This window comes from Paenibacillus piscarius (assembly GCF_022234545.1).
Taxonomy (GTDB): domain Bacteria; phylum Bacillota; class Bacilli; order Paenibacillales; family Paenibacillaceae; genus Paenibacillus_AQ; species Paenibacillus_AQ piscarius.
Genome location: NZ_JAIEUI010000013.1, coordinates 57,672 through 173,014 on the forward strand (window position 1 = coordinate 57,672; position 115,343 = coordinate 173,014).

The following is a 115,343-nucleotide window of genomic DNA, read 5'->3' on the forward strand; positions in this document are numbered from 1 at the left end:
GCGTGAGCTTGCAGGCCAGCTGGAGCAAGGAACCCTGCCGCTGGATCAGGAGTTTGAGAGCAGCCGAGGAACGCTGCAGCTGCCGCGGTTCACGGCCAGCTACGGCACAGAACTATCCAAGGCCCTGCAGGCGCTGGGTGTGAAGCTTGCCTTCGATCAGCAGCGGGGAGATTTCTCCCGGATGGTTGATCTGGACCGGCCGGTGTACTTTGATAAGGTCATCCACAAGACCTTCATTGCTGTGAACGAACGGGGAACGGAGGCAGCGGCTGCGACCGTAATTGATATGCGGGCCGGATCGGCTCCCCCGCCGGATCAGCCTTTTGAGATGACGGTGAACCGGCCGTTTCTGTTCCTGATCAGAGATGCCCAGACCGGGGTAATGCTGTTCCTTGGGGCGATTGAGAATCCGCTGGGCACGGAGTGATATAGAGCGGGATTTGGAACAATTTCAAGCTGTGCGCGCATAAAGACTCCCTTCACAGGTCACAATAGGAAAAAACCAGAATGAAGGGATTAACGTGAACGCATTTCGCTTGAAGAAACAACTGTGGCGGCGGTGGAGACGCTGGAAGCGGGCTCCCTGGGTAGGGGCGGCCTGCCTGGTGCTGGTCCTGATGGCCTGGCGGGGGATGCAGGTTCCCGGAGAGATCAGCTCCCTCCTGGATCATTCGGCTTGGGCGGGGACCGATGCGGTCAGCGGGGCTGTAGAGAGTAGTCCCGGGCCCGGCCGCAGCATGCCGGCTGTAGCCGCCGTATACTCTCCAGATACCAGTGAAGACCAGAAAGCTGAGCTAATGGACAGCCGGGAGCTGCTTCAGGAGGTCAGCCGGGAGCCTGTCAGCCGTAAGGTGCACCTGAAGACGGTCTATGTCTCCGGCGAGGAAGTACAGACCCTGCCCGGAGTGCAGACCCCTGCGCGGCTTAAGGAGCTGATTGCCGGTCATGCCGGCTGGAGCGGCCGGATCACACGTGAGGGAGATCTGTGGCTGGAGCGCAGGGTCAATGACCTGTCGCCGCTTACCAAGAAGGAAGCTTACTTCGGTGTGGACGAGCAAGGGAATCTGACGCTGTTCCAGGGACCGCCCGAGGCCGAGCGGGTCATGAAGACCTTTTTCCAGATGGATATGGGCTCTCTGAAGTCCTCGCTGCCCGAAGGAATCTGGGAGCAGCTTCATCAGGGTATCCGGGTCCAGGATCTGGAGGAGTACAACAGTGTGCTGTCCACCTTCAGCGATTATGCACGGGATTCCGCAGAGCAGGTTATGCATCCGCAGTGAGTGCAGGATGGAGCAATGCAAGCATTTGGATTTCGTTTCCCCGGGACAAAGTTTTTGTCTCCCGGGGAATTTTTTTTGCTATAATGGGTGGAAGGAATACATATGTTCGCTTCAGGGCGGATGGATGAACCCGCAGGGTGCCGCTGCATTGTAGCCCTGGCACAGAGGAGAGGGAAGGATCTTGCGCATCTTGGGCATTGACCCGGGGCTGGCGATTGTCGGCTTCGGCTTCGTAGATAAGATTGGGAACAAATTAACGCCGGTTCAATACGGCTCGATCCAGACGGAGGCGCATACCCCGGAGGAGGAGCGTCTGCTGCATGTCTATGAAGGCATGGTGCAGCTGCTTGAGAAGTACAAGCCGGATGCGGTAGCGGTAGAGAAGCTGTTCTTCAGCCGCAATGTGACCACAGCCCTGCCGGTGGCGCAGGCACGCGGAGTGCTGATTCTGGCTGCGGTGCAGCGCGGGCTTCCGGTCGCGGAATATACCCCGATGATGGTGAAGCAGGCGGTGGTGGGTTACGGCAAGGCGGAGAAGAAGCAGGTCCAGGAGATGGTCAAGCTGCTCCTTAAGCTGTCAGCCGTCCCGAAGCCCGATGATGTGGCGGATGCGCTGGCGGTGGCGGTATGCCATGCCCATTCCGTGAGTCTTAATTCCAAACTAAATGAGGTATTGCGAAAATGATAGATTATCTAAGAGGGCCGGTTGCGCATCTGGAGACGGAATATATTGTTGTGGATGTCCAGGGCATAGGGTACCGGGTATTTTGCCCGAACCCGTATGCTTTTGCCAAGACGGAGGGTCCGGTGACTGTCTATATTCATTATCAGACGCGTGAGGACGCTACGCTTCTGTTCGGATTCCCGACACGGGAGGAGCAGAAGCTGTTCCGCAGGCTGATTGAGGTGAACGGCATCGGGCCGCGTGTGGCGCTGGGCATTCTGACCGGCGGAACGCCGGATCAGCTCATCGCTGCCATCTACCAGGAGAATATCACCTTCCTGACGAAGCTTCCGGGCATCGGCAAGAAGACGGCGCAGCGGATGATTCTCGATCTGAAGGACAAGCTGGACGGCTTCGGCGGGGCGGCTCTGCAGACTGGCTTGTTCGCGGTTGCGGCTGAAGCCGAGGCTAAGGCAGAGGCGCTTCCGTGGGAAGAGGCCAGGGATGCCCTGAAGGCGCTCGGTTATACCGATGCGGAGCTTGACCGCGTATGGCTGAAGATGAAGCAGGAGGGCACGGATACCGGTCCGGTGGACGTACTGATGAAGAAGGCGCTGGGGCTGCTGTACATTGCCAAATAGGTCCCCTAGAACGGAGTGAGGAAGAATGGATGACCGGATTATCTCGGCCAATCTGATGATGGATGAGCAGGCGGTGGAGTTAAGCCTGCGCCCCCGGTATCTGGGAGAATATATCGGCCAGGGCCAAGTGAAGGAGAACCTGAAGATCTATATTGAAGCGGCCAAGCTGCGCAGCGAGGCACTGGACCATGTGCTGCTGTACGGGCCGCCGGGCCTCGGCAAGACTACGCTGGCCAATATCATCGCCAATGAGCTGGGCGTGAATCTGCGCACCACCTCCGGGCCGGCCATTGAGCGGCCCGGCGATCTGGCAGCGCTGCTGACCAATCTGCAGGAAGGCGATGTGCTGTTCATTGACGAGATTCACCGCCTGCACCGCACGGTGGAGGAGGTCATGTATCCGGCGATGGAGGATTTCGCGCTGGATATCATGATCGGCAAGGGCCCGAGCGCCCGCTCGGTCCGGCTGGACCTGCCGCCCTTCACGCTGATCGGGGCGACGACACGCGCCGGCCTGCTGTCCGCTCCGCTGCGCGACCGCTTCGGCGTGGTCAGCCGGCTGGAGTATTACAAGATCGATGAGCTGAGCTTCATCGTGTCCCGCAATGCCGAGCTGCTCGGCATTGAGATTGTGGGCGATGCTGCGGAAGAGATTGCGCTGCGGGCTCGCGGGACACCGCGGATCGCCAACCGCCTGCTGAAGCGGGTGCGCGACTACGCGCAGGTCCGGGGGGACGGGATCATCACGCCGGAGATCGCTGCAGAATCGCTGAAGATGCTGCAGGTGGACCCGCGCGGCCTGGACAGCATCGACCATAAGATGCTGCAGTCCATGATCAGCTCCTTCCGGGGCGGCCCGGTGGGGCTGGATACGATCGCTGCCACGATCGGCGAAGAGAGCCAGACGATTGAGGATGTGTATGAGCCTTACCTGCTGCAGATCGGCTTCCTGCAGCGGACCCCGCGCGGGCGGGTGGTTACGCCTGCGGCGTATCATCATCTGGGGCTTCCGCTCCCGCCGCAGCAGAGCTGAGGAGAAGCGGCAGCTGATGAGCTAGCTGGTTGGCAGCTGTAACTGCAAATGTTGCTTCAATTCTAGGGAATGTTGCACATTTTGCAACTTTATTAATGATAATTTAGTCTTTAAACCAGAATGTTGCACGATTAGCAGTACTTCATCTGTTTAAGGCAGATTGACGCTGAATTTCTTGCATTTAATGCAATATTCTTTTATACAGCAGCTCGTTCGAAGTGGCTAAGCTGCAGTTCGTGCAACAATTCAATAATTGAAAGTTTGTGTGCCTTTATCTTATATAGTTCAAACTTCTAGGAGGCTTATAATGAATCTTGCCAAGTGGAAAGAGACGGGAATAGGGCTGCTGGGCCGGGGAGCGCTTGCTGCGCTGCTGGCCGCAGGAAGCCTGCTGGCTCCGGCAGGCAGCGCCCGCGCCGATGGCGGCGCGACGATCCGGGTTGCATTGTACGCCGATATCGGCAGCAAATATAAGTCTACTGTACCGCTCGTGACGCTGCAGTCCGAGCAGAGCTTCAGCCTGCTGCCTGCGGCCGGCGGAGCTCCCCTGTTATCGGTCCCTGCCCAGAACCGGGTGAGAGTCAGCCTGGACGGCTTCCGGGTGAAGGTAATGGAGACTCCAACCTGGCAGACTGCTGCAGATGGGGCTAAGAAGCTGCAGGCAGCTTCTCTCAAGCCGCAGATCTTCATGACGACCCGCGGCGGCTCCAAGGTATACCAGTTGTATACCGGAGGATATGCCAGCGAGAGTGCAGCCAGGAACGGGCTGAATGCCGTCACGAAGGCCGGACTTGCTCTTCCGGACGGGCAGACCCCGGCGGTAGCAGGGAATAAGCGCTTGTCCGCAGGCACTTTCACGACCCTGGAGGAGGCGCAGGCTACGGTCAATACACTGACCGGGGCGGGGCTTGATGCCTGGCCGGTCTTCGTAACCGGTGAGGGCGGCACAGCGCGGACAGAGGTCTGGGTAGGCGAGGCTTCCAGCGACAGCGAGCTTGCGGAAGTCTCAGCCTCCGCAGCGGCACAGCTGCCGCAGCTGGTCTTGGCGCCTGTGGCTCAAGGTACGCCTGCGGTTATCATCCGTATGGACGCAGGCTTTGATCTGAACAGTGAAGTCCAGGTCTTTCATTATATGCTGACTGGAAACAACGCCAAGTTCATGGTGTCCGGCAATGAGAAGGGTATTATGCTTACCGAGAGGTCGAAGCGGATCTACCGCGGCGATCTGGAGCTAGGCAATCTGAACGGTTCCTTGTCCGTTATTAATGTGGTTCCGGTGGAGCAATATCTGTACGCGGTAGTAGGTGGAGAGGTCTCCTCAAGCTGGCCGGAAGAGGCGCTGAAGGCGCAGGCGGTAGCGGCGCGGAGCTATGCGCTGTCCCAGGGTAACCGGTTCGAGGTGGCGAATGTGGTCGATACGACACTCAGCCAGGTCTATAACGGGATCGGTGCTGAAGCTCCGTCAATTATTAAGGCTGTTGATGCGACTGCAGGTGAAGTGCTGAAGAGCGGCGGCAAGGTCGTTGAGGCGGTATTCTCGTCCAACAGCGGCGGCGTTACGGCAGATCCGTCGGAAGTATGGAACAGCGGCGGCAGCAACTTCGTCAGTGTGGCCAGCGCCGAGGATGCGGCCGCGGTGGGTTCAGCCAAGAAGTGGTATTATGTGCTGCTGGACAACGGGGTCACCGGCTATGCCCGTGAAGACAATATGAAGCTGACCGGAAGCAAGACGGCCGCCGGGCTTCCGCTGGCTACCGCTACGACTAAGGATGTGAACATCCGCCCGCTGCCGGTTGTAGACAACAGCGCGGCTCCTACGGGCAAGCTGAATCCGGGTCAGAATGCCGTGGTGCTGAACCAGGTCTTTGAGTCCGGCAGCTACAGCTGGATTAAGGGACCCTATTCTTCAGCCGATCTGCTGAAGAGTCTGGCCGGCAAAACAAGCGGCACGCTGCCCTCCTCCATCACCACCCTGGAGGTTACTAAGCGCGGACCGTCGGGAAGAGCCGTTGAGGTGAAGGCGAACGGGCAGATTCTGCAGGTCAAGTACCCGGATCTGTTCCGCTCCTCCTTCGGGGGACTGCCGAGTACGTTGTTTGATATTGTACCGGCCGGAAGTTATACTGTTCTAGGTGCTGACGGCGCTACGTCAGCCATAGGCAGTTCCGCCTCCGCCGGAGTTCTGTCGGCCTCGGGCCAGGTATCGTCCACCGGCAGCGGAACGGTTGTGATGGGAGCGGACCAGACCTCCAGAGTTGTAACCGGCACTCCAGGCTTCTATTTCATCGGCTGGGGGTACGGGCACGGTCTCGGCATGTCCCAATGGGGTGTGAAGGGAATGGCAGACAAAGGGTATGATTACAAGCAAATATTGCAACACTATTTCAGTGACGTTACTATAATTAAGGAATGAAGAATCCATTATGAATGTAGACAGTTATGATTTTCATCTGCCGGAGGAACTGATTGCCCAGACTCCGCTTGCTGACCGCACAGCCTCCCGGCTGCTGCTCGTCAACAAGGAGACCGGGCAGCTGGACCATGGGCATTTCATAGATATACTTGGGCAGTTCCGTCCGGGAGACACGCTGGTGCTGAATGACACTCGGGTGATTCCGGCCAGACTGTTCGGTGTTAAGGAAGACACCGGAGCGAAGGCGGAGGTTCTGCTGCTGAAGAACCTTGAAGGGGACCGCTGGGAAGCGCTGGTGAAGCCCGGCAAGAAGCTGAAGACCGGAGCGGTCATTATCTTCAGTGAAGAGCTGCGGGCAGTGATCGAAGATGAAGCGGATATGGGCGGACGGACGCTCCGCTTCATCTATCAGGGAATCTTCCAGGAGATTCTTGACCGGCTTGGCTCCATGCCGCTTCCTCCCTATATTAAGGAGACTCTGGACGACCGTGAGCGGTACCAGACCGTCTATGCCAAGCATGAAGGCTCAGCGGCGGCACCGACTGCGGGGCTGCATTTCACCAAGGAGCTGCTGGAGCAGATTGCAGCGGCCGGGGTGAAGATTGCTTATATTACGCTGCATGTCGGTCTCGGCACGTTCCGCCCGATGTCGGTGGAGACGGTGGAAGAGCATGTCATGCACGCCGAATATTTCGAGCTGTCTCAGGAGACTGCGGATACCCTGAACGAAGCCAGAGCCAGGGGCGGCAGAATTATTGCCGTCGGGACCACCTCCTGCCGCACGCTTGAGACCGTCGGCAGACAGAGTCAGGGAGGCCCGATTGAAGCCTGCAGCGGCTGGACGGATATTTTCATCTATCCGGGTTACGAATTCACTGTCGTCAATGCACTGATTACCAATTTCCATCTGCCCAAGTCAACCTTGGTCATGCTGGTGAGCGCTTTGGCCGGCCGGGAGCTGATTCTCGCCGCCTATGAAGAAGCGATCAGGGAGCGGTACCGGTTCTTCAGCTTCGGCGACGCAATGTTCATATATTAAGGCAAGAGGAAGGGTTAAACTAATGGCAGCAATTACGTACGAACATATTAAGACCTGCAAGCAGTCCGGGGCACGGCTCGGAAGAGTGCACACGCCCCACGGTATTATCGAGACACCGACCTTCATGCCGGTAGGTACGCAGGCCACGGTCAAAACGATGAGCCCCGAAGAGCTGAAGCAAATGAACGCGCAGATTATTCTGAGCAATACCTACCACCTGTTCCTCCGCCCCGGACATGAGATTGTCGGCGAAGCGGGCGGCCTGCATAAGTTCATGAACTGGGACCGGCCGATCCTGACCGACAGCGGCGGCTTCCAGGTGTTCTCCTTAAGCGATATGCGCAAGATTACCGAAGAGGGTGTGCATTTCCGCTCCCACCTGAACGGTGACAAGAAGTTCCTGTCCCCTGAGGTGGCGATGGAGGTCCAGAATGCGCTCGGCTCCGATATTATGATGGCCTTCGATGAATGTCCGCCGTATCCGGCAGAATATGAATATGTGAAAAAATCGCTGGAGCGCACCACCCGCTGGGCCGAACGCTGCCTGAAGAGCCATGCCCGGCCGCATGACCAGGGGCTGTTTGCTATCGTACAGGGAGGCATGTATGAGGATCTCCGCCGCCAGAGCGCGGCTGATTTGACTTCCATGGATTTCCCGGGGTATGCTATTGGTGGACTCAGTGTCGGAGAGTCCAAGCAGCTTATGTATGAAGTGCTGGATTATACGGTTCCTCTGCTGCCGCAAGGGAAGCCGCGCTATTTGATGGGCGTGGGTTCACCGGATGCGCTGCTGGAAGGTTCCATCCGAGGAATAGACATGTTCGACTGTGTTCTGCCTACACGCATTGCCCGCAATGGAACAACGATGACCAGTCAAGGGAGACTCGTTGTACGCAACGCGCAGTATGCCCGTGATTTCGGGCCGCTAGATCCGGAGTGTGACTGCTATACCTGCCGGAATTATTCCCGCGCTTATCTGCGTCATCTGATTAAGGCTGACGAGACCTTCGGCCTGCGGCTGACGACATACCATAACTTACACTTCCTGCTGGAGCTGATGCGTAAGGTGCGCGAAGCTATCATGGAAGACCGGCTGCTTGATTTTCGCGATGAGTTTTTTGCACAATACGGATTACATGATAATCTGAAAGGCTTCTAAGACGGTTACTTAAGTGGAGTGTTTTTGTATTCTGAAAGGGGGGAATTGATATGGCACAGTTTCAATTGGCGGCAGGTCAAGGCGGCGGAGGCAGCATCTTGGGTCTGGTAGGTCCTTTTGTTCTCATGTTTGTTGTTTTCTACTTCCTGCTGATCCGTCCGCAGCAGAAGAAGACTAAGGCGCGCAATAGTATGCTGAAAGCGCTGAAGAAAGGCGATAAGGTAGTTACAATCGGGGGTCTGCACGGAACGATTATGGAGATCTCAGATGACATCGTCGTCCTGCGGGTGAATGATGTCACCAAGCTGACCTTTGACCGCGGCTCGATCAGCCATTCGGTAGTGGAAGCGGAAGATAAGGTATAAGTTAAGCTGTACCTAAAAAACGGCGTTCTCTCCAGGAGAGAACGCCGTTTTTTAGAATTTGCGTGATTGGAGGCACGCATGATCTATTTACGAATGGGAAGTCCTTAGCGGGAGTTAGTCACCCGGCTTCTGACCCGAAGCCGTTCATCGCCGCTGCGCAGGGTAAGCTTAGCCAGTTGAACGCCGAGTGTAGTGGATACCACAGCAAGTAGTGTGCCGCCGATCATATCGGTCAGCCAGTGAATGCCGAGATAGAAAATGCCAAATACGATTACCACCGCAGAGACGGTCGTAATGATCTTCCAGCGCCGGTTCCCGGAACGGTAGGCCAGCAGAGCCATGGATACGGAGATGGCGGTATGGAGGCTCGGGAAGCAGTTATCCAGGCCGGACAGCGGCCGGTATTCCTGCTCGAACTTCGGAAAAACATCCAGCATAACGAATCTTACCCCTGCAGGGACATAGGACCAGACCTCGTTGACCGGAAAGTACAGATAGAACGGGATCGCCACCGCGTAGGTAATAATAACGGTGTAACAGGTGGCATACAGCATCACGCGGTTCTTGTCCAGCAGATAGACTCCCAGAGAGGCAGCCAGCACAGCCTGCAGCATGAAGATATAGAAGAAGACAATGATTGGCGTCAGCCAAGGCGCATAGAACAGCTCTTGAACCATGCGGACGAAATGCCCCTCCAGACCAAACACAAACGCTGTGTAGTCTGAGGTCAGATGCATCTTCTCTTCAATCTGCAGCTCATATTTATTAAGGGCGAGAATGCTGAACATACCTAAGAGAACAAGGGGGAATTTATAGGACCGCAGGAGCTCTCTCCCGATTTCAACCAAAGCCAACAGCGGATTGCGCAGGGAACCGAGCCAGATGAGAATCACAACAATGGCAACGGTATAGACAACTACAAGATTCATGGACTGGTAAAGCAAAGCACTCGAAGCCTCCTTGATAAACGTTCATATGAAGTCAGATAAATTCAGTGTACCATATTTTCAAGGTAAGGTTTCAATTTTTAAGAATGATATGATTTTAGGATTTCTGTAAATTCACCCCAAACATCCCGCCCAGTGCGCTGATGCCTGCAGCTGCCAGCACCCACAGGAAGTCCATCCCCGCAGGCGAGCTGTCCAGCGCGAGGAATCCGATCAGCAGGACGATCAAGCCGTAGAACAGGCCTGTCAAGGCTCCGTGGTACCAGCCTCTGCTGGCCGCCCTGCTTCCTGCGGTCAATCCGCCAAAAGCGGCAGCGACGCCGTGAACGATGTAGGTGTACATCGCCAGATCCGCTTCTTCCAGTCCGCTGCCCCAGAGCAGGAGGGAGAGGATGAATGCACCCAGCATCATCCACAGGAAGGAGCGGATAAGACCCGACAGTACCGGACTAGATATTTTCCACGAGAATAGACGCCTGATCACAGACATGGTAAAACCCCCTAAAAGTTTGTTAACCGGATATTAATTATTGTATGGGGAGGCTTGCCCCAATAGTACCGGAATGGACGACATGACTTTTACCATTAATTAAACAACCGATTTCCGAATGTTCCCTTGGCAGGCAGGCCAGAATAGGTGTACACTAATCCGCCCGGCGGGCCAGCCGCCTGGTGAGAAGCGGAAGGGGAGCCAAGAGAATATGTTGTTCCAGCATATTACGACCCACATCTTTCTGACCGTCCTGATGTATATCTTCATCTTTCTGAGCATGAGGATCATGGGCAAACGGGAGATCGGCAAGCTATCCGTATTTGATCTGACGATTTCCATCATGATTGCAGAGATTGGCGTGTTTGTCATTGAAGATATTGAACGTCCTATCTACGACGGGTTCGTTCCGATGGCAACGCTGGTGCTGATTCAGGTCATCGTGGCCCAGCTCAGCCTCAAAAGCCGTAAGCTGCGTCTGATGGTGGACGGCAAGCCAAGTATTCTGATCTCGGACGGCAAGCTGCACCGGGGCGAGATGCGCAGGCAGCGTTACAATATCGATGATCTGCTGCTGCAGCTGCGCGGGCAAAATATTGTCAGCCCCGCTGATGTAGAATTTGCTATTCTGGAGACCAGTGGGCAGCTCACGGTGATTGAGAAAAACAAGGGAGTTACATCGTCCAACCAGTCCGGGAACAGCAGCACCAGCGCAGAGCAGAAACAGAAGCAGAAAAATAAACAAGACCAGAAGAAGAAAGGCGATCAGGAAGCCTCAGCCGAATCCAATGATTCTAATGATTCTAATGATTCTAATGATTCCAGTAATCAGGAAGATTCGGGTTCCGTGCAGCTGCCCAAGCACAAAATCCGCTATGAGGGCTTGCCGATTCCGCTGATTATGGACGGAAAGGTGCAGGACCGCAACCTGGAGATGATCGGCAAGAACCGGTTCTGGCTGAGGACGCAGATCCGCCAGAAGGGCGTCTCTGATTTCCGCGATGTGTTTCTGTGCTCAGTGGATCACAAGGGAGAACTCTATATTGCGCCGATAAATCCCAACTAGCGGCAGCAGGGCTTAGCTCCGCCAGCGCCTGAAGAAGGGAATACGCTCCAGATCCCGCGCCGAGATCAGGCCGGATAAGAGGCAGATGCCCAGATAGACACCCATTCCGCATGATGCGGCAGCTAAGAATTGGATCCACTGTGACGCAGAGACGGGAACAGAGGTATAGACATAGGACATAGCAGCAGCCATAATGATCGTCGCCGCAATAATCTTGAGCGGATCAGACCATCGTAATGACATGGCAGTCAGCCGGATCACACTGTATCCGTGCAGCAGAGTGACCAGCAGGCTGTTGACCATAATAGCGATAATGGCTCCCAGAATGCCATATTCCGGCCGTGAAGCCAGCAGCAGGATCAGCAGGATTTTGACAACGGCACCAATCAGCGTATTGATCAGCGCCCGGCCCGGACGGTCCATCGCCTGAAGTGCGGCCTGCAGCGGAGCCTGGACATAGAGGAATACAGCGAACGGAGCCATCATCCGCAGCATAGGCGCCGTATCTGCTGCATTGCCGTACATAAGTGTACACAGGGGTACGGCAAGAATATACATAACCGCAGCAAACGGGGCACCGGTAACCATGGCGAGGCGCAAGGCCTGGTGCATTCTTTTATGAATGGTAGGCATATCATCACGCGCCGCCGCCTCGGATAAGGACGGAACGAGAGAGACGGCCAGCGAGGAGCTAAGCACTCCCGGCAGCAGCAGCAGCGGGATGACCATGCCTTGAAGCGAACCGTATTGTGCGGTTGCGGCGGCAGCGGCGATGCCGGCCAGTGCCAGGCTGCGCACTGTAATGATGGATTCGAGCAGATAAGAGAAGGAGCCGATCAGGCGTCCGGCGGTCACAGGGATTGCAATGCGGGCCAGCCGCTTCAGCACAGGTGTTGTAAGATCAGATTCCTCTCCCGGCGGCAGGGCCCTGTCTTTATGCACGTTGAAATAATACTGCCCGAGCAGCGCGAGCATTCCTGCTATCTCCCCGACCGTGACCCCCAGCATCGCACCCGCAGCCGCAAAAGCCAGCCCCTTCGGAAGCAGCAGCCAGGAGAACCACAGCATGAAGAAGATACGGATGACCGATTCCAGCACAGAGGAGAATGCGGAGGGAATCATGTTCTGCAGGCCCTGGAAATATCCCCTGTAGATGGAGGAGACGGCAACGATAGCGATCATCGGCGTCATGCTGACAAAGGTATAATAGACACGCTGGTCCGTCAGCAGCACACTGGAGACCCACGAGGCGCTGAACAGGGCTATGCAGGTGAATAGTGTGCCCAGCGTCAGACTGAGCGCAAGACTGGTATGCAGAATTCTCCGGGATTGCTCCGGACGGTTCTCCCCCTCAGCCTCAGCCACCAGCTTGGCAACAGCGAGCGGAAGGCCGCCGGTAATGACTGTAATCAGCAAAATGAAAAAAGGATATCCCAGCTGATACAGCCCCACCCCTTCAGCGCCGATTATCCGCGGCAGGGCAATCCGGGGAATGAAGCCAAGCATCCGGTTAATGATACCGGCGCACAGCAGAATGATGGTTCCTTGAATGAAGCTCTGTTTCCTCAAAGGGCACTCCTTCTTCCCTGAATGAAATGAACACTGCGGGTAAGCCGTCGTTCTGCCGAGGAAGGCTTGTATAAGGATATGCAGGAACAGGTGGACTCCATGACAAGCATTCCCAGGACAAGTTTTTGGCGGGAAGCAGGAAAGCAGGACGGAAGGGTCGAATATCTAGCACTGAGCATACATAAATGAGGAATCTTTGGAGGTGCCTACACGTGGAATCGCAGCCATGGACATACGACGAGCTTAGTGAAGAAATCGAGGCCATGTGCATCAGCAAAGCGGAGGAATTCCGTCTCCTCGGCTATGAATATGTGACCGGTAAGGATATCTGGGAATGTGTCAGCCGGAATTATGGCAAGGAGGGAACGCCTCCCCTGCACCGGCTGGTCAATGATATTTATTCGCTGAAATCAAGCAGCTACATGAATTATCTGACTATTTCAGCCTACCGGGGACTGATTTGAGGACTGCAGTGCCCCGCGCGGAATTTTCTTTTTGCAAACGGGTACGGGAAGCAGTAAAGTAAGGAAGGAGTCTGAATAACTTGTCCTATCAAACGGAGGATCTCTCGCCTGCAGCAGACCGGCCGTTTCTTTGTGTGAACCCTGCACCGTCCTTTCGCCTGAATTGACGGTCATTTCGCACGTAGCTATAATAGGAATATTGAGTAATGAAAGGGGAACTAGCTAGAGCATGAAGAGAATGTTGAGCTTTATTCTTACCGTGGTCGTTCTAACCGGCGTCATGGTAGTTTCAACTCCCGGGCTGCTGGACAGAGTCCGTCTGGGTCTTGACCTTAAGGGCGGATTCGAGATTCTGTACCACGCAGAGCCTATGGATACGGGAGGTACTCTGACCCGGGCGTCACTGCAGAAGACGGCAGAGAGTCTGGAGAAACGGGCCAATGCCCTTGGAACCAGCGAGCCTGAAGTGACCACTGAAGGAACAGACCGCATCCGTCTGAAAATTGCGGGTGTTACCGATGAAGCAGAGGTCCGCAAGAAAATGAAAGAACCTGCAGTATTGACCTTCCGCAGTGCGGAGGAAGGCGATGCGCCGGGAACCTTCAGTAAGATTGAACTCGTAGGCAGTGATTTTGTTGAAGGCGCAGCAGAGGTGCAACGCGACAATCTCAACCGCCCCGAGATCAGCATCTCCATCAAAAACAAGGATAAATTCGCAGAAATAACCAAGCGGCTGTTGGGTAAACAGCTCGCCATTTATCTGGATGATACATTGCTGTCCGACCCTCCTTACGTTAGAGCAGTCCTGACAGACGGCAAAGCTTCAATTTCCGGCGGATACACCTTGGATCAAGCCCGTGAAATTGCCGACACGATTAACTTAGGTGCCCTGCCTCTGAAGCTTACAGAGAAGTACTCCCAGAGCGTAGGCGCTACACTCGGTAAGCAGTCCCTGGAAGAGACTGTAAGAGCCGGTATTGTCGGGTCTGTGCTTATTCTGATCTTCATGATTGCCATGTACCGGCTTCCGGGCGTCCTGGCCAGCTTCGCGCTGATCCTGCACACCTGGCTGCTGATTCTCGTCTTCGTACTGGCTGACTTCACATTAACGCTCCCTGGTATCGCGGCTTTCATTCTCGGGATCGGGATGGCGGTCGACGCCAACATCATTACCAATGAACGGATTAGAGAAGAAATGCGCAACGGCAAGGGCATTATGTCCTCTGTCAAAGCAGGGAACAAGACCTCCTTCCGTACGGTTATGGATGCGAATGTCACCACAATTATTGTAGCAGCGGTTATGTTCGCCTTCGGTACCGGTGCGGTTAAGGGCTTCGCGCTGATTCTGATTGTGGAAATTGTCCTCAGTATCGTGACAAACCTTTATTTTGCCCATTGGCTGCTGACTGTGCTGGTTAAAGCCGGAGCACTCAAGAAGCCGAAGCAATTTGGGGTAAAGGAGAGTGACATCAGTGCGCTTTAAGAAAGAGATTGATTTCGTACATTTAAGCAAGTATTTCTATATTTTCTCCATTGCCCTTACGGTGGCGGGACTGATCTTCCTGGCGATCTTCGGCCTGAATTACAGCGTTGACTTCAAGGCCGGGTCCAATGTGGACGTAGCGTTATCGAAGAGCATTACGCTGGAACAGCTTCAGCCTGCGCTGAAGGAGGCAGGAATGGAGCATGAGCCAACCGTAACCATCGGCGACAAGCGGGTCAACATCCGTTACGACCAAGAGCTGACGGATGCGAAGAGTGAGACCCTCAAAATGGCAATCAACAAGATTGATGACAAGGCGTCTTTCGAAATCAACACCGTAGATACTGAGATGGCTAAAGAGCTGGCCCGCAATGCGATCTATTCGGTGCTGCTCGCCAGTATCGGGATTATTATCTATGTAAGTATCCGTTTTGAATGGCGTTTTGCGCTGGCTGCCATTGTGGCGCTGCTTCATGACGCCTTCATGGTGGTGGCGGTCTTCTCGATCTTCCGCCTGGAGGTAGACATCACCTTCATTATTGCGGTACTGACCATTATCGGTTACTCGATCAATGATACGATCGTTATCTTTGACCGGATTCGTGAGAATCTGCGCTTCGGCAAACAGAAATCGTATGAGGATCTGAAGCATCTGGTTAACAAAAGTGTTATGCAGACGCTCATGCGTTCCCTGTATACCGCACTTACCGTATTTATTGCCGCGTTCTTCCTGCTGATTATGGGCGGCGAGTCCATCCGGATGTTCTCGCTGGCGATGGTTATCGGACTGCTCTTCGGAGCCTATTCGTCGATCTTCATTGCAAGCCCGCTCTGGCTGCTTCTGAAGAAGCGCCAGAAGCCAGCGGTGAAGAACCCGGCCAAAGCCTAACACCCGGTTGGTCCATCAGCCGCGTCTGTAGCGACGCGGCTTTTCGGAATCTTTGGAGCTAGATTCATCATCATGAGTTTACCTGCTAGTGGCAAGGAGGGCCTCGTTATGAATGACAAACAATCACCCCGGAAGGAAACGGTTGTCTGGACCGGAATCCTTAGCGATATAGCACTGGCCGCCGCCAAAGGCGGTGTCGGGTATCTGTCGGGCAGCAAGGCGTTGATGGGGGACGCCATCTATTCCGGAGCAGATGCCGCCGCCAGGCTGGCAGGAGTTATTCCGTGGCACCCGAAGCAGAATAGCAAGCCGTCCGGCTCTGTACGCAGCCGGGCTGTACAAGGGAACAAGGAGCCGCTGGCGGCCATTCTGTTCTCCGTGCTGATTCTGATGGGCGGGCTGCAGGTTGTCTTCTCGGCGATTCGTGATCTGACGAGAGGCCATTTATCCGCACCAGGGCAATCGGCGCTGGCCGCTGTCCTGCTGTGTATTGTTTTTAAAGAGGCCGTATTCCAATATCAGTACCGTTATTTCAAGAAGAAGGGCGACGGCAGCCATGCGGCTTACGCTGACAGCCACCGGTTCAGCCTGTATACATCGATTACCGTATTCATCGGGATTGCCCTGGCCATGACGGGAGGGTATATGAACTGGCATCCTCTGATCTATCTGGACCCGGTTGCCGCGCTTCTGACCGGAGGTCTGATTCTCCGCAAGGGCTATTCCTTAATTACATCCTCTGTATACAGCAAAAAGCTGCAGGAGCTTCCATCCGAGGAAGCGGCCAGCTTCATTGAGACGGTTCAGCGTGTGCACGGGGTTATCCGTGTCGAGCAGCTCCGGGCGCTGGAGGAAGGCAGTTGTGTGAATCTGGATGTGAAGATCAGTGTGAATCCGCGCATTAGCGTGCTGGAAGCCCAGGACATCTCGGAATGCGCCCGGAAGCTGCTGCAGCACCGGTTCGTGCATGTCGGCGAGGTTCATATGGAGGTTGTGCCGTATGATCCGGGTTATCCGTACAAAAGCAATCATGAGCTCGTGGACAATGATGTTCCCACGCTGCTCCAGTAGTCTGTAAGGTGAGAGAAAGGGGAGCTGGTGTGCTTCATTCCAAAACAAATTGGCAATCTCCGGCAGCTGATCCCGGTAAGATCCGGGAATTGGCCCGGAGTCTTTCTATTTCTCCGCTCCTGTCTTCACTGCTGGTGCAAAGAGGCATGGATACTGCCGAGAAGGCATTGGTATTCATGGATGGCGGAGCGGAAGATAGACATGACCCCTTCCTGCTTAGCGGAATGGCCGAGGCCGTGCCGCGGATCCGCAGAGCGCTGGAAGAGGAAGAACATATTCTGGTATACGGGGATTATGATGCGGACGGGGTGTCCAGCACTGCGCTGATGATTTACCTTCTGCGCCATCTGGGCGCCTCGTTCGATATCTATATCCCGCACCGGTCCAATGAAGGGTACGGTCTGCATAATCATGCGCTGGACTGGGCCTTGCAGCAGGGTGTATCTCTGGTGATTACTGTAGATACTGGTATCAGCGCCTATCATCAGATTGCCTATGCTTCTACACTTGGAATCGATGTGATTGTTACGGACCATCATGAACCGCCGGAGCTGCTGCCTGAGGCGTATGCACTGATTAATCCGAAGCTGCCGCATTGCGCGTATCCGTTCAAGGGGCTGGCCGGTGTCGGAGTGGCCTATAAGCTGGCTGAGGCTCTGCTGGGCAGCAGCGTTCCGGAGGAATGGTGCGAGATTGCCGCCATCGGCACTGTCGCCGATCTGATGCCGCTTGTCGGCGAGAACCGCAGTCTGGTGCGCAGAGGCCTCAGCAGCATGAGGCATTCGCGGTTCCCGGGAGTCCGTGCCTTGCTTGCGGTCAGCGGGATCACGATGAATACTGTCAGCGCTATCAATATTGCCTTCGGCATGGCGCCGCGGATTAATGCCAGCGGAAGGCTCGATCATGCAGGGCGTGCGGTTACGCTGCTTACGACGGATACAGCGGAGGAAGCGGAGCAACTCGCTGCCGAACTGGATCTGCTGAACAAGGAACGCCAGCTGGTGGTGGAGAGAATTGTTCAGGAAGCAACGGCCAAGCTGGAGGAGCGGATCAGCCGCAGCGGGCTGCCGGACATTATTGTGCTGGCTGACCAGGGCTGGAACGTGGGTGTGGTCGGTATCGTTGCCTCCAAGCTGCTGGAACGTTATTACCGTCCGGTCATTATTCTGGATATTCACCCGGATACCGGAATGTGCAAGGGCTCGGCCCGTTCCATTCCGGGACTGGACATCTATGCAGCGTTATCCTCTTGTGCGGAGCTGATGGATCACTTCGGCGGCCACCCCGCTGCCGCGGGGATGAGCCTGCCGCATGAGCGGCTTGAGGCCTTCGATGAAGCGCTGAATGCCTATGCGGCGGATGTGCTGACACCTGAGGATTTCGTAGCGGTTACGGCTGCAGACGGTGAGGTGTCCATCGCCGATCTGACCCTGCAGGCCGCGCTTGAGCTGGAGCGGCTGGCTCCGTTCGGCATGGCGAATCCGCTGCCGCGGTTCATTCTGCGCGGAGCCGCTGTGAAGGAGACCCGCAGAATGGGCCAGGAGAGCAAGCATCTGAAGCTTGTTCTCCAGCAGGGCCGGCTGCAGATTGAAGCCGTCGCCTTCGGTAAGGGTCCGCTGGCGGACCTGCTGCCGGCAGGTACAGAGGTGGATGTACTCGCGGAGCTGTCGGTCAATGAATGGAACGGGTCGCGTAAGCCTCAGCTGATGCTTCAGGATCTTGCAGTGCCGAGTGCGCAGCTGTTCGATCTGCGCGGCGCAGCCGATGCAGTCAAGCAGGCGGTGCAGCTGGAGTCGCTGCTTCAGACCTATAGCGGCAAGGCTGGCCGGGCGGCTGCGGTGTTCCAGAATAGCCGGACGAGCCCGCTGCGGGAGCTGAAGGGGATGTCCCTCTGGGTCTATGAGGAAGCCGGCGGGATTAGTCTGCTCCATCAGCCGGAGGACCGGGGAGAGCCAGCGGAGGTTACCCTGCTCTGCCTGCTGGACATGCCGGAGTCGCCTGAGCAGCTGGAGTCGCTGTTTACCGTTTTTCCGGGGGCAGAGAATATTGCCCTGCTGCATTCCATCCGTGACGGGCGCGACCGGCTGCAAGTTCCGACACGCGAACATTTCGCAGCATTATACAAATGGATTGCTTCTATCGCTGCTTCTCCCACGCCTGAGCCTGAGGTGCTGCGGCGGCTCAGCCGCCAGTCGGCGCTCGGGGCGCGGATGCTGAACCGGATGCTGGATGTGTTCGCTGAGCTTGATTTCATAGACCGCAGCGGGGGGAAGATTACGTTCGTTCCCCAGCCGGCGGCCAAGAGTCTTACAGCGTCAGAGCATTTCATCCGGCTGGGCAAGACTGCTGAGATGGAGCAGTATTTCATGGAAGGCAGCCGCAGCGAGCTGCAGGAGTTCTTGCTGTCGCGCCGTTTGGGGGCCTCCTAGACTGCCGCAAGGCAGAAGTTAGCAAATTGATTGTATTGGAGCAGGTTCATTCGGAGTTATTCAGTGGGCTTACGCTCACACACTTTTAGGAGATGATAATGTTGGATTTCAAAGACAAGATTCGTGTGATCCCGGATTTCCCGCAGGCTGGAATCAGCTTCAAGGATATTACTACACTGCTGATGGACGGGGAATCCTACCGCTCCGCCATCGACGAGCTGAAGAAGCTGGTGGACCATCTGGAGATTGATGTGATCGCCGGACCGGAAGCGCGCGGCTTCGTCGTGGGCGCACCGCTCGCGTATGCCCTGGGCGTAGGCTTCGTGCCGATCCGTAAGAGCGGCAAGCTTCCGTACGAGACCATTGAAGCCGGCTATGCGCTGGAATACGGCAAGGATACGCTGGCGATGCATACCGATGCCATTAAGCCCGGCCAGAAGGTGCTGATCGCGGATGACCTGCTCGCGACCGGCGGTACCATTGCTACCTCGGTTAATCTGGTGCAGCAGCTTGGCGGCGAAGTGGTTGGAGCTGCGTTCCTGATTGAATTGACAGCTCTGGACGGACGGAGCAAGCTGTCGGATATTGAGGTTGTTACTCTGCTAAATTACGAGGATTAATGATACCTGGACCTGGATAACTTTTCCTGGGAAATATAAAGCGGACTGCTGTCGAATGTAGACAGCAGTCCGCTTTTTTGCAGCTGATATTTCGATTGGATTAACAATAACTGATGGAAGTAACGGAGCGGATTTTGGAACTGTAGGAGCGGACAACAGCGGCCGGAAGTCCAAATATCACCGCAGTTACGGCAAACATCAGAATTAATTTTTCTAGTGAGCTGACTTATCAGCTTCCTGTTCGTTGGACAGGCCCAGCACCTCAATCAGCTTGAAGAGCAGGGAGAGCACCATACCGACAATCGTTGCCAGTGCCATTCCCTTCAGCTCCACGCCGCCAAGCTTAAGGGAGATGCCGCTGATCCCTACTACCAGTACAAGCGTGGCCAGAATCATATTCGTAGCCTTGGAGAAATCCACCTTCTGCTCCACGAAGATCCGCAGACCGGAGGCCGCGATTACCCCGAACAGCAGCAGGGAGACACCGCCCATGACCGGCGTAGGAATGTTGGCAATGACCGAGGAGAAGGTCCCGGAGAACGACAGCACGATGGCGATAACAGCAGCTCCGGCGATGACGTATACCGAGTATACCTTGGTCAGCGCCATAACGCCGATATTTTCCCCATAGGTGGTATTAGGTGTAGAGCCGACGAAGCCGGAGAGCACGGTAGAGATCCCGTTACCCATCAGCGAGCGGTCCAGACCCGGATCCTTGGTCAGATCCTTGCCGACAATATTACTGGTTACCAGCAAATGGCCGATATGCTCAACAATAACCACAAGCGATACGGGAATGATCGTTAAGATGACCTGCCAATTGAAGGAGGGGGTAATGATCGTCGGGTGAGAGAGGAAGCTTGCTTCCGAGATTGCAGTTGTATTCACCTGACCCAAGATATAAGCGAGTACATAACCGGTAACGATACCGATGAGGATATGAATGATTTTGGGGAAGCCGCGGAATAACACGGAGCCGAGAACCGTTACGCCAAGCGTGACGAGTGACAGTATAATGGCCTTACCATCCGGTGTCCAGTCTGCGGCTGCCACGCCTTCCGGAGCAATCAGCCCGGCCATGCGTGCTGCAACAGGAACAAGCTCCAGCCCGATGGTGGCTACGATCGCGCCCATAACCGCCGGAGGGAATACGACATCAATCCAGCCTGTGCCGGCATAACGTACAATTAATGCGACAAGAATAAAGATGATACCCGTAACAATAAAAGCGCCAAGTGCAAGCGAATATCCGCGCTCATGGTCGCCGGCATGTTCTTTGAGAACCAGAAGTACCGGGGAGATAAAGGCAAAGCTGGAACCCAAATAAGCAGGGATTTTGCCGCGGCAGATCAGAATATATAACAGGGTGCCGATACCGTTCATCAGCAGGATCATGCCGGGGTCTACCCCGAACAGGTTGGGAACCAGCACGGTGCTGCCGAACATGGCGAACAGATGCTGTAGACTCAGGAGGAAGCCCGGGCCCCAAGGGAGTCTTTCGTTAACTTGAATTTCGCGTTGCAATGGAGTTCACTTCTCTTTCTGATCTAATTTGGGGTTCTCTTGACATTTGTAATAGCAGCTACTTCCAAACCGCCTTTACTAGATTAAATAGATCGGCGGGTTTTTACAACAACATTTTTGACTGCGCCACAAATTTGTCTTTTCTTGGCCCTTTCGCTGCCAGGAATCCCACGCTATGCCAAGTGTTGACGGAATCCCTCGCAAGCGTCATAATTATAGACAACTTTAACCTGTGTGTTACTTCCGCCGGGATATATGGAACCTGCAAATTCTGCATCCTTGCGGGTTCATTTTATTATAGAAGGGAAACGGATACGACGAGAATGGGCATAGAGCAACTAACCGAAAAGGCTGGCGCCTATATAAAAGAAAAAGATCTTCTCCGCATCCGTGAAGCTTACGAATTTGCCGACCAGGCACATCATGGGCAGATCCGCAAATCGGGGGAGCCGTATATTCTGCACCCGCTGGCGGTTGCAGATATTGTCGTCAATATGCAGATGGATGTTATATCCATTATTGCTGCGCTGCTGCATGACGTTGTGGAGGATACGACTGTATCTCTGGAGCAGATCCGCGAGAAGTTCGGCGATACCTGCGCGATGCTGGTGGACGGCCTGACCAAGCTGGAGCGCATCCGCTTCCGCTCGAAGGAAGAGCAGCAGAACGAGAATTACCGCAAGATGTTCATCGCTATGGCTCAGGACATCCGGGTCATTGTGATCAAGCTGGCGGACCGGCTGCACAATATGCGTACGCTCAAATATCAGTCGGAAGAGAGCCAGCGGCGGATTTCCTATGAGACGCTGGAGATTTTCTGTCCCATTGCCGACCGGCTAGGGATCTCTGCGATCAAATGGGAGATGGAGGATATTGCTCTCCGTTACCTGAATCCGCAGCAGTATTACCGGATTGCTAATCTTGTACACAAGAAGCGGGCAGAACGCGAGCAGTTCATTGACAGTGTCATTAGCCGTATCCGCGCCAAGCTGGATGAAATGGGCATTGAAGGCGACCTGTCGGGCCGTCCGAAGCATATCTACAGTGTCTATAACAAGATGAACACCAAGAACAAGCAGTTCAATGAAATCTATGATCTGCTGGCCATCCGCATTATCGTGGACAATATTAAGGATTGTTATGCCACACTCGGCATTATTCATACTCTTTGGAAGCCGATGCCCGGCCGGTTCAAGGATTATATTGCTATGCCCAAGGCCAATATGTACCAGTCTTTGCATACAACGGTGGTAGGCCCCGGCGGGGAGCCGACCGAGGTCCAGATCCGTACATGGGAAATGCACCGTACCGCTGAATTCGGGATCGCTGCACACTGGGCATATAAGGAAGGCACCAGCAACAACGTGAATCCGGAGAACCGGATGCCGTTCTTCCGCGAGATTCTGGAGCTGCAGCATGAAGCCAAGGATGCAGAGGAATTCGTGGAATCGCTGAAGATGGATTTCTTCTCCGATCTGGTGTTTGTCTTCACGCCGAAGGGCGAGGTAGTAGAGCTGCCGGCCGGCTCGGTGCCGCTCGATTTCGCGTTCCGCATCCATACCGAGGTCGGTAACCGGACCATTGGAGCCAAGGTGAACGGGCGGATTGTGCCGCTGGACCACAAGCTGAAGACCGGGGACATTGTGGAGATTCTGACCTCCAAGAATTCATACGGCCCGAGCCGCGACTGGCTGAAGATTGCCCAATCCTCCCATGCGCGCAGCAAGATTAAGCAGTGGTTCAAGAAGGAGAAGCGTGAGGAGAACGTTGAGAAGGGCCGGGAGGCGATCGAACGCGAGCTGAAGCGCTTGAACGTGGAGGTCTCCGACTGGCTGACCGAGGACAAATTGTCGGAGGCCGCCAAGAAGTTCGCCTTCAACGATGTGGAGGATATGCTGTCGGCAGTTGGCTTTGGCGGGATTACCGCTGCCCAGATTGCCTCCAAACTTACGGAGAAGCTGCGCAAGGACCAGGAAGAGGCCGCAGGCCACCTGGAGCTGACCTCCCAGATGAAGGAGATCAAATCCACCGGGGAGAAGCGCAACCAGCCGACCAACGGAGTTCGTGTCAAAGGCATTGATAATCTGCTTGTACGCTTCGCGCGATGTTGCAATCCTGTTCCGGGTGACGACATCGTCGGCTATGTCACCCGTGGACGCGGCGTATCGGTGCACCGTCAGGACTGTCCGAATATTCCGTCCGAGGGCGAAGGGGAAGAGGCTGCGCGTGTGATTGAGGTAGAATGGGAAGGCAGCATGGAATCGAATTACAGCGTGGACATTGAGATTACCGGGCATGACCGCAACGGGCTGCTGAATGAGGTGCTGCAGGCAGTGTCGGAGAGCAAGACGAATATCTCCGCTGTGACCGGACGCTCTGACAAGAACAAGATGGCCATGATCCATATGACCATTCTGATCCGCAATACGGATCATCTGCAGTCTGTAGTCGACAAAGTGAAGCGGGTCAAGGACGTATATACCGTGAACCGGATTATGCAATAAGGCAATAAGCTGTAGCGGCAAGGAGCTGAACGATGAGATGAGAGTGGTTGTACAGCGTTGTAAGAACGCCAGTGTGACCGTGGACGGGACTGTGACCGGAGCGATTGGTGAAGGGCTGATGCTGCTGGTCGGCGTCACCCATGAGGATACCGGGAAGGATGCCAAGTATTTGGCAGAGAAGGTGGCGGGACTAAGGATTTTTGAGGATACAGCCGGCAAAATGAACCACAGCGTCACAGAGGCCGGCGGGGCCATTCTGTCCGTCTCCCAGTTCACGCTGTACGGGGATTGCCGCAAGGGCAGACGCCCCAACTTCATGGCTGCGGCTCCTCCGGCTGAGGCGGAACGGCTCTATGACTATTTCAATGAGCAGCTGAGGGAAGGCGGTCTGCAGGTGGAGACCGGGGTGTTCGGAGCGATGATGGATGTCGCCCTGACCAACTGGGGGCCGGTTACCCTGCTGCTGGATAGCCGGGGCTGATGTTATAGTTTAACGAATGAAGGACTCTGCCTTAGGTGGGGTTCTTTTTTTGTGTGTCGTTTGGTGTAGTCTGCCTGCGGGATAACAGCGGCGTTGGATGGTTAGACTATGAAGGAACCATTATTCACAAGTTGCGGGGAGTCCAGCGAATGAGACAATCACCAAAGGCATGGATATGGAGCACGTTGCAGGGCCATAGGACAGGCTCAGGGACAGAAGCGGCGGCCACAGCTAAAGCGGCGGAAGGGCTGCAGGAGCTGCAGGGACTTCAGCCAATGCGCCGCAGCCTATTGCCCCGGAGTTAGCGGGCAGATCGGCTGCGGCTTGCTGTTTTTTTTGCATGTAACGGATAGGGCTGGTTATAAAACGGGGGAATGCGGGTAATAGAATCACGAGAACAGAATAGCACAGAGAGGAGATCATCATCTCATGAGTAAAGTAGCATTTCTGCTCGCGAACGATTTTGAAGATTCAGAAATGAAGGTTCCTTATGAAGAGGTGCTGCAGGCAGGGCATCAGGCAGAGATTATCGGTCTGAAAAAGCATGAGACTCTGCTCGGCAAACAAGGAAGCGTATCTTATACAGCCGATAAGGCGATCAGTGAGGTCAAGGCCGGAGACTATGACGCTGTAGTCATACCGGGGGGCTCTTCTCCGGAGAATCTTCGTCTAAGCCCTGACATTCTGCAGTTTGTCAAAGAGGCAGACGGAGCAGGCAAGCCCATTGCCGCCATCTGCCACGGGCCGCAGATTCTGATCAGCGCCGATCTGCTGAAAGGCCGCACACTCACATCCTATCCGCCGCTGAAGGATGATCTGATCAACGCCGGTGCGGAGTTCAAGGATGAAGAGGTTGTCGTGGACGGCAATTACATTACTTCACGCACACCCAAGGATGAGCCCGCATTTGTGCGTGAGCTGCTTAAGGTGTTGTAATACAAGCGTTTATACTAACCTTATTTGGGAGGGATTAACAATGACTAAGAGAATCCAAGCCTATTTCAGTACGGAAGATGCAGCAGAAGGTGCCAAGACAGCCTTAATTCCTTATGGTGTAGAGAATATGGAAGTATCCGCTTTAACGGCGCCTCTGGATAACGGAGGCCGGAACCGGCGTAATATCCTGATTCCGCTGGCCCCATACAATACGGCGACAACCGGTGCTGGAGGCGTATATGCAGCAGGAGGCGCTTCCAGCCCGGCTGCAGGAGCCGCGATTGTTCCTGCGGTTGCGGATATCGATGGGCCGGACCGTCCGGATGAGGTGCGTGCAGAGGAAGCTGATCTAGAAGGCGAAGTTCATAGCGGCGATGAGCTGAAGAACAGCGACCTGGAGCATCTCAACTATGTGATGGATCTGAAGGTGGCGGAGAGCCAGTTCAACGATGTGGTGAATGCACTTCGCCGCAAACAGGCTTATGTTGAGGTGTTTGATTAAGCAGCAGGCTGCTTGATGCGCAGGTATACGTATAGCTCCATCAGCTCCAGTCCTCCATTACGGAGGCTGGAGCTTTTTTATGAAATAGCCGTTTCCACTTGTAGACAAGGATTAAGAGATGGTGTAACCTATTGTGTAGAATTGGCTCAACTCAGCGCCCTGGACAACTTTGTGAAACGCTTTCTTTTCTGTAATGCAACTGTAACACTCCATACATGATTCCTTAATATAGCGTGTTTATAATAGAAGCATGACCCCCTTTTTTATAATATATGACGATGGACCTGCAGCAATCGGCTGCAGGTCACTTTTTTGTTTGGAGGGTGTTGGCGCTAGAGAGAGTGTGCCGGCACAAGCGGAGTGAAGCGGACTGTGAAGCGCCTATTTGTCTAAAAATCGCTAAATCGGGGCGTAGGCGGACTGACATTCCGTTATTCTGTATATTTGAGCGAATAGTGAGTCCTATGTAGGTGGATAACGGAATCTGAGTCCGGTTAAGCTGAGAATTATGAGATTTTGCCACGATAGCGGATTCTCAGTCCTTTGGGCTGAAGGTTTGCCGGGTCGCATTGCTCACAGTAGTCGCCATAGTCGCAAAAGTCACAGTAGTCGCAATAATCACATAGTCGCAGTAGGCCATAGCTTAATGAATTCAATCCTTGACTTTAGCGCAGTGGTTCAGTAGAATCTAACAGTATACGGTAAGTTATATTGTATTTGATGACGGGACCAAGTAATCCGTACCCCACAACCCCAGAGAGGAATCCCGCTGATCGCGCAGCCGTCCAGTCAAGGACGAACAGACGCTGATCCGCATGGCTGTAAGGATTCTGTTGATGAACGGATGAATGACCTCCCCGAGAACGCACGGCGAACACAGGCAGAGATGCCTTCAGTCAGTAGCCGGGGCGCGTAGGCGGGCGTTAACCGCTTAGAGCGGATCAGAAGCAGCAGCTGCTTAGGGTCCGGAATGTGGGTGGTACCACGGGTGAATTATCGGTTAGTATAATCCCTCGTCCCTGTTTGCAAGTTGAACAGGCACGGGGGATTTTTTGTTGTGCTAAGGGGTTATTTTCAGGAGGGATAGGCTGTGGCTAAAGAAAGATTCGAGAAACCTACCGGTACGCAGGATGTGCTTCCGGGTGCAGTGGAGAAATGGCAGGTCGTGGAGGCCAAGGCCAGAGAGCTCTGCCGCCGCTTCAATTACCGGGAGATCCGCACACCGATGTTTGAGCATACCGGGCTGTTCGAGCGCGGAGTGGGCGAAACAACGGACATTGTAGAAGGCGAAATGTACACCTTCAAGGACAAGGGCGACCGCGATCTGGCGCTGCGTCCCGAAGGGACAGCCGGCGTTGTGCGCGCTTATGTCCAGAACAAGCTGTACGGGGAGCCGGATGTCAGCAAGCTGTATTATATCGGACCGATGTTCCGTTATGAGCGTCCGCAGGCTGGCAGATACCGCCAGTTCCACCAGTTCGGGATTGAAGCGTTCGGCGCTGTAGACCCGGCCATCGATGCCGAAGTCATCTCGCTGGGGTATCAGTTCTACATCGACCTCGGGCTGAAGGATGTGCGTGTGGAGCTGAATTCCGTCGGCAACGCGCCGAGCCGGGCAGCCTACCGCGAGAAGCTGCTGAATTTCCTGAGACCGATGAGAGAGAATCTGTGCAGCGACTGCCAGCGGCGGATGGATCGCAACCCGCTGCGTGTGCTGGACTGCAAGGTCGACCAGGACAAGTTCGGCGGGGCTCCGTCCATTCTGGACAGCCTGGATGAGGAGTGCACTGAGCATTTTGCCAAGGTAAGGGGCCATCTGGATGTGATGGGGGTAGAGTACAGCATCAATCCCCGGCTGGTACGCGGTCTGGATTATTACACGCATACAGCGTTTGAGTATAAAGCGGCTGGCATCGGCTCCATCGATACGGTGGGCGGCGGCGGCCGGTATAACGGTCTCGTGGAAGAGATCGGCGGGCCGGATCAGCCAGGCATCGGCTTCGGGATCGGCCTGGAGCGGATTCTGCTGATTCTGGACAATCAGGGCGTGGAGCTAGAGGCGGCGAAGCCGCTGGATGTCTACTTCATCGCCCTGGGCGAAGCTGCTGATCTGGAGATTACGAAGCAGCTGTTCCACCTGCGCAGCCTTGGCTTCTCTGCCGAGCGCGATTATCTCGGGCGGAAGATGAAGGCACAGATGAAGTCGGCCGACCGCATGGCGGCCCGATATACGGCGATTCTCGGCGAGGACGAGCTGAACAGCGGCGTGATCGCGCTGAAGTCGATGGAGACCGGCGAGCAGCGGACGGTGAAGCTGGACGAGCTGGCGCAGGCGCTGATTCAGAATTAGGCGGATGAATGAATCCGGCAAATAGCAGCGAAGAAGCGAGTAACGAGTAATAGGTAATTTTAAATGTGAAGGGGTAGAATAGACAATGAGCACAACCAGAAGCCATAACTGCGGACAATTGACGACAGCGAGCATCGGAGAGAAAGTAACACTGAACGGCTGGGTACAGACCCGGCGCGACCTTGGAGGCGTGCTGTTCATTGACCTGCGCGACCGGACAGGGATTGTACAGATTGTCTTCAACCCCGACTATTCCGGGGAAGCGCTGCAGATTGCTGATAAGGTACGCAGTGAATACGTCCTGGCTGTGAGTGGTACGGTGGTGAAGCGCGATGAAGAGACGGTGAACCGCAACCTGCCGACCGGTGAGATTGAAGTGCAGATTACGGATATCGAGGTGCTGAATGCAGCCAAGACGCCTCCATTCTTCATCGAAGACGGGGTGGAAGTGGACGAATCCCTGCGCATGAAGTACCGCTACCTCGATCTGCGCCGTCCGGAGATGCACAAGACGCTGCTGCTCCGCTCGAAGGCGGCGAAGATTTTCCGTGATTTCCTCGATGGCGAGGGCTTCATTGATGTAGAGACTCCGATTCTGACCAAAAGCTCGCCGGAAGGCGCCCGTGACTATCTCGTGCCCAGCCGTGTACATGAAGGCGAATTCTTCGCGCTTCCGCAGTCCCCGCAGATCTACAAGCAGCTGCTGATGGTCGGCGGCATCGAGCGTTATTACCAGATGGCCCGCTGCTTCCGCGACGAGGACCTGCGCGCTGACCGCCAGCCGGAATTCACCCAGTTCGACATCGAGACCTCGTTCATGCCGCAGGATGAGCTGCTGGCGATGATGGAGAAGCTGATGCAGCGCCTGCTGAAGGAGACGGTCGGGGTAGAGGTATCCGCACCGTTCCAGCGGCTGACCTATGCTGAGGCTATGGGCAAATACGGCTCCGACAAGCCGGATCTGCGCTTCGGCCTGGAGCTGGTGGAGATGAATGATATTGTTGCCGGCAGCGGCGTGAAGGTGTTTGCTTCCGTGATCGAGAAGGGCGGAGAAGTGAAATGCCTCAACGCCAAGGGCTGCGGCACCTGGACACGCAAGGAGATCGATGATCTCGGACCGTATGCTGCCCGTTACGGCGCGAAGGGACTGGCCTGGATTCAGGTCAAGGACGGCGAATTCAAGGGACCGATCGTGAAATTCTTCTCCGAAGAGGAAATCGCGGCTGTCAGAGAGCGCACCGGTGCTGAAGAAGGCGACCTGCTGCTGTTCTCCGCCGACACGAAGAAGGTTGTAGCGGATGTGCTTGGCGCACTGCGCCTGAAGATTGGCCGCCAGCTCGGTCTGATCGATGACAGTGTATTCAAATTCGCCTGGGTGACGGAATTCCCGCTGCTCGGCTATGATGAGGACCAGAAGCGTTATGTGGCGGAGCATCACCCGTTCACCCGCCCGATGGATGAAGACCTGCACCTGTTCGATACCGATCCGGGCGCAATCCGCGCGCAGGCGTATGACCTGGTATTGAACGGCTACGAGGTAGGCGGCGGCTCCCAGCGTATCTACAAGCGTGACGTTCAGGAAAAAATGTTCGACGCGCTCGGCTTCACGCAGGAATTGGCCTATGAGAAGTTCGGCTATCTGATGGATGCCTTTGAATACGGCACGCCTCCGCATGGCGGCATCGCGTTTGGCTTCGACCGCCTGATTATGCTGCTGGCCGGCCGCACCAACCTGCGTGAGACGATTGCCTTCCCTAAGACGGCAAGCGCCACCGACCTGCTGATGGATGCACCGTCCCCGGTAGATGCCGGACAGCTGGAGCAGCTTCACATCAAGCTGGCACCGAAGCCGGAGAAAGACAAGAAATAAATCAGAGGAGGCTGACATCATGCTGAATCAGTTCTCACGGACAGAGCTGGCGATCGGGCCCGAGGGCCTTGCCGTCATGAAGAACAGCACGGTAGCTGTGCTGGGAATCGGCGGCGTCGGCGCTATGGCGGTGGAGGCGCTGGCCCGGACCGGCATCGGCCGGATTATCCTGATTGACAAGGACTCCGTGGACATAACCAACATCAACCGGCAGCTTCATGCACTGACAACGACCATCGGCCAGAACAAAACCGATCTGATGGTCGAGCGCATCAAGCTCATTAATCCCGAGTGCGAAGCGATTGCACTTAATATGTTCTACACCGAAGAGACCTATGAAGAACTGTTCAAGTACAAGCCGGATTATGTCATTGATGCTTCGGACACGATTATCTATAAGATTCATCTGATCAAGGAATGTCTGGCCCGGAAGATCCCGATGATCTCCAGCATGGGGGCCGCCAACAAGATGGACCCGACCCGCTTCCAGGTCGCTGACATCTCCAAGACCACGGTGGACCCGATTGCCCGGGTGATCCGTACGAAGCTGCGTAAGGAAGGCATCAAAAAAGGGGTCAAGGTGGTATTCTCCACCGAGACTCCGGTGAAGCCGCGGGAGGATGTCACGCAGCAGATTGTTCCGGAGAACGCGCCCGACCGGCGCAAGGCGAAGCAGCCTCCGGCCAGCAACTCCTTTGTGCCGCCGGTGGTAGGTCTGATTATGGTCAGCGTAGCGGTACGTGAGCTGCTGGCTTCCGGCGGCATCACCTTGGAATAAAGCCTAATCAGGATAGAAGATCAAAGGGCGTGCAGCCGGCTTCCGGCTGTATGCCCTTTTATTACGGCTTGAATTGGACATCATACAAGATGAACTTTAAGTTTACGTTCAATAGCGGAGGTTAAGACATGAAAGCGAAATTTTGGCGGAATAGCCTGGGGATGGAGCCCGGCGACAACTGGAAACGGGAAGTGTCGGCTGGTATCCTGGCTTATTTTGCTTCAGTATATATTGTAATGGTCAATGCGGCGATTCTGCAGGATGCCGGGATGCCGCTGCGCGCCGGAATGGTTGCCACCCTCCTGACGGCAGTGACAGGCTGCCTGCTGATGGCATTTGGCGGCAAAACACCGATTATCGTGGTCCCCGGCATGGGGATCAATGCTTTTTTCACGTATACGCTGGTGCATTCCATGAAGCTCGACTGGCGTGAGGCGCTGGCCGTGGTGGTGGTGACGGGTGTGATCTTCGCGATCGTAGCCTTCACCTCGTTCTACCGCATTCTCAGCGATGCGATTCCGCATAACCTGCAGCACGCGATTACGGTGGGGATCGGGCTGTTCCTGACCTTTATCGGCCTGCAAAAGAGCGGGATTGTCATTGCCCACGCCACCACCTTCGTCGCCATCGGGCATTTCAGTGATCCGGCGGTGATTACCTCGGTGGTTACGCTGCTGCTGGCACTGGTGCTGTTCATCCGCGGTACGCGCGGCGGCCTGCTGATCAGTATGATCGCGGGCACAGCCCTGGCCTATCTGCTGGGGGCAGCTCATCCCCCGCAGAGTACCGGCTCCGGGCATCTGTTCAGCGGGTATGGCGGGGTGTTCGCCAGCATGGACTGGAGCGGATGGGTCAGTCTTGTGTTCTGGATTGCAGTATTCTTGCTGCTGCTGATTGTGGTCTTCGAGAACATCGGGCTGATCGCTTCGCAGACGCTGATGGCCGGACGCCCCGAACGCTTCAAAAGCAGTCTGCGGGCGCTCTCCCTCGCCAACATCGCGGCAGGCCTGTTCGGCAGCAGTCCGGTGGTAGCTGCGGCGGAATCTACGGCCGGGATTGCTGCAGGCGGGCGCTCCGGCTTCACTCCGCTGGTCTCCGGCGTGCTCTTCGGCGCAACCTTCCTGTTCATCCCGCTGCTGGCGTATGTGCCGGACAGCGCCATCGCACCCATCCTGATCGTGATTGGCGGCCTGATGGTCCAGAGTGTGCGGGAGATGGATTTTGCCGATATGACCGAGCTGTTCCCGGCGTTTCTCATTATGGTCATGATTCCCTTCACCTACAGCATTGTGGACGGCATGGCCTTCGGCTTCATCACCTACCCGGTAGTGAAGCTGGCGACAGGCAGGGGGCAGGAGGTTCCTCCGGCGCTGTACGGCATTGCCGGCCTGTTCGTTGCGAACTTCGTGCTCCATGCGCTAATGGGCTGACCGTGTACGGAGGAAAAGTATGGTGTTCCTGGTCCTGTTGTGATATGATAGGCTGCTCACACAACTTAGGTGCATGCTTCCGGAGCGAGTTATGCTCGTAGAGATTCAGGAAGGGAATGCCCGCATAACTTTTAGGAGGTAACTGAAATTGGAGGACAACTTTCAAAGTGCCTATCAAGAGGAAGAAGACAGGCTGAACGGGACGCTGGCAGAGATTGACGCTACTCTGGAGCGTTTGCGTAACACACCGGTGTACACGGGGCACGACTACACGGAGCAGGTGCTGGAGGATTCGCGGGAGCAGCGGCGCAAGGATCTGGCCAAGCTGAGACAGGAGCCGTATTTCGGACGGCTGGATTTCCAGGGCAGTGACGAAGAGGAACGCAAGGCGCTGTATATCGGCAAAATCGGCGTAGACCGCGAGCAGGTAAGCGACCGGCCGCTAGTGATTGACTGGCGGGCCCCGGTGGCGAGCCTGTTCTATTCTTTTACCGGAGGAACGGACCCGGCCTCTTATGAAGCACCGGAGGGGCTGATTGAAGGACTCGTCTATCTGAAGCGCAACGTGGTAATCCGTAAGCAGATTCTGGAGCGGGTCGCAGATACATATAACCGGGACAGCGATGCCCCGGCGGTATCGGATGAATTCCTGGTCTACCGGCTGGGCGAGAACAAGGATAACCGGCTGCGGGATATCGTCTCGACGATTCAGGAGGAGCAGGACAAGATTATCCGGGCGGCGAAGAATACGGCGCTGATTATCCAGGGGGTGGCCGGCAGCGGCAAGACGACCGTGGCACTGCACCGGCTGGCCTTCTTGTTGTATCAGTACAAGGAACAGGTCTCGGCGGAGAAAATGATTATTTTCGCCCCGAACCGCATGTTCCTGGATTATATTTCGGATGTGCTGCCGGAGCTGGGCGTCGGCAATATCGCCCAGAGCACCTTCCCGGACTGGGCAGCCGGAGTGCTGGATGTCACATTGCCGGAGCAGGATGCCTCGGAGGTCATGAGCCGCTGGTTCGAGACGGAAGGGGCGATGCCGGCCCTTACGGAGGAGACTCCCGGACGCTTCAAAGGCTCTACGGTGCTGATGGGCGTCATTGAAGCCAGCGTGAAGCGGCTGGAGACAAGCGCCGTCCCCGAGGGGGACTTCAGCCCGTGGGAAGGGGCGGTGCTGAAGCGCTCGGTAATTCTGCGCTGGCACAACGAGGAATACGCGCCTTATCCGCCGGCGAAGCGCAAGGAACGGGTAATGGCGCGGATTCACCGCTGGATCGAGATGGAGCTGAAGAAGAGCCCTTCAGCTGCCGCGATGAAGGACCGCAAGAAGAAAGGCGTAGCGCGCGAGAAGGCCTATAGCGCCAAGTGGCCGAAATACGAGCCGCTGAATATCTACAAGCAGATCTTCCGGGCGGCAAAAGCTCCGGAGGACTGGCCGGCGGGGGCACCGGAGGAGATTCCGCCAGCGGTGCTGAAGGAGACGGTCAAGGAGCTGAAGAAGGGGATTCTGCGTGAGGAGGATCTGCCTCCGCTGCTCTATATTCATTATCTGCTGAACGGCAGCGAAGGCACGGACCGCTTTGATCATATCGTCATCGATGAAGCGCAGGATTTCTCCCCGTTCCAGATTGCTGTACTCGACCTGTATGTGAAGGGGCATTCCTTCACGATTCTCGGTGACTTATCCCAGGGGATTCATGCCTATAAAGGCGTACATGCGTGGTCTGAGATGCAGACGCTGTTCGATGGAGAACATACCGCATACCATGCACTCACCCGCAGCTACCGTTCAACAATGGAGATCATTGAGTTCGCCAACGGCATTCTGTCAGCAGGGGTAGGCAGCGAACTGCTGGCTGTGCCGGTCTTCCGCAGCGGTAATCCGGTACGGCTGATCGCCTATGATGAGGCGCAGCCGGATGCTGCAGAGGGAGCGGCGGACAAGCGCTTCCGCGCCATCCGGCAGGCGCTGGCCCAGCTCTCCGGGCGCGAATACCGCACGGTGGCCGTGCTGACCCGCAGCCTGCGGGAGGCTTCGGAGCTGTACGCCGGGCTTAGCGGTCAGTTCGCTGATCTTCATCTGATCGACGGCAGTATGACGGAATACCGCGGCGGCTTGTCGGTGCTGCCGGTCTACCTGTCCAAGGGGCTGGAGTTCGATGCCGTCATCCTGGCGGACGCTGACAGCGCCCACTACGGGGCGGCAGCCTGGGATGCCAAGCTGATGTATGTCGGCTGCACGCGTGCGCTGCATGAGCTGTGGCTGCTGCATGACGGCGCGCTTCCTCCTTATGTACAGCTGAGCGGAGACGGGACGGCCTCCTGATCACAAATACAAAGAAACCTCCTATTGGAGAATGGCTGATGAGATGGCCATCTCCAGCGGGAGGTTTCTTCATATGCTTCGTTATCGTATTCTTCGTATTTCGGGGAATCAGGCCTTGTCCTTCGCATCAATCTGGAACCGCTCTACCTGACTCTGCATATCCGCAGCCATGCCGGAGAGCGCTGAAGCGGAGGAGGTGATCTCCTCCATGGATGCGAGCTGCTCTTCGGTAGCGGCGGTTACGCTCTGGAAGGAGTCCAGCGCCGCCCGGGCGATGGTTGCCATCTCCTGCACGGAGGCTGCCACCTCTGAGCTGCTTGCGGACATCTGCTCCGTGATCGCGGAGACCTCATGGATCTGCTCACCCACCTGGCGGGTAGACTGTTCGATCTGCCGGAAGGCTTCGCCCGCTTCCAGGGTGAGCGATATGCCCTGCTCCACATCATGGGCCACCTGATGCTTCATGACCTCATAGGCGCTGGCGATGAGGCCAACCATCTCCGAGATGGTCTCCTGGATTTGTCCGGCGCTGAGGTTCGTGGCCTCCGACAGCTTGCGCACCTCGCCGGCCACCACTGCGAAGCCTTTGCCGTGTTCTCCGGCACGGGCCGCTTCAATACCGGCATTCAGCGACAGCAGGTTCGTCTGCTTGGCAATCGCTGCGATCGCCGTGCTGGTCTCGGCGACCTTGGCGCTTAACCCGTTCAGCTCGGCGATCAGGGTACCGGAGCGCTGCACCGACTCACGGATTGTGTTCATCTGCGCTCCGACCTCCTGCATGCTGGCGTTGCCTGCGGCGACATCCTTCTCCGTCAGCAGGGCTGCATTCACAATAGCCTCAGAGGCGGAGGCGATCTTCTGGATGCCGGTGGACATCTCCTCCATCGTGGTCGCTACTTCAGCAGACGCATAGGCCTGGGTCTCCACACCCCGGGTGGAGTCTTCCACCAGCTCTGTGACATACTCTACCGCCTTGCTGTTCTCGGCTGTGCTGGCGGTCAGCTCTTCACTGGCGGCAGCGAGCTGGCCGGAGGTCTCGGCCACCTCCTGCACCATCGTCCGCAGGGAAGCGACCATAAGATTATAATTGCCGGCCAGCTCGCCGATCTCATCCCGGCGGCTGGTCTGGACCGACTCATCCAGATAGCCTTCGCTTACCCGCTTGGCGGAACGGTTCAGGCGTTCCACCGGTCCGGTAATCCGGCGGATAATCAGGAAGGTGACCACGGCAGCCGCCAGCAGGGCGGCGACCAGGACAATGGCGGACTTGTACACAATCGGATAGACCGCTCTAGTATATTCATTCTCGGGCAGCACCCCCGCCAGGGTGAATCCGGTAAGCTCATTGGTGATGTAGAAGCCGTCCATTTGCGTATCGGCGGAGGCATCCCTGTAGGAGATTTTACCTGCCGGCCCTTTGCCGGTTCCGGCTGCCATTGCGCTGCCCGCTTCGGCACCAACCTCTATGGAGGGGTGATAGACCACCTTGTTGTTGCCGTCCAGAATGAATACATAACCGCTGTCCCCAAGGTTCACATTCTTGGCCAGCTCCATAAGCTCATTCATACTGATGCTGATCGTAATGGCGCCTTTGCCGTCCGGGAACGCCCTCGACACCGGCAGGATGTAGCTATTCGTGACTTTGGAGAAAATCGGATCGATCACCGAGGTCTTCTCCGGCGTCTTGAGTGCATCTATGTACCAGTCGCGTACGCGCGGATCGTAATTATCCGGCTTGGAATCCGGCGCAAGCATATATTGGCCCTCCTCGTTGCCCAGAGCCACGATATCGACCTCAGGATGCTCCTCCTTGAACTTGTCGATCAGCTTCCGCGCTCTGGCAGGATTGGCAGAGAGGTCCGCGCTGCTCATCTGGTAGGCCAGCTCATTCACACCTGCGCTCTCCAGGAGGACTAATTGTGAGAGTGTTTTATCCAGCAGGTGAATGCTGGAGCGGGTGGTATCTTCCATTTTGGTGCGCAGGGCCGACTCCGAGGTCTGGGTGGAGATGCCGACCAGCGCCAGGGAAGGAAGCACAATTGCTGTAATAATCAGCAGCATCAGTTCAGTTCTGAGCTTCGTGATCCGGAATAGGCGCTTGGCAGATTTTGCTGGTGTTGTCATGGAAGTTCCTCCTGAATTCTGAATAGATACCCGTTAAAAAATTTTCCATATCTCAAAGTAACTAGATAATTTAATATATATTTCGACATGAATCGACTAAATAATAAGTTTTTCGTCAAAATTTTTTAGTGCAAATAGACTCGCATTTCAGTTCATTATCACGCAAGTCCGTGTGGTACTTTTCAGGTGGAGAATAACTATAATTATTCTTGAACTTGTAACCCAGGGCGGCCTGTGGCTTAATAATAAGTGTCCGGCCGGGCAAGATTACTTCTGGAAGGAGGCTGATGACGACATGTTTTCAGAATACGAGGTGGTTTCCGTCTAAGACGGAGACCTGATTAACGGGAGGCCGCGAGGCCTCCTTATGTATAAGCAGCGGCCGTGGAATTGCGCTGACTTTAATATATAGCTTAATACTGACCAACTACTGACCGACCGCAGGTTAACAATGAATGTAGACGCTGCCCGCAGGGTTTAATATAATGAATTTAGGGTTTTTACCAAATATGAGGAGAAGGAAGGAGGCAGGTGCAATGAAGAACAAGAATCATGCAGTGATCGGACGGATCGGAACACACCTGTTGAAGGAGGAAATGAAACGTGAGTTACGTCAATGGAAGGGATGTGCTCCCCCCGGGCCTGCTCGAAGAGCTGCAGAGCTACATACAGGGTGAGCTGCTCTACATCCCCAAGAGAGCGGAAGAGCGGGTAAGATGGGGCGAGAACAGCGGCTCCCGGCAGGAGATCGCCGCCCGCAATGAAGAGATTTTCTGCAAGCACCGCAGCGGCTGCTCGGTGAACGAGCTGCAGAAGAGATATCATCTATCCGAGGAAAGCATCCGCAAGATCATCTCCAAGATGCGGCTGGCCGTGAACAGCTAGTCTGGGATGCTGACAACATATGAGTTGTAATCATAGAACCACAAAGTTTAGTTCTAATCATAGAACAAAGAGCATGGCTCCCGCCGGTGGCGGCGAGGTCATGCTCTTTTTAACGTCTGCTGCAGGTATGGTATGATAGGTAAAGTAGTTATTCTATCGAAATCTTAGATGACAGCAAGGAAGTGTAGGGATGGATCTATTCTCGCTGGGAGAAGACAACGGGAACGGCCGGCTGCTTGCCGACCGGATGCGGCCCGGCAATCTCGATGAATATATCGGGCAGGAGCATATTATAGGCAAGGGCAAGCTGCTGCGCAGGGCGATTGAAGCGGACCAGGTGTCCTCGATCCTGCTGTACGGGCCTCCGGGCTGCGGCAAAACCACTCTGGCCCATATCATATCACACCACACGCAAGGCGAGTTCGTACGGCTGAATGCGGTGGAGGCCTCGGTGAAGGATGTACGTGAGGTGATTGAACGCGCTCATAGCAACAAGGCGCTGTACGGCTCGAAGACGATTCTGTTCCTGGACGAGGTGCACCGCTTCAACAGCTCCCGCCAGGATGCGCTGCTGCCGGCGGTGGAGCAGGGGACGATTATCTTCATCGGCGCGACGACGGAGAACCCGTTCCACTATGTGAACGGGGCCTTAATGAGCCGCTCGACCCTGTTCCAGCTGGAGCCTCTGAGCAGCGGGCACAGCCTGCTGGCTATGAAGCGGGCGCTGGCCGATGAACAGCGGGGCCTCGGGTTCATGGACCTGAAGGCGGATGAGGATGCGCTGGAGCATATCGCCGCGATGGCGAACGGCGATATCCGCCGGGCCTTGAATGCGCTGGAGCTGGCGGCGATGACGACGGCCCCGGAGAAGGACGGCAGCGTGCATATTACGCTGGAGGTGGCGGAGGAGTCGATCCGCCGCCCGATTGTGAAGGCGGACGAGTCTACGCAGTATGATGTGCTGTCCGCCTTTCACAAGAGCATCCGCGGGTCCAGCGATGCCGCTTTGTTCTGGTTCCTCTATGCGGTGGAGAAGCTCGGGATGGACCCGATGACCTTCATCCGCCGCCTGATCGCCGCCAGCAGCGAGGATATCGGCCTGGCGAATCCCCAGGCGATGGTCCAGGCGGTCAGCGCGCTGGAGGCTTACCGCAATAACGGCTGGCCGGAGGCGAAGCTGAATATTGCGCAGGCCATTCTCTTCGCCGTGGAGAGTCCGAAGTCGGACGGCGTGGTGAAGGCCATCGCGAACGTCATGGGCACCCTGGAGGAGCTGAAGTCGGCCGAGGTGCCGCTGCATCTGCGGGATACGCATTACAAAGGGGCCGCCCAGCTCGGCCACGAAGGCTACCAGTACCCGCACAACTTTCCCGGCCATTATGTGAAGCAGGATTATCTGCCGAAGACGATTGCCCGGAAGGTGTTCTATCAAGCCACCGAGCAGGGCAATGAGGCGAAGATCCGCCACAACCAGCAGCTGCGCCGCGGGCAGTAACTCCTTTACCACCGTATGTCTTTCATACGGTGGTTTTTTCTTTTTGCGGTGCGGGCAAGTATCTGCGTGGATACATTACGCCGGATGAGCGCGCGCGGGCCGAATGTATGCGGAAAAGCGACTACATTCCGCCGGATGGAGGCGAGCGGACCGGATGTATGCGAAGTTGCTGATTTTGTTCTTTTAGAGCCGATTCGACGGACAGGAAGCGCCCCGCAGGCGATAAATATGCTGGAAAGCGGATGTTTTTGCTGGAAAACGTATATTTTTCACAAAAAATAATTGTAAATATATAGAATTAAATTCCTGTATGTGGTATATGTGTAGATAGGGATTTGTTTTCCTTAATTTGTAATAAGGAGGCGGTGAATGGGATACCGTGGGTGAATGTCTGCAAAGAGCATTTGGGGAGGTATTGTGGGTGTGTCCAGTCAAGCTGGATGGACTGACAAGAAATCGAAGGGAGATGAGAAAGGATGAAACAAAGCAAACGGAAGACCGGCTTTATCGCAACCCTAAGTCTAATGTTAGCCTGCACGATTGTTTCGGGGACGGCGGTCCGCCCCTCGGTCAGCGAAGCGGCATCGGCCGGATACAATTATGCAGAGGCGCTGCAGAAATCCATCTATTTCTACGAGACCCAGCGTTCCGGCAAGCTGCCGGAGAACAACCGCGTGGAATGGAGAGGCGACTCGGGACTGCAGGACGGTGCGGATGTCGGCCATGATCTGACGGGAGGGTGGTATGATGCGGGAGATCATGTGAAATTCGGATTTCCTATGGCGTACACCGCTACGATGCTGGCCTGGTCGGTCTATGAGTACAAGGACGGTTATGTGCAATCCGGGCAGCTTGATGAGATTCTGGATAATATCCGCTGGGCTACTGACTATTTTGTGAAAGCGCATACCGCGCCGAACGAGCTGTGGGGCCAGGTTGGTAACGGAACAGCCGATCATAACTGGTGGGGACCGGCGGAGGTTATGCCGATGGCACGCCCGTCCTACAAGATCGATGCTGCACATCCCGGCTCTGATCTCGCTGCGGAGACTGCTGCCGCTCTGGCCTCGGCTTCGATTATTTTCAAGGATTCAGATCCCGTTTATGCGGACAAGCTTCTGGTGCACGCCAAGCAATTATACAACTTCGCCGATACGTACCGCGGGGCTTACTCCGATGTCATCACCGACGCCAAGCAGTATTACAATTCATGGAGCAGCTATGCCGATGAGCTGAGCTGGGGCGGGGTATGGCTGTACCTGGCGACCGGCGAGCAGAGCTATCTCAACAAGGCTGTTGCTGCCAGCGATCTGTGGGGCACCAACCAGGCCGGAGACTGGGGCTATCAATGGACCCAATCCTGGGATGACAAGCATTATGGGGCGCAGCTCCTGCTGTCCCGCATCACGAACGATCCCAAATTCATTCAATCTACGGAACGTAACATGCAGTTCTGGACGACCGGGGTTAACGGAACCTCTGACCGGGTGACGTATACGCCGGGCGGACTGGCCCACTTGGATCAGTGGGGAGCGCTGCGTTATGCGGCCAATCAGGCGTTCATGGCTTTTGTCTATGCAGACTGGGTGACCGATCCCGTGAAAAAAAATACCGCCCAGACCTTCGCAGAACGGCAGATTAACTATATGCTCGGCGACAATCCGCGTAACAGCAGCTATGTTATCGGCTTTGGCGCAAATGCGCCTAAGCATCCTCATCACCGGACCTCACACGGCTCCTGGGCCGACAGCCAGACTACTCCTGCGAACCACCGCCATGTGCTGTACGGTGCTTTGGTCGGAGGGCCATCCCAGACGGATGCCTATACGGACTCGATCAGCGATTATGTCTCCAATGAAGTTGCAACCGATTACAATTCAGCCTTCACCGGCTCCCTGGCCCGGATGATGATGCTTCACGGGCAAGGCCAGCAGCCGCTCGCGAACTTCCCGGCTGCTGAAACGCGCGAGGATGAAATGTTCACCGAGACCTCGGTGAATGCCAGCGGCAGCAATTTTGTGGAGATCCGCGCAATTCTGAATAACCGTTCGGGCTGGCCGGCACGCTCCAGCAGCCAGCTGTCTTTCAACTACTATCTGGACATCAGTGAAGCTGTTGCAGCAGGGTATGGTCCTGAAGATATCACGGTTAAGGCAGGAGGCTACAACCAGGGAGCAACCGTGTCACAGCTGCAGCCTTACAATGCAGCAAATCATATCTATTACACCAAAATTGATTTCTCCGGCACCCCGATCTATCCGGGCGGACAGTCTGCTTACCGCAAGGAGGTCCAGTTCCGCATTGCCGGACCGCTGAACACCACCTTCTGGGATAACAGCAATGACTTCTCCTTCCAGGGAGTAGCCGCCAATGCTTCCTCTGCCACGAAGAATCCGTATATCCCGGTATTCGATGCAGGGGTCAAAGTGTACGGGGAGCTGCCTTCCGGCGGCGGAAACCCCGGCGAGCCTCAGGTTCCGGCCCGTCCGTCCGGCCTCCAGGCCGTAGCCGGCAATGCCAGCGTAGCCCTGAGCTGGACGCCGGTCAGCGGAGCTTCCAGCTATACGGTCAAGCGCTCGCTGGTGAGCGGCGGACCGTACACTACAGTTGGTACGGCAACGTCAGCGGTCTATACCGACAGCGGTCTGACGAACGGAGTGGACTACTATTATGTGGTAACTGCAACGAACAGTGTAGGCGAGAGTACAGCATCTGCCCAGGTGACCGCCAAGCCGCGCGAAATTACAGTGCCTGCCGGCGCTCTGCGCGTGCAGTACCGCACCAATGACACCAGCCCCGGGGATTCCCAGATCCGCAGCCAGTTCCGGATTGTGAATACGGGAACTGAGGCTATTCCGCTCAGCGGTCTGAAGCTGCGTTATTATTACACCGTGGACGGAGACAAGCCGCAGGAATTCCACTGTGATTACGCCCAGGTCGGCAGCGGCAACGTGAGCGGAACCTTCGGGAAGCTGAGTACGCCTGTGGCGCTGGCTGATTCTTATTTGGAGATTTCTTTTGCCGCAGGGGCAGGAAGCTTGGCTCCGGGAGCAGACAGCGGGGAGATTCAGATACGCTTCAATAAATCGGATTGGACTGCCTATAATGAGAACAATGACTATTCGTACGGAGGAACCCAGGCAAGCTTCGCAGATTGGGATAAAGTGACCCTGTACCGCGGAGGAACGCTAGTCTGGGGCTTGGAGCCCTAAAACCATTTGAGAGAGGAAGAATGCCGAAATGATAAAGCTGAGTTCATTCAAGAAACCGCTTTCTATCGTGCTGAGTGCTGTCCTCACCTTGTCTCTCACCAGCGGGATTATCAATTTCCATCCGGGTACAGCCAAGGCGGCGTCGGTGGAGAAGACCAGATTCCTGCAATTATATGATCAATTGAAAGATCCGGCCAGCGGCTATTTCTCGTCAGAGGGCATCCCGTATCATGCGGTGGAGACCCTGCTGAGCGAGGCCCCGAACTACGGGCATATGACGACCTCCGAGGCGTACAGCTACTGGATGTGGCTTGAAGTGCTGTATGGCTACAATACCGGGGACTGGAGCAAGCTGGAATCGGCCTGGGACAATATGGAGAAATACATTATTCCAATTAACGAAGGCGACGGTGTGCAGGAGCAGCCGACCATGAGCAGCTACAACCCGAACAGCCCGGCTACCTACGCTGCGGAGCATCCCCAGCCGGATCAGTATCCAAGCGCGCTGAACGGCAAGTACACTCCCGGCAAAGACCCGCTGGATGCGGAGCTGAAGGCCACCTACGGCAATAACCAGACCTATCTGATGCACTGGCTGGTGGACGTGGACAACTGGTACGGCTTCGGCAATTTGCTGAATCCCTCTCATATCGCGAGTTATGTGAACACCTTCCAGCGGGGCGTGCAGGAATCGGTCTGGGAGGCCGTGTCTCACCCCTCACAGGATGACAAGACATTCGGCAAACCCAACGAAGGCTTCATGAGCCTGTTCACCAAGGAAAATAGCGCTCCGTCCGCCCAATGGCGCTACACGAATGCTACAGACGCCGACGCGCGCGCTGTGCAGGCTATGTATTGGGCCAAGGACCTGGGCTACAACAATCCGGTCTATCTGAACAAAGCCAAGAAAATGGGCGACTTCCTGCGCTACGGCATGTACGACAAGTATTTCCAGAAGATCGGCAGTGCGGCTAATGGCTCGCCGCAGCCGGGCACCGGCAAGGATTCCAGCCAGTATCTGCTGGCCTGGTATACCGCCTGGGGCGGCGGTCTGGGCAGCGGCGGAGACTGGGCCTGGAGAATCGGCGCCAGCCATGCGCACCAGGGCTACCAGAACGTAGTTGCCGCTTATGCCTTATCTACCGCAGCAGGCGGCCTGATCCCGGCTTCGGCCACCGCCGGAACCGACTGGGGCAAATCGCTGACCCGCCAGCTTGAATTCTACAACTGGCTGCAATCCGCTGAAGGCGCAATTGCGGGCGGTGCAACTAACAGCTACGGCGGCTCGTACAGCGCGTATCCGGCCGGCAAGAGCACCTTCTACGGCATGGCCTACGAAGAGGCCCCGGTGTATCATGACCCGCCGTCCAACAACTGGTTCGGGATGCAGTCCTGGAGTATGGAGCGTATGGCTGAGCTGTACTATATCCTGGCTTCCAGCGGGGATACCAGCTCAGATAATTTCAAGATGGCCAAACGGGTCATTGAGAACTGGATTAACTGGTCCAAGGATTATGTCTTTGCAGGCAGCCGTCCGGTATCGGATGCCGCCGGCTATTATCTGGATCAGCAGGGCAACCGGATTCTGGGCGGAACCAACGCCCAGGTTGCCACGCAACCTGCCCCCGGCGAGTTCTGGCTCCCAGGCAATGTGGAGTGGTCCGGCCAGCCGAATACCTGGAGCAGCTTCAGCTCGTTCAACGGCAACAGCGGCCTGAAGGCAGTCACCAAAGATCCGGGGCAGGATGCCGGAGTGCTGGGAAGCTATGTTAAAGCACTTACCTTCTTCGCTGCAGGCACTAAGGCGGAGCACGGCAGCTACACCACGCTTGGCAACACAGCCTCACAGCTGGCCAAGTCCCTGCTCGACACTGCCTGGGGCTATAATGACGGTCTGGGGATCACCACGGTGGAGAAGCGGGCCGATTATTTCCGGTTCTTCACTAAAGAGGTCTATTTCCCGGCAGGCTGGAGCGGTACCTTCGGCCAAGGAAATACGATTCCTGGCAGCTCGACTGTACCGTCCGATCCGGCCAAGGGCGGCAACGGCGTCTATGCCAGCTACACCGATATTCTCCCGGACATCAAGAATGATCCCAAGTGGAGTTACCTGGAAGACAAATATAATACCTCTTACAACACAGCAACCAAGACCTGGGATAACGGCGCACCTGAGTTCACTTATCACCGCTTCTGGTCACAGGTGGACATGGCCACAGCCTATGCCGAATATGACCGGTTAATCAATAGCGGCAGCGGTCCGACTCCGACACCTACTGCAACAGCTACCCCGACCGCGACACCAACGGCTACCCCGGCACCAACGGCTACCCCGACAGTGACGCCGACCGCAACGGCTACACCAACAGCGACGGTAACACCGACAGCAACGCCAACGGCTACCCCGACGCCGACAGCTACCCCTACACCAACGGTGGCACCGACAGCTACACCAGTTGCCGCCAACCTGGTGGTTCAATACCGTACTAATGATACGAACGCCACAGATCCGCAATTCCGTCCGCAGCTGCGGATTGTGAACAATGGCACTACAGCGGTGGATCTCAGCAAAGTAAAGGTCCGGTACTACTACACGATTGACGGCGAGAAGCCTCAGCAGTTCAATGTTGACTATGCGGCGCTTGGCGGAAGCAATGTGCTGGGCAGCTTCGTGAAGCTGAATCCGGCGGTGACAGGTGCGGACCATTACCTGGAAATCTCCTTCAGCGCCGGCGCGGGCAGCCTGGCACCGGGAGCGAACACCGGCGAGATCCAGCTGCGCGTCAACAAGACGGACTGGAGCAATTACAATGAGGCCGATGATTACTCCTACGATCCAACCAAAACAGCCTTCACCGACTGGAACCACGTCACCCTGTATCTGAATGGCACGCTGGTCTGGGGCGTTCAGCCGCAATAGGGCTTTTGTCGGGGTAATCCAGTCCCGGCGTGACTCTCTGCCCTAACCCATCCATGACGAAGAACCTTCAACTCCACTGTTGTGGTTTTGAAGGTTCTTTTTTGATAGTGCGTGGCGTGTGAGCCAAATGTATGCGAAAAACGATCACATTAGACTGAGCACCACGCCAATGATCACCCGTTAGAAAACTTTAGTAGGCAACTTCGGCTGGGACCGCTAGTCAGGCCTGCGCCAGCGGCACGACCTTGTCGGCCGTCTCAATTGTTCCGCCGCCGAGGCAGGTGTCGCCCAGATAGAACACGACGGCTTGTCCAGGCGTAATTGCCTTCTGCTGAACGTCAAAGGCTACATGCACTGTTCCGTCCGGCTGCTTCGTCAGGGTAACGCCCTGATCGGGCTGACGGTAGCGGAACTTGGCTGTGCATTTCAGCGGTGTATCGCCCAGGGTGTCCGGGTCAATCCAGTTCACACCGGAGGCGGTGAGGCTGGTGGAGTAGAGGCTGACGTGCTTCTCTCCCTGCACAACGTACAAAGTATTGCTCTCCAGATCCTTCTCGGCCACGAACCACGGCTCACCTGTACCGGACCCGCCGATGCCGAGGCCCTGGCGCTGGCCCAGCGTGTAGTACATGAGGCCGTCATGCCGGCCTTTGACTTCGCCGGTGGCGATATCGACCATATTGCCTGACTGCGCTGGCAGGTACTGGCTGAGGAACTCGCGGAAATTGCGTTCACCGATGAAGCAGACGCCGGTGCTGTCTTTTTTCTTCGCGGTATAGAGTCCGGCCTCTTCGGCAATTCGCCGTACCTCCGGCTTCGGCAGATGCCCGATCGGGAACATGGCCTTGGACAGCTGGTACTGGTTCAGCGCATTGAGGAAATACGTCTGATCCTTGTTATTATCCACGCCGCGCAGCAGCTTGAACATGCCGTCTTCCTCCACCACCCGGGCGTAATGTCCGGTCGCGACGTAATCAGCGCCAAGCTGCAGCGCCTTGTTGAGGAATTCGCCGAACTTGATCTCGCGGTTGCACATCACATCCGGGTTCGGGGTCCGGCCGGCCTTATATTCTTCAAGGAAATAGGAAAAGACTTTATCAAAGTATTCCTTCTCGAAATTAACGGTATAGTAAGGAATATCGATTTGCTCGCAGACGCGGCGGACATCCTCGGCATCGGTCTCAGCCGTACATACGCCGGACTCGTCGGTATCATCCCAGTTCTTCATGAAGATGCCGATCACGTCATATCCCTGCTGCTTCAGCAGCAGCGCGGTAACGGAGGAATCGACCCCGCCCGACATACCGACGACGACACGGATATCCTGATTAGCTTTTGTCATCGTAATCACCATTCTCTATGCACAGAATACCGGGCTTCTCACTGAACACCCGGCTCATTGTGTATTATAACATACCTGTCTACCCCCAAACGAGGACACGCCCGCCTTAAAATACAGCAAAAAAACGCTCCAAATTGACAATTTGTCCACCACTGGCGAACAAAATCGTGAATTCTTGCGCTTTGCTGTTTCATATGTGTCCGCAGATATGATAACATAAGCTGAGAGCAGACATCGGAATACGTAGATATGCAACTAAACCGAAAGAGGTGTCCCTTTGAAAATCTCAACCAAAGGACGTTACGGATTAACCATTATGATGGAGCTTGCCCGCAAATTCGGCGAGGGGCCTACATCACTTAAGAGCATCGCCGAGAAAAACGGACTGTCCGAGCATTACCTGGAGCAGCTCATCGCCCCGCTGCGCAATGCCGGTCTGGTGAAGAGCATCCGCGGAGCCTATGGCGGCTACATTCTGTCCCGTGAGACCAGCACCATTACCGCCGGAGATATTATCCGCGTCCTGGAAGGCCCGATCTCTCCCGTGGACTTCACCGAAGAGGACGACCCGGCCAAACGCGACCTTTGGCTGCGCATCCGCGACAGCATCGCCGACGTGCTGGACTCCACCACCTTATCCGACCTGATCGACTTCAAGGAAGAGAGCCAGGCGGACAATTATATGTTTTATATTTAACAGGGACCTGAAACCTGTTGATTTCAAAGGTATTGTGCAAAAGGGTTACCCGCAAATTACCCGCATATTGAAGGTGAGTAATGAAGGCCTTCAACTCGCCCTTCTCAAGAAATTTGGGAGGGGCTTTTTTCCATTTTTGTGTTTAAAACGATTGATGTTTTATATCGTTTGTGATATATTTATGCCGAGAACGATATAATTTTTTCTTAATATACAAATACAATAAAGAGGTAATTCATGGCGGAGGTTATATTCTACTACACGGAGAAGGGGAATTCAGAAGTTGAGAAGGCCCTAATCGAACTTAACGAAAGTGCTAAGAGGGGAAATCGACAAGCTGAGGCAGCGCTTGATTCGATTTATTACGCACTAGAAATGGTCGAAAGTGGGATGCCTCACTCAAGGCAACTCGAAGGTCCACTTTACGAAATACGAGCCAAGCGACATCGGATTACGTATTTTCGATGGGAGGGTTACATAGTGCTTCTGACGATATTCCTGAAAAGCACACAACAAACCCCAAGACCTGAAATTGACAGGGCCCGAAAACGAAAGAAGGATTGGATTGCAAGGGAAGGCTCGTAAAGTAGTGAAGCGGGTAGAAGGCAGGAAGGCGAATGGAAAACCTTTACCCGATTAAAGTGGAGGTGATTGCATGAAAAATAATAAAGAATTCAAAACGTGGAGTAACTTCAAAAAAGAACTGGACTATAAGTCTGAGTATGAAAAAAAAGTGATCAGTGAGATGGCGAAATTGGTAGTACAGATCACCAACAGACGTAAGTCCTTGGGTCTCACACAAGCTCAGGTTGCTGAACGAGCCGGGATAACTCAAGCTCAGGTGGCAAGGTTAGAGACTTCTTCTTCAGTTCCATCCATCGAAACAGTTATGAAAGTAGCAGTTGCCTTGGATATGACTGTTGGCCTGAATGCAGTCGATGAACAATCGGCAGCAATGATGGCTCGCGCCTAAGATCTTTTAAAGTAACATGTGTGAATATTAATCCGTCTTATTATAGGGAGTCCCTGCCAGGGCTCTTTTTCTTTTTATTAACGTGGAAGTCGAAAACGCATGAAAGCCCCTTAAGCCATCCGGCCTGGAAGGGGCTTTTAACTATATCTGATTAAGGCCCGTAGCCCTGTTAAAGCAGTTCACCGAACACCTTTGTTTTTTTGAAAGTTGCTCTTATATACTCCAACGTTAAATAAATGCTTTCTTTATTCTCAATTTGAGTTTTAATGACATAATTGATTTCACCCAACTCATGTTTTTCCTTTATGATATCTGAAAACTGAATTTCCAGCATGAATAGCGAATGTATTGCCCCCGCAAGAGAATTGCGAAGAATTTCTCCGGCTAAAAAGCTTCTCATCACTCGCCCGGCCTCATCCCGAATGCTACTGAGAACAACTGCTCTTTCAACTGTTTTTCGCATAGCAATCCTCCTGTATATGCCCGTCTGCTGATTGTATCTCCCAAACGATTTATGTTAGGATTGAGTGGAGAGCAGGAGGTGCAACTCCTACTCTCGGGGAACCTATTTACGTTTGCCGCCGTGGCTGCGTTTGGTTCCTTTTTCTTTTGCCTCTTCTACCTTTGTTATCTCCTTTTTGGTCTTCGTCCAGCGTCACCGCTGTTGCTAAGTTGACTAATGTAATGGAGAGCTGCCCCCAATCTTTCATAGCCTTGTTCACCTCCTCACTGTATTTGACACTATATAGGTGTCATTAACGTTTATAATATAACATGACTCTTTATGAGAGTCAATGATTTATTGACACTTTTTAAGTGGCATTGTATGCTTGTCCCATGAGGTGATTTTATGGGTGAGGTTCATTCCGGACTTAAGCTACTTGTAGATGCAAGTGGTAAGTCTATCCGGCAGGTGGCCCGAGATATTGAATACCGATTTGAAACAATCCGAAAAATGTACAATGATGAGCTGAGACACTATCCAAGCGACCTACTGGCTAAACTCTGCGATTATTTTGAATGCGAGATAGAGGAGATACTGATTTATGAAAAAGAGCCACCACAGGAGTAATCCCGTGCGGCTCTTTTTTACGCTGAAAAAGCCCAGCTTATTCACCGGGCTTATCCTTCTTCGTATGGTATGCCTTGGCCGCTTCCTTGCGCTCCAGCAGATCAGAGCGGAAGAATAAGCGTTCGCGGCTTGTCTCCTTCACCGGCTTCAGCTTCCCGTTCTTCACGAAGCCGTGAATATTTTGCCGGGAGGATTCCAGAATCTCCATCGCTTCCGAGACGCCGCAGACTTCACGGGAGATCCAATCGGCCAGTTCTTCTTTGCTGTTGAAGGTGTACATTACCAACCAACCTTTACTAAAGTAACTACGGTGAGCAGCAGGGCAATGACGCTGAAGGTGAAGGAAGTATAGATTATAGTTTCATACGTCTTTTTGGTCATGTTGACAGCTCCTTAAGCCTTAGATTTATATGAGATATGTTAATTATTCCAATTTAATTAACGTTTGTAAAGTATGTATTTGGATTTGTCCGGTCAAATGATCGGAGGGTAGGCTTGAGTTGTTTCCTTTCGTGGTATAATCCTATTGGGAGCCGCAAGGCTTGCTGTCCGTGAAAATCAAGTAGATGCTAAATTGCAATCTGAAGGCAGGCGCACCGGAAGAAGTAAAGCCGCTCTATGAGAAGCTGAAGGCAGATATGAAAAAGTCAGATGATAGAGCATTTCCGAAGGATGGAACTATCCCGAAACTATAAGCCGCTCCAAAACATGGGGCGTGCTTTTTTCATACCACCTTTTTGATATTGCAGACGAAGACCCTTTGGGCCATCCCGGCTCTGAAGGGTCTTTTATCTATAGCTGATTAAGCTTGCTCTCAGGCGCATCACCGTTTGCTACACGTCTTATGTTATCGATGAAGAAATCATATCTCTTCCGATGAAATTTCCGGGCATCGGGCATTCCAGCGGTATGGGGAGTGAGGATCACGTTACTCAGATCGCGCAGCTCACTGTCAAGGGGAAGCGGCTCGGATTCATATACATCCAGGCAGGCGCCTGCAAGCTCCCCGTTTTTTAACGCCTCAATCAAGTCGGACTGGTTAACAATCCCGCCGCGGGCCGTGTTGATGAACAGAGCGCTATCCTTCATTTTCTCAAAGGCCGCCTTGTTGATCAGGTGTCTGGTTTGCTCATTCAAGGGTACATGCACGCTGATGATATCCGATGTGCGTAGGAGCGTATCGAGATCCGTCATTGTTGCCAAGCCGTCAGCTTGGACCACAGTCCTTCTGGCATGAGCCAGCACCTTCATATCAAAAGCGCGGCAAAACGCAGCCACCTTCCTCCCGATAGCGCCCAGACCGATAATCCCGATCGTCTTCCCCTGCAGCTCACTTCCTGTATACTCCAGTTGATGTTCATCCAGCTTGTTCTTCATGAAGCGATCCAGGAACGGGATGTTCTTATAATAAGACAAGATCAGAGCCATTACGTGCTCGGCCACCGCCTGTGCATTGACGCCCGCCGCGTTGGCTACCCAGATCCCAAGCTCTGTACAAGCAGTGATATCGACATTGTCATATCCAGCACCCGTCTGGACTAACTTCAATTGCTTGGCGTCAGCCAGCAGGTGGCGATCTACTTTAATATGTTCAGGGATGAGGACCTGGCAGTCTGCAATATGCTGGAGCATTTCCTCTCCGGGCGGGACCACTACAACGTTCCATTCTTGCGGAAAATGCCCTGTAATCTTCAATTGCGCGCTCTCGCTGAAATGGCCGACGATGAGAATCTTCATGGCGAATCCACCTTTCACTTGGAAGCAAACCGGATCGGCTGGCCCTTTGTCATTGTTAATGTTATTTTAAACATGAAGAATAATGATGTAAAACGCAAATGTTTTGTGAACTATATTAACTTTTTCTATATTTCGAGGAGGGGTTCTATGTATTTCCCTGGGATTGAAGCGTTCCTGGCGATCGTACAGACGGGGAGTATCAGCAAAGCGGCTGAATTGCTGCACCTGTCACAGGCTACGGTAAGCTACCGGTTAAAGACCCTGGAGAAGGAAATGGGCGGTCTGCTGGTGGAGCGGAGAAAAGGGGCACCCCGAATCAGCCTGACCCCGAAAGGGGAGGACTTCTTTAGCATTGCGGAACGATGGGATGCTCTGTGGAGGGAGACCCAAATTTTGCGGGCCAGCGGTTCGCAGTTAAGTCTGGCGATCAGCGCTGCCGAGAGCATCAGCCACTTTGTTCTGCCTCCGGTATATCGAATGCTGCATCAGCATAGCCCGTCCATCCGGCTGCAGATTCGTACACAGCATACGCAGGAGGCCTTTGACAGTATTGAGCGGCGCGAGATGGATGTGGCGTTTGTGGTGCGGGAGATCGTGTCGCCGAGTGTCACGGTTACCCCGTTTTTTGCGGAAGAAATGGTGGTGCTGCGTGTGGCCGTCCCGGGGCGGCAGGCTGAAGATCCGGTGGACATGGCGGAACTAGCGGCAGAGCATGAAGTCTTCATCAATTGGAATCGGGAGTTTCAATTCCGGCATGACCAGTGGTGGGACCCCCTGTGCCCGTCCCGGGTTCATCTGGACACCGCGGGGCTTATCACGACTTTTTTGACGGATGCCAGGCAATGGACGATCGTTCCCGCTTCGATTGGCGCACATATGGTGGGGATGGGGAATTTTGTGCTTCAAAAGCTGGCGGAATCCGTGCCCCCAAGAATAGGCTATAAGGTGACACATAAGTTTCCGAATCAGGCTCTGCATGAGCCGCTTCGTATTCTGGATCAGTATCTGCAGGAGCTCTTTGGCTAACGGGCCTGGTTATTTTATCCCCCGCCGAGCAACCGGTGAAGCCGCGCTGCCAGCTTTTGTCCGGCGTTGGCTTCTGTAAGCGTAAGGTCCCACAATACCGCATGGGCTCGCGGGTCGGCAGCATCGGTTTTGACTGTAATGATCAGCTCTTGCTTACCTTTAAGTGGTACCTGAAAAGACAGCGGCTGGTTCTCACCCGGTGCGATATTCATATCCAGGGAGTAAAGCTCTTCTCCGTCGGCGCTGATGATGACGCTGCTGGTGCCGCTGCCCTTAGCAGGGATAGCATCGTCAGGGACGCCGAAATTCCCCGTTAACTCCTTATATTGTCCATCCAGGCGCAGTGAGAACTCGTGGAGTCCCGGATGATCAGGACTATACAGATTGATCGCTGGTTCGATCTGTTCTTGGGCCATAGTGAAGCTGTTGAGACTGTGCTCCCACTGTATTTCACCACGCTTGGCAGGGAGCTGATCCAGCGCTCTGATCTCCCCGCGTCCATGCTCCAGATAATAATTGATACCGCTCACGGCGGAGTAGACGAGTAGTGTCAAGACCGCGCCTGAGGACAGGAGCTTGAGCATATCTCTTGGCGCCCAGCGGTCGCGGCGGATCAGCCGCTGTGCGCCGTAGCCGACAACCGCGCCTAGCGTATTAATGACGATGTCATTGATATCGAATGCACCCAAATGCGTTACCATCTGAATCAGCTCCACCCCGGTAATGGCTGCTATGAAGAGCAAGAGGAACGGCAGGAAGCGGCAGCGGATCAGCAGCGGAATGAATAGCCCGAACGGTACGAAGGCCAGATAGTTGCCCAGGTTAAAGACCCAAAGTTCTGAATAACCATAGCCTGGAAATATCAACGGAATCCCGTCAAAAGTCAAGCGGTACCGGAGGCCCGTCTCCGGCAGAGCCGATGAGCGGTTGAAGCCAACAAACAAGAAAAATAAGGTGAGACCCGTGTACAGGAATATGCCGATCCAGGCGGCAGTCCTCGTTTTACCTTGAAGCATGATGGTTGACCTCTCTTTACCGGTTAGTGTAGTGCCCCTTGCTGAGGACAAAGGAAGTATAAGCTATCCTTGTTGGTGCAAGCAAGGCCGACAACGGCAGTCCAGCGCCTCAGTAACTGAGTTTCCTCCTATCATCACACATTGATGTGTTAATCACACTTGCCATTCATCCAATATGGATTTTTTCCATGCATACTCTGTTGATAGATTAGAGGAAGGGAGGTGGCTAGATCATGGCACTAGTTATCGATGTAGGGCGGAGTACCGCCTCCACAGGCACGCAGACCCTGTCCATTCCAATCTCGCGCCGGGTCAAAATCAAATATTGGCAGAGTTCGGAATAGCTACCGTTGCAGACGGGGATGTCTTGCTCAATGCAACGACTGGCTTTCAGACTACGCTTGGCGTCCCGAATGTAGTTTTCACTATATACCGGGATAACCAGCCGATTGTTAATGCAGGAGCCAGCGGACTCTCCGTACTTGCAATACAGCCGGTTACCATCTCGTATCTGGATTTAAATGTTCCGGCAGGTTATCATGCCTATTCTTTGGGTGCAGCCAATAACAGCACCAACATTCTGCTCAATACTGCCAGCGTTACCGGACCTGTGACCTTCTCAGGGGTTTCGACCGGGTAAAAAAGCGAAAAACAGAAAGAGACATTCTAACAATGAATGTCTCTTTCTGTCAGCATCACTAAAGGATCGATAGGGTAGTTCTGGACCCTTGCTTGCAGGCTTCACTGCTCAATTTTTGATTTTACAATCTTGCTGGCGGTAACCTGTGCCGGAAATGAATCATCACTTGTTTGATAGAACACTTCAATCTCTTCACCCTTTGTATATTTAGAAGGTGAAACTTCATTTACCCAAATGGCCTGAGAGTACATACTGGTTTCTAGAACTTCCTTGTAATTCTTATCCAAGTCTTCTTCTTTTAATTGAGCGATGACTAGAATCCTGTTATTGTCTACATCTACTGTGTGTACAGTTCCCTTAAATATAATGTCATCCTTACTGCAGGCAGTGAGTAATAACAAGAAAATAAAAATAAGAGCCTTTTTAGAGATAGTACTGGTTTTTAGTTGCATGGACCTTCTCCTTTGCAGGATTAACAATTCCCTAGATCAACATCCCCGTAGTATCCTGATACCCCATACCGGCCAGCAGATCATTGCCGTTCAGTTCATGCACGCTCTTCGCGGATGTATTCAGCCCCATATCCAGTACATGCTGCAACACTTCGGCGACATACTTGGGCTGGTTTAGATTGAGAGCATAGGGTTGTCCCTCTTTGATGACCCGTAATCCTTCATTTAGAGGACTTCCGGCAGTAATAGTGTCTACAGTGGTAAATTGAACAATCCATTTGGTCGTTCTGTTCTCTGTGATCAGTGTCAGCTTTGAACGGCAATACACATCTCTTACGGTTCGATAACTCCACCAGTAGGCCTGTCCGCCAACGACGATTTTTCTCATTATGCTCCTGCTCCTTACTTGTATAATCCTTGATTATATCACCTTCAGCAGCACAGATACATAATTATGGGATTCAAGGAATATACTCATGATTGATTAGGGAACGTCTGTTTGGATATAATACAAACAAATGTTCTCATTCTACCCGGAGGCGATCAATCATGAAGATGAGCATCGGCCAAACTATAGAAATTATATATCTCGATAAGGTGGGCCGGATTACGCAGCGGAAAATTGAGGTGCGCGGGATGCGGGACGGCCGGATTCGGGCCACCTGTCTGAGCACCGGCCAGCCCCGTGTGTTCCTAGAGGCCAATATTCTATCCTGGCGCCCGGTACGGGGGCAACGGTATGCCTAGAGAGCGGATGATTCTGCTCTCGGACTGCCAGTCCTTCTATGCCAGCGTCGAGAAGGCGGCCCATCCTGAATACGCGGGTCAGCCTGTGGCAGTCGGCGATCCCACACGGATGAACGGGATTGTGCTGGCTGCCTGTCCGCTGGCCAAATCCCGCGGGGTCACCACCGCCTCACGCGTGGGCGAAGCCCTGACGAAATGCCCGGAGCTTGTGGTTATCCGGCCGCGGATGGGGACTTACATTAAGGTCTCGCTGTTAATCTCCGAGATCTACCAGGGGTATACCGATCTGGTGGAGGCGTTCAGCATCGACGAGCAATTCCTGGATGTGACCGGCTCCTTGCGCGCGTTCGGAGGAGATCTGCCGGAGATGATTCACTCCATCCAGCAGCATGTTCTGCTATCCACGGGGGTGTGGACCCGGGTGGGCATCGGCCCGTCCAAAATCCTCGCCAAAATGGCCAATAACTTCGCCAAGAAGAAGGAGGGCGGAACGTTCCGGCTGGATTACGATAATCTGGACACCGAGCTGTGGCCGCGTCCGGTGCACGAGATGTTCATGGTGGCCGGGCGGATGACCCGGAACTTCTACCGCATGGGGATTACAACAATCGGGGATATTGCCCGGATGGAGCTGGGAGAGTTCAAGCAGCGGATGCGCACCACCATGGGCAAGCAGAGCGACATTCAGGCGGAATATTATTGGCAGACTGCCCGGGGGATTGACCCCAGTCCGGTCGTTACCGGCATACGCCATCAGATGAAGTCTGTGGGCCACGGGAAGGCGCTGCGCTGGAATCTGTATACCCGGCTGGAGGAGATTGAGGTGGTGCTGCTGGAGCTGGTGATTGAGGTCTGCCAGCGGGCGCGCAAATACCGGTACATGGGCTCGGTGGTGTCTGTTACGGTAGTCGAGACGGACGGCAATACCTCCAATTCCTACAGCCGCCAGACGACCCTGCCGGAGCCGTCAGCGCTGACCCATGAGATCGCGGCAGCGGCGTACCGCTTATTCGTGGACCACTGGACCGGGCTGCCGCTAAGCCGTCTGGCGATCACGATATCCGAGCTGACGGATGACCGCGTGATGCAGCTGACCCTGTTCGATGACCGTGTCCGAAGCCTGGGCAGGGAACGGGCCATTGACCAGATCAAGAGCCGGTACGGAAGCCAGGCCTTGATCCGCGCGTCTTCCCTGCTGGAATCCGGAGTGGCCCTGGAGCGGGCGGAACAGATCGGAGGACACTACAAATGAGCAAGCTGGACGGCAACGAACGCTGGAAATCCAAGATGCTTATGACAGAGCATGTTCAGCAGTATGAACAGAAGCAGGGGGGAGAGGTTAGAAGAATGATTACGGTCGAGGAACGGACCATGGTGCGTGACCTCATCCTGCTCCCTTACCTGGACACGATGGTCAGCAAAAGCCTGCGGGAAATTGAGCTGTCCGGCAGCATTCTCCAGCGGGCCTTTATGATAGCCGGCCAGGCGATCCAGCAGCGCATTATGGATGATACCCACCAGCTGCAGAAAGAGCTGAAGCGGCGCAATATCCGGGTGGTGGCCGATGAGCAGGATGAGTTTCTGGTGTATTACAAAATCTTTTGCCGGGGTTACCAGGAACGCTTCGGACTTACCCGGGATGTGATGCGCACGGAGATCAGTCTGCGGCTGACCCGGTATACGGCAGAGCTTCGGGCCTTGCTGCGGAATCAGCAGGGTGCCACACCCTGACAGAGCTACAGCACTTTGGTGAAAAAAATCTCCAGCGGCTCATTGTCCGGCAGCAGGCAGCCCGAGTCGCGGTAGCCCAGTTTGCGGTAGAAATGCTGGGCCTCTTCATTCGCCATCGAGGAGGTCATGACCTGCTTGTGGCCCATGGCCTGCATCGCCTGCTCCCAGTGCAGCACGGCTTGTCTGCCGAAGCCCGCTCTGCGGTAAGGCTCACCCAGCCACAGCAGATTCATGAAGGGGATCTGGTCCCAGAAATACCCGAACCGCAGCCAGCCTATGTTCAAGCCGTCTTTGCTCAGGATGTAAATCTCCTGCCGGTTTATTTTGGAGAGAAGCAGTGAGTTCAGGACATGATGGTCACGGCTTGCGAGGTAATCATAATCCGCTTCCGTTGCGGTTCTAATCTGCATAAGGCGGTTCCCCTGTCATTGTATAGTGTGTGAAGAACGATTCTTCTTACACAAGAATACCACTTCGGGCAGCGGGGTTCAGTGTAACAAACGGCTATAACCAAACAAGCCCCTTTCCGGGGCTTGTTTCTATCTATATTATAGAGTTCTCAAGCTCAGCTGCCAGCTTGTCCGCTATACAGTATCCGGTATCCCAGCGGCTCCAGCGTCATGCGGATCTGGTCACCGTCCCCCTCAACAGCCTCGCCGCTGAAGGCATCCTGCCAAGTGCCCTCATCCAGTGATTGCGTAAGGGTCAGGGACTCTGCGGAATTGTTCATCCAGACAGTGATGCGGTTCTGGTCGTCCCAGCGTTCATACACGAGGCCCAGGCAGTCCGGATCACTCTGCAGGAAGCGGAACCGGCCGGTGCGCAGCACCTCATGTTCGCGGCGCAGGGCTATAATACTCTGATAAAAGCGCAGCAGCTCCCGGTCCTGGCCGTCCTCTTCCCAGATCATACACTTGCGGCAGTCGGGGTCATCCTCGCCGGTAATCCCGATCTCATCTCCATAGAAGATGCACGGCGTGCCCGTGAACGTGAACAGGAAGGTGAGCGTCAGCTTCAGCCGCTGCTTGTCCCCGCCGAGCCGGGTCAGCACTCTCGGGGTATCGTGGCTCGCCAGCAGATTGAACAGTACTTCGTTCGCCTGGCGCGGATAACGCATGAGCAGCCCGTAGATCTGTGCGGCGAAGGTGTCCGCATCCATGTCGTTGTCCGCTCCGAAGAACTTCAGCAGCCGGTCGGAGAACGGATAGTTCATGACCGAATCGAACTGGTCGCCCTGCAGCCAGCTAAGCGAATCGCTCCACACCTCGCCGATGATGAACGCCTCCGGGTTGATCTCCTTGACCGCCTTGCGGAAGTCCCGCCAGAACACATGGTCCACCTCATTGGCGACATCCAGCCGCCAGCCGTCAATGCCGGCTTCCTTCAGCCAGAAGCGGGTGATGTCCAGCAGGTAATCTTTGACTTCCGGGTTGGCAGTGTTCAGCTTGGGCATTCCGCTGAAGAACCCGAAGGTGTCATAGTTGGCCCTGCCATCCACCACCTGAACGGGATAATCGTGGATGTGGAACCAGTCCGCGTATTTGGAATCCGCCCCATGCTCCAGCACATCCTTGAACGGTGCGAACTCGGAGCTGGTATGATTGAAGACGGCATCCAGCACCACCTTGAGTCCTTTGGAATGAGCGAGATCAACCAGTTGCTTGAGCTTATCAAGATCCCCGAAGCTGGCATCGACCGTTCCGTAGTCAACAGTGTCATATTTATGATTGCTGGGAGCCTGGAAGATCGGGGTCAGATACAGCGCCGTTACCCCAAGCCCGGCAATATAATCCAGATGGTCGATCATCCCCTGCAGGTCGCCGCCGAAATAGCTGTCGTGGGTGGGCGTTTCGCCCCACTCCAGCGTTCCCTCCGGGTCATTCGCCGGGTCTCCGTTGGCGAAGCGGTCCGGCATAATCTGATAGAATACAGCGGACTTGGCCCATTCAGGGACCTGCAGCAGATCGGTCTCGTGGAGATAAGGCATTTCATAATAGCCCCCGGCAGGCTCGGGCAGCCCGTCCCTATAGAAGCCGGATTCGAGCATCCATACGGTTTCCTGATCCGTTTCCAGCCGGAAGCCGTAGGAGAAGCGCTTGAATTCGGGAACAATCTCTGCTTCCCAGTAATCGAAGTAGGGGTCGGTCCCCACCTTGCACATGTTCAGCTCCTGATGGTGCTGCTCCCAGTCGTATTTGTCGCCGATCAGGGCAAATACCCGGTCTACGTTATTTTTTTTGCTGCGGATTCTTAAATGGAAGGTATCCTTGTCGTACGCGTACGCCCATCGTCCCTGTGTTGAATGATAGAGACATTCCAGCTCGATGGAGGCGCCGGATGATGAAGTCACTGCTTGTCTGCTGATAGCCATATGGATTCCCCCTGGTACGTGTTATGGATAGATATAGAATGAATGAGCTTTAGTTAATACCCGGGGGATGGAGGCGTTAAACGCTCTGAATCAGCTCGGGGGAATCGTTGCGCACATTGCCGACAGCAGCGGACACGGGATAAGCCAGCATCTGCTCCGGGTCATAAGGCTGAAGCAGCTTCAGGAGCGAAGGGATATCACGGCTCCGGCGGTCCAGCCACTGCATCTCCTGCTCAGGACCAAGAATGACCGGCATCCGGTCATGAATATCCTCCATGAGACGGTTGGCGGCAGTAGTGATGATCGTGCAGGTGGAGATCCGTGTGCCGTCAGGAGCCGTCCAGATATCATACAATCCGGCCATGGAGAAAAGCCTCCTGTCCCGCATCGTAATCCGCATCGGCTGCTTCCCGTCCCCGCGGGTCTTCCATTCATAGAAGCCGTCTGCGGGAATGACACAGCGGCGGGAGGCTACCAGCTTCTTGAACGAGGGCTTCTCCAGCAGGGTCTCGCTCCGGGCATTGATCAGCCTGGCTGCGTTCTTATCCTCCTTGGACCAGGAGGGCAGCAGTCCCCAGCGGAGGACGCCAAGCCTGTTCTGCTCACCGTCATGAATGACGGCCGGAATATGCTGCATCGGAGCGGCATTGAACCTGGGGACATACTTAATGACAGGATGCTCCCGGATGAAATACTTGGCGATCAGCTCTTCCAGCGTTACCGTAATCGTATATCTTCCGCACATCTGGTCTGTGCCTCCTTGAGGTAGGTAATGATGTCCTAGCAGCAATTATATAGGATGGAGCTGGAAATTGCGAAGCAGACCGGTGCCCGCTCCGTCCATGGACAAATGTTACAATATTGTGTTTATTAACAGGTGGTAAAACCTGCTTGTCAGCAGTATAATCGAGTAGTCCTGTAAGATAATCCTGAATTTCAAGAAGCGGAGAATCACGCCATGAAACCCATCTATTTGGACCACGCCGCCTCAACACCGGTTCATCCCGAGGTGGCGAAGGTCATGTATAATATATTGCTGAATGAATACGGCAATGCGTCCAGCGTACACCAGTTCGGACGCTCTGCCAAAAGAATTGTAAGTGGAGCGCGCGACGGAATCGCGGGCTTTTTGGGCTGTTCGCCGGAGGAGTGGATCTTCACCAGCGGCGGCACGGAGAGCGATAATCTCGCTTTGTTCGGGGCAGCCCATGCCTCTGCCTCTAAGGGCAGGCATATCATTACGACAGCGATTGAGCATCATGCAGTGCTGCATACGTGCGGGGAGCTGGAGCATCAGGGCTTCGAGGTCACTTATCTGCCAGTGGACTCTACCGGACTTGTCTCTGTGGAGGCGGTAGAATCGGCCCTGCGCGAGGATACAGTACTGATTAGCATAATGTATGTGAATAATGAAGTGGGAACTGTACAGCCTATAGAAGAGATTGGCAGGCTGGCTGCCGGACGCGGGATCCTTATGCATGTAGATGCGGTACAGGCTCTGGGGACGCTGCCGTTCCGGCTGAATGAGCTGCCGGTTGATTATATGAGCTTCTCGGCCCACAAGATTGGAGGTCCGCAGGGGATTGGAGGCCTGTATATCCGGCGGGGAGCCCCGCTTGCGCCAAGACAGCACGGCGGTCTTCAGGAGCGAGGCCGGCGGGCAGGCACGGAGAGCCTGGCGAATATTGCCGGATTCGCGGCAGCTGTAGAGCTGGCTGTACAAGGGAGGCAGGAGCATCATGAACGGGCCCTTGAGCTGCGCAGCGCGCTGCTGCAGGAGCTGGACAAGCAGGCCGGAGCAGACAGCTATGTGATCAATGGGAATGAGCAGCATAGTGTGCCGGGAATTGTGAATATCAGCTTCCCCGGGGCCGCAACCGATGTGATGCTGATGAACCTGGATATGGAGCGGATTGCGGCGGCCAGCGGCTCAGCCTGCACCTCAGGGTCTCTGGAAATCTCGCATGTTCTGCAGGCGATGAAGCTCCCGGAAGAACTTTTGCGCTCGGCGATTCGCTTTAGTACAGGTTTGGGTAATACTAATGAAGAAATGCAGGTTGCCGCCCAAAAAGTTGGAACCGTATTGAACCGGCTACGTACAAGAAACTAGGCGTCCGTGCACTCTGACAGCCGGTGAAGAGGTCTCTGGCCTAGGGATACCCGTTAGCAATTCTCAAGGTGAGGAGACTTTGGATACCATGAAACTTCAAGATATGATAGGTCTCACTGTATACGAAGTTGAAGAAGGTACCGAAGTCGGTGAGATCATCGATGTCGGAATCGATTCAAACTGGAATATTACGGGTATTGAACTGGAAAGCAAATCTTTTTTCGCAAGTCATGTGAAAGTTGTGGCATGGGATCATATTGTCGCTTATGGCGAGGATGCTGTCATGATCCGCAATAAAGAGTCGATCGTCAAGGTCGATGCTGACCATATATCCTACACTTTTCTCTTAGGCAAGAACAAATTGAAGGACAGGCAGGTGCTTACAGCGTCTGGTACTGTGCTTGGCCGCATCTCGGATGTTTATTTTGACCAGAAGTTGGGAAATACAATAGTAGCACTGGAAATCAGCGACGGGCTTGTCACCGATCTGATCGAAGGCCGCAAATGGCTGCCTTGCTCAGAAGAGATGTCGATCGGAGAGGATTCTGTGCTGGTTCCTGCGATGAGTGAAGAACGGCTGCAAAAGGCCATTAATATTGTTAACGGATAGGTGGAATGTATTATATGAAGTGTCCAAACTGCAACTCCAAGGATATCGGCAAGATCGGCTCCCACCAATTCTACTGCTGGGGCTGCTTCATCGAGCTAACCGTCAATGGCGAGAAAATGTCGGTGTATCAGGTTGAAGAAGACGGCACGCTCAGTTCGCTGGACGATCTGTTCTCCGGGGAAGAAGTCGTTCAGGATTTCCCGCAGATCCACGCGTCCTCCTGACCGCTGCCTGATTCGTAATGTGACAACAGTTACATAGATTCGCCGTGCCCAAATACCGGGCGGCTCTTGAAGCCGACCGGTATTTGGGCTTGTTTGAAAGATAAATAAAACCACAAGACAGTACGGCTGTTGTCTCCGGCCGCTGCCTTGTGGTTTTTTTTACATAGATGCGTCTTCTCAAGAGATTGCTTATGCCGCAGGAAGAAATGAATTATTTACCCGCCAGGAAGGCATCAAGCTGCTTCTGCTTCTCAGCGAGAATATCCGCCAGTCCGTTCTTCTTCTCCTTGTCATACCATTCCTGTGCTTTGGTCGGGTCAATGGAGCCTGTCTCCAGCGCAGCAGCATACTGCTTCGAGATGTTGATAAGGATCGCTGCCTCCGATTTGACCGGCTCTACATTGAAGATGAACCCGAGGGCAGGGGATTGATGGGCGCTTGCGTTGAACGTTTTGGTTTGCTCCCATTTATCCGGATTTTCCGATTCGAAGGTATAGTTCAGGAACTGGTTGCCAAGCTCCCAGGCCACACCAGGATTGTAATCAGCGGATTTCGGGCCGGACTTAATCACGTTATCGGATACCTTGGTATAATGCTCTCCTTCAATACCGAAGTTGATCAGGTTAATAAGGTACTTGTCCGAATGCAGCAGATTGATTACCATCATGCTTCTGGCAGGGTCCCCGGAGGTTGAGGAGATTGCCAGCATCGCGCCTGCAGTTTCACTGGTGGACACGGTGGCCGGTCCCAGCTCAAGCTGTTTGACCTTTCCTTCAAGGCCTACAGATGTAGCGTATTCCTCAGCCCATCCCGGCTTGAGCGAAGCGATGGTCATGAACACATTGCCGCTGTTCAGCGGATCGCCGACCGAGGTGGTTGCTGCATCTTTATTGATCAGGCCGGCTTCAAAAAATTTGCGGGTCAACTCGATCTGAGCAATATAATCGGGGTCTTCAAAACGGCTGATTACAGTTGTATCCACGCCGTCCTTGCGGACTGCGCCGTCGATTGTATCATCTCCCAGATAATCAAGCTGCGCCATGTAGTGGGTATTAAAGTTGGAAGACTTTGACATGAACAGCGGAGTGAAGCCGGCGCCCTTCTTCTCCTTGACGGTCTGGAGGATCGGCTCAAGATCGGCCACGGTCTTCACATTGTTCAGCTGCTCGGTAAGGCCGAGCTCGTCGGCGATATCGCTGCGGTATAATACTCCGCCCTGTGCGGCCATTTCTTTATTTGTCGGAATTCCGTATATTTTGCCCCCGATGGAGGAACCTTCGAGAAACGCCGGATCGAGCGAGCTGGTGATTTCTTGTCCATATTGCCCGATAAGATCACCATACTTGCCATCTGGATCATTCAGCGGAATGAACGCGCCTTTGGAGACATTGTTGGCATAACCGTTCCACTGTGCGGTAAACACGATATCCATCGGTTCACGGCTGGCTATCAGCAGTGGCATCTTCTCGTCGTACTGCCCCCAGTCGAGCGTGCTGATTTTGACAGTGGCATTGATTTTAGGCTGCAGATATTCGTTGATTTTGGCTTCGACGGCCAGTACATCCTTCTGCGCAGCACCTTCCCACAGCAATTTCACTTCATATGGCTTTAGCTCTGATGCAGCAGAGCTGCCGGAAGATTCTGCTGCTGTATTGCCCGCATTGTTGCCGCCGCAAGCGGCAAGCAGCAGGGACATCATCAGTACGGCGGTTACGGGTGTCCATGCACGCTTGGAGCGGTTGGTGTTCAAGTTAACCTTAGTCATAGTGGTAGGCCTCCCCTTATTTGTTGGATGTGCAGCTATATGGAACCGGCGGATACCGGATACAGCTCTTTCTATCCCCGATTCCCGGGGGTTAACCTTTAACGGCGCCGACAGTCAATCCTTCGATGAAGAAGCGCTGGAAGAAGGGGTATGCGAAAATAATAGGGCCGATTCCGACAACAGCCATCGCCATTCGCACCGTTTCGCTTGGCAGCTGATAATTCGGATTTTGCCGCATAATTGCGGCATAGGCGGTGGAGTTGGAGCTCAGGAACTGCATATCCTGCAGCGCCTTGTACATCCGGTACTGAATATTGATGAGGGTATCGCCGTTTATGAACAGCATGCTCAAATACCAGTCATTCCAGTAGTTCAGGGTGCAGAGCAGGCCGACGCTGGCAAGCACCGGCAGAGAGAGCGGCATGACGATCCGGGCGAAGATCCGCCATTCGCCGGCGCCGTCGATTTTACCGGATTCAATCAGCTCGGTCGGCACTGAGTTGGTGAAGAACGTCCGCATGACGAGTACGAAGAAGCCCTGAACCAGATATGGAACGATGAGCACGGCCAGTGTATTTTGCATATGGAGGTATTGGGTGTACATCATGTAGAAGGGCACCAGGCCGGCGTTAAACAGGATGGTAAACACCATGATGAAGGAGAAAATGCCGCGCTGCTTGAAGTCCCGCCTGGAGATCGGGTAAGCGAACAGCGCCATGATAACAATGGAAAGGACGGTGCCGATGATTGTGACGAAGATAGAGATGCCATAGGAGCGGACAATGCTGGACCAGTCGTTCAGCAAGAAATTGTAGGCAGACAGGCTCAGCTTCCGGGGGAACAGGCTGTAGCCGTTCAGCAGCACTGTTTTTTCATCCGTAAAAGAAACGACGAGCACGAGCACGAATGGAATGATACAAATGGCCGAATAGATCCAGAAGAAAAGGTTGATCAGGGCATTTGCCGGTTTGGATATTTCGGTCACCGAGGATGCCTTGTCAATGGGTTGGCGGCTGCGTTTAGTGCTCTTTGCTAAAAAAGTTCCCATATGAGATAGCCTCCTGTTCTGAGTAATTAGCGTTACGCTCCGTTTAGTACAACGCGTCTTCCCTGCTGATTCTGCGGATAATCAGATTGCTGACATAGACGAGAATGAAGCCGACAACCGCCTGGTACAGGCCTGCGGCAGAAGACATTCCGAAATCACCCGTAACGATAAGGCCCTGATATACATAGGTATCAATGACCAGTGTCGTATCGTACAGCGCCCCCGCATTGCGGGTCACCTGATAGAACAGTCCGAAGTCGGAGTAGAAAATGCGGCCGATCTGCAGCAGGGTCAGCACAATCACAACCGGACGGATCAGCGGCAGGGTGATGGATTGAATCTGGCGCCATTTGGAGGCACCGTCGATGGTGGCAGCCTCATAATATTCCTTGTCAATTCCGATAATTGCCGCCAGATAGAACACCGCATAGTAGCCAATGCCCTTCCAGGTATTCACGATCGGCAGAATATACGGCCAATACTTTGGGTCGGAATACCAGTCGAAGGCTTGCTCGATGCCAATCGCCGGCAGGATGGATTTGTTGAGCAGCCCGATTTCAGGGTTGAGAAAACCGTATACGAGATAAGTGACGATGATCCAGGAAAGGAAGTACGGCAGGAACATCATCGTCTGATGGAATTTGGCAAGCCTGCGGCTGCGCATGGCATTAAATAATAGTGCGAGAGCTACACCGATTATCAGATTCAGGATGATGAATATAGCATTGTAGATGATTGTATTTTTGGTGATGTTCCAGGCATCGCTTGTGCTGAACAGAAAGCTGAAGTTTTTCCAGCCGATCCAGGGGCTCTGGAATACGCCAGTCTGGTAATTGACGCTCTTGAAGGCAATGACGGAGCCGAGCATAGGCAGGTAGTTGTTGATAAGCAGGAAGATCAGGGCGGGTGTCATCATCAGATAAAAGGCCCCGAACTTCCGCAAGTGTCCGACATTCTGCCTGCGGCGGCTCTTACCGGCAGCGGGGAGAGGGAGCGGGGCACCCTCGACAGATGAGTTCATTGTTCTCACGTTCCTTTCACAATCAGGATGCTTCTCTGTTGGCTTCATTATAGAGACATAAGGGTAATCATTCTATCTACTCAGATGACATGAATAGCAAATATGTGACTTTTGCGGAAAAAAACATAACATTATATGAAACTTGTATGTTATAAAATTAAAAATAAAGCAAAAAGCCGCATCAGACAGCGGTCCTTACAAGGAAGAACCACAGCCCGATGCGGCTGGTAGCTGGCGTTAGATGCAGCTTAAGACTGGCGGTGAATCCGCCGGTAATCCTGCGGCGTCAATCCGGTGAGCTTGCGGAACAGCTTGGCAAAATAAGAAAAATGAACATAGCCAAGACCTTCAGCGATGCTGCTGATCTTCTCATTGGACTCTACCAGCAGCTGTTTTGCCCGTTCGATGCGCTGTTGTGTAATATATTCTGACAGAGACATGCCTGTCTCTTTGCGGAACAGGCGCGACAGGTAAGCCGGATTCCGGCCTACCAGATCGGCAATTTCATCCCGGCTCAAGTCTGTCTGCAGGTGATCCTGGATATACTGATGGGCTTTGGCAATAGCCGGTGAAGCGTTCCGCGTTATGCCCGAGAAGGCGTCTGCGGTTTTGGATGAGAGCCTGACTGCCCATTGCAGCAAATGCTGCGGAGAGCGGGTAGCCAGCGGATCGTTAAGCTCCTGCACGCTGGCCAGATCGTAGATGGATAAGCCTTTGCGGCGGGCAGTCTGGTAGAACAGGTGCAACAGCCCGTAATAGATTTGTTCCAGCGTTTCCCGGCTGGCCAGTTCCTCCTGCAGTCTCCTTACGGTCAGCTCAAGCAGTGAGATCAGCTCATCCTGCCGGCCCTGTTCAAGCAGCTCTGCCCATTCACCGGGACTCGGCACCGTGCCGGGTTCGAGTGGAACTCCCGTACCGCCTGTCACTGCCGCATCTATGACCGATTGAGGCGAGGAGACATTGGTTCGTTCGGCCTGCACCAGCCTGCCGGTGGCCTCAGCCAGCTCCTCCACGCGAGCCGGTGCGCCGACATAGCAGGAGGCCTGGCAGTGAAATTGCCCGGAAGAAGCTACGAATCTGCGGCAGCGCTCAAGCAGCGCCTCGCGGTCAGGAAGCTGATCCTTTGTACAGTAGAGCAAAACCAGGTTCAGCTCATGACTGTCCTGAAACACGATTCCGTCAAAGGTTCCGACAATGCTCTCTGCCGCTTCTTTCCGGAGGGCGTATTCCATGATGGTCTCCTCCTGGGCGCTCATCTCCTCCTTCCAGTGCTCAATGCTCAGCAATACAGGGAGGACACAGCTCTCCGCAGTCAACGGGATATTATAAAGTGCGAACTGGCGGTTTAGCCGCTCGCGCTGAAAAGGGATGCGTCCGGCCAGCAGATCCTGCCAGAAGCGCTCGACCAGAACGGGGAGCTGCTTGTTCCAGTGAAGCTGCTGCTTCTCCAGCAGCTCGCTGAAGGATTGGCGGATACGCTGTGCAGCTATCTCTTCCAGGGCGCGGCTGACAATATCCTTCAGCAGCCCATGATCAATTGGCTTAAGCGCGTAATCGAAGCAGCCCAGCTGCAGCGCCTCGCGGGCATATTCAAACTGGGCATGCCCGCTCAGGAATACCACCAGCGTGTGCGGGAAATGATCGTGAATCCAGCGCAGCAGCTCAAGGCCGTCTGCTCCCGGCATCTCAATATCGGAGATGACTAGATCAATGTGCTGCTGCTCCATCACTTGCTTCGCTGCTGTGACACTGCCGGCCTCGAGGATGGCAGAGAGCGGCAGGCCGCTCCAGTCAATGCCCTGAGTGATCCCTTTAAGTGCATAAATTTCATCATCGACCACCAGCATCTTTGCCATCGTCGTTGTCCCCCGTTTCCTGTTGTGTTATCCCGGTATGCATCTCCTGAAAGGTGCTCTGCTGCTGAAACGGCAGCATGACCTCAACGACAGCGCCGCCTTCCGGGCTGTTGCGGAACTGAATGCCTTCCTGCTCCCCGTACATAATCCGGTACCGCCGCAGCACATTCCAGATACCGAGGTGCTTTTCACCCATGCCGTCCGCGAAGATGCCGCCGTCCAGTGCTTCAAGCAGCGCGGGCGGAAAGCCCGGGCCGTTATCGGAGATCAGAACCCGGATGTACGGTACCGGGGCTTCCGCAGCTTCCTCGGAATGGATCAGCACACGGAATGGTGTGCCATCCGGCTGCCTGCGGGCCAAGCCATGTACAATGGCATTTTCCACAAAGGGCTGTAGCAGCAGCGGAGAGATATTCAGCTTCAGGTGCCCAGGCGGCACGCTGATCTCATAATCCAGCATGTCCACATAGCGAAGCTTTTGAATCTCCAGGTAATGGCGGATATGGGCAAGTTCACTCTCCAAGAGAACGGTTGTCCTGTCGCCATGCATCAGGAAACGGAAGTAATCAGCCAGATGCAGCGACATTTTCTGCACCGATGCATAGTCCTTGAGTGCAGCCATGTTATAAATGATGTTGAGTGTGTTCATATAAAAATGCGGGTTAATCTGCATCTGGAGATGTTTGTATTCGGCTTTCTGGACCCGCAGCTGCTCTTCATAGACATCAATTTTGAGCGCTTCAATCTGCCGGGCCATTTCGTTAAAGGTGGTTGTCATGAGCGAAAACTCTCTGGTATCGGTGGCCTGTGCAGGCAGTCGCACATCGAGCATCCCGTAGCCGAGCTTTCGCATCCCGCCGATCAGACCGGTTAAAGGGCGGAACAAAAAGCGCTGCAGATACAGGAGATAACCGCAAATTGCGATGACAGAAAGCAGAGGGACCCAGTAATAAAGCATTTTTTGCAGCATGGGCAGATTCTTGAGAATGTAGGACTCAGGGGTAACAACCACGTAACGGATGTCCGAATATTGTGATGCTTCCGTAAGCACAAGATAGTTCTTGTTCTTCCACCGGAGGGTGTCCGCACCGGGGTTCATATGCAGCACGGCTGTGCGGAAATCGCGGTCCAGTCTGTCCGGAAGCTGAATGGAGGAGAGCAGGCTGCCCCCGCCGTCCATGATAAAAACAGAGCCCTCGGAGCCGACATCAAGCGAGGCAAGCGTCTGGTTCAAGGTATCTGTCCGGACAAGCGCACCGTCAAGCATCCCGAAGCCGATGTCGATAGCTTTGATTAGATAGGCATCGCCGTCCTGCGCCGTCAAAATCTCCCAGCGGTCGCTTTGCAGCGGCTGATCCGCGATGAATTTAGAGGAATAGGTGCTGAGCAGCAGATTCAGTGCACTGGATTTGTTGATGTTCTGGGTAGCATATAGCGGGTAGTTGCTTTCCTTAGTTAAATAGACGAAGAAGGTGTCTACCATTTTATAGTAGTTCGTATCGATCAAAAAGCGGTTGTACAGACGTACCTTGGCGAAAGTATACTCCGGGTCGCTGACAGGCAGTGTTTTGAGGGAGAGCATTTCGGAATCATTGGAGGTGCCTAGCTGAATGAGAAAATTATAGGTGCTTTTCAGCAGCGTGTCATTGGCATTGACCTCAGTGCGGATCAGACTGCCGTAATTAGCCGAAAGCTGGGCCCGTACTATACGGGCGGCGTAAAGATTATTGTACATGAGGAACAGAACGAGCGGAGCCACAATGAGGAGAAATCCGAATATGATCCGAAAACGCACCGACCGCCAGTACCGCATCTGACCCCTCCTGATCCGTTAAAATGTTTTGCATATTAGAATAACGCAATGTTTTGGTTTTGCCAACAATCAAGGACAGAGATCGGGGGAGGTTAACTGCGAAAGTTGCATCTTTGTTATGCGGGCTAAGGAATTGGTATGTCGTCTCCAGAATGCGGACCCTATACTGAAATCGACTGGCACAAGGCCAGAATTCGACAAGGTTCTACAAGAGGGGGAGTGTTCAGATGTACCGCAAAGGAATATCCAAAATCCTGATCGCCGGGCTCCTGTTGTCAGGAGTTCAGGTTCCGGGGCACGCAGGGATTGTGCAGGCGGACGGCAGTAAGGATCAGGCTGGACTGTCAGCAGCTACAGGCAGTACAGCAGTACAAGCGGCCGGTTATGCCGATATGAAGCAGCACTGGGCTTCGGCTGCAGTGAACAGGCTGTCAGCCGCAGGAATTCTGCAGGGTGACGGTGAAGGGCAATTCCGGCCGGGACAGCCGGTCTCGCGGGCCGAGCTGGCCGCCATCGTGAGCCGGGTATTCCGTTACACGGATGCCGGCCGAACTGCATTCAGTGATGTAAGCGCTTCTTCCTGGTACTCCCAGGATGTCAGCCGGGTTAGTGCAGCAGGCGTAATCCAGGGGTATGCAGACGGCCGGTTCCAGCCGGGGGCTGCTGTCACCCGCCAGGAAGCCATGACGATGCTGAGCCGGGCGTTCTCGCTTACGGCAGGCTCAGAGGCTGCGCTGGCATCACAGTCTGACGCAGCAGCGGTCAGCGGCTACGCTAAGGAAGCGGTGAGCGCTATGCTGGACGCCGGTTACCTGCGCGGCGATGCCGGAGGCAAGCTGAATCCCAAGGCGCAGTTGACCCGGGCCGAGCTGGCTGAGCTGCTGGGACGCATGATCGGATGGATCAGCACTGCCGAAGGGAGCCAGTCTATTGGCAACGTCTCCGGCAATGTGATCATCAACCGGGCAAATGTGCAGCTCCAAGGGGGAGACGTTAACGGTAACCTTTATGTGACTGCCGGAGCAGGAGAAGGAGAAGTACCGTTCTCGGGCATCAAGGTACAGGGAACGGTACATATCACAGGAGGCGGCAGCCACTCAGTCATCTTCCGTAAAGCTGCGCTGGGGCAGGTTAAGCTGAACAAGCCCGCAGCGCCGGTAAGGCTTGTCCTGGAGGATGGCAGCTCCGCAGCGCGGATCGAGCTGCTTCAGCCGGCCAAGGTGGAGATCGGGACCGGTTCCCGGGTAGACCACCTGGTCACGGGTGTGAACGCCGCCGGTTCAGAAATTGTGAACCGGGGGCAGATCAGCCTGCTGGAGAACCAGGCTGACCGTGTGCTGCTGAACGGGCTGGCGCTCCGGAAGGGCGAGACGCTGCGCGGCTTGACCGGCAATGGAGCTACAGCGCAGGCCAGCACTGCGCCAACCGCAGCGCCTGGGTCCGCGGCGGGCGGCGGAAGTGCAGGCGAGGCTACGCCTGCACCAACAGCTGCACCGACGGCAGCGCCAACCGCAGTGCCAACGGCCGCACCAACCGTAGCACCGACTCCAACCCCGCCAACCGAGAGCAATCCGTGGGAGCTGGTCTGGAATGATGAATTCGACGGCCACGCGATCGATGAGGGCAAATGGAATGTCCAGGATACCGGAACGGTATACAATAACGAGCTGGAATATTACCATCCGGACAACGCTTCACTGACTACGGAGAGCGGGAATAGCGTGCTGGAGCTGGAAGCCAGGAAGCAGGCTTACGGCGGGAAGGATTATACCTCCGCCAAGCTGACCTCCAAGATGAAGGGCGACTGGACCTACGGCAAGTTCACCGTGCGCGCCAAGCTGCCGATTCAGCAGGGCATGTGGCCGGCCATCTGGATGATGCCGACCGATGACGAGACGCAGTACGGCCCTTGGCCGGGAAGCGGCGAGATGGACATTATGGAGCTGACCGGCCCTGTGGCGGGTGAGACGGAGAAGGCGGATCTGTATCCGAGAACCGTGCACGGCTCGCTTCATTACGACATCCCGCATATGTCCCAGTCCAAGACCTATGTGCTGCCGGAAGGCCAGACCTTCGCCGATGAGTACCATGACTTCACACTGGAATGGCTTCCGGGCCTGATCCGGTATTATGTGGACGATAACTTGTATTTCGAGACCAGCGACTGGGGCACGAAGGCCGACGGCCAGCCGGATTACTACACGTATCCTGCGCCGTTCGACCGTCCGTTCTACATGATTCTTAACCTGGCGGTGGGCGGCGACTGGCCGGGCGATCCGAAGGCTGACTTCAAGTCGGATAAAATGTATGTCGATTATGTTCGTGTCTACAAATACAAGAACCTGGATCAATGGCCGGATGTCACTGGACAGCGGCCGACGAAGCCGGAGCTATCGACTCCGCAGCGTCCGGCTCTTCCTGACGGCAACCAGATCTATAACGGTGACTTCGAGGGTGCAGCCGCAGCGGATGGCGTGCCGGAATACTGGCAGCTGATCAAGAATGCAGGCGGCAGCGGAACAGCCTCTGTTATTGATGATCCAGATAAAGGCAAGGCCGTGAAGGTTGCCATCCAAGAGGCGGGAACCCAGAATTATTCCATTCAGCTGACCCAGATGCCGCTGCTGCTGGAGCAGGACAAGGCCTACAAGGTGACGTTCGATGCCAAGGCGGATGCCGCGCGGCCGCTCATGAGCAAGCTGACGGAATTCGGCGGCGGATGGACGGCGTATTCCAAGGAGCGCAATTTCCAGCTTACGACGGACTGGAAATCGTATGAATACAGCTTCACGATGACTAAGGCGTCTGACAACAATGCCCGGTTCGAGTTCAATCTGGGCCAGAACGATATTACCGCCTATTTCACCAATGTGCGGGTGACCGAGACGGAGGCAGAGCCGGTGGTGCGCACACCGCTTGCAGACGGCAATCTGATCTATAACGGAGGCTTTGATCTGGGAGCAGCGCGGCTGGGCTACTGGAGCTTTGCCGTAAAGCCGGACTCTGGAGCAGCGGCACAGGCCAGTGTAACCAGTACGCTGGAGCTGCCGCTGATGAAGCGGGAATTCAAGGCGGACATCCAGCAGGCCGGAGGGTCGCCGGAGGCTGTGACACTGACCCAGACTGGCATTCCTATGTCTTCAGCGGGAGTCTATCAGCTCTCATTCGCGGCCAGATCGGATCAGGCGCAGCCGCTTGGCATCAAGCTGGAGAACAGCGGCGGGCAGACCGTCTACCCGGATGGATCAGTGTTCACGCTAACGCCGGAATGGAAGAACTATACTGCAGAGATTGCCTTGTCCGGCGGTTCGGGTACGGAAGGTACACTGTCGTTCCTGCTTGGGCAGGCTGCAGGGCAGACCGGGATTGACAATGTCCGTCTGGTGAAGATGGCTGATCCGCCGTTACTTGGCAACTACCTGCATCTGCGGGGAGACCAGTATTGGACCGCCTCGGGCATCAGTCTTGTGCCAAGCGGTGAAGGCGGCAAGGATGTCACCAGCATTGATGAAGGAGATTCAGTCGAATACAAAGTGGTTCTGCCTGAGGCTGCGACAATTGTTCCGGTAACGCGGGTATCCAGTGTCTCAGCAGATTCAGTGCTTAAGCTATCTGTGCTGGATGCCGGCAAGCAGAGCGTGACTGGAGCAGTCTACAGCATGGCTGTGGGCGATACGGGCGGTCTTAAGAACTACCGTGCCATCGTTGGGACACCGCTCGCGCTGCCGGCGGGAAGCTATTACATCCGTCTGGGCGGCAGCGGCTACAATCTGGCCTGGCTGGATCTGACCCGCGAGCTGGTGGTGAACGGCAGCTTCAAGGATGCCTCCACGGACAACTGGAAACTGTTCAAGAAGGACTGGGATGACAACGATCCCGGGAAGAGCACAGTAATGAACGCTGTATATGGAGAACTTCAGATCAACCTGGGCGGAACCGGAACAGAGGCTTGGCATGCACAGGTGAAGCAAGCAGGCATCCCTGTAGAGCAGGGCAAGAAATATCTGCTGCGCTTCGATGCCGATGCTTCGGTCGCCAGAGAGATTAAAGCGCTGGTTCAGCATGACGGGACGGACGATGGCAACTGGACGCCTTATCTGGAGCAGGAAGTGAGACTCAGCCCGGACGGCGGGCATTATGAATACCTGTTCACCGCGAAGGCAACGGATTCTGCAGCCGTGCTCCAGTTCAGCCTGGGCAAGATCACCGAAGAGCTGGGAGCGCACACGGTGAAGCTGAGCAATATCTCCCTGCTTCAGGTAAGTCCGGTGCTGGATGGTGAGGCTTACGGGGAGAACCTGGTGCCTAACGGGGACTTCTCAGCTCCGCTGAAGGGCTGGAGCAGCTATTCCTCCGACAGCGGAGAGCTGTCGATTGACAATGTGGACGGAGCACTTCAGATTCAGGTGGGCTCCACAGGGAAGAACAGCTGGGACCGGCAGGTCTTCTATGAAGGCATCGCCTACAATGAAGGCAATCATTATACCTTAACCTTCAAGGCTAAGGCATCCGCTGAACGCAAAATGAACATCAGCATAGGCTGGCTGGATGTCGCGAACAATTATACCTGGCACGGATATACGAGCAAGATTGTGGACTTGGGCACGGGATATCAGGAATATACCGTAGAATTCAATGTTGCGGAAGACAGTACTTCCATTGGCCGCATTTCATTCGAGCTGGGGAATATCGAGAATGGCGGCGCCGGTCATCTGGCGGTGGATATCGATGATATTGTCTTGACCAATAACGGAACAGCAGGTACTCCGTAATCCATGCTTTAGATTTTGTTATTCAGACTTGTGATTTGGTATTTAGACTGGCCGCAGGCGCTTTTATAATCAAGACATGGAGGACGGGCCACCGTTCTCCATGATTCACCAAACGAGAGATATGGGGGAATTCATTGTGAACAAGACAGCGGTATCCATCGCTGCACTGCTTATGGCCTTCTCGGTAGCAGCCAGTGCATGCGGGAACAACAACACTCAATCAAGTTCTGCTAACAACGGGGGAAAGAAAGAGGAGAGCAGCAGTACAGCAGCTCCGGCAACGCCAAGCAATGATCCGGTTACGCTGAACGCCTGGGTGATGCCGAACAGTCCGAAACCGGATGCGGACTTCCTGAAGACACTTGAACCTTATCTGAAAGAGCATCCGAATGTGACTATGAAGGTTACTGTGCTGGACTGGGGCTCTGCCTGGACTAAGATTACAACTGCGGCAACCAGCGGCGAAGGCCCGGATCTGCTCCAGCTCGGCTCGACTTGGGTTCCGGCAATTGCCAGCATGGGCGGTATTGATAAAATCACTGACAAAGTAGCGGATGTGGGCGGCGCTGAAGCCTTCCTGCCGGCGATCTGGAAGACCACCTCCATTGCAGGCGACAGCGAGGTATACGGAGTGCCTTGGTTCGTGGATGCCCGTGCAATCTACTACCGCACAGATGTATTCAAGCAGGCGGGTGTAGATACCGCAACAGCGTTCAAGGATTGGGATTCCTTCAAGAGCGCATTGAAGGCTGTTAACGGACAGACTGTCGACGGCAAGAAGATTGCTGCGCTTGGACTTCCGGGCAAAAACGACTGGAACGTGGTACACAACATCTTCCCTTGGATCTGGGCTGCTGGCGGTGACGTTCTCTCCGCAGACAATAAGAATGTAGTCTTCAATGACGATAAAGGCCTTGACGGTGTAATGTACTACACCGGACTTGCTGCCGAAGGACTGGTGGACAAGTCTTCTCTCGAGAAGAACTCCTCCCAGATCGAGAGTGACTTCGGTGACGGCAAATCGGCGGTGATTATCTCCGGTCCATGGCTGGCGAAGAACTTCGTTACCCCTAAGGCTAACGGCGGTATGGATGACAAGCTGGCAGCGAAGAATTTCGCCGTGGCTCCGCTTCCAGCCGGTCCGAGCGGACAGGCTACCTTCGTAGGCGGCAGTGAATTGACGGTGTTCAGCGGCTCGAAGAACAAAGAAGCCACTTGGGATGTGATTAAATACCTGACCGGCGATGAAGCACAGAAGGCATACGCTGCTGTATCGGGCCAGCTTCCGGCCAAGCTGTCGCAGCTTGAATCCCCGGATCTGGATGCCAACATGAAGGCCTTCACTGAGGCTGTTAAATACGGAAGAACCTATCCGTCCATCCCGCAATGGGGACCTACTGAAACGGCATTGCAGAAGCACTTCGCCAATGTGTGGGATATCGTTGCCGGTGTGAAGGGCACGTATAGCAGAGAGAGCGTGAAGGAAGAGCTGGATTCCGCAGCAGCAGAAGTTAAGGCCATTATTAACCAATAGAAATAACGGAAAGCCGCCGCAGGGTAAGGGTGCGGCGGTTCTTCCCTTAGCAGAAGTGAGGGATACGAGATGGGACTCCATACTGAGAAAAGTCTGTCTGCCAAAAGCACCACCAGCAAGCGTGGAGTGCTGCTCAAGCGGATCAGAGACAATAAATTTGCTTACATGCTGATGGTGCCAACCATCATTTTCATGCTGCTTGTGCACTTGCTTCCGATGGTTCAGGGCTTCTGGATGTCCTTCCTGAAGCTGAACCAGTTCACACTGGTCAAATATCTGAAGGCACCGTTTGTCGGCATCGACAATTACGTGGGCCTGTTGTTCAACACTGACAATCCGGTCCGCCAGGGACTTAATTTCGCTATCCGCAACACCGCAATTTATGCTGTGATCGTTACGATCGGCGTCATGTTCATGGGCCTGATGATGGCCATGCTGCTGAACCGTGATTTTCCGGGCCGCAGTATTGCCCGCACCGCCATGCTGCTCCCGTGGGTTGTTCCGTCCTATGTGGTCGGCGTCCTCTGGGGCTTCATGTGGCAGCAGAACGGGATCATCAACTATATCCTGGTGGATGTGCTGCATCTGATGAATGAGAAGCCGTTCTGGCTGCTCGGACCCAACACGCTCTGGGCCATTATTATTCCAACCATCTGGCGCGGCTGGCCGTTCCTGATGGTCATTTTCCTCGCGGGGCTTCAGACGATTCCTGAAGATATCTATGAAGCGGCGACCATTGACGGGGCAGGCAAGTTCCGCCAGTTCTGGAACATGACACTTCCGATGCTGAAGCCGGTTATTGCCGTACAGCTCTTATTCCAGATTATTAACAACGTCTACTCCTATAACATCGTCTCCACGATGTTCGGCAACGGCGCCGGATATCCGGGCGAATGGGGAGACCTGCTGATGACTGCCTTGACCCGCCAATCCTTCGGGTATTGGGCCTTCGGTTCGGGTTCTGCCGCATCCATTATGCTGATGTTCGCCATGCTGATGGTGGTCGGAGTCTGGTACCGCGTCTTTAGATCGGAGTTGAATGCCCAATGAGTACACACCGTAAACGTTCTGTTAATTCGTTCCTGCTGACCACCCTGACTTGGGTGATTGTGATCCTGACGGTCTTCCCGATTCTCTGGATGATCTTCACCTCACTGCACTCCAATGACCAGATTCTGAACGGGATTACCACCTTCAGTCTGCCGAAGCCGCAGTGGGTTAACTATATCAACATGTGGGATACCGTGAACTTTGCCGTCTATTTCCGCAACAGTCTGCTGATCTGCGGGGCAACCACCCTGCTGGCCGGTTCCTTCGCGGTGTTAGCCGGATATGCGCTGGCCCGGTTTGATTTTCCGGGATCGAAGCTGTTCAGCATGAGCATTATCTCGACCCAGCTCATTCCGGGGATTATGTTCCTGTTCCCGATCTATCTGATGTTCCTGTGGATCAAGAATTCCATCGGCCTGCCGATGATCAATACGTACTGGGGCATGATTCTCGTCTATACGGCGTTCTATACCCCGATCAGCATCTGGATTATGCGCAGCTTCTTCGTGTCGATCCCCAGGGATCTGGAGGAGTCCGCTTCAATTGACGGCTGTACGAAATTCCAGGCCTTCTACAAAATCATCCTGCCGCTCTCCCTGCCCGGCATTATTGCGACAGGTATCTTCATCTTCCTGACCGCCTGGGATGAGCTGCTGTTCGCCTGGGTGCTTACGACCAGCTCGGATGTACAGACGATTCCGGTCGGTATCCGCCTGTTCGTCGGCCAGTACAATACGCGTTATGACCTGCTGATGGCGGCTTCTACGGTGGTTACCGTGCCGGTTATGGTCATCTTCTTCATGACTCAGAAATACTTTATCAGCGGTATGACTGCGGGTGCGGTTAAGGGTTAACCGAATCTAACAGCATACCAGCAAAGAGGAAAAGAGGAGACGTATCATGCTTACATTCCATACTGCAAGACAAACCTCAGCTTCGGCTGAGGATATCCTGCGGCAGGCCTTCGCGGACCGGACCGGCAGCGCACCGCTCAGCGCTGTCTTCACCGACTCGCAGCGCTGCGGCGCGGTCGGCATCACCGGCCTGCCGCTCCGCCTGCCGGCTATCCAGGAGCTGCTGAAGCTCCCGGTAGTGGCGGCGCTGCTTCCGGCGGAAGCCGGGGCCTCTGCGCTGTTCACCCTGGGCGGGGACGGCAAGGAATTGTCCCTGCATATCCGCCAGGCCGGAAGCGGGGAACAGACCGCCAGCATCCCGGCGGCCACAGCCAGCGAGATGCTGGCGCTGCTTAAGGCCGCGCCCGGCTGGGCGGGGGCTCTTAACGCCGAGGGCGAGCATGTCATCGACCTGCGGTCCCCGGTTCCGGGTCCGCACTTCGCGGTCAATCTGCTGCTGGGCAACCGGCTCGAATTCCCGCATCCGCTCCAGACGACGCCGAAGAGCGTGGTCGACCGGCTGGGCGGCGGAAGCTTCCGTTCCCATGCCGCCACCCAGGTACTGGCGACCCGCTGGGATATGCGCCAGGAGGAGAACGGCTTCCCGGCTAACCGCCAGTTCTATCTGTTCGAGGACGGGAAGCAGATTTTCTATTCAGCGGAGCCGGGCGGGGAAGGCATTGAATCGGCAGTCTGCCGTCATTCGCAGAATGCAACCGTCATTACATACCGACTGGACAGCGGACTTGAGATCATCCGCACCATTTTCATTCTGCCGCATGCCGCTGGCCTGCCCCTGGCTACGGAGCTGCAGCGGATTGAGATCGTGAACCATGGGGAAGTCGAGCGCCGTCTGCGCCTGGTGTATACCGGGATGTTCGGTTCCGCGGCTCCAGGGGCACTGTTCGAGGATGTCCTGTACAGCAACGTGATCATGCAGGGCGGGGTGCTGCAGGATGAATCCGGCGCGGTCGCAGCAGTCAGCCCGGATTATTACCCGGATGGCGGACGCCATGATCTGCGCTTCCATACGATGATCATCCACGGGGAAGATGGCGCGGTCCTGCCGCGGGAATACTGTGTTAACTACAATGAATTCGTGGGCACCGGCTCGCTGCACCGTCCGTCCGGGGCGCTGAAGCTGAGCAGCATTCTGCACCGCAAGGGGCCGGGCTTCTTCGCGGTAGCGGGAGAGATTAAGGTTGCTGCAGGAGCTTGTGCGGCGGTTGACCAGTTCACCGGACTCGTCTCCGACAAGAGCGGTGCAGCCTGGGGAGAGACCGTGCTGCAGGATGAGGTCGGCGCGCTGATTGCCCGCTTCACCAGCCGCAGCGCGGCAGAGGAAGCTCTGGCGGATTCGCAGCAATTCGTGAAGGATTACGCAAGGTTCCTGCAGGTATCCTCCGGTGATGCGGATTTCGACCAGTTCGTGAACCGCAACCTGCCGTTCCAGGTGCTCTACCAGAGCTTCGTCTCGCGTTCCTTCTGCCAGACCCAGAAGGGCTACCGGGAGATCGGATTCCGCGAGATTCAGGATTTGTATGCCTCGATGTACTACTTCGTCGGGATGGGCCGCAGCGGACTCGTGAAGAGCCTGCTGAAGGAATGGACCGGCATGGTCTTCGAGCTGGGCTATGCGTACCACAATTTCTTCTGGGTGGGCAAAGAGCCGGGCAAATGGTCCGACGATGCGCTGTGGCTGATCCAAGCCGTCTACCGGTATGTCATGCTGACCGGAGATGTGGAGTTCCTGGATGAATCCTGTCCGGTAGCGGGCAAAGATGCGGCCCGGCCGGTATTCGAGACCCTGAAGGCGATTATTGTCTATTCGGGACAGATCTCGATCGGACGCCACGATCTGCCGCTGCTCGACTTCGCAGACTGGAACGACTGCCTGAAGCTGGATGACACTTACTTGAACGGACCGGCCAAGGAAGAGCTCTACCGGAAGCAGCTTGCGGCTGGCGGTGTCTTCGGGGATTCGCTGGAGAGTGATTATTCAGAGAGCGTCATGAACGCCTTCCTGCTGAAGGTGGCGGTAGATGAGCTGTCTGCTCTGGCGGTCCGCAAGGGCGAACATGAATATGTAGAGGGGCTGAATCAGTTCGGCGAAAAGCTGCGCGGGCGCATTCAAGAGCATGCCTGGAAGGGTGATTTCTTCGCCCGCGTGCTGTTCAACCGTTACCCGGACGGAGAGTACACGTATCTCGGCGCTGCCGGAGACGGCATGTCCTCTGATCCGGAGAAGGACGGTTCGTACTTCCTGAACTCCTTCAGCTGGAGCATTCTGGCCGGCTGCGCGGATGAAGCCCAGATTGGGATCATGCTGGATACGATGAAGAAGCATCTGATGACCCCTTACGGCATGAAGCTGGTCTCTCCGGTCGCGCTGGGCCGCGTGTCTACACATACGGCCTCGGACGAATACTTCCCGGGTGACCGCGAGAACGGCGGCGTGTTCAAGCATGCCTGCATGATGGCCGCTGCCGCTATGTTCAAGGGAGCCAAGGAAGTGTCCAGCCCGGACCTGGCTGCCGAGCTGTCCCGCCTGGGATATTGGCTGCTGGACCGGATTGTACCGTTCAAGACGATGGAGGATCCGTTCGCGGTCTGCGGGAATCCACGGTTCTGCACGCAATACAACAACAGCGAGACCGGTGAGAACATCGGTCCGATGCTGAGCGGCACCTCGACCTGGCTCACCCTCTCGCTGATGGAAGCGCTGGGTATTGAATATACAGCGCAGGGCATCGCGCTGAATCCGGTGCTGCGTGAAGAGCAGACCGAATTCAGCTATACCCTGAAGCTGGGCAGCTCCTCCTACCATATCCGGGTCCGCAAGCCGGAGGGCTTCAACCGGATGCAGGACGGGGCGGCACGCCTGACGCTGGACGGCCAGGCCCTTACAGACGGCCTGGTGCCGGCAATCGATGACGGACTCTCCCATGAGGTAGAGCTGGTCTTCGGAGACTAGGCGTTCCTAGAGCGCCCGGTCCCGGAATTCATGCGGGGTCATCCCCGCATATTCCTTGAACAGCTTAATGAAATAATGGGCGTTGGAGTAACCAAGCTCGGAGGACACCTCATATATTTTCAGCGGCGTATGGATCAGCAGATACGCCGCTTTTTCCATCTTGGCCTGGCTGATATAATCGCTGATCCGCTTGCCGGTCTCCAGCTTGTACATCTTGGAGAGATAGACCGGGTGCATCTGCACATGATCGGCAATCGCCTGGAGGGAGACGTAGTGCAGATTGCGGTCGATATACTCATGGACTGTGCGGATCAGCTCAGACCGGCTGTTGCGCTGCTCAGATTCGAAATACTCTCTCAGCAGACGGATCACCTCCATCGCCCATTCCCGCAGCTTGTCCGGCGTCTGGAAGGGAGCCTCCTCCAGCAGCGGATTGCCGGCAATCTCGCTGAGCATCTTGTTGTTCTTGTGGGCGAAGTAATAGAAGGCCGTCTCCAGATGCAGGCGGGCTTCATGAATATGCTCCAGCGAATGCTCCGCGCTGTGGGCCAGCTCGGACACAATGGCATTCAGCTTGTCCTCGATGCCCTGCCAGTTGTTCGCTTCGAACATATGGAACAGCAGCGGCGGCTCGTACAGCGGTTGAAGAATCTCTACAGATTGCGAGCCGCTGTTGTCTGTAGTGTCAAGGTAGATCCCGGTTTCGCTGCCGATATGCTGGCGGATGGCGGAGATGGCGGTCTGGTAGAGGGGATAGACCTGACCAGGGAAGTCCCCCCAGCCCGTGGTGACTACGGACAGGCCGCCCCCCATTAAGGTGCTGACATGATTCTGCAGCTGGTAGGCGGCCTGGGCGACCGCATTGCCCGGATTGCCGTCCTGCAACGTGTCCTCCCGGGGCTGGAGCAGGAACACCAGATAGTCATGCACATCCTTGCAGGACCAGATCAGGAACCTGTCCTGGAACAGCTCCTGGGCGATGTTAATGATCGCATATTCGAACAGCAGCATGCTGTGCATATCCTGACGGCGGAAGAATTCCTCGGGACGGACCACGGCCAGGCAGACGGGCTGCTCCGTAGAGAACGGCAGATCGAACTGGTCCAGCCGCTCCTGCAGCTGCGGCCCGGGCAGCTTGCGGCCCTGCAGCAGCTCCCCGAGCAGCCGGTCGCGCAGGATCGGCAGATGCTCGCGGAAGGTCTGCATCGTCCGCTGGTGGGAGGACCAGGCCTCCCAGTCGCTGCGCAGCTTCTCCTGCAGCTTGCCGATGACCGAGATCAGCTGGTCATTGGCAATCGGCTTAAGCAGATAAGCGCTGGCCTGCTCCTCAATGGCCTTGCGGGCGTATTCAAATTCGGCATATCCGGTCAGCATAACTACCCGGATATGCTTCCAGCGTCTGCGGATGGCCGCAATCAGCTCGGTGCCCGAGAGCTCAGGCATATTAATATCAGTCACTACGATGTCGATGGGATAGCGCTGAAGCAGCTCCAGCGCCTCATACCCGGAGTAGGCCTTATGGACCTGGCCGAAGCCCATGTCCGCCCAGGGAATTGATATGGACAGATCATCAACAACATAGGGTTCATCATCAACCAGCAGGATTTGGTGCATCAGGTTCCTCTTTCTTCTCCATGAGGAGAGTTGTGGTTAAGCCGCCTTCCGGGGAAGGGGCAATCAGCAGGCCGGAGGACTCGCCGTAATGCGATTTGAGACGCTGCTGGATATTCCATAGCCCGCAGCCGCCGTCCTCACGGGTGGTTTCGGAGATGCGGGCCTCAAGTGCCGCAATCGCCTCCGGGGTCATGCCGGCGCCGTTGTCCCCGACAGTAATCTGTATGAATCCGGCGGTACTTGCGGCGGTGATCCGGATGGAGCCCTGCCCGATTCTTCGCTCAATGCCGTGAATGATACTGTTCTCCACCAGAGGCTGAATGAGCAGCCGTGGAATTTGCAGGCCGAGCAGCTCCTCCTCGATCTCTACCTCGTAGCGGATACGCTGCTTGCGCAGATTCTGAATCTTCAGGTAATTCTCCAGCAGCTTCAGCTCATCCTGAAGGGTGGTGAGAGAGTGGTCCACCTTCGTAATATAGCGGTAATATTCACCGAGATTGAGGGCCATAGCCTCGACCGAATCGGTATCACCGATAGCGGCCTTGCTCTTGATGAAGAATAAGCAATTGTACAGAAAATGCGGATTGATCTGGGACTGCAGCTGCTTCAGATGGGCATCCTTGGCCCGGAGCTGCTCCACATAGACCTGCTCAATCAGCGACTGAATCTGCTCGGCCATGTCGTTGAACTCCTCATTCAGCATGGTGAATTCAGGATTGGTCCGAGCATGGATCCGGGTGGACCAGCGTCCTTCCTTCATCCGGTTCAGCGAGCGCAGCAGCAGGCTGACCGGGCGCTGGACCTGACGGTAGAGCTGGAAGGCGAAGAACAGGCTCATCGCCAGCAGGATGGCGGAGCCGGTCAGGAACGAATAGCGGCTGCTGCGGATCGGCTGCAGAATCTGCTTCAGCGGCGAATAATGCACGACCTGCCAGTTCACGGCCGAGGAGGGCACGGAGCTGACCAGGTAGCTGCTTTTCTTCAGATCGAAGATGTCCGAGGTGTTCTGCCCGCCCGTCAATTTCAGCGCTGAGGTGATCTGCTCCGCCATGGACCGGTCTGAGCCGCGCGGGAGGATGATCCCGAGGGACGGATGATAGAGGAAGGTATCCCCCTTGTTCTGCGACTGGTAGGTCTCGAACATACGTTCAATATTGGAGACCGGAAAATACATCGACAGCAGCAGCTGCGCTTCCCGGGGATGCCCGATGTCCTGTGCGGGGTCGGACAGCACCAGCCGGAAGCCTGCTTCTGCGCCGGAGCTGTCCTCGGATATATACTCCCAGCCGGCCACGGGCGGCTTCTCCAGAATTGAGGTATCGAAGGAGAGGGAGGAATCCGACCCCAGCGTCTCCCCGCTGCCCGGCTTGTACAGAACGATCCGGTTCTCCCACGTGCTGGAGCTGGTCTGCAGGGAGAGCTTCTCCAGCACGGTCATAATGGTCTCCGCAGGATCAATGAGGTGCCCGAGCTCGGTGATCTGCTCATAATCCCGGAGGGTCGGGTCCCGCTGGAGCGCGTACATGCTGCCTGCCAGCTGGTTGATATTGTTATCCATCTGCTGGGTCAGGAATTCCAGATGATTCAGGTCAGTGGTTTTGATCTGCTCCGTGATGACTCCGATATCCTTCCGGTAGGAGAAGCCGTAGAACAGAAGCGTGGCGGCAATCAGGGAGAGCAGAATGGCCACCATTTTGACAAATAGATTCGGACGCCAAGCCGTCATAAGATCATCCTTTGCAAGACATTTGCTGTAATATGGAGAAGTGTATCATAAGCTCATGAAGTCGATTATAATACAATTTGTCCGCCGCATAGAACACTACGAAAAGCAGGTGGTTTCATGAAAATCCGTTTCCCGCTGCTTCTGCTGCTCTTGGCTCTGCCAGGCTGCTCTTGGCACAGCGCTGACGTCAGCCCGCCGCCGGCTGCCCCGCAGAGCACAGCCCCGCACTTCAATGCGGTAGAAGGCAAATACGATCCCCCTGTGGATTTGTATACAGTAGGCTCCGTGAACCCGAATCTGGTCTTCAAAAAAGGGGAGAGCCTGGAGCATAATGTGCATACCGTCTGGGCCGAGCAGCGGCTTGGCATCCGTATCCGCTATCTGTGGACCATCTCCGGCACCTCCGAGACCTATGCCAACAAGCTGAGGCTTGAGCTGGCCAAGGGCAATATGCCGGATGTCGTCACCACCCGGGATGCCGATATTATCCAGCAGCTGATTGACTCCGGGCAGTTCATGGAGGTCGGCAGCCTGTTCGAGCAATATGCTTCTGAGGTATGGAAGAAGGCTGTGGCTGAGGATGTCTCAGCATGGGACCCTTTCGTGCGCAGCGGGCGCAAGTATGCGATTCCCATTATGGATTATGAATATAACTCCGATCCGCTGCTCTGGATCCGCCAGGACTGGCTGGACAAGCTGAACCTTGAGGTTCCGCAGACCCTGGATGAGCTGGAGCAGGTCATGGATGCCTTCGTCAACCGTGACCCGGACGGCAACGGAATGAAGGATACCTATGGCCTGTCGGTCGGGTTCCGTAATGGCCCCAGCACCTGGATGGGCGACAGCAGCTGGATCTTCGGCGCCTTCGGCACGGTTCCCGAGCAGTGGAACCGCCGGAGTGACGGGACGCTGGAATACGGGTCCATCCAGCCGGCTGCGCGCAAGGCTTCCCAGCTCATGAAGAAGTGGGTGCAGAAGGGGTATCTGACCGCCGACAGCGCCTGGCTGGATGAAGAAGGTGCGGCCAACCAGTTCATCTCCGGCAAGGCCGGAATTATTGCCGGGCCATTCTGGATGCGCGGCTGGCCCTTGTCCGCCTTGACGGACGCGGACCCGCAGGCCCGCGTCCGGGCCATCGCCATTCCTGCGGGACCGGACGGGCAGGTGATGCGCAGAGGCACTCTGCCGGTTAACGGCGCGATCCTGATTAACAAGAAGATGAAGTATCCTGAAATTTTCTTCACCTACCAGAATTATTTGTTCGATTCCTATGCCACCTCTACCGGCGAGTTAGCTAACGGCCTGGCCGAGGGCTATGACTGGGCGATGGCCGGCGGCAGGCCAAGCGCCCATCCTGAGGCACTGCCTCAGGGCTACATCCGCGTCGCTTCCTACACACTGACCTTCGACGGCGCACGGATTCCCTCCGGGGTCGTCCGGGAGATTCCGAAGGATATTGCTCCCGTGCTGCTCGGCCAGAAGGAGGCTTCACGCAAGGAACAGTTCACGGGACCGCCAACGGCGACGATGAAGCGTGACGGCGAGCTGCTGAAGAAGCTGGAGCAGAAAAGCCTGCAGAACATAATATTTGCGGACAGCGGCATCGAAGCCTTCGATGAGTTCGTCAGCAAATGGAAGGCGTACGGAGGCTTGACCGAGACCTCAGAGGTCAATGCCTGGGACCACAGCCGCCGGTGAATGCCGCAGGGACAAGAAACCGCCTCATACAAGGCGGTTTCTTGTCCTATCAGCGGCGGAGCCGGTTGTCACTTGCCTGGTGCCGGATTCGGAGTATAGCGGAACTGGTCATAATAGGCGTGGAGCGGGGCGGTTCCGTCATACGGCTCCAGCCAGGAGTCTACGCCTGTCCCGTTCCAGAGATTCATCATCATGCGGCCCGGTGTCGACGGGAGATTCTCGGTTGCGGTATGAACCGGCTTGCCGTCCACATACCAGGTAATGGAGTCCTTCTGCCAGTCGAAGCCGTACCAGTGAAATTCCCGGGAGGCATCGAAGCCGAGGTCAATTACCTGTTCATGCCCGCCTATGCCGTCAGTGAAGTAGTTCAACTGCAGCTGCCGGGTGTTTTTACCGAGGAATTCGATGTCGATTTCATCCCAAGGCTCCCCTTCGGAAGGTCCGGTATAAGTGAAGAAGGAGGAGACGATCCCGGGATTCGCCGCCGGCTTCATCCGGATTTCATATTTGCCGTAGCTGTATTTCTCCTGGGTCCGGTATTCCGCACCATCGTACACGCCGGGCGAAGGGCTGGTGAGCGACAGGGTCAGAAGCCCGTCATCGGTAAAAGAGATGTTGTCCGCGCGCCAGGTGCAGTTGAACATATCCCCGTTGGAATACCCGTCTGTCTTCTTCCAGAATGATTCATTGAACATCTTGAAGTCATCCGTCACGCCTGCTGCGGCGGATTCCGGTGCGGGCATCAAGGCCCAGATCCCTATGGCTGCCGCCGACAGAGCCGCTAGGGCTGCTGCCGCTGTGATTATCCTGCTGCGTCTCAAAGCTGCTCCTCCTGTAGTCTTGTCTTAATACTTACTATATATCGTACTGAAAGCGGACTGTACCTGCTATACCAATGTGCCGATTGGAATAACAAATTATGAAGGTACGGTCAGCCCTGTGATGGGCAAAAAAGACCCCGCCCGATGCCGCTTGCTCATCGCCGGGGTCCGTTCCACTTAGGCAATCAGTTGCCGGTAAACTTCAGCCAATCATAATAGGCGTACAGCGGATTCGCTCCGTTATAGGAACCCAGCCAGGAATCTACGCCGGCGCCGTTCCAGAGGTTCATCATGATTTTGCCGGGGCGGGACGGAATGTTGCTGGTTGCCGTATGCTTCAGCACACCATCGACGTACCATTTGATATAGCCCGGCTGCCAGTCGAACGCATAAGTATGATAGCTCTGGGAGGCATCGAAGCCGAGATTGACGATTTTCTCATGCCCGCCGACGCCGTTCGTATAATAATTGAATTGGACCTTGGTCGTATCCTTGCCCAGGAATTCGATATCGATCTCATCCCATGGCGTTCCGTCGGAAGGCCCGGTATAGGTGAAGAAGGAGGAGACGATCCCGGTATTCTTGGCCGGCTTCATACTGACTTCATATTTGCCGTACCCGTACTTGTTCACTGAACGGTATTCCGCACCGTCAAATTTATTGTTGCTGGGACTGGTCAAGGCCAGACGGAGCTCACCGCCGCCGGTGAAGGAGATATTGTTCGCGCGCCAGGTACAGTTGAACATTCCGCCGTTGGAATAGCCGTCCGCTTTTTGCCAGGTGGCTGCGTTGAAGTAAGTCAGGGGTTCATAGAAGACAGTGGCCGCCGACACGGACGGCGCTCCAGCCAGCGTACCGGCCAGCAATAGCGTCAAGCTCATACCCAATACCTTGGATAACCTTTTTATCATGAACGATTCCCTCCTCATAATGAAAGCGCTTTTACAATATGATTGTAACGAACCTGGTTTGCGGACTCTATACCAATCTGCGAATTGAAATAACAAAAATCCAATTTTTTGCAGACAAGAGTATTTCACTTCTCTCCCACACATACTAATAGGGCATGACGCCAAAGGGCTGTACACGTTCAGGAGGGGGATTATGGAGGAGTGGTACCGCAGTAAGTGGCTCCGCTGGATGACCGGCGTGCTGCTCTCGCTGATTATTCTATATTTCGTCTGGCTGCTCCGTCCGATGCTCCATGGCGTATTCGTCTTTCTAAAAGCGATCCTGGCGCCGTTCCTGGCCGCCATGATTATCTCCTATGTGCTGAATCCCGTCGTCTCCTTGCTCTCCAAGCGGAAAATGCCGCGCAGCGTAGCGGTCCTGCTGATTTATGCGGTGTTCCTGACCTCACTGGCAGTCATCCTCATTAATCTGATCCCGATGTTCATTGAGCAGCTTGAGGAGCTGAATGAGCATTTGCCCGAGATGACCCTGCATGCCCAGGGGCTGATGAAGGGGATGAATTCGAGACTGATTCCGCCCGGGGTGGAGACCGGGATGAACAATTGGTTCTACCAGCTGGAGAACCGCCTGGCGGAAGGCATCTCGCACTTTCTGGATAACATCGCCTCGACCATCGGCATCTTATTTAACGCATTCATCGTACCTTTCCTGGTGTTCTATATTCTCAAAGACTTCGAGGTGTTTGAACGGATGGTGGTGTCCGTGCTGCCCCGGTCCAGACGCAAGTCTATCGTGACGCTGCTGAAGGATATCGACGAGGCGCTCGGCAACTATATCCGTGGACAGTTCCTCGTCTGTATTATCATCGGGGTGCTTGCTTATATCGGCTATGCCATCATCAGTATGCCGTATGCGCTGCTGTTCGCCTGTGTGGTAGCCGTGTTCAATATCGTTCCTTACATGGGTCCGTTCCTGGGCGCGGCTCCGGCCATTATCATGGCTTCGACCCTCTCGTGGCGGCTGGTCCTGCTGGTGGCGGTGGTCAATACCCTGTGCCAGATGCTGGAGAGCAATGTGATCTCCCCGCAGGTGGTGGGCCGGAAGCTGCATCTGCATCCGCTGATGATTATCTTCGCACTGCTGGTCGGCGGGGAGCTGGCGGGAATGATCGGACTGATCCTGGCTGTGCCCTTCTTCGCTGCTGCCAAAGTGGTCATTCAGCATATTATAGGATATTATATCCGCAGGAAGCCGGCGTAAGGGCGTGTTGTCCGCTAAACCATTGACGATGCATGTATCTTTTGGGTATAATGTGGTGAATATTACGAGTACACAGCCTTTCATAGCAGTGCGATGAAGAGGAGTATTAATTCGTGAGACCGTTATTGCAGAGAGCCGGCACTCAGGTGCGAGCCGGTTAACGGGCCGCAGTGAACTCACCTCCGAGTAACGGCGCAAGCCGCAGGCTCTCCCATTAAGCGGAGACCCGCGTGTGAACCGTCGTCGGCTCACCCCCGATAGAGGGTGTCAAAGTGAGTGCCGGACAAAGAATGTCCGCGCTAACTAGGGTGGTACCACGGGAATTCATACCTCTCGTCCCTAGCGATTATACGCTAGGGATGGGAGGTTTTTTTGCGGAACGGCCAGCGAAGCGGCAAGGCCGGGTCGGGGCTTCGGCAGACCGGCGGCCGGAAGCGAGCGGTTCCACTGCCCAGCGAATCATGGGCGGTGCTTGGACTTTGCTGTTCCGGCGGAGGAACAGATGGTGTTTACCCAAGTTACAGAGAACGGAACGGAAAGAAATTTTGGAGCTGGATTGAACAAAAAGTTTAGTTAAAGGAAAAGTGGCGGAGGGGAATTTTGGAACTGGAGGAGCGGTAGCGTCCGCCTTTGTATGCGGATTTCAACCGCAAACAGCGTTTAAATCAAGAAATCTGCAGACAACAGCGGCCGGAGGTCCAAAACTTCTCTGGAGTCACGCCTATCCTAAAACATAATGCTCATTAGTTCAATTTATCTAACAGCGGGCGGAAGCCCAAAACTTTCTTGCAGTGGAGACGAATCTCTTAACTTTTTTATGACAGCAGCAGTATCACCTATTACAGCAACACTCCAAGGAGGAGCACAAGATGAGCGACAATATTGGCTACCGCGCCCAGACCATCGAGCCGAAATGGCAGAAATTCTGGGACGAGAACAAGACCTTCAAGACCAGTGAGGACCCGGGCAAGCCGAAGTTCTACGCCCTGGATATGTTCCCGTATCCTTCCGGCGCAGGACTGCACGTAGGCCACCCGGAAGGCTATACCGCCACCGACATCGTGTCCCGCTTCAAGCGGATGCGCGGCTACAACGTGCTGCACCCGATGGGCTGGGATGCCTTCGGACTTCCGGCTGAGCAATATGCGATGGATACCGGACAGCATCCGCGTGACATTACCTTCAAGAATATTGACAACTTCCGCCGCCAGATCAAGTCGCTGGGCTTCTCCTACGACTGGGACCGCGAGATCAGCACGACCGACCCGGAATACTACAAGTGGACGCAGTGGATCTTCATCCAGCTGTATAACCGCGGGCTCGCATATGTAGCCGAAGTATCGGTGAACTGGTGCGAAGCGCTTGGCACTGTCCTGGCGAACGAAGAAGTCATCGACGGCAAAAGTGAGCGCGGCGGCCATCCCGTCGTCCGCAGACCGATGCGCCAGTGGATTCTGAAGATTACCGAATACGCTGACCGTCTCCTGGAGGATCTGGACGAACTGGACTGGGAAGAGAGCATCAAGGATATGCAGCGCAACTGGATCGGCAAATCGACCGGTGCGGAGGTGACCTTTGCGATTGAAGGGCATGAGGCTGTGCTTGAAGTATTCACTACCCGTCCCGATACCCTGTTCGGAGCAAGCTATTGCGTACTCGCGCCGGAGCATAAGCTGGTGGATGCTATTACGACGGCGGAGCAGAAGGCAGCCGTTGCCGACTACCGCGACAAGGCTTCCCGCAAGAGTGATCTGGAGCGTACGGATCTGGCTAAGGAGAAAAGCGGTGTATTCACCGGCGCGTATGCGATTAATCCGGTGAACGGCGCACAGGTGCCCATCTGGATTGCCGACTACGTGCTGGCCGGCTACGGAACCGGAGCGATTATGGCCGTTCCGGGCCATGACGCCCGTGACTGGGAGTTCGCCAAGCAGTTCGGCCTGAACATCATCGAAGTGGTGCAGGGCGGCAACCTGGACGAAGAAGCATACTCCGGCGACGGCCCGCATGTTAACTCCGGCTTCCTGGACGGCCTGCATAATGCCGATGCGATTGCCAAGATGATCGCCTGGCTGGAAGAGAAGGGCAGCGGCAAAGGAAAGGTTACCTACCGCCTGCGCGACTGGCTGTTCAGCCGCCAGCGGTACTGGGGAGAGCCGATTCCGATTCTGCATCTGGAAGACGGTACAATGAAGACCGTTCCTGTAGATCAGCTGCCGCTGATGCTGCCGGATGTCGACGCGATCAAGCCTTCAGGCACGGGTGAATCCCCGCTGGCGAACGTAACGGAATGGGTGGAGACCGTTGATCCTGAGACCGGCATGAAGGCCCGCCGTGAGACCAACACTATGCCGCAATGGGCCGGAAGCTGCTGGTACTACCTGCGGTATATCGATCCGCACAACGACAAGGAGCTGTGCTCCCCGGAGAAGCAGAAGCAGTGGCTGCCGGTAGACCTGTATATCGGCGGAGCCGAGCATGCAGTGCTTCACCTGCTGTATGCCCGCTTCTGGCACAAGGTGCTCTATGATATCGGCGTAGTGGATACCAAGGAGCCGTTCCACAAGTTGGTGAACCAGGGGATGATCCTGGGCAACAACAACGAGAAGATGAGCAAATCGCGCGGTAATGTCATCAACCCGGATGAGATTGTGGAGGCCTACGGCGCAGATACACTTCGCGTCTATGAGATGTTCATGGGTCCGCTGGAAGCGACCAAGCCTTGGAACGAGAAGGGTGTCGAAGGCATCCACCGCTTCCTCTCCCGCGTCTGGCGCCTGTTCGTGAACGAAGACGGCAGCCTCAGCGCGAAGATTACAGAGGGCGGCGGCACGGATGAATTCAAACGCACCTGGCACAAGACGCTGAAGAAGGTCACTGAGGACTTCGAGCATCTGCGGTTCAATACGGCGATCAGCCAGCTGATGATTTTCATCAACGATGCCTATAAGCAGGAGAGCTTGTCCAAGGAGGCGGCTGAGCAGTTCGTGCAGATGCTGTCCCCGCTGGCTCCGCATATTGCTGAAGAGCTGTGGGAGCTGCTGGGTCATGAAGGAAGCATCAGCTATGTGGCCTGGCCGGCCTATGATGAAGCCTGGACTGTAGACGCAGAAGTTGAGATCGTCGTGCAGGTCAACGGTAAAATCGTCCAGCGCGCACTCATTCCGCAGGATATGGCTCAGCAGGAGATGCAGGACCACGCCCTGGCTCTGCCGAATGTGAAGGCGGCTGTCGAAGGCAAAACCGTACGCAAAATCATTGCCGTTCCCGGCAAGCTGGTAAATATCGTAGTGGGTTAAGCGAAGAACGCAATTCTGCCCGCAGCAACGGAGGTATCCGTGCTGCGGGCTTTGTTGGTTTCTGGGAATCTAAGCCGCTGGTTGCCGGGATGGGGTGCGGACAATAGATGCGCTTCTCTAGCGGTCGGTGCGGCTCTGGGCGATGCTGCCCAGCCCGAACAGCTCGTCGAGCTTCTCCACATCTTCATCGTATTTGTCATGCGTGGTGGTAATCAGCCGTTCAAACACCCCTTCAAGACTATTCTGCAGATGGTTCAGCGCCTGGGCAGTAATGCCACCGCGTACGGCTACCCGTTCCTGCAGTGCCTGCGGGGTGAACGAGCCTTCGGTCAGCAGCTTGCCTGTGCCCAGCAGCATCTCCCCGGCGAGGCGGGTGACCAGCGCTTCGTCGATGCCGGTTGCTGCGACCGCCGCTTCAATCCACCGTTCCAGGAAGTAACTGAGAAACGCCGGACCGCAGCTGGAGAAATCCGAGGCTATCCGCGTATCCCGTTCAGGAATTTCTGCGGGTACGCCAATATAGGAGAACAACTCAAGCAGCATCAGCCTGTCTTGCTTATTGAACCGGCTTCCGAAGATGCACAGTGAAGTTCCGCTTCTGACGGAATGGGTGATGCTGGGGATGATTTTGGCGATCTTGGAGGGCAGGGCGGATTCCAGATGGTAGAGCTGAACAGGACTGGTAATGGAGACGACAATCTGCTCGCTGCGCAGATAAGGGGCAATTTCGTCCGTTACCCGCTTGAACTGCAAAGGCTTGACGCACAGGAACACAAGGTCGCTCTCTGAGGCGGCTTCGATGTTGCCGGAGCATATCGTAATTCCGGGATGAAGCTTCTTCAGCTCCATCAGCCTGCCGGGGCTGCGGTTGCTGGCCATCACATCACATGGCTCAAGAGCTCCCGACCGGAGGAAGGTGTCGATCAGCAGACCACCCATGCTGCCTGTTCCGATAAATCCCACTTTCATCCTGTAGCTACCTCCTTTCTTATGGTGCTGCTGGCTTACAGGAATACTCTTCGTTATATGTATGCAGAGCAGACTTGGACACATGACATGTATTCATCACAGTTTTGAATAAAATTCCAGTTTATTGAGGGAGGACAACCTGATGGATAAAAGAATGATTGTCTGCGCCATCACCGCAGCTCTGCTGGGCGGCGGTCTGGTATGGGCCGCTGACCACCGCGCGGACGGCGACATCGCCGGATGGAAGACACTGAACGCCGGAATGGCGCAGGCGCTGGGAGTGGCGGCTGACGGGGAGGCTGGAGGGGATGATGGCGGAAGTGCGGCGGAGGGGAAAGCAGGTGGTAGTGAGGTAGCTGGTGGCGGTGCGGTAGGGAGTGGTGCGGCTGGCGGTGCGTTCATCGGTGGCGGAACAGCGGGGGATGGGGTGGCTGGAGGGAATGTGACTGGTGGGACGGCAGTTGGTGCAGGCGCTGGTGGGAGTGTGTCGGGTGGCAATACAGCGGAGAATGCAGGTACTGGGGGGGATGATGCAGGTGTAGCGGGGAATGGAAGTGTTGGTGGTGCGCTCACCGGTGGTGGTACAGCAGGTACTGGAGCGGTGAGTGCAGGAGTAACTGGTGCGGCGGACTCTGGAGGGGCCGGAGTAGCGGCAGGAGGCGGCGCTGCAAGTGGAGTGGCTGCTGCACCAGTGGAAGCCGGAACTACTGGCAGTGCAGCTCCCGCCGCGCCTGACGGCCGGATCAATGTGAACACCGCCGATGCCAAGGTCCTGATGGACCTGCCGGGCATCGGAGAGAAGAAAGCGCAGGCGATTATCGACTACCGCAGCAGCAAGGGAGCGTTCCGCAGCGTGAAGGAGCTGGGCAAGGTGAAGGGCATCGGCCCCAAGCTGCTGGAGAAGCTGAAGCCGCTGGTGGCTTTTTAAGGCTGCGTCGTACCCTCGGATCTGCTGTAATTGCACTATGTACATTAGATTAGCCCACAATCCGCCTGAAAACGGAATCTGCTGCACTTCGTACATTAGAATTTTGCAAAAGTGGGTCTTTGGAAACTAAATGAGAAAATCAATTGTACAAAGTGCAGCAGAACGTTACTTAAGAGCAGAAAACGCAATTTCTATTGTACGAAGTGCAATCACACCCGTTCTGCGGAGATACGGGCTATCAATATCCTAGTGAAAACGCTGCCCCGTATGCTACAATAGTGAACAACTATTTAAGAGAAAGTGGAGAGTGCTGATGACTGTGGCTTACCGCAAGAACTGGGATACATACTTCATGGATATTGCCTGCATGGTCTCCACCCGTTCGCGCTGTCCCCGCCGCCATGTCGGCGCGGTGCTGGTGCAGGGGAAGAAGCTGCTGGGTACGGCCTATAACGGTGCGCCGATGGGCGTCCCTGACTGCTCGGAGGCAGGCTGTATGGTCTCTGAGCAATATGAGCGTGAATTGGTTGAGGGCGTAGAGACGATGGTGAAGAAGCAGCGCTGTATCCGCACGATCCATGCCGAGCAGAATCTGCTGCTGTTCACCGACCGGAGCGACCGCGAAGGCAGTACCGTCTATGTGACGGATGAGCCGTGCTGGACCTGTGCCAATATGCTGGCGAACAGCGGAATCGTGGAGATCGTCTATCTGCGCCCCTACAAGAAAGACATGGAGAAGGTGCAGGCGATGCTCGCCTCCCTGGGAATCGTGTTCCGCCAATTAGAGAACTACGAGCCGCCGAAGGAAACGATGATTTCGGTATCCGAATAACCAAGGCAGAAATAGAATACGGACAGGTTTCAGGGGAAGAACCTCTGTACACGCAGGTTATGCGTATGCAGGGGTTTTTTGGCGTCCGGAGACCTGAGTTGGAAGGAGAGATGAAGATGAACAGAAGGCCGCTCTTAAGCTTTACGGTCTCCTGGGTGGCGGGAAGCGCGGCAGGTTGTGTGTTCTCCGGGAGGAGCCTGCTGCTCTGCCTCGCGGGGATGCTGGTGCTGCCGGTAATCTGGGCGCTTAGCGGCGGGATACGCTGGAAGGCTGCTGCTGCGTATGTACTGGCGCTGATCGTGGCTGCTCTATACTGGGAATATGGCGAAATCCGCAACGTGAGTCTGCTGCCGGAGGCGTTGGGACAACCTACAAGCGAGCTGAACGAAGCCTACGTGACAGCCGCAGGCGTTATTGTCTCACCGGTGGAGCGGGATGGGGACCGGGTTGATTTTGTGGTGAAGCTGTCAGGGATCAGACTGCATCAGGAAGGGGAGCAGGCCACAGCAGCGGCGGGAGGGGGCAAATTGGCGGAACCGGATGCCGGAGGCGAGCAGGTTGCTGTGCAGATCAAGCTCCAGGAGGAGAGTGAGATTGCGGTGGCTGCGCAGTGGCAGCGGGGAGACCGGATAGTCATTGAGGGGGAGCTGATCCAGCCGCAGACCGCGCGCAACTTCGGCGGTTTCGACTACCGGGCCTATCTGCTCACCCAGAAGATTCACTGGCTGCTAAAAGGCACTGGAACCGCCAGCGCAGCGGTTACCCCCCAAGCCTCCTGGGAGCCTTCCACGATTCTGCGCTGGAATGATCGGGCGCGCTCCATGCTCAGCACAGAGATGAGCCGCTTGTTCCGGGAGCCCCATGCCGGTTATATGAAGGGCCTGGTTATCGGCATCCGGGAGGAACTGGACCCGGAGACCTTCAGGCAGTTCTCCCAGCTGGGCCTGACCCATATCCTGGCTATCTCGGGAATGCACGTGGCTGTCTATGCGGGGGGAATCCTGTTTCTCCTGCGCCGCTGCCGCTTGACCAGAGAAACCACATTGACGGTAACTCTGCTTCTGGTTCCGGTCTATGTGCTTCTGTCCGGGGCCGGCCCGTCCGTGATCCGTGCCGGGATCATGAGCATGATCGCCCTGCTGGCAGCCAGGTTTGGCCTGCTCAAGGACGGGCTGAATATTCTGGCCGCCTCAGCCCTGATGATGCTGGTCTGGAATCCGTATCTGCTGCTCAGTGTCAGCTTTCAGCTGTCTTTTCTGGTGACGGCCGGACTCATGGTGTATACCCCGCTGGCTGCGCCGCTGTTCAAGCGGCTGCCGGATTGGCTGGGCAGCAGCCTCTCCGTAACCATCATTGCACAGTTGGTCTCGTTTCCGCTGACGATCTATTACTTCAACCAGTTCTCGCTGTTATCCGTTGCCGCCAATCTGCTGCTCGTTCCCTTCATCACCTTCCTGGTGCTGCCGCTGGGGGCGCTTGCGCTGATGCTTGGCCGGATGTGGAATGCCGCAGCCTTGTTTATCGCGGGGCTGGCGGAGTTGCTTAATAATGCTACCTTCGTAGTCGTAGAGTGGGTGAACAGCTTCACTGCGGGTGTGCTGATCTGGGCTTCGCCGTCAATCCTGTGGATCTGCCTCTACTACGGGCTGCTATATGTTCTGTTACATGCCTTGAAGCGGCGGACAGAGGCGAAGCTGGTTCCCCAGTTCATGGATGATGAGACCCGGCCGCTCGCGGAGCTGGAGGGAACGATAAATGGCCAGGGGAAGCCCGGCAGAAACAGTCAGCCAGATTCACCATCCACTGCAAACAGCGTAAGAGCAGCCTTCGCTGTCCAAGGACACCCTCCGGCTGGAGCTACGCGCTGGAGCAGCCTGGCGGCGATACTGTGCACGTTAGGCCTGACCGTTTTGCTCTACAAAGGCTATAACGCCGAAGCTGTGCACGACGGCTCCGGTTCTATCAGCTACCTGGATATAGGCCAGGGGGACAGCAGCCTGATTACCACGCCGGGCGGAGCCCATATCCTGGTGGACGGCGGCGGGACCGTGAGCTTCGGCAACCGGGAGGAATGGCGCATCCGCCGCAGCCCGTTCGAGGTCGGAGCGAAGACGCTGCTGCCGCTCCTGAAGCAGCGGGGCATCCACCGGCTGGATGCGGTTATCCTGACCCATGGCGACCAGGACCATGCCGGAGGCTTGCAGGCAGTGCTGGAAGGGATGCCAGTATCGGCGCTGCTTTTCAACGGGACGCTGACCGGTACGGAGGCGTACTCCAAGCTGATGGCTACCGCACTGGACGCCGGTGTCCAACTGTACCCGGTGCAGCAAGGCATGACACTGGCCCCGGACGAGGCCACGCGGCTGAACTTCCTCTGGCCGGAGCCGCCAGCGGATGGACTGATCCTGCCGGAGGAAGTGGAGGACCAGAACCACGAATCGGTTGTGTTCCGGCTGGAGATGAACGGCCGGAGCTTTCTTTTCACGGGAGATATGGACGAGGCGGCAGAGGAAGCCATCCTGGGGGCTGCTAAGCAATCCGGGATTAAGCAAGGCAGTCCTATCGACGTCTTGAAGGCCGCCCATCACGGAAGTAAAACCGCCACTAGTGCAGACTGGCTGGCCTTCTGGAAGCCTAGTGCCGCCGTGATCTCAGCCGGTGTGAACAACCTTTACGGCCATCCGCACGGGATCGTCCTGGAGCGTCTGGCCGATGCGGGAACCCGAGTCTACCGGACGGATCGGCAGGGGGAGATTCAGTTGAGGGTGAGCAAGGAAGGAATAACGGTAAGGCATAAGTTGGAATGAATACTAACCAAAAGACGGAAGTGGTACTTAAGAAACATCTTCAGATTTCACCAGAGGTTGAAGCTTCCATAAAAACCAGCGTGCTTAAAGATATGATTCACTTTATGCTTGCATTGAAGAATTTAAGCATTTCGAAAACAGTAGTAATTTTTCCTCAAAGGTCTGCACTTTAAGATTTGGATTACAACAATCAAGCCCATTCTCCGGTACTCGGGGGAGGGCTTTTAGTCATAAAACTTAGAAAGTTTGAAAGACCTTATCACTTTTATCTCGATTTGATGTTTTCAGCTTATCGTATACAATACATAAAATCTAATTATAGATGTGTCGATTAATAAAGGCCAAACTGGCTCTATTGAGATATGTGGTCAAAGACGCTTAGAGAAGAAATGAAGCCAATTGAAGTGTTTTTATTATGGTAAATATTACCTTAATCGTGCTATGATGTGTATACAAAAGCAAAGAGTAAGTAAGAAAGGAGTCCAATATGAACAATCAGTTGTACATTGGCTTGTTAGTAGGTGCTATAATTTTTGGGGTAACTGGGTTAATCAGCCTTATTATTTCCCTGATTTTATTAATTAGAATGGCATTTAATAAAAAGACAGCATTTCCAAAGCGAAGCTTAATAACTGCATTCATTACAGGAGCAGGCTGTTTGTTGTTCTTTTATAACCAGCAGAATAATATCAATTTTTTGCCTAAAGGATATTTAAACTCCACGTTTGAATCACCCGATAAGAAATATGAAATACGAACATATCATTATGGTTCACTCTTTTACCGCAATGCACGTGCTGAACTAATAAATAAAAGCAACAACAATCGCTCGACAATTTATTTCAATGACTATGATTATTCTCCACTAGTAACTTGGAAAACCAATGAGGTTGTTCTTATTGGAAATGTAGAATTAGATATCTCGAAGCACCAAACCTTTGATTACAGAAAAATTAAGAACCATACAAAGTCAGTTCCACCTCAATCATAAATTACCAAAAAAAGTATTGACTGATAACTTTCACAAATGGTAAGGTGATATTGGATTAAATATCCATATTATAGGAGGTAGATGTAAGGATGAAAAAGGTATTACCGTTACTTTTTATTTGTTTTCTTCTATTTAATGGACTTGCACTAGCATCTCCGATTAATAATGATAGTGAGGTCATTACTACGCCGCAGGAAATACATAAGGTGGTTGTGGCTAATCATTGGGGAAGTTTAACTAATGTTGGTCAGTTAGTTGTCAACGTTACTGCTGCAGATTTGGGTGTCAGCGATACTCTTTTTAATCAATATTTGAGTGATGTTAGCAATCTCAATAATGCTGTAAAAGAGGGCTTGCTTACATTTGGTGACAATCTTGAAATGAATGTTTTAACGCCTGAAGAGTACAAAGACTACGCTGTACAAGAGGGAATTAATTATAAAAATCAAAGCCAATTTATCGTACCTTTCTCTGACCCGGGTGCGCCTCCATTTAGAAATGCCTATTCGATTGCCTCTGGAAATTTATCAACTCTTAAAAATTTTTACAACTCAGCTATGACCTCTTACATGTATAGTGGTTATCCTAATGCTGGTGCAATGGCTTACTCTGCTTCAATTGGCTTCTTTATTGGTAAGGTTCAAGAAGGTGGAGAATGGGACTATAAAGTACAGCCTGGCTGGTCTCCATGGTATAATCAATTTACTTTTGCATTTCGCTCTGCTACAGAAGTTCAAAATAGTGCATATTTAGGTAATTACAATTATGGATATGTTGGAAAATACTTATTTAGTTTATCTGTCCTGATAGCCGGAGGAGATGGGGTATCCATTTTAACTGGAAAGCATCCTGATGGAGAAGATGATAAAGCTCCTATCAGACGAGGATATAACGAGAATTATTGAAATGTGCTTTTAACTAGGTAAAAATTCTAAAACGCGATGTTAACAGTTGTTCTGTATGCTAGTAGTGTTAGTGAGACTCCAACAGTGAAGTACTCACTTAGAGCTTCAGAAAAAGATGATATTGCGATAGAGAATATCGCTAACGTTACTGTAAGCGGAAATGGATATGTTCAATAAATAAACAACAAAGGAGCGATTGTCGAGAGACAACCGCTCCTTTGTTGTTTTGCACATACCAAGTAAAATATCTTACCGCTTACAAATTTGAGAGACAGAAGTAGAACTATGGTTAGATGCCTTTTCATTTTGAGAATGAGGTATACTTCGGAGGTAGCAAATGTTAGTCTCGTTGCCGCTGGGAATACTGGCAGTGATGCTTGGACGGGTATGGAATGCCGCAGCACTGTTGATCGCTTAACTGGGTGAGCTGCTCAATAACACTACCTTTGCAGTCGCAGAGTGGGTAATAGCTTCACCGCCATTGAGAATAACCTGTATGGCCATCCGCAGGGGATCGTCCTGGAGCGTCTGGCCGGTACGGGAACCCGAGTCTACCGGACGGATCGGCAGGGAGGTTCAGTTGAGGGTGAGCAAGGAAGGCATCACCCTTCGCCACAAGCTCACCCCCGCCCCGGACTAACCCTCAGAAATCGTATATAATAACCTCATATGAGAGGAGTTGATCGTATCCTTATTGCTCTGGCAGGACTCGTGCTGCTGCTGATTGCCCAGAACATCTACCTGCTGAATTACCGGAGACAGGTCCAGCAGATCAGCAGCCAGCTTTCTTTTATCATGGAGCATGAATCCCGTAAGCAGATAGTCACCCAACTGAAGCCGAAGGAGATCAGCAGGCTGGTGCGGGAATGCAACAATCTGTTAAGCCGGCAGACCGCGATGGGGGAGCAGTTCAGCCGCAAGAATCAGGAGATGAATCTGGCAGTCACCAGCTTGTCGCATGATATACGGACCCCGCTCACTTCGCTGGACGGGTATCTGCAATTGGCGCTGCGGACGGAGGCGGGGCAGGAGAAGGAACGGTACGTGCGGCTGGCCCAGTCGAGGATACAGCAGATCATTAAGCTGGTGGACGGGCTGTTCCTGTATACCAGGCTGCAGAATCCCGAATATGAATTGGAGCTGCGGCCGGTTGATGTGGTGGAGGTACTGAAGCGGAACCTGTTCACCTTCATTGAGGATTTCACCCGGTCCGGCGAGGAGCCGGAGCTGCGGCTGCCGGAGCAGCCTGTTCTGATTATGGCGGAGCAGAATGCCGCGGAGCGGATTTTTACGAATCTGCTCGGGAACTATTTCATGCATGGGGAGGGTTCGCTCACCGTAGAGGCGGAAGATAAGCAGGATAAGTTCTGTATACGCTTCACGAACCGGCTTAAGGCAGGCAGCAGCGTGGATACGGAGAAGATATTTACGCGCTTTTACAGAGAAGATCCGTCGCGTACCCGCCATTCCTCGGGGCTTGGACTCTCGATTGTCAAGGCGCTGATGGTGAAAATGAACGGCAATGTGTCAGCCAGCTCTGCCAGCGGCACCTTCACCATTCATATCGAATTCGCAAAAGCCGGAAAGGAGCATCCCCATGAGCATCTCTCTTAATCATAACAGCAGAAGAATTCTCATCGTTGAGGATGACGAGCATATTAACACGATTCTGCATGACGGGCTGACCGCCGCAGGATATCAGTGCACCCAGTCCTATTCGGGCAGTGAAGGGATGCTGAATCTGGCAGAGCGCGAGTATCACCTGATTGTGCTCGATCTGATGCTGCCCGGGCTGTCCGGCGAGGCGTTCATGCACCGGTTGCGTGAGGAGATGAAGTGCCGGATTCCGGTGATTGTCCTCTCAGCCAAGGATAAGCTGGGGGATAAGCTGGACCTGTTCATGCTGGGTGCTGATGATTATGTGACGAAGCCTTTTGAGCTGGAGGAGCTGCTTGCCCGTATCCAAGTCCATATCCAGCGGACGGCTGCTGTGGAGCCGGTGAATGAGTTCAGGTATAAAAATCTGGTGCTGGACTGTACAGCCTACAGTGTCAAGCTTCACGGAATCGCGCTTCCTCTGACCCGCCAGGAATTCCGGATTGTCGAGCTGCTGGTCAGGAACCCTACACGGGTGTTCACGAAGCAGGATCTGTATGAGCTGGCCTGGGAGGAGATCTATCTGGGCGAGGACAAGACGATTACCGTCCATGTCAGCAATATCCGCAGCAAAATCAAAGCGCATGACAGTGAATCCTACATCGATACGGTCTGGGGCATCGGCTTCCGGCTGAGTCCATGAGCAGCTTTGAACTTTCTTAACCTTTTGTTGGCGATCTCTTAGTCTTCATGCTGTTAACTTAGGGGTAAGGAGGTGGCAGATATGACCGATTGCATCATTGAAATATCCGGACTTACCAAAATGTACAAATCAAAAGCGGCGGTACGCAATCTGGATCTCCGGGTCTACAGGGGCGAGATTGTCGGCATCATCGGGAGGAACGGGGCAGGCAAATCGACCCTGCTCAAAATGATCGGCGGACTCGTATATCCAACCTCGGGCGAGCTGCATTTCTTCAACCGTGCGGCGGCCGGGGACCAGTCTTTTTTTGAGCGGATGGGGGTACTGATTGAGCATCCCGGATTATACCCGAACATCTCAGCCTATGAGAATCTGAAGCTGCTTGCCATCGCGTATGGCTTAAGTGACAGGGAGTTAACAGTCGGTAAGCTGCTGAAGCTTGTAGGGCTGGACCCGAAGAATACCGCCAAAGTTAAAAGCTATTCCTTGGGCATGAAGCAGCGGCTGGGGATCGCGGTGGCTCTGCTGGGCAGTCCCGATGTGCTGATTCTGGATGAGCCGATGAACGGGCTTGATCCGCAGGGAATTGTCGAGATCCGGCAGCTGATCCTGGAGCTGAATGCAGCGGGCCTGACGATTCTGATCTCCAGCCACATTCTGGAGGAGCTCTCCAAAATCGCCACCAAATACGCGATCATCCATCAGGGCGAATTCGCCGAGGTCATCTCCAAGGAAGAATTGCAGCAACGCTGTGAGGAACGGATTGAACTGGAGACCGAGGAAGCCCGCGAGGTCCTTCCGGTACTGGAGCGCGAGCTGAACGTTACGAAATATAAGGTGGTGGACAGCCGGACGGTGTATATCTACGACAGGCATGTTCACATCCGGCAGATTGTCAAGGTGCTGTCACAGCAGGGGATCATGATCGATTCCATCGCGAGGCACAAGCAGAGCCTGGAGCAATATTTCCTGGAACGCACGGAAAGCGCAGGTGAACGCCATGATTAATCTGTTCAAAATGGACTTTTACCGCTTCAGTCGGAACAAGATTATGTACTTGCTGCTGCTCCTGTTCTGTGCCTTTCAGATCTTCGGCATCTATATGATGAAGCAATACGCTCAGCCAGTGGAGGCAGGCGGTGTTCAGATCGCAAATTTAACGGAGATAGATTTCATCCAGTATACGATCTCGCAGCCGCCTTCCTGGATGCTGATCTATATTGCGGTGTTCACGATCTACTTCTATATGAGTGAATGGAATTCCGGCTTCCATAAGAATTATATCTCCATGCGGCAGGCCAGAAGCCACTCCGTGTTCTCCAAAATGACGATTCTCGCCCTGTTCGTTGCGATGATGTTCCTGATCCTGCTGGTTGCAGACGGAATTGGAAGAAGGATATTCTTTGACCAGACGGATATGGGGGATCTAGGCATGCTCATTACTCTACTGGCTGGCCAATTCCTGCTGCACTGGGCATTCTCGCTGCTGATTCTTTGTATAGCGATGGTTACCCGGAATCTGCTCGTTAGCTTAAGTGCCAGCATCGTTCTGGCTCTGAATGTGATCGGGATGGTGCTGGGTGCGCTGGAAAAGCTGCTTACGGACATTCATCTGACCAAATATCTGCTAATCAATACGCTTGTGCGGGTCAAGGATCTGGGCAGCGCGGCTGATCTGATTCATATGTTTGGAGTGGCGACTGTTGCGATTCTGTTCCTAAGTTATTTTGCTGTCCGCTACAAAATCAGGGAGGATCTGAACTAGCATCAATTTACGCCCGCGAGGATCAGAGTCTTCTGCATTCTCCGGGCAGCTCTCCGCCCTGTAGCCAGGCCTGGACCAGCTCATTGAACAGCTCCGGCTTCGCCAGAGGGACTCCATGTCCAATCTTGGGGATCACCACGCCCATAGAACGGGGGTTGGCAGCCGTCAGATCCCAGGCGGATTGCTTCATGACAGACTTCTCTTGTTCACCTACGGTAACCAGGATCTTGCCTGCGGCCTCACTGAATCCGGCTGGAATGCGGAACGACATATTCTCTTCCAGCACCCGGATCAGCGTATTCAGCTCCATCTGCCGGCTCTCTTCGTAATACCGTTCCAGGTATTCATCGCCCAGATAGAGCGTCTTGGCCTGCAGCTTCGCGAACCATCTGAGCTTAATCAGCGGAAAAGACAGCCTCACGGTGGGCCCGATCAGCCTGTTGGCGGAGGGAATCGGCCGCACCAGCGCGCTGTTGATGATGGCATAGTCGATCAGCTCCGGCTTCATGCCCAGCATCTGAACAAGCACCTGTGCGCCCAGCGAGAATCCGGTGACTAAGACCTTTCGTCCCTGAGCACGCTCTTCAATAACGGATAAGAGTTCCTCCGCGCTGCTGCGGATCGTGAACTCCTGATCCTCCCGGCTGAGCCCGTGCCCCGGCAGATCCGGGACCAGGCAATGATAACCGGCGAACGCCGCCACCTGCTTCTCCCACATCCAGCCGCTCACGCCCCCGCCATGCAGGAAGACCATCAGATAATCCCCATTCGGGTCCCCGTACTCTTGAATATGTATAGCCACACGCCACACCTCTTTCCTGTAAAAAAGTTCATCCCTACTCCTACGTCCCAAGACTAACATGGTCTCACAAAAAAAAGCCCCGGCAGCTTGTCCAAGCGCCGGGTGCTTATTCTACATACTATCCAATAGATTGAACTTGTTAATTACTAATAAAGGGTGACTGGTGGAGGGGAATTTTGGAACTGTAGGAGCGTGAGCGTCCGCCTTTGTATACGGATTTCTACCGCGAACAGCGGTCTAATCAGGAAATCTGTATACAACAGCGGCCGGAAGTCCAAACATTCTCTGGAGCCACGACTATCCCAAAATCAGAATGTACAAGTTCAAAAATTAAAATCCTCATCCCGCAAAGGCTCCACATTCATCGCCCGCACATATCCGTTCCCCTTCTTCGAGAAGAAGTCATGCTGCTTCGTGTGCGTGCTGATACCGTTCTGGACGATCGGGTTGATCTCTTCCTCAGCGAACAGCGGATCATGGCCGAGGTTCATCATCGCCTTGTTGGCGTTGTAGCGCAGGAAGGTTTTCACTTCCTCCACCAGTCCAATCGGCGCGTAAATCTGCTCGGTGTATTGCTCCTCGTTCGCGTGGAGCAGACGCAGCAGGCCGACCAGTGTCTCGTAGACATCGCTCTGGTCTTCTTCGGACAGCTCCTCGAAAATCTCCTGGGCCAGCACGCCGACATAGACGCCGTGGATGCTCTCATCGCGCAGGATCAGGTCGATAATCTCGCCGCTGCAGGTCATCTTACCTTGTCCGGCCAGATAGAGCGGGTAGAAGAACCCGCTGTAGAACAGGTAGCTTTCCAACAGCACCGAGGCGGCCATCGCCAGGTAGAGGTCTTTCTTGGTCTCAATCTTCTGGTAATACTCCGAGATCGTCTCCGCCTTGAACTGCAGGAACGTATTGTCCTCCACCCAGCGGAAAATCCCGTCAATCTCCTCCGTCGAAGCCAGTGTAGTGAAAATACTGCTGTACGACTTCGCATGGATCTGCTCCATCATGCCCATGAAGCCGAGGACCGCCTTGCGCTGCAAGCCGTCCACATGCTCCATAATCTGCGGCATCCCAACGCCGCCCTGAATCGTATCGAGCAGGGTCAATCCGCCCAGCACCTTCATATAAGAGTCCTTCTCGGTCTCGCTCAGCGTGAGCCAGGACATTTTGTCATCGGATAATGGTATTTCATCATCGGTCCAGAACTGCATGATATTCTGGTTCCAGAACATCAGCGAGAAATCGTCGTCGGGACGGTTCCAGTTCACCGCTTGAATTGCGCTCATAATCGTATCTTCTCCCTTTCTGTACCCGTGCGGCTCTTAGATGGAGCAGGCCAGGCATTCCTCGACAGACAATTTGTTGGTCCGGGTGTAATACAGGGATTTCAGCCCTTTGTGCGCCGCATACAGGTAAGAACGGGCCAGCTCACGGGTCGTTACATCACTGTTCACATGCAGGACGGTAGAGATGCCCTGGTCGATATGAGGCTGAATCTCCGCAATCAGATCAATCACCTTGAACTGGTCCATCTGGTAGGCGGATTTATAATAGAATACATTGTCCGGACGCAGGTAAGGCATCGGGTAGTAGGTAGTCGAGTTGGCATAGGTACGGGTCTCGATTTGCTCTACAATCGGCATCACGCTGGAGGTCGCATTCTGGATGTACGAGATGCTCGCAGTCGGCGCAATCGCCAGACGGTAGGCATGGTACAGGCCGTGCTTCATTACCTTGTCACGCAGCGCTTTCCAGTCCTCTGTAGTAGGAATGCAGATGCCTTCGAACAGCTCCTGTGCTTTGGCGGTAACCGGACGGTAGTCTGTTGTAATATAACGGTCGAAATACACGCCGCTGGCGTAGTCAGACTGCTCGAATCCATAGAAGGTCTCGCCGGTCTCGGCAGCAATTTCCATGCTTTTCTCAATCGAATGGAAGTTCATGGTCATGAAGAAGGTGCGCGCGAAATCACGGGCCTGCTCGCTCTCATAAGCAACTTTGTTCTTGGCAAAATACCCGTGCAGGTTCATCACGCCCAGCCCCACCGAGTGCATCTCCTTATTCGCCTTGGCTACGCCAGGGGCATTGGAGACCATCGTCATGTCGCTGACAGCCGTCAGGGCCATCATACCTTCATGTACGGATTCACGGATCTTGCCGTGCTCCATGACATTTACAATGTTCAGGGAAGCCAGGTTGCAGCTGATGTCGCGGCGGATGATATCCTCCTGTCCGTAATCATTGATCTCTGAGGTCTCCTGCAATTGGAAAATCTCGGTGCACAGGTTCGACATCTTGATCTGACCCACACCCCGCAGGGCATGAGCCGCGTTGGCGTTGCTCTTGTTCATAATATAGGGATAGCCGGATTCAAGCTGGATCATGGCGATCTTGGTCAGCATGTCACGTGCGCTCATGGCTACCTTTTTCTTCACGCGCGGATCGGCAAGCAGGGTATCATACATTTCGTCCAGGTCCATGTCATCCAGATGCGTACCGTACGCCTGGTAGACTGTGTAAGGAGCGAATACATGCAGCGGCTGATTATCCTGCGCCAGCTTGTAGAAGCGGTTAGGCACGATCAGTCCGATAGACAACGTCTTCAGGCGTGTCCGTTCGTCGGCGTTAATCTTTTTGCTGTCCAGGAACTCCAGTACATCCCAGCCAAAAATATTATAATAAGCCGCTCCCGACCCCTTCCGCTGGCCCATCTGGTCTGCGTAGGAGAAGCCGTCTTCCATGAGCTTCAGGACCGGCATGATGCCCTTGGCTGCATCTTCGACACCCTTAATCGTCTCGCCGCGTGAGCGCAGCTTGGACAGATTGACGGCAACGCCGCCCCCGATCTTCGACAGCTGCATGCAGGTGTTCAGCACATAGTTGATCGAATTGAGCGAATCGTCCATCTCCAGCAGGAAGCAGGAGACCATCTCGCCGCGGCGGCTTTTGCCGGCATTGAGGAAGGTTGGTGTTGCAGGCTGCAGGCGTTGCTCCATCATCGAACGGGCCAGTGTGCGTGCGGTTTCCACATTGCCGCGTCCCAGATGCAGAGCGACCACCGCTACACGGTCCGGGTAATGCTCGAGGTATTGCTTACGGTCATTGGTTTTGACGGCATAGTCCGTATAGAACTTGGAAGCCGCCATATACGAAGGGAAGCGGAAGTTATATTCATGGGCAATCCGGTAGACATCCTCCATCTCGGCAGCGGAGTAATGCTCGTACAGGTCCTCGTAATAATCGTTGGCAATCATATAATCAATCTTGGCTTTGGTATCGGTGAAGGTCAGGCTGCGCTGCTCCACATTCCGCATGAACTCGGCTACCGCCTCCTGGTCCTTATCCAATTGGAAAAAGCCGGTCTCGTCTCTCTTCATCAACATGTTGTTCAATTCAATATGCCGCAACCTTGTCCACCTCCTGTTTGATCCGCTGTACGTCACCGTAGGTGCCTGACAGCTCGAATTTGCCGACAACCGGCACGTTGTAACGCTGTGCAATCAGATCTGCGCTGTGCGCGTATAGCTCGCCCCAGTTTTTGTTGCCGCTGGCGGCGATGCCTTTGAGTCTCGAATGGTTCCGCTCCAGGAACATGGATACCTTCTCTGGAATCTGGCCAAATCCGGTGGTGTATGTAACAAGCACGTAAGGCTCGTCGATCGTCATATGCTCTTCGATTTGAACAGCAGGAAGCTTCAGTTTATTGATGAATCTTCTCACATTGCCGGTCTTGGAATCGTAAGCAATCAGCATGGTCTCTAACCTCCTGTAACATTAGCTCATTCCATAGCTCTTTCTACTTGACAAATGAACTTGGGCGAATTCACTAGATTTATGGGCTTAGCTATTATATACACTATATTTAGTAACGTTTAATCATTTTATATACCATATATTGAAAAGTCAAGAGATTGACAAGCCTATTCAGCCGCCCAAAATGCAGGTTAATATCGCCAATCCCACGCCCCGCCTGGGTTCTATTCTCTTAGAATTTATTAGACTTTTTTTTAAGGAATTTTCGGGGCCGCAGAAAGGTGTGGAGGGGGGCATCCGGGAAGGAGAATCGGCTGTGATTTTTGAAAGCGTTTAGCCATCGGCGGATTGTGTTTTGATTGCACTTCGTACATTAGATGCTGCGCGTATTCGGAGGGGAATCAGATCTGTTGTATTTTGTACACTTGATTTCAGCTAACAGGGGCTAATTGAGCAGATTCCCGAAATTCTAATGTAGAAAATACAATAGAATGGAGACTAACGGCAAATATCGTCCGTTCTATTGCAGAAAATGCAATCAGCTCACTTTGAGCAAGGATTATGAGCCTGGAGAGCCAGCCGCGTAAATTATACATAAATGGGAACCGTTTTAGTCCGTATGAGTCTTATTAGGTGAGAGGGGAGAGCAACATGCAGAGTAAAGAGCTGCCTTATAGCATGGCCTGTGCTTCGCCGGTCTCGCTGCGTGAGATGATGGAGATGTACGGCACCGATGTATGGAATTATGCTTTTTTCTTGACCCGCAGCCGGGAGCAGGCGAACGATATCAGCCAGGAGGTGTTCCTGAAGGCCTATAAGAGCATCGGCAAGTACCGGGGACAGGCTACTCTAAAAACCTGGCTGCTGACCATCACCCGCAACACGGTATTCAGCTTAAGGCGTAACAGCTTCTGGCGGAGGTTCGCTCCGCTGGGCAATCATGAGGACACCCGGGCTGCCCTGTCTGCGGAGAAAGAGGCCATCGGCAACCAGTACGCCAACCGGATCTGGGAGATTATTATGGCGCTGCCGGACAAGTACAGGGAGGTACTGGTGCTGGATATTCAGCAGGACCTGTCGGTCGCTGAATTGTCCGCGCTGCTCGGCATTGCCCAGGGAACGGTCAAGTCCCGCCTCGGGCGGGCCAGAGAGAAAGTCAGAACGGCGATGAAGGAGGAAGACCTGTGAACACAAGACATGAGGATGAGCAGGTGAAGGTAATGAGCGGAGCGAACGACTGGTACAAGCAGGCCGGACGGAACCCGTTGACAGGGCCGGGGTTCACGCCGCAGCTTATGGCGCGGATTGAAGAGGCCGCAGCAGCAGGCACGAAGGAGTCAAAAGGACAACGCCGCCGGATCGGCCGGGCCGCAGGCCTTGGCGCATTGTCTGCGCTGCTGCTGTTCAGCGTGATGGTTTGGCCGTTTGGCCCGGGGGCCGGGTTTGATCCAGCAGGGAGGCTGGCAGCGGTCTTGGGGCAGAGCTCGGGAGCGGCTGTGGTACAGCCGTCAACGACGCCTTCGGGTTCTTCGAAAGGTCTCGGCCTGTACATGATATCAGCAGAGTTTGAACTAGGCGGGCTTAAGTATTATATGCCCCTGCCGTTAGACCGCAATAAGGGTGCTGCAATGGCTGTTGAGACTTCCGCCGGGATTGTCTGGTCGCCTCCTCCGCCGGTGGTTAACTATCTCAAGCCCAAATACACACACAATACAGAGCCATATGCTCTTTATCTGACTCCAAAAGGTCATTCAGAGCTATCTGTGGATTCAGCAAAGCGGTTGTATGTCTTTCCTTTATACGCCGGAGGTGCGCAGTCTTATTTGTCGCTGGGCAGTTTATTCGGAGCGGGAGATTATCTTTTGTTTTTCAGCAGCAGCTATACTATTGGAGAGAATCAAAAAAGGTCAAGAGCCAAGCTATTTGTAATGGATGTCAGAGAGGCATCAGAGGGTAAGATTTCTGTTCCCCGAGAGTTGCCAGTGACAGAGGAATCGTATCAGGTCTATAGATCCTTTATGGCCGTTAATCCCGACGAAGCAGAGCTGCTGGCAGTTTACTACACAGATGATGGAAAAGGCGGTTATACACAGCATAATAAGCTGTATGACATTGCAACTGGCAGTACTCAGGTCCTGTCGGGGAAAATCACTACAGAGAATGTAGAAAAGCCCTCCAAGCTCCATTACGGTGAGCTTACCCTTGATTCTAAAGATCTTGTGACCATAGTCCATTATGAGGTTAACGGAGAGCAACGGAGTACAGAGGTTGGTATGAAAACAGGCAATCAGTGGTTCTACGACTGGTGGTATGAGGAACACGGTGAGAAAATTGATGAATCTTCAATAGAAAATTGAGCAGAATACTCCGATTCGCCAATTTCCTCTGAACTTTACGGACTGAAAAGCTTTTATTTTTTCAAATTGACTCATTTAACTACTCTTACGGACCTTATTGTCTTCTGAAAGGGTCTTTTTCGGGTGATTTTCAGTGAATAAGAGCACTGGTGTCCGCAAGTCTGATGAAAAGCTGGTTTTTGGAAAAATAAGCGCCCCTCAGTCCGTTACCGTTGTGCTGGCCAAGTCATTTAGTCTATCAGATGCTCCCACCTTTGGCGACACTTATTCTCTTTTTCGTCCCCAGCTCCCTATAGATAATTTACTAAAAAAAAGCTATACTTTTTGATAATATCAACAAGTAAATTTTTCTATGCAGAAGAGCGGAGCGGGATAGATGAAGAAGCTGACCATTGAGGATGTGGCCCGGAAGGCAGGGGTCTCGAAGAGCACGATCTCGCAGTTTTTGAATAAACGGTTCAAATATATGAGTGAAGCGACCCGGAACCGCATTGCCGAGGTCATCGATGAGCTGAACTATCAGCCGAACGGGCTGGCCCGCAGCCTGAAGCAGAACCGTACACATATGGTGGGTATTATTGTAGCCAATATTGATTACTCGCTGTCCATCCAGTGTATCCGGGCGATCGAGAAGGAGCTGCAGCGCCACGGCATTCAGGTCATCATCTGCAACTCAGACGAGGATGCAGATAAAGAGAATACTTATGTGGAGACCCTGGTCGCCCGTCAGGTGGATGGACTGATTATATTCCCGGCGGGCGATCAGCCCGGGCCTTACACTCGGTTAATTGAAGCGGAATACCCGCTGGTGTTCATGGACCGGCTGGTCGACGGGATCACGACCCAGAGCCTGCTGCTCGATAATGAGATGGCGGTGAAGACCGCGGTCCGCGAGCTGACCAGCCATGGACATGAAGCGATTGCCATCCTGTCGCTGCCGCTCGGCGCATACGCAATAACTCCACGCAAGGAGCGGATGAGCGGGTACAAGAAGGCGATGGAGGAGGCAGGACTGCCGTTGCGGGATGACTATATGCGCAGCGTTCCGCGTGAAGAGATTGCCTCGGCGCTGGATGAACTGCTGGAGCTTCCCGAGCCGCCGACAGCGCTGGTTGCCGCCAATGATCTGGTGCTGGGCGAGATTCTGAAGTATGCGAACCGCAATGCGATTGCGATTCCCGGCCAGCTGTCGGTAATCGGTATTGACGATGCGGAATTCGCCCGTATCTACAACCCTGATATTACGACGATCCGTCAGCCCGCGTATGAGATGGGGGTGCAGGCGGCGAAGATCATGCTCTCTTTGATTAACGAAGCGGAGGGTGCGATGCCGATCACCTACAGATTCCCGCCTTCCCTGCAGCAGGGCGATTCGGTGCAGCCTCCGGCTAAGCCGGAATAGCAACTGGCGGTATGACTAGTAGCTCTGCTCGCTTGCTGAGGGTTTAGTGCGATCCAATTAGGGTGCAAGGGCGAGGCTTAATTGCAATCCGTACAATTAAATCGCCGGATGTGCCGCCGAATCTCAGTTTTGTTGTAGTTCATGCAATTAAAATGCCACTGAACCTGGATTTTCGCCCATCCGGGCAAATGTAGTTGTACAGACTACAGTTAGAAGAGGAAAGCCTTTCATTTTCCTGTTTTTAGCTGCACAAAATACACTTATCTCTAAAATGATTTACAAAAAAGGTGTCCCAAGCCAGCCGGCTTTCGGGACACCTTTTTGCAGCTTCTGTTATAGCTCGCACTTGGAGGTGGAGCGTTTATTTCTTAACACCCGTGCTCATAAATGCTTCCAGCTCGCTGCGGGTCGGCAGTCCGTCCATGTCGCCAGGCGACATCACCGCCAGTGCGCCGATCGCATTGCCGCGCTTCACGGCTTCGGCTACGCTGAGCTTCTCCAGCATCGCGCTGATGACGCCCACGGCGAAGCCGTCTCCGGCGCCGACGGTATCGACCACCTCCTCAACCTTGAAGCCGTCCACATAGCCCTCTTCGCCTGTGGAAGTCCTGTAGTATGCTCCTTCAGGCCCGAGCTTGATCACGACAAGGGAGACGCCGCGCTCCAGATAGAATCCGGCGATTTCCTCGGGCGTATCGAGTCCGGTCAGAATCTTGCCTTCGCCGAGCCCGGGCAGGAACCAGTCGCAGTGGGCCGCCAGATCATTGATCGTGCTGACCATCGTTTCGGTATCCGGCCAGAGCGTCGGGCGCAGATTCGGGTCGAGTGAGACCGTCCGGCCGCGCTGCTTCATGAAATTCATGGCATGCAGGGAGAACTCATGGCAGGAAGCCGACAAGGCTGCCGAGATGCTGGTGACGTGCAGATGGCCGGCCGAAGCGAAGTAGTCGCCGTCGAAGTCTGCCAGACTCAGCTTGGAAGCGGCGGAATTGCGGCGGAAATATTCAACCTTGGGGTCCCCGGTCAACACCTTGGACTTGACCAGCATACCGGTAGAGAATTCTTTGGTGGTAGTGATGCTGGAGGTATCAATCTTCTCCTTGTTCAGCGCCGCTGTGATGAATTGGCCGAAGCTGTCTTCACCGAGCTTGGTCACATAGCCAGTAAGGTGGTTAAGGCGCGACAAGCCGGTGGCTACATTGCTCTCCGCGCCTGCCAGTGCCTTGGAGAATGAAGTGACCTCAGGCAAGGGGCCGACTTCATTGGCATAGAACATGGCCATCGGCTCCCCGAATGTGACCGCATCCAACTGTTTATTCATGAATGGTTCCTCCTAAAAATTAAAGATAACATTAAACCGTTTTCAAGCTTGAAGATAGAATGTAAGTTGAAATTATCACATAAAACGGTTTTGTACAATACGTACGCGCTTATTCTGTGTACTTATTTGAGCTGCGATTATCGATGATTCGTTAATAAACTGTTGTTATATAAGCTTTTTTACAGTGAAATTGTGAGGCGATCCAGCGGCTTTCGTAAATATATATTGACTCTTTGCGGCAATGTTATTACTATTTTCTTAGAAGCATAAAGCCTGATGTTAGTAAAATAGATAAAATAGTTTATCTAAATAAATATTCTATTGAAATATATTTCAGAGAGGAAGTTCTTACATGAAGAAAATTAAAGTATTGCAGAACATCACAGCTGTTGGTGTAGTAGCCGTAATCCGTGCGGACAATGCCGATGACGCCTATGCGATGTCAGTGGCTTGCATCAATGGGGGATTGAACAATATTGAAGTGACTTTTACCACTCCGGGGGCCGATGTTGCGATTAAGCGCCTTGTTGCCGAATATGGAGGCCGCGCCGTAATTGGTGCCGGTACGGTGCTTGACCCGCTTACGGCAAGAATTGCGATTCTGGCGGGTTCGGAGTTTGTGGTTAGCCCGTCTTTTGAGGAAGAGACTGCCAAGATGTGTAATCTCTACGGCATTCCTTATATGCCGGGCTGCATGACATTAAATGAAATGAAGGAAGCACTGAAGCTGGGCGTGGATGTGCTGAAGCTGTTCCCGGGCAGCGCGTTCGGACCTGATTACGTTAAGGCTGTAAAGGGCCCGATGCCGCATGTGAACATTATGCCTACCGGCGGCGTGGATCTGAACAATATGGAGAAATGGATCAAGAACGGTTGCATCGCTGTTGGTATCGGCGGCAACCTGACCGCACCGGCAAAGGAAGGCCGCTATGATCAGATCACGGAGCTGGCGGCGCAGTATGTAGCGAAGTTCAAGGAGATTCAAGCTGGGTAGCGGTGAGCGTGACTGTGTGAGCCGACAGCTAGGTCTGGGACACTAACCTCATGATATTGCCAACTTATAAGTACAATATATAGCGGAAATGTCTTGCCTCTTTGGGGCAAGGCATTTTTTGTGATGCGGGAAATAGTTTGGCAAAAAACGAACGTGATGGGCGGTGGCGCTGGCACGTGGGCCGAATGTAATCGAAAAACCGATCACATTTGCGGTGGTGGCAGGCACGTGGGCCAAATGTAATCGAAAAACCGATCACATTTGGATGGTGCAGGTGCATGGGCCGAATGTAATCGAAAAACCGATCACATTTGCGGTGGTGGCAGGCACGTGGGCCGAATGTAATCGAAAAACCGATCACATTTGTGATGGTGTAGGTGCGTAGGCCAAATGTAATCAAAAAACCGATCACATTTGTGATGGCGCAGGTGCGTAGGCCGAATGTAATCGAAAAACCGATCACATTTACGGCGGCGCAGGCACACTGGAGTCCTCCACCCGCAGGGTGAGTTTATCGTAGCGGTTCGTGATCAGCCGGTCAGGGCATTACTTATAATAGGTAGATTACTTTAGGCGCCTGCCTGTGTTCAGACGCTTATGTGAAAGGTGATGCCATGCCTGGCGAGAAGATTCACGGCGAGCTGTACCCGGTACTGCTGATGGATGAAGCTGACTATGTGAGGATCAGAACCACAGTGCCGGGTTGCAGGGTGACAGCGGGAGCTGTCTATAAGCTGTACCGTAACTATAATCATCCGCAACTTTTTGTGCAGGGGGAAGTATATGTGCTTGATGATGATTTCCGGGAGAATTATGCGGTTCTGCTGGTGTGTGGAGCTACATTCTACCGGCTTCAGCAGCCGTCAATTTCCTGAACGGAGCATGCGGGGCAGGCTGCTGTTCATGTCATTTCTGTAACCACTTTGGTTAAAAGAGTATTTGAATGATTGCAGCATCCCCTGTATGCTTATTAAGGATTGTTCAAATATTCAAAAATAACCATTATAGGCTTGCAACAAATCCGCAGTCTTGCACGTCAGTAAGATTGCATAGAGAGGGGGAACCTTCGTGGTGGAGCAGGGACTCATCAGAGCCGCTCAAGCGGGCGATCGCGACGCTCTAATCACCCTATTGCGCGAAATTGAAGGACATGTATATAAGACAGCCTTCTATATCCTGCATAATGAACAGGATGCTCTGGATGCCTCCCAGGAAGCGCTGATCCGGGTGTATACCAAGATCGGCTCCTATGAGGAGAAGGCTCAGTTCAAAACATGGGTTCAACGGATAGTAACTAATATTTGTATTGACAAATTCAGGAGAACGAAGCCTACCGTTTCTATCGATGAACACGAAATGGTGTTCCAGGATAACAAACATAATGTAGAGCGCGAAGTAATGTCCGGTTATCTGGCGGAGGATATCCGCGAGGCCATCGACCAGCTTCCAGAGCAT

The 115,343-nt window shown here is 54.4% G+C and carries 97 protein-coding genes (2 of these 97 cut by a window edge); 66 read left to right on the forward strand and 31 right to left on the reverse strand.

What is annotated here, in order from left to right; translation table 11 throughout:
- From K1558_RS19890 to yajC, 9 genes are all read left to right on the forward strand, one after another.
- Positions 1 to 427: the 3' end of a serpin family protein gene (locus tag K1558_RS19890; protein ID WP_238653403.1), read on the forward strand. Its footprint begins 743 nt before the window's first position; only the last 427 of its 1,170 coding nucleotides appear in the window; the start codon falls outside the window, past its left edge; the stop codon is at positions 425 to 427.
- Between the two features lie 94 nt (positions 428 to 521).
- The gene (locus K1558_RS33090; RefSeq protein ID WP_238653404.1) at positions 522 to 1,280 is read left to right on the forward strand and encodes a BofC C-terminal domain-containing protein; all 759 of its coding nucleotides are present in this window, start codon (positions 522 to 524) and stop codon (positions 1,278 to 1,280) included.
- A gap of 181 nt (positions 1,281 to 1,461) precedes the next feature.
- Entirely contained in the window at positions 1,462 to 1,965 is a 504-nt protein-coding gene (gene ruvC / locus K1558_RS19900) for a crossover junction endodeoxyribonuclease RuvC (RefSeq protein WP_238653405.1), read from the forward strand.
- Positions 1,962 to 2,585, forward strand: a complete 624-nt coding sequence (ruvA, locus tag K1558_RS19905; protein WP_238653406.1) for a Holliday junction branch migration protein RuvA — start codon at positions 1,962 to 1,964, stop codon at positions 2,583 to 2,585. Before ruvC ends, ruvA begins: the two co-directional genes overlap by 4 nt.
- A 25-nt stretch (positions 2,586 to 2,610) precedes the next feature.
- The gene (gene ruvB, locus K1558_RS19910; RefSeq protein ID WP_238653407.1) at positions 2,611 to 3,618 is read left to right on the forward strand and encodes a Holliday junction branch migration DNA helicase RuvB; all 1,008 of its coding nucleotides are present in this window, start codon (positions 2,611 to 2,613) and stop codon (positions 3,616 to 3,618) included.
- A 307-nt stretch (positions 3,619 to 3,925) separates the two neighbouring features.
- Entirely contained in the window at positions 3,926 to 6,031 is a 2,106-nt protein-coding gene (locus K1558_RS19915; protein WP_238653408.1) for a SpoIID/LytB domain-containing protein, read from the forward strand.
- A gap of 10 nt (positions 6,032 to 6,041) precedes the next feature.
- A complete protein-coding gene (gene queA, locus K1558_RS19920; RefSeq protein ID WP_238653409.1) occupies positions 6,042 to 7,070 on the forward strand; it encodes a tRNA preQ1(34) S-adenosylmethionine ribosyltransferase-isomerase QueA in 1,029 nt (342 codons plus the stop codon).
- A 22-nt stretch (positions 7,071 to 7,092) separates the two neighbouring features.
- Positions 7,093 to 8,229, forward strand: coding sequence for a tRNA guanosine(34) transglycosylase Tgt (gene tgt / locus K1558_RS19925; protein ID WP_238653410.1), 1,137 nt, complete (start codon positions 7,093 to 7,095; stop codon positions 8,227 to 8,229).
- 50 nt (positions 8,230 to 8,279) lie between these two features.
- Positions 8,280 to 8,594 (forward strand): preprotein translocase subunit YajC, encoded by a 315-nt coding sequence (gene yajC / locus K1558_RS19930; protein WP_238653411.1) that lies wholly within the window; start codon positions 8,280 to 8,282, stop codon positions 8,592 to 8,594.
- A gap of 104 nt (positions 8,595 to 8,698) precedes the next feature.
- Here the strand turns inward: yajC and K1558_RS19935 are convergent, their stop codons facing one another.
- Together K1558_RS19935 and K1558_RS19940 are read right to left on the reverse strand one after the other, a co-directional pair.
- A complete protein-coding gene (locus K1558_RS19935; RefSeq protein ID WP_238653412.1) occupies positions 8,699 to 9,538 on the reverse strand; it encodes a phosphatase PAP2 family protein in 840 nt (279 codons plus the stop codon).
- A gap of 100 nt (positions 9,539 to 9,638) precedes the next feature.
- Entirely contained in the window at positions 9,639 to 10,031 is a 393-nt protein-coding gene (locus tag K1558_RS19940) for a TIGR04086 family membrane protein (protein ID WP_238653413.1), read from the reverse strand.
- Positions 10,032 to 10,245: 214 nt separating this feature from the next.
- Here K1558_RS19940 and K1558_RS19945 point away from each other — a divergent pair, with 214 nt between their 5' ends.
- On the forward strand, positions 10,246 to 11,097 hold the full coding sequence (locus K1558_RS19945; protein ID WP_420800454.1) for a YetF domain-containing protein: 852 nt from the start codon (positions 10,246 to 10,248) through the stop codon (positions 11,095 to 11,097).
- A 12-nt stretch (positions 11,098 to 11,109) separates the two neighbouring features.
- Here K1558_RS19945 and spoVB read toward each other — a convergent pair whose 3' ends face one another.
- The gene (gene spoVB / locus K1558_RS19950) at positions 11,110 to 12,666 is read right to left on the reverse strand and encodes a stage V sporulation protein B (RefSeq protein WP_238653415.1); all 1,557 of its coding nucleotides are present in this window, start codon (positions 12,664 to 12,666) and stop codon (positions 11,110 to 11,112) included.
- Positions 12,667 to 12,878: 212 nt separating this feature from the next.
- Here spoVB and K1558_RS19955 point away from each other — a divergent pair, with 212 nt between their 5' ends.
- From K1558_RS19955 to K1558_RS19980, 6 genes are all read left to right on the forward strand, one after another.
- Complete coding sequence (locus tag K1558_RS19955; RefSeq protein WP_238653416.1) at positions 12,879 to 13,130, forward strand: post-transcriptional regulator; 252 nt, start codon at positions 12,879 to 12,881, stop codon at positions 13,128 to 13,130.
- Between the two features lie 229 nt (positions 13,131 to 13,359).
- Positions 13,360 to 14,613: a protein translocase subunit SecD gene (gene secD / locus K1558_RS19960; protein WP_238653417.1), complete on the forward strand. Its 1,254-nt coding sequence runs from the start codon at positions 13,360 to 13,362 to the stop codon at positions 14,611 to 14,613.
- Positions 14,603 to 15,502, forward strand: coding sequence for a protein translocase subunit SecF (gene secF / locus K1558_RS19965; protein WP_238653418.1), 900 nt, complete (start codon positions 14,603 to 14,605; stop codon positions 15,500 to 15,502). Before secD ends, secF begins: the two co-directional genes overlap by 11 nt.
- Before the next feature lie 108 nt (positions 15,503 to 15,610).
- Entirely contained in the window at positions 15,611 to 16,573 is a 963-nt protein-coding gene (locus tag K1558_RS19970; protein WP_238653419.1) for a cation diffusion facilitator family transporter, read from the forward strand.
- 29 nt (positions 16,574 to 16,602) lie between these two features.
- A complete protein-coding gene (gene recJ, locus K1558_RS19975; protein ID WP_238653420.1) occupies positions 16,603 to 19,002 on the forward strand; it encodes a single-stranded-DNA-specific exonuclease RecJ in 2,400 nt (799 codons plus the stop codon).
- Between the two features lie 101 nt (positions 19,003 to 19,103).
- Complete coding sequence (locus tag K1558_RS19980; protein WP_238653512.1) at positions 19,104 to 19,622, forward strand: adenine phosphoribosyltransferase; 519 nt, start codon at positions 19,104 to 19,106, stop codon at positions 19,620 to 19,622.
- Positions 19,623 to 19,835: 213 nt separating this feature from the next.
- Here the strand turns inward: K1558_RS19980 and uraA are convergent, their stop codons facing one another.
- The gene (gene uraA / locus K1558_RS19985; RefSeq protein ID WP_238653421.1) at positions 19,836 to 21,146 is read right to left on the reverse strand and encodes a uracil permease; all 1,311 of its coding nucleotides are present in this window, start codon (positions 21,144 to 21,146) and stop codon (positions 19,836 to 19,838) included.
- 323 nt (positions 21,147 to 21,469) lie between these two features.
- Here uraA and K1558_RS19990 point away from each other — a divergent pair, with 323 nt between their 5' ends.
- From K1558_RS19990 to K1558_RS20035, 10 genes are all read left to right on the forward strand, one after another.
- The gene (locus tag K1558_RS19990) at positions 21,470 to 23,650 is read left to right on the forward strand and encodes a RelA/SpoT family protein (RefSeq protein WP_238653422.1); all 2,181 of its coding nucleotides are present in this window, start codon (positions 21,470 to 21,472) and stop codon (positions 23,648 to 23,650) included.
- A 37-nt stretch (positions 23,651 to 23,687) separates the two neighbouring features.
- On the forward strand, positions 23,688 to 24,131 hold the full coding sequence (gene dtd / locus K1558_RS19995; protein ID WP_238653423.1) for a D-aminoacyl-tRNA deacylase: 444 nt from the start codon (positions 23,688 to 23,690) through the stop codon (positions 24,129 to 24,131).
- 149 nt (positions 24,132 to 24,280) lie between these two features.
- Positions 24,281 to 24,436, forward strand: a complete 156-nt coding sequence (locus K1558_RS20000; protein ID WP_238653424.1) for a hypothetical protein — start codon at positions 24,281 to 24,283, stop codon at positions 24,434 to 24,436.
- Positions 24,437 to 24,560: 124 nt separating this feature from the next.
- Positions 24,561 to 25,067, forward strand: coding sequence for a type 1 glutamine amidotransferase domain-containing protein (locus K1558_RS20005; protein WP_238653425.1), 507 nt, complete (start codon positions 24,561 to 24,563; stop codon positions 25,065 to 25,067).
- A gap of 40 nt (positions 25,068 to 25,107) precedes the next feature.
- A complete protein-coding gene (locus tag K1558_RS20010; protein WP_238653426.1) occupies positions 25,108 to 25,569 on the forward strand; it encodes a hypothetical protein in 462 nt (153 codons plus the stop codon).
- A 1,090-nt stretch (positions 25,570 to 26,659) separates the two neighbouring features.
- Positions 26,660 to 27,919: a histidine--tRNA ligase gene (gene hisS, locus K1558_RS20015; protein WP_238653427.1), complete on the forward strand. Its 1,260-nt coding sequence runs from the start codon at positions 26,660 to 26,662 to the stop codon at positions 27,917 to 27,919.
- 85 nt (positions 27,920 to 28,004) lie between these two features.
- A complete protein-coding gene (aspS, locus tag K1558_RS20020; RefSeq protein WP_238653428.1) occupies positions 28,005 to 29,789 on the forward strand; it encodes an aspartate--tRNA ligase in 1,785 nt (594 codons plus the stop codon).
- A gap of 19 nt (positions 29,790 to 29,808) precedes the next feature.
- Positions 29,809 to 30,567 (forward strand): tRNA threonylcarbamoyladenosine dehydratase, encoded by a 759-nt coding sequence (locus K1558_RS20025; RefSeq protein WP_238653429.1) that lies wholly within the window; start codon positions 29,809 to 29,811, stop codon positions 30,565 to 30,567.
- Positions 30,568 to 30,695: 128 nt separating this feature from the next.
- A complete protein-coding gene (locus K1558_RS20030) occupies positions 30,696 to 31,997 on the forward strand; it encodes an NCS2 family permease (protein WP_238653430.1) in 1,302 nt (433 codons plus the stop codon).
- A gap of 148 nt (positions 31,998 to 32,145) precedes the next feature.
- Complete coding sequence (locus K1558_RS20035) at positions 32,146 to 34,326, forward strand: HelD family protein (RefSeq protein ID WP_238653431.1); 2,181 nt, start codon at positions 32,146 to 32,148, stop codon at positions 34,324 to 34,326.
- Between the two features lie 108 nt (positions 34,327 to 34,434).
- Here K1558_RS20035 and K1558_RS20040 read toward each other — a convergent pair whose 3' ends face one another.
- On the reverse strand, positions 34,435 to 36,450 hold the full coding sequence (locus K1558_RS20040) for a methyl-accepting chemotaxis protein (RefSeq protein ID WP_238653432.1): 2,016 nt from the start codon (positions 36,448 to 36,450) through the stop codon (positions 34,435 to 34,437).
- 603 nt (positions 36,451 to 37,053) lie between these two features.
- On the opposite strand from K1558_RS20040, the gene K1558_RS20045 reads away from it, so the two are divergent.
- The 4 genes from K1558_RS20045 (at position 37,054) to K1558_RS20060 (ending at position 44,962) form a co-directional block, all read left to right on the forward strand.
- Positions 37,054 to 37,335, forward strand: coding sequence for a CD3324 family protein (locus tag K1558_RS20045; RefSeq protein WP_238653433.1), 282 nt, complete (start codon positions 37,054 to 37,056; stop codon positions 37,333 to 37,335).
- A gap of 190 nt (positions 37,336 to 37,525) precedes the next feature.
- Positions 37,526 to 38,830 (forward strand): replication-associated recombination protein A, encoded by a 1,305-nt coding sequence (locus tag K1558_RS20050; protein WP_238653434.1) that lies wholly within the window; start codon positions 37,526 to 37,528, stop codon positions 38,828 to 38,830.
- 476 nt (positions 38,831 to 39,306) lie between these two features.
- Complete coding sequence (locus K1558_RS20055; protein WP_238653435.1) at positions 39,307 to 42,042, forward strand: glycoside hydrolase family 9 protein; 2,736 nt, start codon at positions 39,307 to 39,309, stop codon at positions 42,040 to 42,042.
- A gap of 28 nt (positions 42,043 to 42,070) precedes the next feature.
- Entirely contained in the window at positions 42,071 to 44,962 is a 2,892-nt protein-coding gene (locus tag K1558_RS20060; protein ID WP_238653436.1) for a glycoside hydrolase family 48 protein, read from the forward strand.
- A gap of 220 nt (positions 44,963 to 45,182) precedes the next feature.
- Here the strand turns inward: K1558_RS20060 and mnmA are convergent, their stop codons facing one another.
- The gene (mnmA, locus tag K1558_RS20065; RefSeq protein WP_238653437.1) at positions 45,183 to 46,304 is read right to left on the reverse strand and encodes a tRNA 2-thiouridine(34) synthase MnmA; all 1,122 of its coding nucleotides are present in this window, start codon (positions 46,302 to 46,304) and stop codon (positions 45,183 to 45,185) included.
- 277 nt (positions 46,305 to 46,581) lie between these two features.
- Between mnmA and cymR the strand changes: the two genes are divergently transcribed.
- The 3 genes from cymR to K1558_RS20080 all read left to right on the forward strand — a co-directional run bounded on the left by cymR (position 46,582) and on the right by K1558_RS20080 (position 47,974).
- Positions 46,582 to 47,001: a cysteine metabolism transcriptional regulator CymR gene (gene cymR / locus K1558_RS20070; RefSeq protein WP_238653438.1), complete on the forward strand. Its 420-nt coding sequence runs from the start codon at positions 46,582 to 46,584 to the stop codon at positions 46,999 to 47,001.
- A 237-nt stretch (positions 47,002 to 47,238) separates the two neighbouring features.
- Entirely contained in the window at positions 47,239 to 47,586 is a 348-nt protein-coding gene (locus K1558_RS20075) for a type II toxin-antitoxin system RelE/ParE family toxin (protein WP_238653439.1), read from the forward strand.
- A 70-nt stretch (positions 47,587 to 47,656) separates the two neighbouring features.
- Positions 47,657 to 47,974 carry a helix-turn-helix domain-containing protein gene (locus tag K1558_RS20080; protein ID WP_238653440.1) on the forward strand — a complete coding sequence of 106 codons (318 nt, stop codon included), beginning with the start codon at positions 47,657 to 47,659 and terminating at the stop codon, positions 47,972 to 47,974.
- Positions 47,975 to 48,143: 169 nt separating this feature from the next.
- On the opposite strand, the gene K1558_RS20085 is transcribed toward K1558_RS20080, so the two are convergent.
- A complete protein-coding gene (locus K1558_RS20085; protein WP_238653441.1) occupies positions 48,144 to 48,437 on the reverse strand; it encodes a hypothetical protein in 294 nt (97 codons plus the stop codon).
- Positions 48,438 to 48,543: 106 nt separating this feature from the next.
- Complete coding sequence (locus tag K1558_RS20090) at positions 48,544 to 48,684, reverse strand: hypothetical protein (RefSeq protein WP_238653442.1); 141 nt, start codon at positions 48,682 to 48,684, stop codon at positions 48,544 to 48,546.
- A gap of 140 nt (positions 48,685 to 48,824) precedes the next feature.
- Here K1558_RS20090 and K1558_RS20095 point away from each other — a divergent pair, with 140 nt between their 5' ends.
- The gene (locus K1558_RS20095) at positions 48,825 to 49,046 is read left to right on the forward strand and encodes a helix-turn-helix domain-containing protein (protein ID WP_238653443.1); all 222 of its coding nucleotides are present in this window, start codon (positions 48,825 to 48,827) and stop codon (positions 49,044 to 49,046) included.
- A 37-nt stretch (positions 49,047 to 49,083) separates the two neighbouring features.
- Here K1558_RS20095 and K1558_RS20100 read toward each other — a convergent pair whose 3' ends face one another.
- Positions 49,084 to 49,326: a helix-turn-helix domain-containing protein gene (locus tag K1558_RS20100; protein WP_238653444.1), complete on the reverse strand. Its 243-nt coding sequence runs from the start codon at positions 49,324 to 49,326 to the stop codon at positions 49,084 to 49,086.
- A gap of 512 nt (positions 49,327 to 49,838) precedes the next feature.
- Positions 49,839 to 50,783 carry an NAD(P)-dependent oxidoreductase gene (locus K1558_RS20105; protein ID WP_238653445.1) on the reverse strand — a complete coding sequence of 315 codons (945 nt, stop codon included), beginning with the start codon at positions 50,781 to 50,783 and terminating at the stop codon, positions 49,839 to 49,841.
- 147 nt (positions 50,784 to 50,930) lie between these two features.
- On the opposite strand from K1558_RS20105, the gene K1558_RS20110 reads away from it, so the two are divergent.
- Entirely contained in the window at positions 50,931 to 51,809 is an 879-nt protein-coding gene (locus tag K1558_RS20110) for a LysR family transcriptional regulator (protein ID WP_238653446.1), read from the forward strand.
- A gap of 14 nt (positions 51,810 to 51,823) precedes the next feature.
- Here the strand turns inward: K1558_RS20110 and K1558_RS20115 are convergent, their stop codons facing one another.
- The gene (locus K1558_RS20115) at positions 51,824 to 52,825 is read right to left on the reverse strand and encodes a VanZ family protein (protein WP_238653447.1); all 1,002 of its coding nucleotides are present in this window, start codon (positions 52,823 to 52,825) and stop codon (positions 51,824 to 51,826) included.
- 325 nt (positions 52,826 to 53,150) lie between these two features.
- On the opposite strand from K1558_RS20115, the gene K1558_RS20120 reads away from it, so the two are divergent.
- Complete coding sequence (locus K1558_RS20120; RefSeq protein ID WP_238653448.1) at positions 53,151 to 53,465, forward strand: hypothetical protein; 315 nt, start codon at positions 53,151 to 53,153, stop codon at positions 53,463 to 53,465.
- Positions 53,466 to 53,566: 101 nt separating this feature from the next.
- Here the strand turns inward: K1558_RS20120 and K1558_RS20125 are convergent, their stop codons facing one another.
- Together K1558_RS20125 and K1558_RS20130 are read right to left on the reverse strand one after the other, a co-directional pair.
- Positions 53,567 to 53,917, reverse strand: coding sequence for a DUF3221 domain-containing protein (locus K1558_RS20125; RefSeq protein WP_238653449.1), 351 nt, complete (start codon positions 53,915 to 53,917; stop codon positions 53,567 to 53,569).
- Positions 53,918 to 53,948: 31 nt separating this feature from the next.
- Positions 53,949 to 54,305 carry a hypothetical protein gene (locus K1558_RS20130; RefSeq protein ID WP_238653450.1) on the reverse strand — a complete coding sequence of 119 codons (357 nt, stop codon included), beginning with the start codon at positions 54,303 to 54,305 and terminating at the stop codon, positions 53,949 to 53,951.
- Between the two features lie 161 nt (positions 54,306 to 54,466).
- Here K1558_RS20130 and K1558_RS20135 point away from each other — a divergent pair, with 161 nt between their 5' ends.
- Genes K1558_RS20135 through K1558_RS20145 form a run of 3 tightly spaced genes read left to right on the forward strand, consistent with a single transcriptional unit; the run spans position 54,467 to position 56,395 of the window.
- Positions 54,467 to 54,664, forward strand: coding sequence for a hypothetical protein (locus K1558_RS20135; protein WP_274528671.1), 198 nt, complete (start codon positions 54,467 to 54,469; stop codon positions 54,662 to 54,664).
- The gene (locus K1558_RS20140; RefSeq protein ID WP_238653451.1) at positions 54,657 to 55,916 is read left to right on the forward strand and encodes a DNA polymerase IV; all 1,260 of its coding nucleotides are present in this window, start codon (positions 54,657 to 54,659) and stop codon (positions 55,914 to 55,916) included. The genes K1558_RS20135 and K1558_RS20140 overlap by 8 nt, the downstream gene beginning before the upstream one ends.
- Positions 55,913 to 56,395 carry a YhjD family protein gene (locus K1558_RS20145; RefSeq protein ID WP_238653452.1) on the forward strand — a complete coding sequence of 161 codons (483 nt, stop codon included), beginning with the start codon at positions 55,913 to 55,915 and terminating at the stop codon, positions 56,393 to 56,395. Before K1558_RS20140 ends, K1558_RS20145 begins: the two co-directional genes overlap by 4 nt.
- Before the next feature lie 5 nt (positions 56,396 to 56,400).
- Here the strand turns inward: K1558_RS20145 and K1558_RS20150 are convergent, their stop codons facing one another.
- The 3 genes from K1558_RS20150 to K1558_RS20160 all read right to left on the reverse strand — a co-directional run bounded on the left by K1558_RS20150 (position 56,401) and on the right by K1558_RS20160 (position 59,511).
- Positions 56,401 to 56,805 carry a GNAT family N-acetyltransferase gene (locus K1558_RS20150; protein ID WP_238653453.1) on the reverse strand — a complete coding sequence of 135 codons (405 nt, stop codon included), beginning with the start codon at positions 56,803 to 56,805 and terminating at the stop codon, positions 56,401 to 56,403.
- 155 nt (positions 56,806 to 56,960) lie between these two features.
- Complete coding sequence (locus K1558_RS20155; RefSeq protein WP_238653454.1) at positions 56,961 to 58,766, reverse strand: alpha-glycosidase; 1,806 nt, start codon at positions 58,764 to 58,766, stop codon at positions 56,961 to 56,963.
- A gap of 76 nt (positions 58,767 to 58,842) precedes the next feature.
- Complete coding sequence (locus K1558_RS20160) at positions 58,843 to 59,511, reverse strand: SOS response-associated peptidase (protein ID WP_238653455.1); 669 nt, start codon at positions 59,509 to 59,511, stop codon at positions 58,843 to 58,845.
- A gap of 213 nt (positions 59,512 to 59,724) precedes the next feature.
- On the opposite strand from K1558_RS20160, the gene K1558_RS20165 reads away from it, so the two are divergent.
- The 3 genes from K1558_RS20165 to K1558_RS20175 all read left to right on the forward strand — a co-directional run bounded on the left by K1558_RS20165 (position 59,725) and on the right by K1558_RS20175 (position 61,710).
- Positions 59,725 to 60,876, forward strand: coding sequence for a cysteine desulfurase family protein (locus tag K1558_RS20165; RefSeq protein ID WP_238653456.1), 1,152 nt, complete (start codon positions 59,725 to 59,727; stop codon positions 60,874 to 60,876).
- An 88-nt stretch (positions 60,877 to 60,964) separates the two neighbouring features.
- Complete coding sequence (locus K1558_RS20170) at positions 60,965 to 61,486, forward strand: PRC-barrel domain-containing protein (RefSeq protein ID WP_238653457.1); 522 nt, start codon at positions 60,965 to 60,967, stop codon at positions 61,484 to 61,486.
- Positions 61,487 to 61,500: 14 nt separating this feature from the next.
- On the forward strand, positions 61,501 to 61,710 hold the full coding sequence (locus K1558_RS20175) for a hypothetical protein (RefSeq protein ID WP_238653458.1): 210 nt from the start codon (positions 61,501 to 61,503) through the stop codon (positions 61,708 to 61,710).
- Between the two features lie 211 nt (positions 61,711 to 61,921).
- Here the strand turns inward: K1558_RS20175 and K1558_RS20180 are convergent, their stop codons facing one another.
- The 5 genes from K1558_RS20180 to K1558_RS20200 form a co-directional block, all read right to left on the reverse strand.
- Entirely contained in the window at positions 61,922 to 63,475 is a 1,554-nt protein-coding gene (locus K1558_RS20180) for an ABC transporter substrate-binding protein (protein ID WP_238653459.1), read from the reverse strand.
- Positions 63,476 to 63,566: 91 nt separating this feature from the next.
- Positions 63,567 to 64,523, reverse strand: coding sequence for a carbohydrate ABC transporter permease (locus tag K1558_RS20185; protein ID WP_238653460.1), 957 nt, complete (start codon positions 64,521 to 64,523; stop codon positions 63,567 to 63,569).
- 43 nt (positions 64,524 to 64,566) lie between these two features.
- Positions 64,567 to 65,544, reverse strand: a complete 978-nt coding sequence (locus K1558_RS20190) for an ABC transporter permease (RefSeq protein ID WP_238653461.1) — start codon at positions 65,542 to 65,544, stop codon at positions 64,567 to 64,569.
- Positions 65,545 to 65,792: 248 nt separating this feature from the next.
- Positions 65,793 to 67,400 carry a helix-turn-helix domain-containing protein gene (locus K1558_RS20195; protein ID WP_238653462.1) on the reverse strand — a complete coding sequence of 536 codons (1,608 nt, stop codon included), beginning with the start codon at positions 67,398 to 67,400 and terminating at the stop codon, positions 65,793 to 65,795.
- A complete protein-coding gene (locus K1558_RS20200; RefSeq protein WP_238653463.1) occupies positions 67,375 to 69,213 on the reverse strand; it encodes a sensor histidine kinase in 1,839 nt (612 codons plus the stop codon). The genes K1558_RS20195 and K1558_RS20200 overlap by 26 nt, the downstream gene beginning before the upstream one ends.
- A 227-nt stretch (positions 69,214 to 69,440) precedes the next feature.
- On the opposite strand from K1558_RS20200, the gene K1558_RS20205 reads away from it, so the two are divergent.
- The 5 genes from K1558_RS20205 (at position 69,441) to K1558_RS20225 (ending at position 80,436) form a co-directional block, all read left to right on the forward strand.
- Positions 69,441 to 73,985, forward strand: a complete 4,545-nt coding sequence (locus K1558_RS20205; protein ID WP_238653464.1) for a carbohydrate binding domain-containing protein — start codon at positions 69,441 to 69,443, stop codon at positions 73,983 to 73,985.
- Positions 73,986 to 74,121: 136 nt separating this feature from the next.
- Positions 74,122 to 75,519 carry a sugar ABC transporter substrate-binding protein gene (locus K1558_RS20210; RefSeq protein WP_238653465.1) on the forward strand — a complete coding sequence of 466 codons (1,398 nt, stop codon included), beginning with the start codon at positions 74,122 to 74,124 and terminating at the stop codon, positions 75,517 to 75,519.
- Between the two features lie 69 nt (positions 75,520 to 75,588).
- A complete protein-coding gene (locus tag K1558_RS20215; RefSeq protein WP_238653466.1) occupies positions 75,589 to 76,569 on the forward strand; it encodes a carbohydrate ABC transporter permease in 981 nt (326 codons plus the stop codon).
- Positions 76,566 to 77,423 carry a carbohydrate ABC transporter permease gene (locus K1558_RS20220; RefSeq protein WP_238653467.1) on the forward strand — a complete coding sequence of 286 codons (858 nt, stop codon included), beginning with the start codon at positions 76,566 to 76,568 and terminating at the stop codon, positions 77,421 to 77,423. The genes K1558_RS20215 and K1558_RS20220 overlap by 4 nt, the downstream gene beginning before the upstream one ends.
- 46 nt (positions 77,424 to 77,469) lie before the next feature.
- Positions 77,470 to 80,436: a GH36-type glycosyl hydrolase domain-containing protein gene (locus tag K1558_RS20225; protein WP_238653468.1), complete on the forward strand. Its 2,967-nt coding sequence runs from the start codon at positions 77,470 to 77,472 to the stop codon at positions 80,434 to 80,436.
- Positions 80,437 to 80,442: 6 nt separating this feature from the next.
- Here the strand turns inward: K1558_RS20225 and K1558_RS20230 are convergent, their stop codons facing one another.
- On the reverse strand, positions 80,443 to 82,050 hold the full coding sequence (locus tag K1558_RS20230; protein WP_238653469.1) for a response regulator: 1,608 nt from the start codon (positions 82,048 to 82,050) through the stop codon (positions 80,443 to 80,445).
- A complete protein-coding gene (locus K1558_RS20235) occupies positions 82,028 to 83,776 on the reverse strand; it encodes a sensor histidine kinase (RefSeq protein WP_238653470.1) in 1,749 nt (582 codons plus the stop codon). The genes K1558_RS20230 and K1558_RS20235 overlap by 23 nt, the downstream gene beginning before the upstream one ends.
- A gap of 117 nt (positions 83,777 to 83,893) precedes the next feature.
- Between K1558_RS20235 and K1558_RS20240 the strand changes: the two genes are divergently transcribed.
- A complete protein-coding gene (locus K1558_RS20240) occupies positions 83,894 to 85,474 on the forward strand; it encodes an extracellular solute-binding protein (protein WP_238653471.1) in 1,581 nt (526 codons plus the stop codon).
- A gap of 68 nt (positions 85,475 to 85,542) precedes the next feature.
- Here K1558_RS20240 and bglS (K1558_RS20245) read toward each other — a convergent pair whose 3' ends face one another.
- Positions 85,543 to 86,217: a beta-glucanase gene (bglS, locus tag K1558_RS20245; protein WP_238653514.1), complete on the reverse strand. Its 675-nt coding sequence runs from the start codon at positions 86,215 to 86,217 to the stop codon at positions 85,543 to 85,545.
- A gap of 263 nt (positions 86,218 to 86,480) precedes the next feature.
- Positions 86,481 to 87,176, reverse strand: a complete 696-nt coding sequence (gene bglS / locus K1558_RS20250; protein ID WP_420800455.1) for a beta-glucanase — start codon at positions 87,174 to 87,176, stop codon at positions 86,481 to 86,483.
- Positions 87,177 to 87,399: 223 nt separating this feature from the next.
- Between bglS (K1558_RS20250) and K1558_RS20255 the strand changes: the two genes are divergently transcribed.
- Positions 87,400 to 88,467, forward strand: coding sequence for an AI-2E family transporter (locus K1558_RS20255; RefSeq protein WP_238653473.1), 1,068 nt, complete (start codon positions 87,400 to 87,402; stop codon positions 88,465 to 88,467).
- 869 nt (positions 88,468 to 89,336) lie between these two features.
- Positions 89,337 to 91,766, forward strand: coding sequence for a leucine--tRNA ligase (gene leuS / locus K1558_RS20260; RefSeq protein ID WP_238653474.1), 2,430 nt, complete (start codon positions 89,337 to 89,339; stop codon positions 91,764 to 91,766).
- A 117-nt stretch (positions 91,767 to 91,883) separates the two neighbouring features.
- Here leuS and comER read toward each other — a convergent pair whose 3' ends face one another.
- Positions 91,884 to 92,735 (reverse strand): late competence protein ComER, encoded by an 852-nt coding sequence (gene comER / locus K1558_RS20265; RefSeq protein WP_238653475.1) that lies wholly within the window; start codon positions 92,733 to 92,735, stop codon positions 91,884 to 91,886.
- A gap of 142 nt (positions 92,736 to 92,877) precedes the next feature.
- On the opposite strand from comER, the gene K1558_RS20270 reads away from it, so the two are divergent.
- The 9 genes from K1558_RS20270 to K1558_RS20310 all read left to right on the forward strand — a co-directional run bounded on the left by K1558_RS20270 (position 92,878) and on the right by K1558_RS20310 (position 103,262).
- Entirely contained in the window at positions 92,878 to 93,663 is a 786-nt protein-coding gene (locus tag K1558_RS20270) for a ComEA family DNA-binding protein (RefSeq protein ID WP_238653476.1), read from the forward strand.
- 313 nt (positions 93,664 to 93,976) lie between these two features.
- Complete coding sequence (locus K1558_RS20275; RefSeq protein ID WP_238653515.1) at positions 93,977 to 94,495, forward strand: deoxycytidylate deaminase; 519 nt, start codon at positions 93,977 to 93,979, stop codon at positions 94,493 to 94,495.
- Positions 94,496 to 94,611: 116 nt separating this feature from the next.
- A complete protein-coding gene (locus tag K1558_RS20280; protein WP_238653477.1) occupies positions 94,612 to 97,302 on the forward strand; it encodes a ComEC/Rec2 family competence protein in 2,691 nt (896 codons plus the stop codon).
- 487 nt (positions 97,303 to 97,789) lie between these two features.
- Entirely contained in the window at positions 97,790 to 98,293 is a 504-nt protein-coding gene (locus tag K1558_RS20285) for a DUF5412 family protein (protein WP_238653478.1), read from the forward strand.
- An 89-nt stretch (positions 98,294 to 98,382) separates the two neighbouring features.
- Complete coding sequence (locus K1558_RS20290) at positions 98,383 to 99,198, forward strand: polymorphic toxin type 44 domain-containing protein (RefSeq protein ID WP_238653479.1); 816 nt, start codon at positions 98,383 to 98,385, stop codon at positions 99,196 to 99,198.
- A gap of 669 nt (positions 99,199 to 99,867) precedes the next feature.
- Positions 99,868 to 100,812: a sensor histidine kinase gene (locus K1558_RS20295; protein WP_238653480.1), complete on the forward strand. Its 945-nt coding sequence runs from the start codon at positions 99,868 to 99,870 to the stop codon at positions 100,810 to 100,812.
- Entirely contained in the window at positions 100,796 to 101,497 is a 702-nt protein-coding gene (locus tag K1558_RS20300) for a response regulator transcription factor (protein ID WP_238653481.1), read from the forward strand. Before K1558_RS20295 ends, K1558_RS20300 begins: the two co-directional genes overlap by 17 nt.
- Positions 101,498 to 101,578: 81 nt before the next feature.
- The gene (locus K1558_RS20305) at positions 101,579 to 102,505 is read left to right on the forward strand and encodes an ABC transporter ATP-binding protein (RefSeq protein ID WP_238653482.1); all 927 of its coding nucleotides are present in this window, start codon (positions 101,579 to 101,581) and stop codon (positions 102,503 to 102,505) included.
- On the forward strand, positions 102,498 to 103,262 hold the full coding sequence (locus K1558_RS20310; RefSeq protein WP_238653483.1) for an ABC transporter permease: 765 nt from the start codon (positions 102,498 to 102,500) through the stop codon (positions 103,260 to 103,262). The genes K1558_RS20305 and K1558_RS20310 overlap by 8 nt, the downstream gene beginning before the upstream one ends.
- 22 nt (positions 103,263 to 103,284) lie before the next feature.
- Here the strand turns inward: K1558_RS20310 and K1558_RS20315 are convergent, their stop codons facing one another.
- From K1558_RS20315 to nrdI, 4 genes are all read right to left on the reverse strand, one after another.
- Positions 103,285 to 104,016, reverse strand: a complete 732-nt coding sequence (locus K1558_RS20315; RefSeq protein ID WP_274528676.1) for an alpha/beta fold hydrolase — start codon at positions 104,014 to 104,016, stop codon at positions 103,285 to 103,287.
- A gap of 371 nt (positions 104,017 to 104,387) precedes the next feature.
- Positions 104,388 to 105,347, reverse strand: coding sequence for a class 1b ribonucleoside-diphosphate reductase subunit beta (gene nrdF, locus K1558_RS20320; protein WP_238653484.1), 960 nt, complete (start codon positions 105,345 to 105,347; stop codon positions 104,388 to 104,390).
- 36 nt (positions 105,348 to 105,383) lie between these two features.
- Positions 105,384 to 107,468, reverse strand: coding sequence for a class 1b ribonucleoside-diphosphate reductase subunit alpha (gene nrdE / locus K1558_RS20325; protein WP_238653485.1), 2,085 nt, complete (start codon positions 107,466 to 107,468; stop codon positions 105,384 to 105,386).
- Complete coding sequence (nrdI, locus tag K1558_RS20330; RefSeq protein ID WP_238653486.1) at positions 107,455 to 107,814, reverse strand: class Ib ribonucleoside-diphosphate reductase assembly flavoprotein NrdI; 360 nt, start codon at positions 107,812 to 107,814, stop codon at positions 107,455 to 107,457. The genes nrdE and nrdI overlap by 14 nt, the downstream gene beginning before the upstream one ends.
- A 651-nt stretch (positions 107,815 to 108,465) precedes the next feature.
- Between nrdI and K1558_RS20335 the strand changes: the two genes are divergently transcribed.
- The 4 genes from K1558_RS20335 to K1558_RS20350 all read left to right on the forward strand — a co-directional run bounded on the left by K1558_RS20335 (position 108,466) and on the right by K1558_RS20350 (position 111,573).
- Positions 108,466 to 109,002: an RNA polymerase sigma factor gene (locus tag K1558_RS20335; RefSeq protein ID WP_238653487.1), complete on the forward strand. Its 537-nt coding sequence runs from the start codon at positions 108,466 to 108,468 to the stop codon at positions 109,000 to 109,002.
- The gene (locus K1558_RS20340; protein ID WP_238653488.1) at positions 108,999 to 110,171 is read left to right on the forward strand and encodes a hypothetical protein; all 1,173 of its coding nucleotides are present in this window, start codon (positions 108,999 to 109,001) and stop codon (positions 110,169 to 110,171) included. The genes K1558_RS20335 and K1558_RS20340 overlap by 4 nt, the downstream gene beginning before the upstream one ends.
- A 133-nt stretch (positions 110,172 to 110,304) precedes the next feature.
- Entirely contained in the window at positions 110,305 to 110,499 is a 195-nt protein-coding gene (locus tag K1558_RS20345) for a hypothetical protein (protein WP_238653489.1), read from the forward strand.
- A gap of 48 nt (positions 110,500 to 110,547) precedes the next feature.
- Positions 110,548 to 111,573 (forward strand): LacI family DNA-binding transcriptional regulator, encoded by a 1,026-nt coding sequence (locus K1558_RS20350; protein WP_238653490.1) that lies wholly within the window; start codon positions 110,548 to 110,550, stop codon positions 111,571 to 111,573.
- A gap of 361 nt (positions 111,574 to 111,934) precedes the next feature.
- Here K1558_RS20350 and K1558_RS20355 read toward each other — a convergent pair whose 3' ends face one another.
- Positions 111,935 to 112,894 carry a sugar kinase gene (locus tag K1558_RS20355; RefSeq protein ID WP_238653491.1) on the reverse strand — a complete coding sequence of 320 codons (960 nt, stop codon included), beginning with the start codon at positions 112,892 to 112,894 and terminating at the stop codon, positions 111,935 to 111,937.
- A gap of 352 nt (positions 112,895 to 113,246) precedes the next feature.
- On the opposite strand from K1558_RS20355, the gene K1558_RS20360 reads away from it, so the two are divergent.
- The 3 genes from K1558_RS20360 to K1558_RS20370 all read left to right on the forward strand — a co-directional run.
- Entirely contained in the window at positions 113,247 to 113,888 is a 642-nt protein-coding gene (locus tag K1558_RS20360) for a bifunctional 2-keto-4-hydroxyglutarate aldolase/2-keto-3-deoxy-6-phosphogluconate aldolase (RefSeq protein WP_238653492.1), read from the forward strand.
- A gap of 614 nt (positions 113,889 to 114,502) precedes the next feature.
- Positions 114,503 to 114,763: a hypothetical protein gene (locus K1558_RS20365; protein WP_238653493.1), complete on the forward strand. Its 261-nt coding sequence runs from the start codon at positions 114,503 to 114,505 to the stop codon at positions 114,761 to 114,763.
- Between the two features lie 193 nt (positions 114,764 to 114,956).
- A protein-coding gene (locus tag K1558_RS20370) for an RNA polymerase sigma factor (protein ID WP_238653494.1) crosses the window boundary here: on the forward strand, positions 114,957 to 115,343 show its 5' portion. Its footprint extends 165 nt past the window's final position; only the first 387 of its 552 coding nucleotides appear in the window; the start codon lies at positions 114,957 to 114,959; its stop codon lies off the right edge, out of view.

Bases quoted from the DNA above. Each gene is read 5' to 3' on its own strand.
- K1558_RS20130 (WP_238653450.1), bottom strand. From the start codon at position 54,305: ATGAGAAAAATCGTCGTTGGCGGACAGGCCTACTGGTGGAGTTATCGA.
- K1558_RS20040 (WP_238653432.1), bottom strand. From the start codon at position 36,450: ATGACAACACCAGCAAAATCTGCCAAGCGCCTATTCCGGATCACGAAG.
- K1558_RS20315 (WP_274528676.1), bottom strand. From the start codon at position 104,016: ATGGTCTTCCTGCATGGCGGGGGCGTGAGCGGCTGGATGTGGGAGAAG.
- K1558_RS20005 (WP_238653425.1), top strand. From the start codon at position 24,561: ATGAGTAAAGTAGCATTTCTGCTCGCGAACGATTTTGAAGATTCAGAA.
- K1558_RS20255 (WP_238653473.1), top strand. From the start codon at position 87,400: ATGGAGGAGTGGTACCGCAGTAAGTGGCTCCGCTGGATGACCGGCGTG.
- K1558_RS20285 (WP_238653478.1), top strand. From the start codon at position 97,790: ATGAACAATCAGTTGTACATTGGCTTGTTAGTAGGTGCTATAATTTTT.
- K1558_RS19915 (WP_238653408.1), top strand. From the start codon at position 3,926: ATGAATCTTGCCAAGTGGAAAGAGACGGGAATAGGGCTGCTGGGCCGG.
- K1558_RS20275 (WP_238653515.1), top strand. From the start codon at position 93,977: ATGACTGTGGCTTACCGCAAGAACTGGGATACATACTTCATGGATATT.
- K1558_RS19970 (WP_238653419.1), top strand. From the start codon at position 15,611: ATGAATGACAAACAATCACCCCGGAAGGAAACGGTTGTCTGGACCGGA.
- K1558_RS20270 (WP_238653476.1), top strand. From the start codon at position 92,878: ATGGATAAAAGAATGATTGTCTGCGCCATCACCGCAGCTCTGCTGGGC.
- K1558_RS20175 (WP_238653458.1), top strand. From the start codon at position 61,501: ATGAAGTGTCCAAACTGCAACTCCAAGGATATCGGCAAGATCGGCTCC.
- K1558_RS20115 (WP_238653447.1), bottom strand. From the start codon at position 52,825: ATGCTTCAAGGTAAAACGAGGACTGCCGCCTGGATCGGCATATTCCTG.
- K1558_RS20350 (WP_238653490.1), top strand. From the start codon at position 110,548: ATGAAGAAGCTGACCATTGAGGATGTGGCCCGGAAGGCAGGGGTCTCG.
- K1558_RS20300 (WP_238653481.1), top strand. From the start codon at position 100,796: ATGAGCATCTCTCTTAATCATAACAGCAGAAGAATTCTCATCGTTGAG.
- K1558_RS20060 (WP_238653436.1), top strand. From the start codon at position 42,071: ATGATAAAGCTGAGTTCATTCAAGAAACCGCTTTCTATCGTGCTGAGT.
- K1558_RS20105 (WP_238653445.1), bottom strand. From the start codon at position 50,783: ATGAAGATTCTCATCGTCGGCCATTTCAGCGAGAGCGCGCAATTGAAG.
- K1558_RS20110 (WP_238653446.1), top strand. From the start codon at position 50,931: ATGTATTTCCCTGGGATTGAAGCGTTCCTGGCGATCGTACAGACGGGG.
- K1558_RS20150 (WP_238653453.1), bottom strand. From the start codon at position 56,805: ATGCAGATTAGAACCGCAACGGAAGCGGATTATGATTACCTCGCAAGC.
- K1558_RS20145 (WP_238653452.1), top strand. From the start codon at position 55,913: ATGAGCAAGCTGGACGGCAACGAACGCTGGAAATCCAAGATGCTTATG.
- K1558_RS20235 (WP_238653470.1), bottom strand. From the start codon at position 83,776: ATGACGGCTTGGCGTCCGAATCTATTTGTCAAAATGGTGGCCATTCTG.
- tgt (WP_238653410.1), top strand. From the start codon at position 7,093: ATGGCAGCAATTACGTACGAACATATTAAGACCTGCAAGCAGTCCGGG.
- K1558_RS20050 (WP_238653434.1), top strand. From the start codon at position 37,526: ATGGATCTATTCTCGCTGGGAGAAGACAACGGGAACGGCCGGCTGCTT.
- ruvA (WP_238653406.1), top strand. From the start codon at position 1,962: ATGATAGATTATCTAAGAGGGCCGGTTGCGCATCTGGAGACGGAATAT.
- K1558_RS20230 (WP_238653469.1), bottom strand. From the start codon at position 82,050: ATGCACCAAATCCTGCTGGTTGATGATGAACCCTATGTTGTTGATGAT.
- K1558_RS20140 (WP_238653451.1), top strand. From the start codon at position 54,657: ATGCCTAGAGAGCGGATGATTCTGCTCTCGGACTGCCAGTCCTTCTAT.
- K1558_RS20160 (WP_238653455.1), bottom strand. From the start codon at position 59,511: ATGTGCGGAAGATATACGATTACGGTAACGCTGGAAGAGCTGATCGCC.
- K1558_RS20010 (WP_238653426.1), top strand. From the start codon at position 25,108: ATGACTAAGAGAATCCAAGCCTATTTCAGTACGGAAGATGCAGCAGAA.
- K1558_RS20095 (WP_238653443.1), top strand. From the start codon at position 48,825: ATGGGTGAGGTTCATTCCGGACTTAAGCTACTTGTAGATGCAAGTGGT.
- K1558_RS20170 (WP_238653457.1), top strand. From the start codon at position 60,965: ATGAAACTTCAAGATATGATAGGTCTCACTGTATACGAAGTTGAAGAA.
- mnmA (WP_238653437.1), bottom strand. From the start codon at position 46,304: ATGACAAAAGCTAATCAGGATATCCGTGTCGTCGTCGGTATGTCGGGC.
- K1558_RS20240 (WP_238653471.1), top strand. From the start codon at position 83,894: ATGAAAATCCGTTTCCCGCTGCTTCTGCTGCTCTTGGCTCTGCCAGGC.
- K1558_RS20190 (WP_238653461.1), bottom strand. From the start codon at position 65,544: ATGAACTCATCTGTCGAGGGTGCCCCGCTCCCTCTCCCCGCTGCCGGT.
- bglS (WP_238653514.1), bottom strand. From the start codon at position 86,217: ATGCCCGCACCGGAATCCGCCGCAGCAGGCGTGACGGATGACTTCAAG.
- K1558_RS20100 (WP_238653444.1), bottom strand. From the start codon at position 49,326: ATGTACACCTTCAACAGCAAAGAAGAACTGGCCGATTGGATCTCCCGT.
- K1558_RS20195 (WP_238653462.1), bottom strand. From the start codon at position 67,400: ATGGCAAAGATGCTGGTGGTCGATGATGAAATTTATGCACTTAAAGGG.
- K1558_RS20075 (WP_238653439.1), top strand. From the start codon at position 47,239: ATGGCGGAGGTTATATTCTACTACACGGAGAAGGGGAATTCAGAAGTT.
- K1558_RS20335 (WP_238653487.1), top strand. From the start codon at position 108,466: ATGCAGAGTAAAGAGCTGCCTTATAGCATGGCCTGTGCTTCGCCGGTC.
- K1558_RS20055 (WP_238653435.1), top strand. From the start codon at position 39,307: ATGAAACAAAGCAAACGGAAGACCGGCTTTATCGCAACCCTAAGTCTA.
- K1558_RS20200 (WP_238653463.1), bottom strand. From the start codon at position 69,213: ATGCGGTACTGGCGGTCGGTGCGTTTTCGGATCATATTCGGATTTCTC.
- K1558_RS20125 (WP_238653449.1), bottom strand. From the start codon at position 53,917: ATGCAACTAAAAACCAGTACTATCTCTAAAAAGGCTCTTATTTTTATT.
- secD (WP_238653417.1), top strand. From the start codon at position 13,360: ATGAAGAGAATGTTGAGCTTTATTCTTACCGTGGTCGTTCTAACCGGC.
- K1558_RS20365 (WP_238653493.1), top strand. From the start codon at position 114,503: ATGCCTGGCGAGAAGATTCACGGCGAGCTGTACCCGGTACTGCTGATG.
- K1558_RS20085 (WP_238653441.1), bottom strand. From the start codon at position 48,437: ATGCGAAAAACAGTTGAAAGAGCAGTTGTTCTCAGTAGCATTCGGGAT.
- K1558_RS20180 (WP_238653459.1), bottom strand. From the start codon at position 63,475: ATGACTAAGGTTAACTTGAACACCAACCGCTCCAAGCGTGCATGGACA.
- K1558_RS20080 (WP_238653440.1), top strand. From the start codon at position 47,657: ATGAAAAATAATAAAGAATTCAAAACGTGGAGTAACTTCAAAAAAGAA.
- K1558_RS20355 (WP_238653491.1), bottom strand. From the start codon at position 112,894: ATGAATAAACAGTTGGATGCGGTCACATTCGGGGAGCCGATGGCCATG.
- K1558_RS20000 (WP_238653424.1), top strand. From the start codon at position 24,281: ATGAGACAATCACCAAAGGCATGGATATGGAGCACGTTGCAGGGCCAT.
- queA (WP_238653409.1), top strand. From the start codon at position 6,042: ATGAATGTAGACAGTTATGATTTTCATCTGCCGGAGGAACTGATTGCC.
- K1558_RS20220 (WP_238653467.1), top strand. From the start codon at position 76,566: ATGAGTACACACCGTAAACGTTCTGTTAATTCGTTCCTGCTGACCACC.
- yajC (WP_238653411.1), top strand. From the start codon at position 8,280: ATGGCACAGTTTCAATTGGCGGCAGGTCAAGGCGGCGGAGGCAGCATC.
- K1558_RS20280 (WP_238653477.1), top strand. From the start codon at position 94,612: ATGAACAGAAGGCCGCTCTTAAGCTTTACGGTCTCCTGGGTGGCGGGA.
- K1558_RS20305 (WP_238653482.1), top strand. From the start codon at position 101,579: ATGACCGATTGCATCATTGAAATATCCGGACTTACCAAAATGTACAAA.
- K1558_RS20295 (WP_238653480.1), top strand. From the start codon at position 99,868: ATGAGAGGAGTTGATCGTATCCTTATTGCTCTGGCAGGACTCGTGCTG.
- K1558_RS20310 (WP_238653483.1), top strand. From the start codon at position 102,498: ATGATTAATCTGTTCAAAATGGACTTTTACCGCTTCAGTCGGAACAAG.
- K1558_RS20135 (WP_274528671.1), top strand. From the start codon at position 54,467: ATGAAGATGAGCATCGGCCAAACTATAGAAATTATATATCTCGATAAG.
- leuS (WP_238653474.1), top strand. From the start codon at position 89,337: ATGAGCGACAATATTGGCTACCGCGCCCAGACCATCGAGCCGAAATGG.
- dtd (WP_238653423.1), top strand. From the start codon at position 23,688: ATGAGAGTGGTTGTACAGCGTTGTAAGAACGCCAGTGTGACCGTGGAC.
- K1558_RS20030 (WP_238653430.1), top strand. From the start codon at position 30,696: ATGAAAGCGAAATTTTGGCGGAATAGCCTGGGGATGGAGCCCGGCGAC.
- K1558_RS20215 (WP_238653466.1), top strand. From the start codon at position 75,589: ATGGGACTCCATACTGAGAAAAGTCTGTCTGCCAAAAGCACCACCAGC.
- K1558_RS20025 (WP_238653429.1), top strand. From the start codon at position 29,809: ATGCTGAATCAGTTCTCACGGACAGAGCTGGCGATCGGGCCCGAGGGC.
- K1558_RS20290 (WP_238653479.1), top strand. From the start codon at position 98,383: ATGAAAAAGGTATTACCGTTACTTTTTATTTGTTTTCTTCTATTTAAT.
- K1558_RS20205 (WP_238653464.1), top strand. From the start codon at position 69,441: ATGTACCGCAAAGGAATATCCAAAATCCTGATCGCCGGGCTCCTGTTG.
- ruvB (WP_238653407.1), top strand. From the start codon at position 2,611: ATGGATGACCGGATTATCTCGGCCAATCTGATGATGGATGAGCAGGCG.
- comER (WP_238653475.1), bottom strand. From the start codon at position 92,735: ATGAAAGTGGGATTTATCGGAACAGGCAGCATGGGTGGTCTGCTGATC.
- K1558_RS20360 (WP_238653492.1), top strand. From the start codon at position 113,247: ATGAAGAAAATTAAAGTATTGCAGAACATCACAGCTGTTGGTGTAGTA.
- K1558_RS20155 (WP_238653454.1), bottom strand. From the start codon at position 58,766: ATGGCTATCAGCAGACAAGCAGTGACTTCATCATCCGGCGCCTCCATC.
- aspS (WP_238653428.1), top strand. From the start codon at position 28,005: ATGAGCACAACCAGAAGCCATAACTGCGGACAATTGACGACAGCGAGC.
- K1558_RS19940 (WP_238653413.1), bottom strand. From the start codon at position 10,031: ATGTCTGTGATCAGGCGTCTATTCTCGTGGAAAATATCTAGTCCGGTA.
- K1558_RS20185 (WP_238653460.1), bottom strand. From the start codon at position 64,523: ATGGGAACTTTTTTAGCAAAGAGCACTAAACGCAGCCGCCAACCCATT.
- K1558_RS20225 (WP_238653468.1), top strand. From the start codon at position 77,470: ATGCTTACATTCCATACTGCAAGACAAACCTCAGCTTCGGCTGAGGAT.
- nrdI (WP_238653486.1), bottom strand. From the start codon at position 107,814: ATGCTGATTGCTTACGATTCCAAGACCGGCAATGTGAGAAGATTCATC.
- K1558_RS20165 (WP_238653456.1), top strand. From the start codon at position 59,725: ATGAAACCCATCTATTTGGACCACGCCGCCTCAACACCGGTTCATCCC.
- bglS (WP_420800455.1), bottom strand. From the start codon at position 87,176: ATGAGCTTGACGCTATTGCTGGCCGGTACGCTGGCTGGAGCGCCGTCC.
- K1558_RS20090 (WP_238653442.1), bottom strand. From the start codon at position 48,684: ATGAAAGATTGGGGGCAGCTCTCCATTACATTAGTCAACTTAGCAACA.
- nrdF (WP_238653484.1), bottom strand. From the start codon at position 105,347: ATGAGCGCAATTCAAGCGGTGAACTGGAACCGTCCCGACGACGATTTC.
- K1558_RS19990 (WP_238653422.1), top strand. From the start codon at position 21,470: ATGGGCATAGAGCAACTAACCGAAAAGGCTGGCGCCTATATAAAAGAA.